Below are 115343 nucleotides of genomic sequence, written 5' to 3'. Positions count from 1 at the left end.
TCCGGCGGGTGGCGGCGATCGCGTTACGGCGCATCCGCGCGGCCGCGGACCAGCCCACGACCAGGGGAAGCCGGACGAACAGCGCGACCGCTTGCTGCCACCGGCTGCGAGCCCCCGCCGTGACCATGGCGAAGGTGACGAACTCGCGGGCGTCGCGTGCCAGGCTCACCGGGAAGCTCGACATGAGCAGATCGTGCGTGCCGTCGACCGCGTCGACGCGGAGCGCCATCCCGCGCAGGTCGGGGGCGGCGTCGGCCTGCTCGTGGCTGTTGGCGTTGGAGAACCGGACGGTGACCGGGTACTCCGCGCCGGGCCGGACGAAGCCGGTACGCAGTACGGGCGGGACGTCGTCATGGATCAGCAGCCGGGCGTTCTCGACCCCCAGAACGGCCTTCGCGTGGAAGGCGCGGGCCACAGCGACCCGGCCCTGTTTCCCGGCCCTGACCTGGAGGCGCATGATCTTCCGGGCGAGTTCCTCGAAGATCAACCGTTCCGCCTCGGGGCTGCCGCCCTGGTACGTCTCGTGCCACTTCTCCCCGCCGTCCGCCTGAGGTCCCTGCATCGGTGGCTCCTTCTCTGCCGTCCCCTGCGACGGCGCGCGAACGGCATGGTCGTGGAGTCCGGGGAGGGGCGCGGGCGCCGCGCCGTGGTCAGCCGCGCCGGGAGGGTGAGCAGACGGCTCGGACCGGGTCGGGATGCCGCGGCCCCGGGTCGGGCAGGCCGCCGGAGTGACGCGGTCGCGCCACCGGCGGAACGGACGCGGCCCACGGCGGGCGTGTTCTCATGCCGATGTTCGCACAGCCGATCAACGGCCGCGCGGCGGCGGGCGGATGCAGCGGCGGCGTCTCGCGCCGCTCCCGCGGCGGCGTACCAGCGGTGGGTCCCACGGGCGGTCGCGGTTCAGCGGGGCGGGCTGCAGGCGGTGATCCGGTGGTCGCGGGGGCTGAGTCCGTAGGCCGCCTTGAAGGAGCGGCTGAAGTGGGCCGAATCCGTGAACCCCCACCGGTGGGCGATCTCGGTGATCGACCAGGATGCCTGGACCGGGTCGGACAGGTCGAGGTGGCAGCGTTCCAGGCGGCGTCGGCGGATCCAGCCTGCCACCGTCATCTGCCGGTCGGCGAAGAGCTTGTGCAGATAGCGTACGGAGACGTGGACCGAGGCGGCGACCGCGGACGGGGACAGCTCGTGATCGCCCAGATGGGCGTCGGCGAAGCTCTGGGCCCGCAGGACGAGGGCGTCGGTGACGCCGTCGCCCAGGTCGGGCCGGTCGCACAGCAGGTCGCCGACGTAGGCGGTGATCAGCTCCACGCAGCTCCGCCCCACCCGCTCGGCGGCGGCAGGGCTCAGTTCCCCGGTCTGCTTGCACAGCCGGCGGAGGTAGAAGGTGGTCAGGCTGCCGATCCCGTCGTCCGCGGGCAGTTCCGTCGCGAGCAGATGATCGGTGATCCGCCCGGTGTGCAGTCCCAGTGCCGAGCGCGGCACGGCGGTGAACATGATCTGGAACGGCCCGTACGAGGAGGTCTGCCTGCGGGTGGGAATGGTGGCGTCCAGCAGGGTCGGCTGACCGGGCCGGAGCAGTACCTCCCGGTCCCGCTGGACGACGTGGTGGAAACCGACGAGCGGCATGACGACCGTGTAGAGGTCGGACTCGTCCACGGAGACCATCTCGCCCGTCCACGGCCTGCGCGCCGAGATGTCGGTGACCCCCATGGTGACGGGGCCGAGCCGGTTCTCCCGCAGGGTCATCGAGAAGCCCGGACCGGGATCGGGACCGAGGGTGCACGGCGGAAGGGCGCCACGTTCCTGGAATGCGTGGCAGATCTGCTGGTAGTCGCTGAGTCTGGTCACTTTCCACATGGTTTTCGCCCGCTTCCACGGTCGCCCGTGTCTGCTGCGCCCCTGCCTCCGCCGTACCGAGGGTGTGGACAGCCCGCACTCTCGACGGCCGCATCTCCAGTCTGACAGTAAAGGACTCCATGGATCCATTTGTACGTATATACCGATCACCTCCTTCTGCGTGGTCCGGGCCTCACCGACGGTGGTCGGCACCGCTGTGACCACGGACGACACGGTCTGTGTCGGCGCGGGCCGGCCCGCTTGCCGCGGGCTGGATCCGGCAGGGCCCGGACCGCCCCGCGGACTCCCGGGGCGCGTAGGGGGCCGCGTCGACATGGTCGCCGTTGTCCGGGGCCCGCGCTTGCCACTCGGCGCACACCGGCATGTCCGTGGCGGCACAGTCACACGGAGCGCCGGGGGCCGCCCGGCCCGCCCCCGCGCCGGTGTCTCCGGCGGGCGACCGGTCCCATCAGCGCGTTCTCCATGACCGTCGCCGGCCCGGGGCGGGCGTGCCGGGCCGCGTCCGCCGAAAGGCCCGGCGCGGCGGGCCCGTACGGTCAACCGCTGTGCGCTGTAAGGAAAGGCGTGGGAGCCCGTCCCGGTGAGGCTGGAGACACAGCGAACATCTGCCGGGAGGTCATCATGACCATCTGCGTCCACGAACCGATCACGGCACACGACAACAACGAGCCGCCCATGGTCCCGGGCAGCGACGTGCGGGTGTGGAAACTGGACGGCCGGCAGCCCTCCCCGGCCCTGGCCAGGAATCTGGTGCGGGCCGTGCTCGGCGAGTTGTCCCTGGCCGCCGACATCGCCGAGGACATCATCCTGGCCACCAGTGAAATCGTCGCCAACGCCTACGAACACGGCGCGGGCCCCTGGGAGCTGAGGCTCAGCGACACCGGCGAGACGCTGGTGTGCGAGGTGGTCGACTCCGACGTCGAACACTGGCCGGGGCTCTCGGACCAGGAACCCGACGACGGCGACGCGGACGAGCAGCGGAGACCGGACGACGCGGACCTCGACGCCCTCCTCGCGGGTATCGGCGAGCGGGGCCGGGGGCTGGGTCTGGTGCGGCGGCTGTGCGACAGGTGCGGCGTCCACGCGACGGTGCTGCTGACCGAGTCGCCGATGGCCGGCAAGGGCGTGTGGTTCGCCCGGGACCACGGCCCCCTGTGCGGCGAACTGCCCGGCTCGGGCCTCTCGTTCGGATAAGGCCCTGCAGGTGGCGCCGTCCGCGTGCGGACGGCGCCACCCCGTACCGCCTGACGGTGGACGGCCGGGCGCTCACGGTCAACCGGGAGTGCGCCGAGAGACAAGACCTCGTCCTCCCTTTTGGACAGGCTGGAACACGTAACGCGGCCGGACCACTTCGGATCCGGAACGCGCCAATCCCCCATCGATCCAGACGACTTCCAGGAGCCCCCGTGCGCAACCACCAGGAAACCATTCCCACGCCGGCCGGACTGTTCACCTCGGGCGATCCGGTCCGGGCGTGGACCGTCAGCACCACCAAGCCGATCAGCTATCAGGTCTCGTTCGCGCCCCGCGTGCTGGACCCGGACAACCCCGCGCTCGTCTCGGCGGGCGCCACGACGGGAGCCGCCGCCCGTTCCACCACGGGAGGCGCCCGGACACGCCGGCTGCTGGTCGTCGAGGCCAGGGTGTACGAGCTGTACGGGGACCGGATCCGCGCCTACGCCGACGCGAACCGGATCGACCACACGATGTACGTACTGCCCGCCCACGAGCGGCTCAAGACGATGGAGTCGGTCTTCCGCGTCGCGGCCGCGATGGACCACTTCGGTATCGCCCGCCGATGTGAGCCCGTGATCGCCGTCGGCGGCGGGGTACTGCTCGACATCGTGGGGCTGGCCTGCAGCCTCTACCGCCGCTCGACCCCCTACGTCCGGGTGCCCACCACCCTGATCGGGCTGGTCGATGCCGGGGTCGGCGCCAAGACCGGGGTCAACTTCGGGCCGCACAAGAACCGGTTGGGCACCTACCACCCGGCCGACGCCACCCTGCTGGACCCGTCGTTCCTCGCTACCCTCGGCCGGCGGCACCTGAGCAACGGCATGGCGGAGATCCTCAAGATCGGGCTGATCAAGGACCGGTGTCTGTTCGACCTGCTCGACCAGCACGGCGAGCGGCTGATCGCCGAGCGCTTCGGCCGTACGGCCCAGGGCGGTGGCCCGGGCGACGAGGTGCTCGCCCGAGCCGTTCACGGCATGCTCCAGGAACTCCAGCCCAACCTGTGGGAGCACCAGTTGGAGCGGGTCGTCGACTACGGCCACTCCTTCAGCCCCACGCTGGAGATGCGGGCGCTGCCCGCCCTCCTCCACGGCGAGGCCGTCAGCCTGGACATGGCCCTGACCACGGTCGTCGCCTGGCAGCGCGGGCTGACCGACGCCAGCAGACGCGACCAGGTCCTGAACCTGATGAGCCGGCTGCGGCTGCCGGTCTGGCACCCGCTGTGCGAACCGGGCGTGCTCGCCGACGCGCTGGCCGACACGGTGCGCCACCGCGACGGCAGCCAGCGGCTGCCGCTGCCCGTCGGCATCGGCGACGCCGTCTTCGTCAACAACCTCACGGCATCCGAGATCACCAGCGCCGCCCTGCTCCTGCGCGAACACCAGCGGCGGCGCGACACGGCGCGGGAGGCCCGCCATGCGTAACGCCGTCATCAGCGCGGACGTCCACGCACCGGCCGACGTCCACGGGGTGCACGCCGCCGGGGGGCACTCACGCTGGGCGTGCCTGAGCCGCCGTACCGGACTGCACGGCGCCTGGGAGGCCGTGGAGTGGGCCTGGCTGCCGCCGGGAGGCGTCAGCGGGGAGCACCGGCACACCCGCACCGAGGAGCTGTACTTCGTCGTCTCCGGCCAGGGTGAGATCACCCTCGACGGCCGCCCGTACGCCGTGGGCACCGCCGACACCGTCCTCACCGGGCTCGGTACCCGGCACGGCCTGCGCAACACCGGCGACGAGCCGCTGGCATGGCTCGTCATCGAACTCCCCGCCCCTGCCGACCAGCGGAAGGAATCCACCGTGAAGGCCCCGAACAGCGCTGTCATCCCCGATCTGTACGCCAACGGGCCGGTGGACGCCTCCACCGTGCTCACCGGCCCGCTGCGCACCGTACGCCTCGCCCGGCTGCTGCCGGCCGACGAGACGCACCTGCACGCCGAGGGCGTCGAACACACCGTCTTCGTCACGGCGGGCGGTGGCACCGCCCGCGCGGAGGAGACCACGGTCCCGCTCGCTCCCGGCCGGTCCCTGACCCTGCCGCTGGGCAGCCAGGTCAGCCTCCGGGCCGGGATCCAGGGGCTGGAGTACTTCCACGCCGTCCTGGCCGTACCGGAAGGAGACCACGAATGATCACCGTGTCCCTCGCCCGGCCCACCGTGCTGCTCGGCCCGGGCAGCGAACGCGTCCGCGTCCGCTGCCTGGCCCGGCGGGGCATGCTGCACAGCGAATGCGAGGCCGTGGACCATCTGCGCCTCAGCCCCGACGCCCACTTCGACCTGATGGGCCGCGACGGCACCGAGGCCGCGTGGTACGTGCTGAGCGGCTCCCTCATCCTCGACCCGGACGGGCCGGATCCGGCCCCCGGCACCGGCTCGCGTCCTCGGGCGACGCTCGGCGAGCGCGGCCTGCTGGTCGCCGCGCGCGGCGAGGACGTACGCCCGCGGGCCGGCCCCCGGGGCGCCGAACTGCTCTGCCTGACCCTCACCCCCGACGCCGTGGCCCGGCGACTGCCGTGCCGCGTCCCCGACACCACCGAGGAGCACACCTCATGAACCGCCCTGATTCCCCGGAGAACCGGCTGCGGGTGCCCGGCGCCACCGCCGTGCACCACGTCGCCTACACGGTGCCCGACCTCGACCAGGCCGTCGCCTTCTTCACCGGCGTCCTCGGCGCCCGGCTCGCCTACCGCACCGGCCCGATAGCCGACCCGGACGGCGACTGGATGGCCCGCCAACTGGGCGTCGACCGCCGGGCCACCGCGCACATCGCCATGCTGCGGCTCGGACCGGTCACCAACGTGGAGCTGTTCCAGTACACGGGCCCCGGCCGACGGCGCCGCATGCCACGCAACAGCGACTGGGGCGGGCATCACCTCGCCCTGTGGACCGAGGACTTCGACGCCTCGGCCGCCCATCTGCTCGGGTATCCGGGAGTCCGGATGCGCGGCGAACCGCAGACCGTGAAGGAGGGACCCATCGCCGGCACCCGCTGGGTCTACCTCACCACCCCGTGGGGCCTCCACCTGGAACTCGTCCAGGGCCCGGAGCACGTGCCCTACCAGGACGACACGGCGGTCCGGCTCTTCCAGCCCGCCCCCGGCGCACCGGGAGGCACCGGATGACCGGCGACATCTTCGGCCCCGGCACCCCGCCCGTGGTCCGGCGCCACCAGGACCGGTACGACACCGACGTGGCCGTCATCGGCTCGGGCGCGGGCGGCTCCACCCTGGCGTGGGCGCTCGCCGGCACCGGCGCACGCGTCCTGGTCGTCGAACGCGGCGGCTTCCTGCCCCGCGAGGCGGACAACTGGTCACCGCAGGCCGTCATGGCCGAGGGCCGGTACAAGAACGCCGAGACCTGGCGGACCGCCGACGGCACCGGCTTCACACCGAGCACCCACTACTACGTCGGTGGGACCACCAAGGTGTACGGCGCGGCCCTGCCCCGGATGCGCGCGAGCGACTTCGAGGAGACCCGGCACCCGGACGGCCCCTCCCCCGCCTGGCCCTACGGCCACGCCCAGTTGGATCCCTTCTACGCCGAGGCCGAGCGTCTGTACCGGGTGCACGGCCGGGCGGGGTCCGACCCCACCGCCGCGCCGCGCTCCGGCCCGTACCCCTTCGCACCCGTACCGCACGAACCGCGGATCGGCGAGCTGGCGGAGCGGCTGCGCGCGCAGGGGCTCCACCCCTACCCGCTGGAGCTGGGCATCGATCTGGCCGACGGCGGCGCGTGCGTGCGCTGCGGCACCTGCGACGGCTTCCCGTGCCGGGTCAGCGCCAAGAGCGACGCGGAGACCCGGGCGCTGCGCCCGGCGCTGCGCGAGCCCACCGTCCGGCTGCTGACCGGCACCTACGTGTCCCGGCTGCGCACCGACCCGGCCGGGACCAGGGTCACCTCCGTCGAGGCGGAACGGGACGGGCGCAAGGTCACCATCCGCGCCGGTACCGTCGTCGTCTCCTGCGGCGCCGTCAACTCCGCCGCGCTCCTGCTGCGCTCGCACAGCTCCGCGCATCCGGACGGGCTGGCCAACGGCAGTGGCCTGGTCGGGCGCAACCTGATGATGCACAACAACACCGTGCTGACCGCGATCGACCCGCTCCGCCGCAATCCTGTCGTCTTCCAGAAGACGCTGGGGGTGAACGACTTCTACCAGCCGGGCGACCACACGCCGCGCCCGCTGGGCAACCTCCAGCTCATGGGCAGGCTGCCCACCGCCGCGGTGGCCGCCGCCCGCCCTCGGACACCGCGTCGGCTGCTGGCCGCCGCCACCGCCCGCAGTGTGGAGTGGTGGGTCATGTCCGAGGACCTGCCGACACCGCGCAACCGGGTGGTTCTCGGATCCGGCGGAACGATCACACTGCACCGGCGGCCCACCAACACGGACGCACACCGACGTCTGACCCACGCCGCGGCCCGGATGATGCGCCGCGCCGGATATCCGCTGGTCCTCGCCGAGCGGATGGGGGTGGAGGCCACCGGCCATCAGTGCGGGACCACCGTCTTCGGGACCGACGAGGCCCGCTCGGTGCTGGATCCGCTCTGCCGAAGCCACCAGGTGCGCAACCTGTACGTCGTCGACGGCGGGTTCTTCCCGTCCTCCGCCGCCGTCAACCCGACCCTGACCATCGCCGCCCAGGCCCTGCGCACGGCACGCCGTGGCGCGGTGCTGCCCTGACGGCCGTTCACCGTCCGGCTCGGCAGTCGCCGGACCGTTCACCGTCCGGCTCGGCAGTCGCCGGCCGCCCTTTGAGGAGTCACCCATGCCCATCGCCACAGCCGCCGTGGTCCGCGCCGAGGGCGACGGCTTCACCCTGGAGGAGATCGCCGTCGACCCGCCCCGCCCCCGTGAGGTGCTGGTACGCATGCGCGCCGCCGGTATCTGCCACACCGACCTGAGCGTACGCGCCGGGGCCACTCCCTTCCCCCTGCCCGCGGTGCTGGGACACGAGGGGGCGGGCACCGTCGAGGCCGTGGGGTCGGCCGTCACCTCAGTGGCCCCCGGCGACGCGGTCGCGATCAGCTTCGCGTCCTGCGGGGAGTGCCTGGCCTGCCACAGCGGGCAGCCGGTGCGGTGTGCGCACTGGTTCCGGCTCAACCTGTCCGGGGGCAGCCGCCTGGACGGCAGCCCGACCCTGCGGGGCACCGGCCGGCACGCCCGGTCCGCGCTCCACGGCCACTTCTTCGGCCAGTCGTCGTTCGCGACCCTCGCGCTGACCGGCGAGCGCGGTGTCGTACGCGTCCCCGCCGACGTACCGCCCCGGATCGTCGCGCCGCTGGGCTGCGGGGTGCAGACGGGGGCGGGGGCGGTGCTCCATGTGCTGCGCCCCGCCCCGGGGGACGTGCTCGCCGTGTTCGGCGCCGGCTCCGTGGGACTGTCCGCCGTGATGGCGGCGCGGCTGACCGCGGCCACCCGGGTCATCGCGGTCGATCCCCGGGAGGCGCGGCGGGAACTGGCCCGCGAGCTGGGTGCCACCCACGTGGTCGACCCCGGCGCCGAGGACCCGGCCGAGGTGATCGCCGGGCTGACCGGCGGCGCCGGTGTGCAGTGCGCGCTGGAGACCAGCGGCCGCCCGGAGGTGCTGCGCCAGGCCGTGGACGGCCTGGCCGTGGGCGGGGTGTGCGGGGTGGTCGGGGCGCCCCCCGCCGGGGCCGAGGCGCACTTCGACGTACCCCGGATGCTCGACCGCGGCCCCCGGATCGTGGGGGTGAATCAGGGGGCGGCGGTGCCGCGCCGGTTCATCCCCGCCCTGATCGACCTGTACCGGGCCGGGCGGCTGCCGGTGGACCGGATCGTCCGGGACTTCCCACTGGCCGCGATCGAGGAGGCCGCCACCGCTGCCGCCACCGGCCAGGTCGTCAAGCCGGTCCTCACCATGCCCTGACCGCGCGCCGGCCGGTGCGCGGGCCCGCCACCCGGCGCGCGGTCCGGTGGGTATCGCCGCCTGCCGGCACGACGGCACCACCGACGGGTTCGCCGCTCACCTGCGCATCCGCGCGTTGAGCCGGGCGGCCTGTCGTGTGAGGTGGTCGCGTTCGGGGAGGTTGGGCGCTGATCGGGCGGCTTGGGCGTAGAGCCGTGCCGCGGTCACCGGATCACCGTCACGCTCGTGCAGGTACGCCGCGACGGCGGTGTGCCGTGGCAGGGAGGGATCGAGCCCCGCCAGGGCGGCCAGGCCGGCCCGCGGACCGTCAGCCTCGCCCACCGCGACGGCCCGGTTGAGGCGGGCCACCGGGCTGTCGGTGAGCCGCACCAGTTCGTCGTACCACTCGACGATCTGCACCCAGTCGGTCTCCTCGGCGGTCCTGGCGTCGACATGCAGCGCGGCGATGGCCGCCTGGGCCTGGAATTCGCCCAGGCGGTCGCGGGCGAGGGCGGTCTGGAGGATCTCGACGCCCTCGCTGATCAGCCGGGTGTTCCACAGACCGCGGTCCTGCTCGGCGAGCGGCACGAGCCTGCCGTCGGATCCGGTCCGGGCCGGGCGCCGTGCGTGGTGGAGCAGCATGAGCGCCAACAGGCCCGCGACCTCCTCGTGGTTGGTCCTGGCCGCCAGTTCGCGAGTGAGCCGGATCGCCTCGGAGGCGAGGTCGACGTCGCCGGAGTAGCCCTCGTTGAAGACCAGGTAGAGCACGCGCAGCACCGTGGCGACGTCACCGGGCTGGTCGAACCGGACGCCGGAGACGGTCCGCTTGGCCCTGCTGATCCGCTGGGCCATCGTCGCCTCCGGCACAAGGTAGGCCTGCGCGATCTGCCGCGTGGTCAGACCGCCGACCGCGCGCAGCGTGAGCGCGACGGCCGAGGCCGGGGTCAGGGACGGGTGCGCGCACAGAAAGTACAGATGAAGCGTGTCGTCCACCGCCTCGCCCGGGTCGGGCGTGGGCTCGGCCTCGACCAGCTCCTCCCGCCGGCGCCGGGAGGTATCGGCGCGGACGGCGTCGAGGAACTTGCGCCAGGCCACCGTGACCAGCCAGCCCTTGGGGTCCCGAATGGGGTCTCCCCTGCTCGAACGAAGCCGAGAGCTTGGGGAAGAGTCGTCCGGCCACGCGCGCACGGCCTCGACCAGGGCGTCCTGCACGGCGTCCTCGGCCGCCGCGAAGTCCGCTCCGCGACGGACGAGAACACCGATCACCGCAGGCACCAGCTCGCGGAGCCGCGACTCGTTCACTCGGTGGCCGTGGGCTGCTCGCCGTAGAACGGGCGCAACTCGAGCCACTCGTGGATCGGCTTCCCACCCGCACCCGGAGCCGCGGACAGCTCACCGGCCAGTTCGAGCGCGCGCTCGTAGGTCTCGACGTCGATCACCATCCAGCCGGCGATCAGGTCCTTGGTCTCCGCGAACGGCCCGTCGGTGACCGGCGGCCGCCCCTCGCCGTCGTAGCGGACAAACGTGCCCTCGGGGGAGAGCGCCTGACTGTCGACGAACTCGCCGGTGCCCTCAAGCCGAGCGGCGAAGTCGCGCATGTATTGCATGTGGGCCGAAACCTCCTCCGGCTCCCACTGGTCCATCGGCACGTCGTTGACCGACGCCGGCGCGCCCCGGTAGTGCTTGAGCAGCAAGTATTTGGCCATCATGTTCTCCTTGGGTGAGGCACGGCCCGTTGTGTACGGCCCATTGTGGCTGTGTTCGCTCCTGGGACGGAGCCGCGCGCGGGTTCTCGACATCACCTCGCGAAGTTCTTCGGCGGACTTCAAAGACTCCGCTATTCGGCTGCCTCGCGCTCGTCATCGTGTGGGAGACCCCGGCTTCGCCGCGCCGGAAACTCGGATGCGGGTGCCGTACGGCCACCCCTAGGCTGCGCCCGCGGGGAGGGCGAGGCGCCCTGTCGACCATCAGTGGATCGGAGATGCACGAGGTATGACCAGTCAACTGTTCGCGATCTGCTTCAACGCGACCCGGCCGTCGGACTTGGCGCACTTCTGGTCCGGGGTCCTGGGCTGGGAGTTGACCGACGGTCCGGACGACGTCGCGATCCTGCCCCCTGATACCGCCGGGTTCCGCATTCGTTTCCTGCCGGGCCAGGAGCCGAAGATCGGCCAGAACCGGGCGCACTTCGACCTGACGAGCACCTCCCCGGAGGACCAGCACCGGACGGTGGCCAGGGCGCTGGAACTCGGCGGGAAACACATCGACGTGGGACAGCTCCCGGAAGAGGGGCATGTGGTGCTCGCCGACCCGGACGGCAACGAGTTCTGTGTGATCGAGGCGGGCAACAAGTTCCTCGCCGACACCGGCTTCATCGGAGCGCTGGCCTGCGACGGTACGAAGAAGGTCGGTTACTTCTGGAGCGAGGCGCTGCGGTGGCCGCTGGTCTGGGACCAGGACGAGGAAACCGCCGTCCAATCACCGAACGGCGGTACGAAGATCACGTGGGGTGGTCCTCCCGTGGCTCCGAAGACGGGAACGAACAGGCTGTACTTCGAGCTGGCGCTCCCCGCCGAGGCCGACGGGGAGGCGGAGGTCGACCGCCTGATCTCGCTTGGCGCGACGCGCACCGACATCGGTGAGGGCGACGGCGTCCGGGTGCTGATGCTCGACCCTGACGGCAACGAGTTCTCCGTACAACGGACGTCGTTGCCGTCGTACTCGTAGGAAGTGACCTTGCCCGTCGGGTCCTTCAGCCATTCTCGTGGATTTCGCCAGGAATTGCCGCGGATCTCCCCACAGCCCAGGGCAGGGCCCAAGCGGGGAGACTCCGTGCTGTCCTGCCGTAGCCGGTCTCAGGTCCGGCGCAGCGCGGACCACTGCAGGACGGCGAAACCGGCGACGGTCAGCGCCTGCACCGGGATCCAGACGGCGCCGGCCGTGGTCGGTTCGAACCAGAGCGCAAGCGCGGCGACGCTGAGCACGGCCCACAGCAGATTCGCGTCGACGACGGCCTTCACGGGCAGTCGCGGCGGCTGCCGGCGGGCGGCGAGACAACCGACTCCGACCGCGAACAGAGTGAGGAATACGCCCAGTCCGACCAGGACGGCGCCGTCGACCCCGAGCAGCCGACCGAGCGGTCCGGACGCCGTGACATACGCCAGTCCGTTGACACCGGTGACCAGGGCGTCGAGAGTGAGGAACCGGCGCAGCATCGTCTGCGGCTCAGTGGTGCGGGAGATGCCGGCGAGCAGGGTTGCGGACATGGCGAATCAGCCTCCATCGAGGTCGTACGGGCTGGTCGAGGGCCTGAACTCGGACGGAGTGCGCCGCCCGGGTTCAGGTACCGCAAGGGTGCCGGGCGAAGCGGGTGGCGTCGATTACGTGCGAGGTAATGGAGGCGGGGTTCACCGTCCGGCAGCGGGGCGAACGCAGGCTCCTGACCGAAGTTGACGACCGGCAGGCGCAGGTCGAGGGAGGGATGTCTCCGGCCACCCGACCGCATCATGAACCTGATCCGGAATCCATGGTTTCCCCCCGATCCGTCCCGCCGATCATGGTTGATAGCCTCCGGGAATGACTGCGATTTTCGACGAAGCCGTCCGTGCCCGGCTGCAAGCCCCCAACATCTGGTACGTCGGCACCGTGTTCGCCGACGGAGCGCCGCAGGTCAGTCCGATGTGGGTGGATCTGGAGGGAGAGGGCGAGCTGACGTTCAACACCTCGATGGGCCGGGTGAAGGAGGAGAATCTGCGCCGAGACCCCCGCGTCTACCTCTCGCACGCGGACGCCGTCGATCCCTTCGACCGCGTGCAGATCAGTGGCGAGGTGGCCCGCTTCGTCGACGGCCAGGAGGCGCACGACCGAATGGACCGGCTGGCCCGGAAGTATCTGGGCAGCGAACGGTTCGAGTGGATCATGCCTGGTGAGCAGCGGGTCGCGGTGATCGTGCGCGCGGTCAAGGTGCGGCACATCGTCGGGGTGGAGCGGTTCCGGCCCGGCGGCCCCGTCCCCGCGCCTTGACCGGCCCGACCGAGCGCCGCGCGCTCTCCGCGCAGATCGACTGAGTACGCATACCCACTGCTTGCCGGGTATCCGCGCCCATCCGCGGCGCTCCCCCGCCGGCATAGCGTCCCGGTATGCCGGCAGAGATCGCACCGACCAGCAGCACCCCCGCCACGACCGAGTCCAGGCCCGCCTCCTCTGTCCTCGGGGCCATCGGATGTAGCTGCGTCGCGTTGGTCGTCGTACTCGCTCTGGCCGTCCCGCTCGTACGGGGATCATGGGGGTCGACGGACTTTCCCCGTGTCACGCCCGAGGACATGGCGAGCCGCGCGTTCCAACGCTCGCAGGAGGCGTACGACGTCCTGGGCTTCACGCGCACCGTAGAGCCGGGAGTCGTGGACATCGGCGTCAGCACGGAGAACACGTTCAGCTCCGGCTTCTGCTACGACGGGGGCCTGCTGGGGCTGGAGGACAAGACCGTCGACGGCGCCTACCGGATGAGCCACAGTTGGGCGCTGGACCACGTGCCCGCGAGTCGGGCCGTCTCCGGCCTGCGCCGACTGCACCACCACCTCAAGGACAACGGCTGGACGGTCTCGTCCTACCGTGACGGCGCAAAAGGCAACTGGGACCTGTTCGTCCAGCGGAACGACGGGGCCGAGCGGATGTCCTTCACCTGGTACGCGGACCGGGAGTACTTCACCGGCGGCGCCAGTGTCCCCTGCGCCTACGACCCCGAGTGGGAGGACGCCGACATCGGCCCCGCCGGGGAGTACCAGAACCCACCCGTCCTCGGTCCCGCGCAGCGGGGCTGGGCCGTGTGAGGGAACAGGTCCCCGACCACGCTCCGTGCCGTCGATGGCATGGGCCGCCGTCCCGATGATCCTCCTCGGCACCGGAGCACCACACGGTCGCCCAGGCCCCGCACGGTCCAGGGCCTGGGCGACCGGCGGCTGCCGGGCCGACCAGGAGCGCTTCCGTACGCGTCCTAGAGCTGCTGGGCGGTCCTGGTCCGGAGGATCTCGTCCATGGACTCCTCACGCCATCGCTTCAGGAGTTCGTGGAAGGCGAATGCGCCGTAGGGGTAGCCGCTCGGCCCGTTCGGCCGGCCGCGTCCCTCGCCGTTGTAGTAGCCGGGGGTGCACTCGGCGTGGAACCACTCGTGGTCGGGGGCGTCCTTCGACAGGAGGGCGATCCAGTCGTCCTCGGCCTCGCGGGACGGTTCGACGAGGGCCCCCTCGGCTTCGGCCGCCGCGACGAGGGCGGCGGCATGGACGGCCTGCTCGTCGAGGATGTGCGTGTAGTTGACGCTGCTGGCGTTCTGCACGGATCCCATCTGGATCAGGTTCGGGAAGCCGTTGCTGGTGAAGCCGTGCAGGGTGCGCGGACCCTGTTGCGCCCAGGCGTGGAGCAGTTGGGTTCCTTCCCGGCCGTGGACGGGGAGCTTGCCGGAGAGGACGCCGGAGGTACCGACGGAGAAACCGGTAGCGAAGATCAGGCAGTCGAGCTCGTAGCTGGTGCCGCCGACCACGACCCCGTGTTCGGTGACGCGCTCGATGCCGTGGGTGTCCGCGGTGTCGACCAGGGTGACGTTGGCGCGGTTGAACGCCGGGTAGTACTTGTCGGAGAAGGTGGGACGCTTGCAGGCGTACCGGTACCAGGGCTTGAGCTTCTCCGCCGTGTCCGGGTCGGTGACGGTCCGTTCGACGCGGGTGCGGAGTTCGTTCATCTTGGCGGCGTCGGCGGCCTCGTAGGCTGCCTCGAAGGTCTCCCGGTCGCCCTGACGACGGAAGCTGGGCAGGAGCTTCTCCAGGAGACCCGCCGACATGGTCCAGCGGTCCGCCACGAGATCCTCTTCGGCCGGCTCACCGGAGACGATGCGCAGATAGTTGTCGCGGCGTTCGCGTGCCCAGCCGTCGTGGTCGGCGCCGACGTCCTGAGCGGTGGTGCGGCGGTTGGCGCGTACGTCCACGGTGGAGGGGGTGCGCTGGAAGACGTAGACGTGTCCGGCGTCCTCGGCCAGCATCGGAATGACCTGGATGCCGGTGGCGCCGGTGCCGACGACGCCCACCCGCTTCTCCGAGAGCCCCGACAGGCCGCCGTCCGCGGTGCCGCCCGTGTAGCCGTAGTCCCACCGCGACGTGTGGAAGGTGTGGCCCTTGAAGTCCTCGATACCGGGTATCCCGGGGAGCTTCGGCTGGGAGAGGGTGCCGGTGGCGGTGACGACGTACGTGGCCCGGAACGCGTCGCCGCGGTCGGTGGCCACGATCCACTTCTCGGATGCCTCGTCCCAGGTCAGCGAGGTGACCCCGGTGGAGAACAGCGCGTCCGGGTACAGGTCGAACTTCTGCGCGATCCGCACCGCGTGGCGGCGGATCTCCTCGCCGGGCGCGTACTTCCACTCGGGTACGTATCCGGTCTCGTCGAGCAGCGGCAGGTAGACGTGCGACTCGATGTCGCAGTGGATGCCCGGGTACCTGTTCCAGTACCAGGTGCCCCCGAAGTCGCCGCCGATCTCGACGATCCGGACGCGCTCCAGGCCCTGCTGCCGCATCCGGGCCCCGGCGAGGATGCCGCCGAATCCGCCGCCGACCACGGCGACGTCGACGGTGTCCCGCAGCGGCTCGCGCCCGGCCACGTCCCCCACGTACGGATCGGCGGCGTAGTAGCCGAACTCGGCGTCGGTGGGCCGGTACTGGCCGGCGCCGTCGGGCCGTACCCGCCGCTCGCGTTCGAGGTGGTAACGCTGTCTCAGCGCGGCGAGTTCGTCGGAGGTCGGCGCTTGAGGAGTCGTCATGTGGGGGTCCTCGATCCGGTTGGTCCGCTGTTGTGCCGGCCGCCCGGGACGAGCGGCCTTCCGCTACGGTAGCAACTACCGGACAACGCTGTCCGGTTGGAGTGCGGGTGCGTACCGCGGCACTCGGAACGAGCACGTCCGCCCTCCGGCGGGCCCACGCGCGCTTCCTGCCGACGGCACCCGCAGAAATACGGACAGGAAGAGTGACCCCCCATGCGACGACTCCCGATCCGATCCCTTGCCGTGCTCGCCGCGATCGGCACGCTGGCGCTCACCGGATGCGGCACGGACACAGGCGACCCCGGTGACCGCGGGGACACGACGGCCTCCGCGGGCGCGGGCCGGACCATCCGCGCGCAGAAGGTCATGCAGCTGACGAAGGTGCACGAGGAGACCGGGATGACCCTGCTGGAGGGTCCGACCTTCGACGAGAACGGTGACCTGTTCGTCGTCGACGTCACCGCACCTGAGGGTGAGCCGAAGGTGATACGCGTCAACATCGAGAAGAAGACGTCGAAGGCGGTCCACACCGACGGGCGAGGGGCCTACACCTCGGCACAGTTCAGCCCGTACGACGGACGGCTCTACCTGAGCGACTACGCCCACGGCGAGGTCGTGAGCCTGGCCCCGGACGGCAGCGATCCGCGGGTCTTCTTCTCCGGCGAGGTCGAGGGGGCGCAGATGAACCTCGACGACATCGCCTTTGACAAGGCAGGCAACCTGTACCTGAGCGACACACGCGGCCTGGCGGAGGGCAAGGAGCACGGGCGTGTGGTGCGGATCGACCGCGACGGCAAGAAGGCCACCGTCCTGGCCGAGGAACTGGCCGCGACGAACGGTATCTCGTTCGACGTGGACTACCGCGGGCTGTGGATCAGCGAGCTCACCCAGAACCGGATCTCCTACCTCAGCCTCGACGCGAAGGGAGGGGTGACCTCCCGGCACACCGCCATCCGCGTCGACGGCGGGATCGCCCAGACCGACTCGATCGCTGTGGACGCGGACGGAAACCTCTACGTGGGACTGTCCGGCCGGCCCGCGATGGCCGTATACGACAAGCACGGTGAGCGCCTGGCGACCGTCGAGGTCCCGGGCCGCGCCGAAGGGCTGGAGCTGGCGACGAACGTGGCCATCACGCCCGGCGGGAGGAAGGCGTACATGACCGTCAGCGGGCCCGCCGGAGGGTACCTGTACACCTTCGACGCACTGGCGAAGGGCATCCGCCAGTCCAACGGCGGCTGACACCGCTCCGCCAGTCACCCCTCGAACGGCCGCACCGGTCCCACCTCGACGTCGAGCAGCCGCCAGGCCGCCAGCGCCCGGTGTTCCCGCTCCTCGCGCGTGGGGCCGGTGACGGCGCCCGAGACCATGGCAACGGCCAGCATGAGATCTTGCGCCGCCCCCAGCCGATGACCGTCCGGCAGGTGTGCCCGCAGGGCCCGCTCGACCCGCTCGGACAGGGCCAGAGCGTACGCGCGGACGTCGGAGCGGCTGTCCGCGTCGGCGTGCAACAGGCCGATGAAGGCCGCCGACTCCGTCAGATGCCAGGTCAGCACACCGAGGACTCCGGCGAAGGCCAGATCCTCGGTTGCGGCCGCCTTCTCGACCTGCCGCACGTTCTCCTCCAGAACCGCGGTCGCCACGGCGGCCCGGTCAGGGAAATGCCGGTACAGGACGCCCTGCCCGACCCCGGCCCGACGCGCGATCGCGGAGAGCGGAGCGTCCAGACCGTGCTCCGCGTAGATCTCCCGGGCAGCGGTGACCAGAGCGGCCCGGTTGCGGGCAGCGGCCTTCGGCCCGTGGTTCGCGGGCCGCCGCTCGTTCGACATGGGGTGCTGCGTCACTACCGAAGGGTAGCCCCCGGCAGGGCATCGCGGCACTTCCCGTCCCCCCGCGGAGAGGCCCGGCGGACCGGAGCCCCGCGGTTCCCGGCGGTCAGCAGGCCGAGTTGGTCTGGGTGAGCAGACCGAGCCGCCACGGCAGTGTGTTGTAGTCGCCGCTCGCGCCCGGGTTCAGGCCCTGGTACACGTACTGCAGCTTGCAGGCGGGGATCGTCAGCGTCTGGTCGTAGCCCGCCCGGATCATCTCGCCGTGGCTCACGTCCCTGGTCCAGGACCCGGCCGGGAAGGTGACGTTGTTCGCCCGGGCGAAGGGATTGCTCTCCGAGGCGGCCAGCGCCGTCCACGAACCGCCGAGGCCGGTGGCGGTCCAGGACCGGAAGTAGCGCCGGCCGTCCGATCCGATCGCCTCCACCAGCAGCAGATACTGATTGCCGCCCTGCACCTTGTAGACGTTGGCGGCTTCGAACAGGGCGTACTTGTTGGCGTCCTGGGCCGCGATGACGGTGTTGGTGAACCCGTTCGGGAACTGGGACACGGTCGTCTGCGAGCGGTACAGGTGCCCGTTGTCGTCGGAGGAGAACAGGTAGCAGTTGACGCTGTCGCAGATCACCCACATGTCGACCCAGTAGCCGTTGCCGATGTTCTGCCTGATGATGTCGGGCATCGAGGCGTAGAAGTTGCGGGGCGCGCTCCAGCCGTTCGGATTGCTGATGTCCGGGTTGGTGGAGAAGGAAGCGTTCCCGGTCTGGTACACGAGGTACCACAGCCCTTGCGGGGCGTAGTAGAACACCTGCGGCGCGGCCCGGTACCCGGTTCCGATCGCGCTGCGGTCCAGGTAGTGGTGGGTGGCCGAACCCGCCTGGGACCAGTCGCTGAAGCTCAGGTACACCAGGTTGTAGCCGGAGGCGCTCGCGGCGCTGGCGAACACGTGGTACTTGCCGTTGTAGTAAACGACCGACGGGTCCTTGATCCCGGCGATGTTGTGGGCCGAGTCCGGCTTCGGGGCGATCAGCGCGCCGCTGGAGCTCCAGGAGAAACTGCCGGGCAGGGCCGACGTGGAGGAGGACGAGCGCGTGCTCGCGGTGGGTGCCGCCGTGACCGCGCTGCCGCCGAGGCCGGTCAGCGTCGCCTGGTAGGCCGCCTTCTTGTTGCCGTTACGGTCGAACAGCAGCGGGTTCTCCCCGCTGCGCCAGGAGTCGCTGTCCCGGATGCCCCACACGGTGATCCCGGTGCACCGCGCGACGTTCAGGCACGCCTGGACGGTGTTCGTGTACGCGGCCGCCGGCGCCTGGGCGATGTCGAGTTCGGTGATCTGTACGTCCACGCCGAGGGCGGCGAAGTTCGCCAGCGTCGTCCGGAAGCCGGACGGCGGGCCGCCGGTGCCGAAGTGCGCCTGGAAGCCGACACAGTCGATGGGCACGCCGCGCGCCTTGAAGTCGCGCACCATGCGGTACACGCCCTGGGTCTTGGCGTCGCTCCAGTTCTCGATGTTGTAGTCGTTGTAGCAGAGCTTGGCCGCCGGATCGGCGGTCCGCGCGGTACGGAAGGCCTGCTCGATGAAGCCGTCGCCGAGCAGGTTCTGGAACACCGAGGGGCGGTGCTGACCGCTGCCGCCGTCGGCGAAGGCCTCGTTGACCACGTCCCAGGCCTGGACCTTGCCCTTGTAGTGGTTCATCACCGTGGTGATGTGGTTGTTCATCACGCCGCGCAGTGTGTTCGCGTCCGTGAGGGAGCTGACCCAACTGGGCAGTTGGGAGTGCCAGACCAGTGTGTGGCCCCGTACGCGCTGGCCGCGCGCCGAGGCACGGTTGACGATCTGGTCCGCGGGGGCGAAGTCGAACGAGCCGCGGGACCGCTCGACGGTGTCCCACTTCATCTCGTTCTCGGGCGTGACCGAGTTGAACTCGCGGTCCAGGATCGTCGCGTACGTCCCGTCGCCCAGTTTGCCGGCCGCCACGGCGGTCCCGAAGTACCGTCCGGACTGGGCTGCCTGGGCGCCCAGGGTGCTCGCCTGGACCGGTGCGGACTCGGCGGCGGGTGCGGCGGCGGCGACCCCGGTCGCCAGCAGCGCGAAGGCCGTCAGCAGGCCTGACATCGAGGCACGGCGCCTGCCGCGTCGCGTGGGGGGATTCATGGCTCTCCTCCTGTGCGCTTGTTCGCGCCATGACATACCGGTCGCTCCTTCTCGCCATGACGCGAAAGGTTTCGACATGGTCGCCCGAAGTGCCGAAGCAGCCTGGCCTGCGCGGTGCTGTGACATGCCCTGCCACGCGCAGACCGAACCGGGTCCGACGCGGTTCGAGAGCCGTACGTTCGAAGTATCGGACAGTTACCGGCACTTCGGGCAACCTGGATGATAGAAGCCTCAGCGGGAGCGTCAATACCCCTCGCATCATTCGGACTTGGCAGCGAAATGTTTCGAGGGGCGGAGAAGGTGCGCTACCCGTGTCAGCCGAGGTGCACAGGGACCACGATCATCTCGGCGATGTTCACATGGGCCGGCGCCGTGACGGTGAAGGCGACGGACTCGGCGATGTCCTCGGCGGACAGCGGGCGCGGACCGGTGCGCATCCGGGCGAGGGCGGCGCGCATGTCCTCGTTGAGCATGTCGTCTCCCAGCTCGGTCGCCGTGACGCCGGGTTCGATGGTGTGCACCCGTACATGGCGCGGTCCGAGCTCGGCTCGCAGGTTGCGGGTGAGGTGGGCGACCGCGGCCTTGGTGGCGCAGTAGACGGACCAGTTGGGGTAGAGGCTGTGGCCGCCGACGGAACCGATGTGCACGAGATCGGCCGGACCGTGCTCCGCCGCGGTGAGCAGGTCGTCGACGAAGGCGCGGCCGGTGTGGAGCAGTCCGCGCAGGTTGACGTCGAGCATGCGGTCCCACTCGGCGGTGTCGGCGGTCTCGAACGGCGCGCCCAGCATCGCGCCGGCGTTGGCCACGACCAGGTCGACCCGGCCGAGCCGGGACCGTACGGACGCCGCCGCCTCGGCGAGAGACCGGGTTTGGGAGAGGTCCACGGCCACGGTAAGGATCTGGCCGGAAGCGTCCGGGCGCAGCTCCTCGGCCAGTTCCGTGAGCCTGTCCTCGCGGCGGCCCATCAGGGCGACAGAGGCGCCGCCGAGGGCCAGCTTCCGGGCGGTGGCGGCGCCGATGCCGCTGGTGGCCCCGGTCACCACGGCCACCCGCCCGGCGAGGGGACGACCGGATTCGGCGGCAGGGGCGGAGCGTGTGGATACGGCCGAGGCCGATGCGGAAGAAAAGGTCATGCCGCAACCATCGGGCGATCCGGCGGCTCCTGCCAGGCAGCGCTTCACCTGGGTGACCTCACCCTGGGAGTGCCACGGCCACCCTCGGCCGGAGGCGCCCCACGGAGGAACGCGGGGCGACCGTTCGGTCAACTGCTGTGTCGCGAGAGGCTGTAGAGGAGGATCAGTACAGCCGCGGCCATCACCAGCACGTGTAACCACGCGGGGGCGGCGGAGGCGTCGGCGGCCAGGGTCGTCGTGAGCGAGGTCATCATGATGTCTCCTTCAACGCGGTCGTCCGAGACGGAACCGCGGTCGTCGTGTGTGTCCTTGCCGCACCGGAGCGGGCCCGGATCGGCCCGTCGGCGGCTTCGGAGGACTCACTTCGGGTCATGGTGCCGCGTGGCGGGCGGGGCGCTCGTCCACTCCCACCTTGCGGAGGGTGCGAGTGCCCGTCCGGCCGGAGTCGCGGTCAGGTCACCGCCGGTCGGAGCGCCGTCCGTTGCCGATGCCCGCCCTGTGCGGGGCCGGCCGCGCCGGGCCGGGCGGCAACGTTCATCAACGGGAGGACGTCGTTCGACGTGAGGTCGGCGGCGCGGGTCAGGAAGGCGATGGCAAGCAGTACGCGGCTGTCCCAGCATGACCGACTCCTTCGGCAGTTGGTCTGCGTGTGCCCCCGCATCAGGGAGGTAGGCCTGATCCGGCCCGGCGGGGCGGGCCGGAGCGGGGAGGAGGGCCCGACGGGAGGCATCCGCACCGGGGGAAGTGGCGCGTACCCGCCGCTCAGTTCGTTCCACGGAAGGTGTTGCGGTAGGTACGTGGCGACACTCCCAGCGCCTCCCTGAAGTGCTGGCGCATCGCCGTCCCGGTGCCGAAACCGGTTTCCGCGGCGATCCGGTCCACCGGCTCTTCCGTCCGCTCCAGCAACAGCCGCGCATGCTGCAGCCGCTGTTCGGCCAGCCAGCGCATCGGTGTCGCTCCCGTCTCCTGGAGGAAGCGCCGGCTCAGGGTCCGCACGCTCATCGCCGCTTCCCGGGCCAGATCCTCCAAGGTCAGCAACTCCCCCAGATGACCGAGGGCGTACGTCCGGGCGGCGGCCGTCGAGTTGACTCCCGGCCCGGGCACCGGCTGTTCGATGTACTGTGCCTGTCCGCCCTCCCGGTGAGGCGGTACGACGGTGCGCCGCGCGACGGTGTTGGCCACTTCGGCGCCGTGATCGCTCCTGATCATGTGCAGGCACAGGTCGATCCCCGCGGCGACGCCGGCCGAGGTGAGCACGCCCCGGTCATCCGTGTACAGCACGTCGGGGTCGATGTCGATCTCCGGGTACAGCGTGCGCATCTCGTCGCACGACTTCCAGTGCGTCGTCGCCCGCCGCCCTGCCAGGAGCCCGGCCGCGGCCAGCACGAACGACCCCGTACAGATCGAGGCGACCCGCGCGCCCGCCGGGATCCGGGCCAGCGCCCGGCGCACCGGTTCCGCGAGCCGCCCCCGCTCCTGCGGCCGGTAGTCCTCCTCGGCGGCGGGCACGAGCACGGTGTCGGCGCTTTCCAGCGCCTGCGGACCGTGGGCGATGTTCACCGTGAAGTCCGCGTCCGTGGTCAGCTCGCCGGGCTCCGGCGCGCAGGTCACCACCGAGTACAGCGGCTGACCGCCGCCGTCGACCGCCGTCCCGAACAGCCGGTGGACGATGCCCAGCTCCATCGGCAGCAGCCCCGGGCGGACCAGGGTGACCACCCGGTGCACCGGTTTCTCCCTCACCACAGTCATGGCCGGATTGTTTCACAACATGACCATCTGGCCAGTGGTCCGCGATCACCGGTCCTCGAAGGATGGAAAACATGGAAGAAACGACCGGACACCGCACGAGTCACCGCGCCTGGTGGGTAGCGGCCGCCGCGGCCCTCGCCATCGTGGTCGCCGGAGCCTTCTCCACCATGCCCGGGATCCTCCAGGGCCCCCTCCAGCAGGAGTTCCACTGGTCGCACGGCACCATCGGCCTCGCCTCCTCGGTGAACATGGTCCTGTACGGACTGACCGCGCCGTTCGCCGCCGCCCTCATGGACCGCTTCGGCATCCGCCGCGTGGTCGTCGCGGCCCTGAGCACCGTCGCGGCCGGTTCGCTGCTCACCACCGTGATGAACGCGTCCTGGCAGTTCACCCTCTTCTGGGGCTTTCTCGTCGGCCTCGGTACCGGCTCCCTGGCCATGACCTTCGGCGCCACCGTCACGAACCGCTGGTTCACCACCCGGCGCGGCCTGGTCACCGGCGTCCTCTCCTCGGGCAGCGTCTTCGGACAGATGGTGTTCCTGCCCGCACTGTCCTGGACCATCGACCACTACGACTGGCGCCCCGCCCTGGTCACTCTCGCGCTCGCCGCGCTGGCCGTCGCGCCCGTCGTCCGGCTGATTCTGCGCGACCACCCCGCCGACATCGGCCGATGCCCGTACGGCAGCACGGTCTTCGTTCCGAAGCCGCCCCCCGTCGACGGCGTCGCCCGCCGCACGCTCACCGTGCTCCGCGACTCCGCGCGCACCGCGCCCTTCTGGCTGCTGGCCGGCGCCTTCGCGATCTGTGGCGCCACCACCAACGGCATCATGTGGACCCACTTCACCCCGGCCGCCCACGACCACGGCATGGCCGTCACGACCGCGTCCACCCTGCTCGCCCTCATCGGCGTCTTCAACGTCGCCGGCACCATCGGCTCCGGCTGGCTCACCGACCGCCTGGACGCCCGCCGCCTGCTCGCCGTCCACTTCGCCCTGCGTGGTGCGCTTCTCGTGTCGCTCCCCGTCATGATGGCCGCCACGGTCAACCCGGCGATCATGGTCTTCGTGGTCGCTTTCGGTCTCCTCGACCTCGCCACCGTCCCGCCCGTCATCGCCCTGTGCCGCACGTTCTACGGCAAGGACAGTGCGATCGTCTTCGGCTGGGTCAACGCCGCCCACCAGATCGGTGCCGCCCTGGCTGCCGTCCTCGGCGGCGTCGCCCGCGACGCCTTCGGCAGCTACGACCTGGTCTGGGTGGTACTCGGTGCGGCCTGCGCCACCGCCGCGCCGCTCTCCCTGCTCATCCGCGCCACCCCCACCGCGTACGGCACGGCCCGACCGCCGTCCCACCGCGAGACCGTGCCGGCGGACAGGTCCGCGGAATGAGCGCGGCCGGAGACGAGCACTGCCGGTGGAAGACGTGTTGCTCCGCGGATCGGGTCTCAGCTGGTTCTTTATGGTCTGACCTCGAACGATGTCCCGAACGTGATCGCTCGTACGAGGATTCCGGGGACGTGAACACGGCCTTCGTCTGATCCTGTGCTCCGACCAAGAGGTACTTGATGCCGCGACTGTCCAGGCCACCGACCGCTACGGGACCGCTCGCGTGCTGGCCTGGGACCGCGTCCACCCGAGGCTGACTACCCGCTCCGCGTGGATCGACCACACCGGTGAACTCCCCGTCATCGAGGGGACACTGATCCGCCTGGAGGTTGACCATCTGCCCGGTGGCCACGATCCGCTCCCGGTCTGGCTGTGGTCGTCGGCCACCGGGACGACCGGCGAGGACGTCGACCTGCGCTGGCAAGCATTCTTGCGCAGATTCGATCGTGAACACACTTTCAGAATGATCAAGCAGACCCTCGGCTGGACCCGTCCGAAGCTCCGTACACCCGAGGCGGCGGACCGGTGGACCTGGCTGATCGTCGCCGCCCACACTCAACTCCGCCTCGCCCGCCCGCTGGCCGCAGACCTCCGCCGCCCATGGGAGAGGCCGGCCGAGCCCGGTCGACTCACCCCTGCACGCGTCCGCCGCGGGTTCAGGAACCTCCGCCCACATCTCGTCTGCCCGGCCCGTGCGCCGAAACCCAACCGGCCCGGCCCCGGACGCCCGCTCGGCTCGAAGAATCAGCGCCCTGCCACCCGCTACGACGTGGACAAGACGACCAGACGCCCCGGCACCATCGCCGAACGTGACCAGGTCAGACCATGAAGGACAAGCTCAGCCGGCGAGCAGGGCGTGCACCCACTGGTCTTCGCGTTGCTCGATGTATTCGGCGTCGTTTCGCCAGGCGTCACCGTGGCCTTCAGCCCACAGCCTTGCCCAGGGCTGGACACCTTGGGCTGCCTGAGTTCGCAGGAAGTCGTGCATGGAACGCGTACGGCGCCCCAACAGAGGGACCAACCGACGACGTTCGGACTCATCGAGACCGTACGCGTCGGCGAAGACTCGCAGTCGTTCCGCCGCGTCCGGGCGCTGCCAGTCTGGATGTGCGGACAGCGGGATGAACCCGTGAATGGCGTATGCGACATCCCACAGAAGGGAGCCGGGACCTGCTGCGTCCCAGTCGATGAGGGCCCATCGCGTCTCGTCTGCGACCACGAGGTTCCAGGGGGCCAGGTCGTTATGGGCGATGATGTCGCTGCCCTCGGGAGGGATCAGTGTCTGCCAGTGCGCGTCGGACGGGGGCGTGAAGTCCTGCACGGCATCGTGGAAGTCGCGGATGAGGCGTGCAACGCGAGCCAGTTGTCGAGCGGGTTCCATCAGCGAGAAACGGTCGGGCCAGACCACATGTCCCGGCATGAAGGTCAGGACCTCACGTCCTTGATCGTCAATGCCGAGTGGGCGAGGCGCCGCGCTGAATCCCACCTCGTTCAGGTGGGCAAGCAGGGCATGCACGGAGGGAGTCCACGGTCCGGCCGGACGGCGAACGGTGTCTCCGACGCGAACGACACCATCACTTACGTTGCCGCCAGGCAACGGCTGTTCATCATCGTGCTGCATCGAACCAGTGTGTCGGACCAGCTCGCCATGATCACCCCATTAACAGGGGAACGTCAGAGTGCGGACAGAGGTTAAGGAACAAGCTCAGAGGTGCGCGCGGCCGATTCGGCGGATCTCCTCCAGCGGGTACGGGGTCTACCTGCTCTCGTGCCGGAGCTTGCGGAAGAAGTCCGCCATCACCGCGGTGAGCGGCGCGTCGCGGGCGAGGATCGCCGCGGCCACCCGCGGGATTCCGGTGGGGCGCTCCCCCTGGGCATACGCGCGCACCTGCGCCTCGCGGTCGTCTCTTCCGTACCCGTACAAGGCGGTGACCAGCCAGTTCACCAGGTAGGCGGCGGCGTAGCAGCGGTCGTAGCTCTGATGTCGGTCGAAGAAGCCGGCCTCCTCCTGGGACAGTTCGAACCGGGAGGAGAGCGCAAGGCCGTAGTCCGTGAAGAACAGGCGCCGTCCGTCGGTCAGGATGTTCTCGAAGTGGGCGTCGAAGTGCAGGAGTTGGCGGTCGTTCATGAAGGAGATTCCCGCGTCCAGCTCCCTTTCCACCATCGCGCAGGCCCGGTCGGCGGCCTCGCCGCCGATGTCCATCTGCCGGCCCAGCCATCGGTGCAGGTTCTGCGGGATGTACTCAAGGAACAGCGCGACACTCGCCGAGGACTGCTGGAGGGCCTCGATCCGGCGGCGTACCGGCGAACCGCCGCCCCAGTAGGCAACAGCCCTGTCAACGTCGGCCAGTTCCTCGGGCAGGGGCGTCGAGTCCGGCAGTACCCGCCAGTGGTACATCAGGGGGAAGCCCTCGGACTCCCCTGCCAGTACCCAGTCGGTCGTCATGGTGTGCACGGCAAGCTCTCTCCAGGCCCCGAAGCCAGGACCGCCGATGCCGTACTGGCAGAAGACCGGCAGCCCGAACACGTTCGCCGTGGACCGGACGCCGTCCGGGTGCCTCTCCAGGTCGGTGAGAGGCACTCGCTTCACGAAGACCGGGGTTCCGGCGATCTCCAGCAGCGCCGATGTTCCGCCGATCCCGGACCCGAGCGGCTCGGCGGTGTCCACGAGTTCGCGCAGGGCGCGATCACCGTACAGGGCCAGAGAGGTGGAGACTGCGCCGTGGGTGGCAAGACGCGCACCGTGCGACGTGTCGGGGGACTTCATTGCCGCCTCCACCTGTACAGCCACCTGTCGCTCAGGAAGTATTTTCCGACCCAGAGCCTACTTGAAGAATATTCTCCTCCAAAGAGCGCGATCATGGAGTAAGAACAGAAACACTTTCGGGCATATTTCGCCTAATCTTCCCTCTTGCAAGAAGGAACGTGAGAGGGATCGATCAATGGACATGACGACTGTGGCGGCTTTCCTGGCAGTGGATCTGCTGCTGGTCCTCACTCCCGGCGCGGACTGGGCCTACGCGATCTCGGCCGGGCTGCGGGACCGGTCGGTCGTTCCCGCCGTCGCCGGCCTGATAGCCGGGTACGCCGGTTACACGGTGCTCGCCGTCGCGGGTCTGGTGGTGATCGTGGCGAGTTCGGCGACCATCCTCACCGCGCTGACCGTCGCCGGGGCCGCCTACCTCATGTGGCTGGGCTTGGCGGTGCTGTCGCGGCCCGCGGTGCTGGGGGCGTCCACGGAGAGCATGGCCTCCTCGCGCGGGCGGATCATGCTCAAGGGAGCCGGGATCAGTGGTCTGAATCCCAAGGCGCTGCTGCTGTATTTCTCGCTGTTCCCGCAGTTCATCGACCCCGCGGGCGGCTGGCCGGTCGCCGCGCAGACCGGGCTGTTCGGCACGCTCCACATGGTGGCCTGCGCCGTCGTCTACCTCGTCGTCGGTGTCCTCGCCCGCACCGTTCTGAAGACGCGGCCTTCCGCGGCCCGGGCCGTCACGCGCGTCTCCGGTGCCATGATGATCGTCATCGGCGGGTTCCTGCTGGTGGAACGGCTCGCCGGCTGACGCCCCCGCACCACCCTGTTCACAGACCGTGATGTCCGTCGGAGGAGAGCACGTGGAAGACCAGACGCCGCAGGAGCACGACCAGGCGAGCCCCGAGGTGCGGCACCGCATCCGAACGAGCTTCGACCGCCAGGGGCTGATGACTCATCTCGGTGCGCGCATAACCCACATCGGCCCCGGTCGCGTGCACATCGCGCTCCCGAGCCGCCCCGAGGTGACCCAGCAGCACGGCTACTTCCACGCCGGCGCCACCAGCGCCGTCGCGGACACCGCCGGCGGCTATGCGGCCTTCACGCTGTTCCCCGAGGACACCGAAGTGCTCACCGTCGAGTACAAGATCAACCTCCTCGCGCCTGCCATCGGCGACCACATCGAGGCGGTCGGTACCGTCCTGAAGCCCGGACGCACGCTGACGGTGTGCCTGCTCGAAGTGTTCGGCGTCCAGGACGGACGGCGGAAACTCGTGGCCAACGGACAGCAGACGCTGATCCGCGTGAACCGGCCCTAGGGTCTTTCGTTTGGATCCGGCCGGGGCAGGGAGCGCCCGCCGCGTCAGCGGCTGATGTCGCCGCACGGCTCCTGGGCCGCGCCCGACAACGTTGTCCGCAATTGGTCTGGACTTGTCTCCGGGTGAGTGCTGTGGTGTTCGCGCAGCAAGTTCCTCCCGTGCCGGGCACGTTCCGCCGTCCCGCGGGTGGGGTTCCTCCGTGCGTCACCGAGACCTGGAGCGATCACTGTGCTGAGCCTCCCCCCGCAGCGGGAGCGTCCTCGAAGCGGCCGTCCCCCACGGGCGGCCGTCCCCTATCCCTTCCGCGTACGGCCCCCATGGAAAGGCGGTACGTCATGTCAGCCCGGACCCATCCCGTCATCGGCACTTTCCTGGCCCTGTTCCTGGCACTGACCGGCCTCGTCGCCCTCCCCGCCCCCTCCCATGCCGTGACACCGGTCTGTGCCCTGGCGTGCGACACCCTGGACCCGTCGAAGGCACGGCAGGACACCTTCCCGGTGCCGGCCAGGACCATCAACGGCCGGATCCTCCGGCTGCACGTCTCCGACCCGGACGGCATGGCCTGGGCGAGCGTCGACAACGGCGTGGGCGGCGACTCGGTCTGGCTGGACCGGTCCTGGGACCGGGGCGCCACCTGGGAGCCGCTGCTCGGCAAGGCGAGCGTCCCCGGCACATGGACCGGTACCCGCACGCTGATGTACAACATCACCGACCCGGTGGGGCACCGGCGCGGCTGGATCCGTGCCTGTGGCGACGCCGCCGCCGTCACGTGCACCGACTGGGTGTATCCGACGGTGTGCGACGGCTCGTTCTGCGACGGCGCCGACCCCGCCACCGCGTCGGGCGACGACACCCCCGTACCGTCGGTCACCCTCTTCGGGCGCGCCATCAGCCTCCATGTCGACCAGCGCAGCGGCCTGGCCTGGGGCGTCATCTCAAGCGGCGGCGCGGGCGACGAGATCTGGCTGGACCGCTCCTGGGACGGCGGTACGAGTTGGCCCGAGGGTTCCTCCCTCGGCCGTACGAGCGTGTCGTCCGGGGCGGCTTCGGCCCGGACCGCCATGTTCGCCACCCGGGACCCGCGCGGCCTCCTGTACGGCGGGGCGGTCCGTGCCTGTGGCCGCGAGGCCGCCCACCAGCAGGGCGGCTGCACGGCCTGGGTGAGGCCGGCACCGACCCGGGCGCGCGCGGCGGCGGACGCGCTGATGGCGTCGTACCGCACCGACGAGGGCTGGTGGCGGAGCAGTTGGTGGAACTCGGCCGTCGCGATCACCTCGGTCGTCGACTTCGCCGAGCGGACCGGGCGGCACGACTACGACTGGGCGATCTCCCGTACCTTCGAGCAGAACCGGGGCGTCTTTCCCGCGGGCGTGCGGAGTTCGGACCCGATCGAGGGCCATTTCATCAGCCGCGCCGTCGACGACGCGGCCTGGTGGGCGGTGGCCTGGCTGGCGGCGTACGACTACACGGGCGAGCGGCGCTACCTGGACGAGGCGGTCACGATCACCTCGTACGTCCAGCAGCACTGGGACACCGGGACGTGCGGCGGCGGGGTGTGGTGGGACCGGGAACACACCTACAAGAACGCGGTGACCAACGGGCTGTACCTGTGGCTGACCGTCTCGCTGCACGAGCGGCTCGGCGGCGACACCGTGTGGGGCGGCCGTGCGGCCACGGCAGCGGACTGGTACCTCGCCAGCGGGATGATCAACTCCTCGGGCCTGGTCAATGACGGGATCACCACGGGCTGCGGCAACAACGGGCAGACCGTGTGGAGTTACAACCAGGGTCTCGCCATCGGCGCCTTCACCCAGCTCTGGCGGTCCACCGGGAGCGGCCGGTACCTGGACACGGCCCGGCGCCTGGCCGACGCCGCGATGTCCTCGCCGGTGCTGACCAGCGGCGGTGTGCTGACCGAGTCCTGCGACATCGGTACGAGGTCCTGCGACGACAACCAGAAGCAGTTCAAGGGCATCTTCATGCGGCACTTCTCCGACCTGGCGGACGCCACCGGGTCGGCCGCCCACCAGGCGTACATCGAAAAGCAGGCCGACTCGATCTGGGCCACCGACCGGGACTCCCTCAACCGCCTCGGCCAGCGCTGGTCCGGCACACCCCCCAACCCGGCCGACTGGCGCACCCAGGCCGGCGCGCTGGAAGCGCTGACGGCCGCGGAGGGTCTCCGGGGCGCGGGCTGACGGCTGTCAGGCGCGGGCCCCGGGGGCCCAGGCGGACGCGGGCCCCGGGACCGCCGGGGCGCCGGTGGGGGGCGCACGCCCGGGCCCCGCGCTCAACGGCGGGCTTTCCAGCAGCCCCAGGCGAGGAACGCGAGGAGCGCGGTGACCGCCAGATCACCGACGCCGATCGGCGCCCCGGGCTCCTTGGAGGCGATGCTGCCGACGGCGAGCGCGGCGAAGAGCACCGCCAGCCCCATCCAGAATCTCGTCACGGCCACCCCCACGCGGATCCGACAGCCACCGTACCGCCCGGGCCCCCTGACCGGCGCGGGCGGTCGGCTGTTCCGTGAGGCCGAGGTGCCGGCGTCATGGCCTCACGGCGGGGTCCCGGGCCGGTCGCCGTGCCGGGGGGCCTCGTCCGCCCGTACCGCCGCCGGACCCGCTGATTCGATCATGGCGCAGGAGTTGCGCCAGACGACGGACAGCACACAGCCGGGCACGACGGCCAGGCCGAGCAGCGGCGCCTGATTGACGATCACGAGGGTGACCGCGAGCAGCCCGAGGTTCATCAGACCGAGCGGCCAGCGGCGTATCAGCGCGTACGGCGCCACCAGGAGGGGGTGTCTCCTGGTGTGCGGGGCGTCGTACGCCAGGCAGGCCATCGCCACGACGCCGGAGCCTCCCGTGACGAGTACCGCCACGACGAGCAGCGGCACCAGTGCGAGCCCCCACGCGGAGTCGCGCAGGACGAACACGTCGGTCGTGGCCATGGCGATCAGCAGTACGCACGGCGTCCAGAGGAGCAGCGCCCGGCCGAACAGACGCCGGTAGGCGCGCAGCAGTTCGGCGACCGGGGCCCGCTCGTCGTCGTCGGCCCGGCGCAGATAGCCGAACACGGCGGCGAGCGACGGCCCGATGCCCAGGGACAGGAGCCCGAAGAACACCGGGTACCGCCACGGCTGGTGGGCCACGTACAGGGCGACCAGCAGAGGCAGGTTCGCCGCCGCGAGGCCGAGGTTGACCACCAGGACCCGGTGGACGAACGACCAGATCAGGTCCCAGGACCCGTACCCCACATTGAGCCGGGGCCGTCGGCCGGTGGCGGATGCGCCGCTCATCGTACGCACCTCACTTGATTCCGCTGGTGGCGATGCCTCGCACGAAGTAGCGCTGTCCGAAGAGGAAGATCACCAGGATGGGCAGCACCGACAGCACCGAGCCGGTCATGATCATGGCGTACCGGGTGTCGTACATTCCCACGAACTGACGCAGACCGAGCTGCACGGTCCAGAGGTTGTTGTCCGTCAGGTAGATGAACGGCCCCATGTAGTCGTTCCACGTGTTGACGAAGGTCAGCAACGCGAGGCTGGCGAGCGCCGGCTTGGAGAGCGGGAGGATCATGCGGGCCCAGATGCCGTACTCGCTGAGCCCGTCCAGGCGCGCGGCCTCGCTGATCTCGTCCGGAATGGTCAGGTAGAACTGGCGCATCAGAAAGACCCCGAACGCGCCGAACGCCTGAAGAAGGATCAGCGAGAGATGGGTGTTCACCAGCCCGAGCTTCTCCATGATGATGTACTGCGGAACCATGTACGCCTGCCACGGCACGGCGATCGTCGCGATGTAGCCGAGGAACAGCGCGTCCCGTCCGGGGAACTGCATCTTGGCGAAGCCGTAGGCCGCGAAGCTCCCGGTGAGTACCTGGAGCGCGGTGATGGTGATGCTGAGGAAGAGCGAGTTGTTCAAGTAGGTGAGCAGCGGGATGTCGGTCCAGATCTGGGAGAAGTTCTCCCAGTGGAACTCCTTCGGTATCCACTGGATCGGAACGGTGAAGACGTCGTTGTCCGCCTTGACCGAGGACGTCATCATCCAGGCGAACGGCAGCAGGATCGCCGCCGCCAGCGCGATCAGCCCTGTGTGGAGGAGAACCTGGCCGGCGATCCTCCCCGCACCGCTCCGGCCGCCGGACCGACCCGGTTCCGGGGCGGCCGGTGGCGGCGTCCCGGTCGCCGTGCTGTCCTTTCGCAGCGTGGTCGTGTTCATCGGTCGGACCTCCGCTGGAGCTGGAACTGTACGAGGGTGATCGTCAGGACGAGGAGGAAGAGCACCAGGGAGATCGCCGAGGAGTAGCCGAATCTGCCCTGGGTGATGCCCTGCCGGAAGATGAGCTGCGAGAGCACCAGTGTCGAGCGTCCCGGTCCGCCCTCGGTCATGACCTGGACCAGGTCGAAGACCTTGAAGCTGGACACCGTGAGCATGACCAGCACGAAGAAGGTGGTGGGCCGGAGCCCCGGCAGCGTCACATGCCAGAACCGCTTCCACGCGCCGGCGCCGTCCATGCGCGCGGCTTCGTAGAGTTCACCGGGGATGGCCTGGAGCCCGGCGAGATAGAGCACCATGTAGTACCCCATGTCCCGCCACACGCTGGTGATGATGAGCGCGGGCATCGCCCAGTCGGTGGAGGTCGTCCATCCCGGCGGATCCGCGACGCCCACGAATTTCAGGAACTGGTTGACGGGCCCCACTTCGGGGCTGAGCAGCATGTTCCATACGACGGCCACCGCGACCAGCGAGGTGATGTACGGGAAGAAGAAGGCCGTGCGGAGGATTCCCACGCCTTTGAGCTTCTGGTTCAGCAGCACCGCGAGGCCGAGGGCCGCCGCCAGGGTGAGGGGGATATGACCGGCCGCGTACCACGAGGTGTTCTTGAACGCCGTCCAGAAGTTGTCGTCGTCGAGCATCCGCCGGAAGTTGTCGAGCCCGATCCACTGTGGCGTCGAGTACGAATTCCAGTCGGTGAAGGCCAGCAGCAGCGACCCGATCACCGGGATGAGCGTCAGGGCCGCGAAGCCCAGGAAGTTCGGGAGGATGAAGCTCCAGCCGACCAGTGTGGCGCGCCGGCGCCGGCGCTTGCCGGCGGTGGTCTCCGAGAGTGTGGTCACTGGACTTCGGACTTCACTCGCTTGTTCATCTCCTCGATGCCCTTCTCGACGGACTTGTCACCCGTCATCACGAGTTCGTGCTCCTCGTCGATGATCTGGTCGATGTCGGAGGTCTTGTCGCTGACCGGCATCTCCAGCTTCACGGCGTCCGGCTTCATGGCCTTCCTGGACAGTTCGTCGGACGGCATGCCCTGGACGCCGAAGTACGACTTCATGACCGCGTCGCTCGTGTACGACGGGACGACACCGATCTTGGCGATGGCCTCCGCGCCCTTGGGGCCCGAGGCCCACTTCACGAACTTCTCGGCCTCCGCCGATCGCCTCGCGTTCTTGTTCACGGCGAACGCGGTCGGCGAGCCGAACGTCGTCGTCTTCCCGTCGGCCGCGATCTGCGGCAGCGGCGCTATGCCCCAGTCGACGTCGGTCTTGCCCTGGGCCTTGTCCGCCAGGAGGCCGGCGGCGAGCCAGCTCCCCATCGGCACCATGCCGACCTTGCCGCCCTCGAAGATCGTCTTGTACGTGACCTTCTGGCTCTTGGCCGTCGCGAACGGCATCGTGGCACCGGCCTTCTGGAGGTCCAGGGCCGTCTCGTACTGGTCCTTGAAGAAGCCGTAGTCGCCGCCCAGCAGGTCGCCACCGGTCTGGGCGGCGGCGGTCGCCTGGACCACCGAGCGCCAGGTCTCCAGATAGGTGCCGTAGACCTTGGACGTGCCCTCGCCCTTGGTGATCTTCTTCGCCAGCTTGGTGTAGTCGGCCCAGGTGAGGTCCGACAGATCGGCGCCGGTCGGCTCGACGAGCGCCTTGTTGTAGAAGAGCACCCAGAAGTCGTGCCGATAGGGCATCGCGTAGTAGTGACCGTCCAGATCGAACGGCTCCAGTCCGGTGTAGGACGCCTTGTCGAGCGCCTTGACCTCGCTGTCGAGCGACTTCAACTGGCCGCGGGTGGCGTACCGCGCGTAGTCGGTGACGTTCTTCATCGTCAGGACGTCGGTGGAGTCGCCGCCCGCGAGCATGGTGGTGACCTTCTCGGCGTAGGTGTCGGCCAGGATGTCGACCGGCTGTACGTCGATCTTCGGGTTCTCCGCCTCGAAGCCGTCGATCAGCGCCTTGAACTCGGGGGTGGTGTCGTAGTTCCACAGCGCGATCTTGACCACCGTACGGCCGTCGGAGGTGGTGTCGGAACCGCCCCCGCCTCCGCATCCGGCGGCGAGCAGGCTCACGGCGACGGCGGCCGTCAGGGCTCTTGCTGGGGTCTTCCTCATGATGTGCGGCTCCTTCGAGTTGTCTGTTCTTGCCGGATGCGGCGCCGTGGGTACGCGCCCGCGCGGGTACCGAGGCGCTCAGGTACTCAGGCGCTCAGTCCGAGGGCCCAGTTCTCCGCCGTGATCTCCGTCCGCAGGGGCTGCCGGGCGGACAGGCGGGCCAGTTCGTCCATCGCGTGGTCCGTGAGACGTCCGATCTCCGAACCGAGCGAACCTGCCACATGGGGGGTGATCATGACACGGGCCAGTCGCCGGAGCGGAGAGCCGGCAGGCAGCGGCTCGGGCTCGGTGACGTCGAGGATGGCGAAGAGGCGGCCCGCCGCGCACTCCGCGGCCAGTGCGTCGGAGTCGATCAGGCTGCCGCGCGCGGTGTTGATCACCGTGGCGCTGTCGGGCAGCATGCTCAGCTCCGCGGCGCCGATCAGCTTGCGGGTCTCGGGCAGTTCGGGCGCGTGCAGGGTCAGTACGTCGACCCGCGGCAGCATGTCCGCGAGGTCGACCAGGGTCGCGCCCGCCCGGTCGACCTCGGCCGGATCCGCGTACGGGTCCGCGACCAGGCAGGTGGTGTCGCCGAGGACCTTCAGCAGCTCGACGACCTTGCGGCCGATCCGGGAGAACCCCACCACCCCCACGGTTCTCCGGAAGTTGGACAGGTCCCCGTAGCCGGTGACCGTTCCCCAGCCCTCGTAGGCGCGCAGTTCGTCGGCCGCGAGGAAAGGAGCCTTCTTGCCGGCGAAGATGATGGCCGCCAGCGTGTATTCGGCGACCGGAGTGGCGTTGGCGTCGGCCCCGCTGGTCACACGGATCCCGCGGCGCCACACCTCGTCCCCCACCAGACCGCGCACACTGCCCGCGCAGTGCAGCACCGCCTTGAGGGCCGGCGCCGCCGCGAGACGCTCCGAGGTCAGCCGGGGCGCGCCCCAGGACGTCAGCATCACCTCGACGTCCGCCAACCGGGCCCGTACCGAGGTGGAGTCGAGGTCGCCGGTCCACACCGGATCGCCCAGTTCCACCAGACTCGCCAAGCGTTCGAGTCGGGCTGCGTCGAAGTGCGCGTCGAAGCTCTGCCTGTCCATCACGACCAGCGCCTGGGGCTTCGTCTGCATCGGGTGTCGAATCCTTCCCATGGGCGCGGGCCGTGGCCGGCGCCGCCCTGTTCGTTGCCGTACCGGCAGTTCCTTGCCGAACGCGTGGGAATAGAGATAGTGGTGTGACGTACGGATTCACTAGAGGTCGTACACGAACGAAGCGAAACGTTCAGAGTCGAACAGGCGCGTGGAACAGGCGCGTCGCACAGGTACAAGGACAGGTGGCCGGATGACGGATGAGCGGCTCTTCGCCCTGCAGCGCCGGGAGCGGCTGATGGACGAGTTGCGTCGGCACGGTTCCCTGCGGGTCCGGGACGTGGCACGGAACCTGGAGGTCAGCGAGCTGACCGTACGGCGTGACATCGCCGCGCTCGCCGCCCGTGGTCTGCTCACCCGGGTGCACGGCGGCGCCACCCTGCCGACCGATCTCGACGCGGTCCCGGCGCGCCGCCCCCGCCCCGCGTCGACGCCGTTCACCATCGGCATGGTCGTGCCGTCGCTGGACTACTACTGGCCGCAGATCGTGAGCGGCGCCCGGAGCGCGGCCGTCGCGCTCGGCGTACAGATCCAGTTGCGCGGATCGAGCTACGACCAGGCCGAGGACCGCCGCCAGATCAGCCGGCTGATCGCCGCCCAGCAGGTCCAGGGGCTGCTGCTCGCACCGAACCTGGAGGGCGAGGGGCTCGACGAGATGATCGACTGGATCGGCGACCTGCCGGTGCCCGCCATCCTCGTGGAACGGCAGATACAGCGGTGGACCCCGACGCCCCGCCAGTTGGGATGGGTACGCAGCGATCACGCGCTCGGCATGGAGATGGCCGTGCGCCATCTCCACGAGCACGGCCACCGCAGGATCGGACTGGTGCTGTCGAAGGGCAGCCCGACCTCGGCCCATCTCGCCCAGGGGTGGCACAAGGCGTGCGCGGAGCTGGGCCTTCCGGACGGGTTCGTGGTCAGGGAGAGCGTCGCCCTCGACGTCCCCGGCCACCGGGAGATCATCAGGTCCGTCCTGGACCGGTCCCGGACGTCACGGATCACCGCCCTGATCGTGCACAGTGATCCGGACGCGATGTCCGTCGCCCAGTACCTGACGGAGCAGGGCCTGACCATCCCCGGGGACATGGCGATGGTCAGTTACGACGACGAGGTGGCCCACCTCGCGGAACCGGCGATGACCGCGATCCGCCCGCCCAAGTCCCGCGTCGGCCGGATGGCGGTCGAGATGATGGTGTCCCGGCTGCGGGAAGGGCGGCGCCATCCGGCCCAGCGGGTTCTCGTCCTGCCGGAACTGGTCCTCCGTAACTCGTCGGTCAGGACGGCGACGGGCGTCTGACCGTACGCCGGCTCAGCGGGCCCGTTCGATCCGTACCCGGGGTGGGACCGGCGCTCCGCCGGGGGCGCGGGACGGGTCGGTGGTCAGGGTGAGCCGGGTCAGGCGGTGGCCCCAGGAGCGGCGCAGGGTGGGGTCCGCGATCGGCTGGTGTTCGAGAGCGCCGGTCAGCAGGGCGGGATCCCAGGTGAGCCGGAGCGTGCCGCCGCCCGCCGTGTCGACCACGGCCCGGCCCTCGTGGAGCCGTACGTCACCGGCGATGATGTGCCGCAGCGCGAGCACGGCGGGTCCTTCGGGTCCGGCGGCCGGTGCGTCGGTGACCACGATGTGCGCCGGTTCACCGGCGGTGGCGCGTACCAGCCGTACGGTACGGCGCAACGCGCCGAGCAGACCTTCGGGATAGGCGGGCGCGAGATCCGCGTACCACTCGGTGGCGCGGTCGCCCACCTCCGCCCGTACGTCGCGGGCGCCGTGCCTCGCACCCGGCAGTTGCCCGGCGCCGGGGTCGGGCACGTTGTGCCAGGCGCTGCGCAGCGGCCAGGCGTCGTACCGGTCGGGGCCGAAGCTGGCGGCCGTGTACGTCGGCTGCCCGATGTCGACGATCACCGGCTCGCCGTCCAGGGCGACCCAGTAGGAGCCGACGTCGAGATGGTTGTGGCGTTCGTCGTTGTGACCGCCCTTGACGGCGAGGGCGAGCCCTTCGGTGGTGCCGGCGCGCTCCCTGGCGACGAGCACCTGCACCCGCGGCAGCCAGATGTCCCGGGGCAGCCAGGCAGCGTCCTCGCGCGGGCCGGGTTCCTGGCCGGTCGCGGCGCGCCAGGCGGGGTCGGAGAGCCCGGCCAGGGCGCGGCCCAGGCCGTCCTCGTGGCGCGCGGTGACGCCGCGCGCCACGCCGCGGGCCAGCGCGTGGGCGCTGACGTCGGGGTCGCCGAGTCGTGTGCCCCAGCGGTACAGGACGTGCCAGGGCTGCTCGTCGGGGAGGCGGGCCGGCGCGTCGCCGACGTTGACGTACCAGGGTCCGCCGAAGTGCATGCGGTAGGGGTAGCGCACGAGTTCGGCGAGCACCGGCAGGCCGCGCGCGTCGCACGGCGTCCCGCCGACGGCGGCGAGCAGATCGAGCGCCTCCATCAGCCGGCAGGCGCCGAGCCACCAGTAGGCGACGCCCTCGTCCACGCCTCCGTCGTCGGGCAGCACCTCGACGAAGCGGTCGAGGCCGACGGCGACCAGCCGTACGAGCTCGGCGCGCTCCGCCTCGTCGTCGCAGAGCAGGAGAGCCGCGGTCAGCACCGAACCGTGCACCCACGGGTTCCAGTTGTGGGCGTCGCCGTCGAGGCCGATCCAGTGCCAGTCCCTGATCCGCAGGAAGGGTTCGAGGACGCGCAGCCGGACCTCGCGCCGCAGCCTGCGGCGCAGCCCGGGAACCCGCTCGTCGAGGTGGGGGCCCAGTACGTGATCGGCCCAGGCCAGCAGCGAGGCGACCTCGGCGGCGCCGAGGTCGAGGAACGGCTCGTCGGGATCCGGTACGACCTCGCCGCGCCGCGTGGTGAAGCGGTCGTGCGGCGCCCAGCACCAGGTGCTCGCCTCGGCGAGCGCCATGAGCGCGTCGGCCGCCGCGTCGAGGTACGGGGCGGCGCCGGGCGGTGCCTGCGCGGGCGCGGACTCCCCGGTCAGTACCGCCGCGAGGACGAACAGCGCGGTGCGGTGACGCAGCGCGCGGGCCTGGTCCTCGTACTCCGTGCGCACCCCGTCGCGGAAGGCGCGGGCCCAGTGGGAGGCGCGCAACACCGGTGCGGGGCGGCCGAGTTCCTTCTCGGCCTCGGCGAGGAGCGACGTGCGGGTCGCCCCGTCCACCGCGTCCCAGGTTCCGCGGTCGGTCACCGGGGGAACCGGTACCCGCCGGGGTGCGTCCCGCAGTCTCGCGCCGAGGTCTTCGGCCTGAGCTATGTTTGCTACCGATCGAAAATGTTCGTTCACGTCGATGAGTATGGTGGTTCTCTGCGCTTTTGACCCTCCACCCTGTCGAAATGACAGGCGTCGCATCTCGGCGCGCCCGTACCGGGAACGCTGGTCCACTGCTACCGGCGCTGTCCTACAGCACTCCCTTGCGCCATTCGCGGATCAGCAGATACCCGAGGTACGCGCCCCCGATGGCCAGCGTGTAGATGCCGACCGGCAGGTCCTCGAAGAGCGGCAGTTGCTGCGCGCAGAGGTCGGCGAGGACCAGCAGCAGGGCTCCGACCAGGGTGGAGAGCATCAGGTGGGGGCCCGAGCCGCGGGTGAGGCGTTTGGCGATCTGCGGGGCTGTCAGGGCGATGAAGGCGATCGGGCCCGAGACGCTGACCGCGCCGGCGGAGAGGACGATCGACAGGACGACGGCCAGGGTCTTCGTGGTCCTGGGCTCGGAGCCCAGTCCCCCGGCGATCTCGTCGCCCATCTCGGCGATGTCGAGACGGCGCGCGATCAGCGCGGTGCAGGGGACCACGACGAGCAGGACCAGCCAGATGGTGCCCGCGTGGTCCCAGGCCCTGGCCGCCAGGCTGCCGTTGATGTAGGCGGTCAGGACGGCCGCCTTGTCGCGTTCCACGGCGTAGACGACGTACTGGGTGACCGCCGTGGCGATCGCGGCCACCCCGATCCCGGCGACGACCAGGCGTCCGGGGTTACGGAATCCGCTGCCTGTGGACACGTACACGAGCGCCATGGCGAGCACGGCGCCGAGGAGGGCGCCGAGCGGTACGGGTACGGTGCCGGGCAGCAGGAGCGCCACGATCGCGGCGCCCGCTCCTGCGCCGGCGCCCAGCCCGATCACGTCGGGGCTGCCCAGCGGGTTGCGGGTGACGGACTGGAACAGGGCGCCCGACAGTCCGAGCGCCGCGCCCGTGCCCACCGCCACGGTCAGCCGCGGGCCGCGCAGCCGCTCCAGGACGAACACGTCCGTACCCTGGGCCCCGCCGGTGACGGCGGCCGGGAGATCCGCGAGCGCGATCCCGAGCCGCCCCAGGGACAGGGTCGCGATCGCGGCGGCCACGGTGAGGACCACCGTGACGAGGGCGACGACGACGGACCTGCGCCGTACCGGCACCGCCACCGTACGGCCGAGGGTGAGAAAACCGCGCGGCGCTGTGGTGCGGACCATGGTCTGATTCCCCGTCATGTGTTGCCCTTCATCCTGCGCACGGCCACCAGCAGCGCGGGCGCCCCGACGAACGCCGTCACCACGCCGACCATCAGCTCCTGCGGACGCAGGACGATCCGGCCCAGCACGTCCGCCAGGAGCAGCAGCGCGGGACCGGCTATCGCCGAGAACACGATCTGTATCCGGAAGTCGACGCCGACGACGGCGCGCACGATGTGCGGCACAGCGAGGCCGACGAAGGCGATGGGGCCGACCGCGGCGGTCGCCGCCGCGCTCAGCAGGGTCGCGGCGACCAGCCCTCCGGCGCGGACGAGCGCCGGGTTCGCGCCGAGGGAGGCGGCCGAAGCGTCGCCGAGCGCGAGCGCGTTGAGGCCGGGTCCCAGCAGCAGGGCCAGGACGAGACCGGTCGCGGCGAACGGCAGCACGGACCAGAACACGTCGAAGTCCCGGCCGCCGAGCGCCCCGACCACCCAGTAGCGGTAGCTGTCGAAGACCTTCGGCCTGCTCAGGGTCACCGCCTGGATGAACGCCATGAGCACCGCGGAGAGCACGGCTCCCGCCAGCACCAGCCGTACCAGGGAGGTACTCGCGCCCGCGGAGCCGATGACATGGACCAGGAACCCGGCCAGCAGAGCGCCGGGCAGCGCCCACCACATGGTGTCGGAGCGGCCCGTCGCGCCCAGGAAGGCCGTCGCGGCGACGACGCTCGCCGCCGCGCCTGCGTTGATCCCGAGCAGCCCCGGGTCCGCGAGGGGGTTACGGGTGACCCCCTGCATCAGTGTTCCGGCGACGGCGAGGCAGAGGCCCGCGAGCACGCCGAGCGCCGTCCTCGGGTAGCGGCTCTCGACGACGGTGGCGACATAGGGGTCGGCGGTCCCCGCGAGGACGTCCATGACATCCCCGAACGACGTGGTCCTGCTGCCGAACATCACGCTCGCGATCACCGCGAGGGCAAGCACGACGACCCCGGCGAGCAGGGCGTACACCCGGCGGGCGGTACCGGCACGCGAGGTGCCGGTACCGCCGGTACGGGCCGGTGCGGTGGTGGTGGTCATCCGGTTTCCGTACGCCTTACTTGTCGAGCTTGGTGACGGCCTTGTCGATCAGCGGGAGGTAGCGGTCGATGACCCAGGGAACGGTGAGCGGGTTGATGATCGACGACGCCGTGACGAAGGAGGGGTCGACGCCGGCGACGAGGGAGTCACGCTTGACGGCGGGGATCGCCGAGTACAGCTTCTGCGCCTCTATCTCCTTGCGGGTCTTGGCGTCGGAGTAGAAGGTGAAGACGAGGTCGCTGTCGGAGAGCTTCTCCGCGTTCTCCAGACCGATGAGCGCCGAGTCGGTGCCCTTGGTCTCCTTGAACGTCTTCACCACCGGGTCGACGGTGAGACCGAGGGACGAGACCATCTCGACGCGCTGCTCCTCGGGGAGGAAGACGCCGAGCGTGCCCGGGCCGGAGGTGTAGATGTACGAGAACGAGACGTCCTTGTACTTCGGCCGGGTCGCGGCGGCGTCCGCGAGCTGCTTCTTGATCTTCGAGGTCAGCTTCTTCGCGTCGTCCGGCTGTCCCAGCGCCTTGGAGATGATCTCGATCTGCTCGTCCCAGTTGGTGCTCCACGCCAGCTCGGGGTAGGCCACGGTCGGCGCGATGTCGGAGAGGATGTCGTACTGCTCCTGGGTGATGCCCGACCAGGGTGCGAGGATCACATCGGGCTGGAGTTCGGTGATGGCCTCGAAGTCGATGTCCTCCCCGCCCGCGAACTGGGTCGGCAGTTTGTCGCCGGACTTCTTCACCGCGTCGTGGATCCACGGCAGATAGCCGGACTTGTCGCTGCCCCACTCGTAGCTCTCGATACCCACGGGCGTGTGGCCGAGGGCGATGGCGGTCTCCGCGGACCCCTGCCCCAGGGTCACGACCCGCTCGGGCTGCTCGGTGATCTTCGCCGATCCGAGCGCGCTCTTGATGGTGACCGGGAACGCCCCGTCGCTCGCGCCGCTCTTGGCCGGAGCACCGGAGTCCTCCTTCTCGGCCGACGAGCAGCCGCCGAGAACGAGTGCGAGCGCGGCGGCGGTGGCCGTGACGGCGAGAGTCTGTCGACGCGCGCGGGTGAACCAGGATGGCATGGGTGTTCCTCAGGTTTCGTGGACAGCGTAGATCGCAGAATCTTAGGCAAGCCTAAGCTAAGTCGCATTTTCCTTTCAACTGGCCGGTGATGGGCGCTTCGCGCGGCCGCCCCCTCGGACGCCGACGCGACGCGGCACGCGCGGCGGGTACCTCCGGGGCGCCGGCGGGTCCGCCTCCCGGGGGCGACACCCGCGCGAACACCCCTGTCCGGAGGGTGTGAAGAACCCCGGGCGAGGATTCACAGGATTCCCCCCGGATCCGATTGAACACGTGGCACAGTGCTTTCGTATTCAAGGACGTCCGGCTCGATGAAATGGGATCACCGGCCAGGGCATCACGGCGCCGTGATGCCGAAAAGGAGGTCATGGCCGGCGTGCAGAGCGAACCGATCACCGTCACGACCGCCTACCGTGTCGCGCCGGGACGCGAAAGCGAGTTCCCTTCATGGGCGATGGCCGTGCTGGGTGCCGCGGCCCGCGTTCCCGGCTATCTGGGAGGCGGAGTTCTCGCCCCCGGTGAGGCCGGCTCGGAATGGCATGTCATTCACCGGTTCGACTCCGCGTATTCCGCGGCGGCCTGGGAGGAGTCCGCCGCTCGGACCCGGTTGGCGTCGTACGGGGATCAGCTCGCCCGGGAGACCGGGCACCGGAGGATACGAGGTCTCAGAGCCTGGTTCGAGGGCCCGGCGGAGGTGGCGCAGCCGTCGCCGCCCCGGCCGCCGCCGAAATGGAAGTTGTGGTTCGTGAACATGGGTGCCGTCTTTCCGCCGGTGCTCGTCTTCAACCTGACGGTGATTCCCTACCTAGGCGGTCTCAACGCACTCGTACGGACACTCATTCTCTGCCTGAGCGTGACGGCCATTGTCACCTGGGTGCTGATGCCGCGTCTTCAGCGCTTTCTCAAGAAATGGCTGTATCCGCCTCTCCAGGCGTTCCGCGGACGGCACAAGCGCCGGGCCGCGTAAGGGGAACGCGCGGAGAAACGGGCACGGAACGAGGCACGGAACCGCACGGCCCCGGAAAGACGAAAAGGAGGTGGGCCGGGTGAAGACTCTGCTCATCGACAATTACGACTCGTACACGTACAACCTGTTCCAGCTCATCGCCGAGGTGAACGGCGAGGAGCCGGTGGTACTGCTCAACGACGCGCCGGCCGGCGCGGAACTGGATCTGCGGACCTTCGACAACGTCGTGGTGTCCCCGGGGCCGGGGCATCCCGGCACGGCGCGCGACTTCGGCATCGGTACGGCGCTGCTCGCCCGGTCCGGGATCCCCGTTCTCGGGGTGTGCCTCGGTCATCAGGGCATCGCGGTGGGCGAGTTGGCCCAGGTGGTGGCGGCGCCGCGCCCCCGGCACGGCCATCTCTCGGTCATCCGGCACGACGGCCGGGAGCTGTTCCGCGGGATACCGCAGAACTTCACCGCCGTGCGCTACCACTCGCTCGCCGTACGGGAACCGCTGCCGCCGACCCTGGAGGCCACCGCGTGGGCCGAGGACGGGGTGCTGATGGGGCTGCGGCACCGTACCCGCCCGATGTGGGGCGTGCAGTTCCACCCCGAGTCGATCCTCACCGAGTTCGGCCACCGGATGCTCGCCAACTTCGCGGAACTCACCGCCTCCTGGTCGCGTACGGACCGCTCGCGCACCGGAGGGCGCAGGACCGCACCGGCCTCCCGCACCCCGGCGCGGACGAAGGTGAGGGCGGGGACGGGGGCGCCGTCCTCGGGGGCCGGCCGGAGCCCGGTCTCAACCACCGGGACCGGCCGCTACCGGCTGCACAGCAGGATGATCGATACGCCGGTGGACCCCGAGGCGGCGTTCACCCGGATGTGCGCCGACGCGCCCCGCGCGTTCTGGCTGGACAGCGCGCGGATCGAGGCGGGGCAGTCCCGCTTCTCGTTCTTCGGGGACGGTACGGGCCCGCTCGCCGAGTTCGTACGGTACGACGTCGAGGCGGGGCGGAGCGAGGTCGAGCGGACCGGACGGCCCGTCCGCCGCGTACCCGGCAGCGTCTTCGACTACCTCGGACGGCAGTTGGCGCTCCGGGCGGTGGACGCCCCGGAGCTGCCCTTCGACTTCACGGCCGGCTATGTCGGCTACTTCGGGTACGAGATGAAGGCCGACTGCGGGTCCCCGGGCCGCCACCGGGCCGAAACCCCCGACGCCTGCTGGCTGTTCGCCGACCGGATCGTGGTGGTGGACCACCAGGAGGGCACGACGTACGCGGTCGCCCTCGCCGAGCACACCCCCCGCGCGGCGCGGGAGGCCGCCGAATGGCTCGACTCGGCCGTGGCGCGGTTGAGTTGTGTGCCCAGCGCCCAGACGCCCGCGGCGCCGCGTCCTGACGCCGCCGACCTCGGCGCCGCCGAACCGTGGCTGGAGCGCGACCGTACGGCGTATCTCGCCGACATCGAGTCCTGCCAACGGGAGCTGGCGGACGGGGTGAGCTACGAGATCTGTCTCACCAACGCCGCCGACCTGCCGGCACCGCCCGACGCGTACGACTACTACCGGGTACTGCGCCGCCACAACCCGGCCCCGTACGCGGCGTATCTGAAGTTCGGCGAGGTCGACGTGGCGTGCTCGTCGCCCGAGCGGTTCCTGCGCATCGGGCGGGACGGCACCGTGGAGGCCAAGCCGATCAAGGGCACCGCGCCGCGCGGCGAGCTCCCCGAGGAGGACGCCCGGCTGCGGGCCTCGCTCGCCGCCGACGAGAAGACCAGGTCCGAGAACCTGATGATCGTCGATCTGCTCCGCAACGACCTGGGCCGGGTCTGCCGGACGGGCACGGTACAGGTGCCCCGGCTGATGGCGACCGAGACGTACGCGACCGTGCACCAGTTGGTCTCCACCGTTCGGGGACGGCTCCGGGAGGACAAGGACGCCCTGGACTGCGTACGCGCCTGCTTCCCCGGCGGTTCGATGACCGGGGCGCCGAAAGTGCGCACCCTGGAGATCATCGACCGGCTGGAGACCCGGGCCCGCGGGGTGTACTCCGGCGCCCTCGGCTATCTGAGCTGCAACGGCGCCGCGGACCTCAACATCGTGATCCGTACGGCCGTGTTCAGCGGCGGCCGGATGCGGCTCGGGGCGGGCGGCGCCATCGTCCTGGGCTCCGATCCCGCGGCCGAGTACGACGAGATGCTGCTGAAGACGGCCGCCCCCATGCGCGCCTACCTGGACCGCACGGTCCGGGCCCGCGCCCCGCACCCCGCTGTCCCGGTCGCCACAGTCCCCGTAGCCGCTGTCCCCGTAGAGGAGCCGGTCCGATGACGCCCCCCACCACTCTGCGCCCGACGCCCCGGTCCGCCCCTCGTCCCCCCGCCGCCCCACCGGAGCCCGCCGCCGTGGCCGCCCCGGCCCGGGGGCGTACGGGCACGGCCAGGACCTGCCCCGGCAATCTGGCGGCCGACCTCGCCGACCTGGCGGAGCGGCACGGCTGGACCGACCGGCCCGCGTTCCACCAGGACCACCGGGTCTGGACCCATGGCGAGGTGCACGCCCTCGCCGCGCGCGCCGCCACCGTACTGGCCGACCGCGGGGTCGCGCCGGGCGACCGGGTGCTGCTCGCGCTCCCCGACTCCGTCGCGTGGGTGACCACCTTCCTCGCCCTCGCGCGGCTCGGGGCGACCGCGGTCCTGGTCAACCCCGAACTGCCGCGCGCCGACCATGACTTCATGGCCGAGGACGCCGGGGTCACGCTCGGGGTGACCGGCCCCGGTCTGGAGGACCGCCTCCCGCCGGAGCAGCGGCTGTTCGGCGACCAGCTCCTGGCGCTCGCCTGCACGGCAGCCCCGGCCGACCCCCGGCCCGCCGGGTCCGGCACGCCGCTGTACGTCCAGTACACGTCCGGGACCACCGGGCACCCCAAGGGGGTGGTGCACCATCACGGGGACCCGGAGGCGTACTTCGAGTTCATCGGGAGGCGGCTGTTGCGGATCGGCCCCGACGACGTCACCCTCTCGGTCTCCAAGCTCTTCTTCGCGTACGGCTTCGGCAACGCGTTCGTCTTCCCGCTCTTCTCCGGTTCCTCCGCCGTCCTGGTCGGCCGGCGCCCCTCCCCCGCCGCCGTGGACGAGCTGATCGCACGCCACCGGGTGACCCTGCTGTACTCCGTGCCGTCGGCGTACGCGGCGCTGGTCGCCGACCGGGCGGACGGGCACGCGGCGTGCTTCGCGTCCGTACGCGCCGCGGTGTCGGCCGGCGAGGGAATGCCCGCCGGGCTCGGGGAGCGGGTCACCGAACTGCTCGGCGTGCCCGTTCTGGAGCAGATCGGCTCGACCGAGGTCGGTCACGCCTTCTGCGCCAACAGCCTCTCCCACAACACACCGGGCACCGTGGGCCGTCCGGTGCCGGGTTACGAGATACAGCTCCGGGACAGCGACGGGAGGCCGGTACCGGACGGCGAGGAGGGCGAACTGTGGGTGAAGGGGCCGACGTTGACCACCGGGTACCTCAACCTGCCCGAGGACAGCGCCCGCGCCCTGGCCGGCGGCTGGCTGGCCACCCGGGACCGGGCCCGGCGCGATCCCGACGGCACGTACCGCCATCTCGGCAGGACGGACGACCTGGAGATGGTGGGCGGGATCACCGTGTCGCCGCTGGAGATCGAGAGTGTGCTGCGGACGCATCCGGCGGTCCGTGAGGTCGCCGTGGCGGCGTTCACCGACGACGAGGGCGCCACCCGGCTGCGGGCGTTCGTCGTCCCGGCCACGCCGGTCGAGGACGCCGAGGCCCTGGAAGCGGGGATCGTCGCTCTCGCCCGGGAGCGGCTCGCCCCGTTCAAGGTGCCCAGGACCGTCCAGGCCGTGGAGTCCCTGCCCCGCACCCCCACCGGCAAGCTCCGCCGCCCTCTCGTGCGCCAGGGCTCCTGGTGAACTCCCCTCGTGTCTCTAGACGTTCAGGAAAGAAGGTCACCGTGCCCCACCCCCTCTTCTCCGAGCGCGGATTCTCCCTCGGGCTGATGTTCCACCAGGCCGCCCGCCGGTACGGCGCGGTCCCGGTCACCCTGGACCGGCCGCTCGACGTGAGCCCGGAGGCGGGGCTCGACCTGAGCTGTCCGGAGCTGGCCGACCTTGTGGACGATCTCTCGGCACGGCTCTGGGCGGCGGGTGTCAGGCCGACCGAGCGGGTGGCCATCCACAAGTCGGACAACGTCGACATCGTGGTGCTGGCCTGCGCCGTCTCCCGGATCGGGGCCGTGCCCGCGCTGCTCTCGCCGGGGCTGCACGGCCGGGTGGCCGGTGAGCTGCTGGACCGGCTGGACCGGCCCTGGCTGATCACCGACCGGGCCACACTGGAGGGTTCGCTGCGCGACGCGGGGGCACCCGCGGCGGACGGCGCCGCGCCGGGTTCACGCACCCCCGGGGTCACCGGTCTGGTCCGGCAGGTGCTCACCGTCGACCGGGCCACCGGCGGAGAGGACGGGGCGGACGGCTCCGTACCGCTGGACGCGTACGCCGGCGCTCCGCCGCACGCGCCGGTACGGCTCCATCCGCGCGAACCCTCGCTGATCACCCACAGCTCGGGCACGACGGGGGTGCCGAAGCTGGCGGTGCACTGCGCGCACACGATGTGGAACCGGCTGGTCCCGCAGAAGGCGATGGGCTGGCCCACCCGGGGCGAGAGAGCGGCGCTGCACCTGTCCTTCGTCCACTCCCGCTTCTACCATCTCCTCGGTGTGCTGCTGCACTTCGGCAGCCCGCTGCTGCTGATCGTCGACCCCGATCCGGCCTCGGTGGGGCCGCTGCTCGCCCGGCACCGGCCGGGCATCGTCGAGACCCACCCCAACACCTTCGTGCTGTGGGAGGAGTTGGCCGACGCGCCCGGGGCACCGCTGTCCGGGGTGCGTGCCTACGGGTCCACCTTCGACGCCATCCATCCCCGTACCGTGCAGCGGCTGCTGGGCGCCTCCCGGCGGCGGGCACCCTGGCTCGTACAGCTCTACGGGCAGAGCGAGACGGGTCCGGTGGCGTTCCGGTGGTACTCACGGCGCGGCGCGGCGAAGGCGGACGGCAGACGGGTCGGGACCGCGATCCCCGGATTCACCCGGGTACGGATCGCGGACGGCGCAGGACGGCGGGCCGCCCCCGGCACCCCGGGCCGGATCGAGGCCCGCACCCGGGGCCTGGTCCTCACCTATCTCGGCGCGCGGGAGAGTTACGACCGCCAACTGCGGGACGGCTGGTGGCAGATGGGGGACATGGGGTACCGCGATCGCTGGGGCGGGCTGTATCTGACGGACCGCGAGGTCGATCTGATCGACGCGGTGCACAGCAATCTGGCGGTGGAGGACGTCCTGATGTCCCGGCTGGAGGAGCTGCGCGAGGTCGTGATCGTGGCGGGCGGCGAGCGCGAACCGGTCCCGGTGGTGTGTGTCCGGGGCGACGAGCCGCTCGACGCGCGGCGGTGGAGCGAGGCGACGGCGGATCTGCCCGTGATGTCGGCGCCTCTCCAGTGGCGGTTCGACGATCTGCCGAGGACCTCGACGTGGAAGATCAAACGGTTGGAGATCACCGCCATGCTGAACCGGGGCGCCCTGCCCGCCGTCCGCTTCGGGGGCTGAGATGAACGCTGTCATGGTGGTGGGCGCCGGGCCCGTGGGCCTGTCGGCGGCGCTCGCGCTGCGCGCGGGCGGCCTGCCGGTCACCGTACTGGAGGCGGATCCGCGGGGCCGTGAACGGCCGGGCAGCCGGGCCCTGTTCGTCCATCGGGAGACACTGCAGCTCCTGGACCGGATGCGGCCGGGGCTCGCGGCCGAGATCGTCGCGTACGGCAGGACCTGGCGCACCAGGCGCACCCTGTACCGGGGGCGTGAGGTGTTCTCGCGGACCTTCCCCGAGCCCTCCCCCGCGCCGAGCGGGGCCGGCGCCGCTGCCGTGGGTGGCGCGCCGTTCACGAGTCTGCGGCAGGTGGACACGGAGAGGTTCCTGCTCGCGGCGTGCGAGGCGGCCGGTGTGCGGTTCGAGTGGGGTGCGCGGGTGGAGCAGGTACGGGTGTCGAGGAACGGGGTCGGCATCACCACCGGGGACGGCAGGGACTGGTCGGGCGGCCATGTGATAGCCGCGGACGGCGCCCGCTCGACGGTGCGGGCGCAGCTCGACATCCCGATGCAGGGGGTCCGTACGGAGGGGTTCCATGTGGTGGTGGACGTCGCCGACATTCCGGGGGCCGAGCTGCCGCTTGAGCGGGTGTTCCACTACGAGCATCCGGGGGCGGGCGGGCGCACGGTGATGCGGGTGCCGTTCACCGGGGGGTTCCAGATCGATCTCCAGTGCCGGGACGACGACACGCCCGAGGCGTACGGGACGACGGAGGCGGTACGGGGATGGCTGCCCCGGCTGGTGGGGGACGGCTACGCGGAGCGGGTGCTGTGGGTGTCGACGTACCGCTTTCTGCGGAAGGTGGCCGCCGAGTTCACCGATCCGCGCCGCCGGGTGCTCTTCGTCGGCGAGGCGGCGCACCTCTTTCCGCCGTTCGGCGCGCGGGGTATGAACAGCGGTATCGCGGACGCGGCGGCGGCGGCCGCCGCGGTCGCCGCCGGGATCGCCACCGGGTCGCCGCGCCCTGTCGAGGAGTTCGCCGCGGCCCGTCGGGAGGCGGCCCTGTTCAACAGCGCCGCGGCGGGGGCGGCCCTGGACCATCTCCGGCCGCGGCGGACCCTACGGGTCAAGCAGCGCGCGGCGGCGGCGCTCTCCCCCGTGCTGCCGTGGTGCGGCGAGTGGCTGGAGCGCGCGCCGTACGGTCCCCGGCACGGGGTGGCGTTCGGCGCCGGCCGCCGGTACTGACAGGCTGGGTGTGATGGACGACAGGAGGTATGACCGGATGGCGGCAACACCGACCGATCGCGCGGAAGCGGTCACGGAGCGGGTTCTGGGCTGGGAGCCGGGCCATGGCCTCACCGTCATGGCGGAGAGGTCCGGCGGTCCCGCGGGGTCCGGCGGCGGCGCGGGCGGGGTCGGCGGCGTGCTGCCGGCCGCGGACTCGTGGCTGGTCGCGGACGGGCGGGTGCGCGCGCTCGCCCGGCACCGCGAACGGTTTCTGCGCGCCTGCGCCGAGACCGTCGAGCTGCCCCACGGCCAACTGGCGGCTTTCTGGCAGGACATGACGGCCGCGCTGCCGCGCGAGGGGGCGTGGTTCCCCCGCGTGGAGCTGGCGCCGCCGGGGCAGACTCCCCTGCTGAGGCTGCGGCTGCGGGCGGCTCCGCCGCTCACCTCGGAGGTACGGGTGTGGGCGGAGGGCCAGCCCGATCCACGGGCGGTCCCCCGGCGCAAGGGCCCGGACCTGGACACGCTCGCGGGGGTACGGCGCCGGGCTGCCGCCCACGGCGGCGACGAGGCGCTGTTGACGTCCGCCTCGGGGCTGGTGCTGGAGGCCGCGTACTCCAGTGTGATGTGGTGGGAGGAGGAGACGCTCTGTGTGCCCTCCCCGACTCTGCCGGTGCTGGCGGGGGTCACCGCGGCGGTCATCCGCGAGCGGGCCCGGCGGGCCCGGATTCCGTTCGTCGCCTGTGAACGTACGGTGGCGGATCTGGAGGGCCGTGAGGTGTGGCTGGTGAACGCGCTGCACGGGATCCGTCCGGTGACGGCCTGGACGGGGCGGCCGATGCGGGCGGGGGCGGCGACCCGCGCGCCGGAGTGGCGGGAATGGCTGGCCGGAATCACCGAGCCGCTTCCGGTGGACTGGCCGTAACTCCCGCCACCCGTTCGGAAAAAGCGTCCGGCGGGTGAACGGGGTCCGGGGGCAGGGAAATTGACTTCGGATCCGACACCGGGCGCGGATATCGCGCCGGGCCGCATTCCACGGCCCGGCGCGATATCCGTTGTTCAGGAATTCCCGGGGACCGGCTGATAGGCGCCCGGGGTCATTCGGGTGGCGATGGCGATGCGGTTGTACGCGTTGATGACGGTGGCCGCCCAGATCAATGCGGCGACCTGTGCCTCCTCGAACACGGCGGCGGCCTCCGCGTAGACCGCGTCCGGTACCTGGCCGTCGTGCACCAGGGTCACGGCCTCGGTCAGCGCGAGGGCGGCGCGCTCGCGCTCGCTGAAGAACGGTGTCTCACGCCAGGCGTTCAGCGCGTAGATACGGTGTTCGTCTTCGCCCTGGGCGCGGGCGTCCTTCGTATGCATGTCGAGACAGAAGGCGCAGCCGTTGATCTGCGAGGCGCGAATCCTGATCAGTTCCAGGATTTCCGGCTCGATCTTGGCATCACGCGCCGCGGAGACGGCGGCGGAGTGCAGGGCGCCCATCGCACCGGAGACGTCCGGGGTCAGTTTCTTCAGCGGTACACGGGGCGCGGATTCATGGCTAGTCATACCCGAACCCTATTCCCCGGCAGGGCGGCCGGGGAACGGAATCGCGAAATACCGGAATGGTGTTTTCGGGGGATGCGGTGGCCCGGAGGGGTCCCGGGGGCCGCCCGGCGCCCGGATGGCTGAAAACCGTCGCCCCCGGAGCTCCCCTTGGGAATCGCTTTACCTTCTGGGGTAGTTCTGGTGGCGCCCCACACCCCGCCGGTCCTCAGCGGGGATCAGTGCAGGGAACGACAGAAGCATATGAAGGAGTGGACGCCACGATGGTGTTCAAGAAACTGCTCGGAGCCGTCGGTGTCGGCGGTCCCTCGGTCGACACGGTGCTGGACAGCACGACCGCCGTCCCCGGCGGTCCCCTGACCGGCCGGGTGCTGCTGCGCGGCGGCCGGGCGGACGTGGAGATCGAGCAGATCACGCTGGATCTGGTCGCCCGGGTGGAGGCGGAGGGCGAAGAGGGGGAGAGCGAGGGAACCGTCGTCTTCGACCGTACGGTGGTCGGCGGCGGCTTCCGGCTGGCCGAGGAGACCGAGCACGCCGTGCCGTTCTCCCTGACCCTTCCGTGGGAGACACCGCTGACCGAACTGTACGGCCAGCCACTGGGCGTGGTGCTGGGCGTACGGACCGAACTGGCGGTGGCCGGAGCGCGCGACAAGGGCGACCTCGACCAGCTCGGGGTGGCGCCGCTGCCGGTCCAGGAGGCGGTCCTGGAGGCTCTCGGGCAGCTCGGCTGGGGTTTCAAATCGGCCGATCTGGAGCTGGGGCACATCAACGGCACCGGTCAGCGGCTGCCCTTCTACCAGGAGTTGGAACTCACCCCGCCCGCGCAGTACGCGCACACGGTGAACGAGATCGAGGTGACGTTCCTCGCCGCGCCCGACGGGATGGAGGTCGTCATCGAGGCCGACAAGCGCGGCGGGCTCTTCTCCGGTGGCCACGACACCGTCCACCGGTTCACGGTCGCGCACCACGACGTGGCACGCACGCAGTGGAACACGGAGGTCGACGGCTGGCTCCGGCAGGTCCTCGACGCGCACGCGTCGCGTACCGGTCCCTACGAGGCGCAGGGGCACGGCGGGTACGACGGTCACGGCGGGTACGCGGACCACGGCCATGGCGAGCACCACTCCGGTGAGCACCGCTCGGGTCCGAGCACCGGAGCCGTGGTGGCCGGCGTCGCGGCGGGTGTGGCGGTCGGTGTCGTGGGCGGCATGGTCGCCGCGGAGATCGTCGACGAGATCGGTGACGCCTTCGAGGGCGACGAGGACGAAGAGGGCGACGGCGGCGACGCGTAGGACCGGCCGGTCCCAAGGGACCGGGGAAGGAAGAAGGCCCCGGCTGGACGGGGGATTCCAGCCGGGGCCGTTCCGTTGTGGTCGCGGAGGGCGGTCCGCCTTGCGGCAGTCCCGGGCGCTCGGGGGGAGGCCCGGGGACACGGTCCCCTCCGTGCCCACATATGTATGAACGGAAAACCATCCCTCGGGGTTCCCTTTCCGTGTCACGTGTGGATATGAGCCGGGTCATACCGGCCCGCTCCGGCGCTGCCGGGCCCGCCCACCCGTTGCCGGGCCCGCGCCGCTCACCTCGGGGAGCGGCGGGCCCCGTAGCGGCGGAAGCGCACGGCGGCGCCCGGCGGCATCTGCCCGGCGAGGGGCAGGTCGTCCGCGTGGACGACCCCGATGACCGGATAGCCGCCGGTGACCGGATGGTCGGCGAGGAAGAGGATCGGCCGTCCGTTCGGGGGTACTTGGAGGGCTCCGCGGACCATGCCCTCGGCCGGGAGCTCGTCGTCCCCGGCGCGGACGAGGGCGGGGCCGTCGAGCCGTACACCCACCCGGTTGCTCCGGCTGGTGGCCTCCCAGCGCTCGCGGTAGAGGGCCCGGCGGGAGGCCTCGTCGAACCAGTCGTCCCGTGGTCCCGGCACCACCCTGAGGGTGAACTCCCGCGGCGGGACGGCGCACGGCGCCAGATCGACGCCGGGCATGGCGCCCGTGGCCGGGGCGACGGGCACCGTGTCGCCCGCCGTCAGGGGCGGCGGGCCGAGCCCGGAGAGCAGGTCGGCCGAGCGGGAGCCGAGGACGGGCGGTACGTCGAGCCCGCCCCGTACGGCGAGATAGGTGCGCAGCCCGGAGGCCGGCGGGCCGAGTTCGAGCAGTTGGCCGTCGGTCACGGCGAGCGGGGCGTTCATCCCGGCGGATCCGCCGTCGAGGCGGACGGGGCAGGGCGCTCCGGTGAGGGCGAGGTAGAGCACGGCCGGTGCTCCGTCCGGGCCGCGTGAGTGGATCCGGGCGCGCAGCCCGCCGAGGGTGATCTCCAGCGCGGCGGAGTCCTCCGGGTTGCCGAGCAGCCGGTTGGCGAGGGTGAGGGAGCCGGTGTCGGCGGCGCCCGACGTCGTGACGCCGAGGTGGGCCCAGCCGGGCCTGCCGAGGTCCTGGACGGTGGTCAGCGGGCCGGGGGCGAGGATCTCCAGGTGGCGTACGTTCATCGGCCGACCGCCCGGAGCCGGACGGCTCTGCCGGGTACGAGCAGCGCGGGCGGGTCGCGCCGCTCGTCCCACAGGGTGAGCGAGGTGGTGCCCAGGAGATGCCAGCCGCCCGGTGAGGGGCGGGGGTAGACCCCGGTGAAGCCGCCCGCCACGGCGACGGCGCCCGTCGGTACCCCGGTGCGCGGCTCGGCGCGGCGGGGCAGCGCCAGCAGCGGGTCGGTGCCGGTCAGATAGCCGAAGCCGGGCGCGAACCCGGCGAACGCCACGGTGTAGCGGGGCGCGGTGTGACGGGCGATCACCTCGTCCGTGGTCAGCCCGGTCCGGCGCGCGACCTCGTCGAGATCGGGGCCGTCGTACCGTACGGGAACGGTCAGCTCGTCGTGGTGGGCGGCCGGGTCGGTCCGTACCGTACGGGGTGTCCTGGCGCGGCGGATCACCTCGCGGGCGAGCGTGTCGTGTCCGGTGACCGCGGGGTCGTAGGTGATCAGCAGGGTGCGCGCGGCGGCGACCAGTTCCCGTACGCCGGGCGGGGTGTCGTCCGCCAGTTCGGCGCGCAGGGCGAGCACCGCGTCGAGTCCGTCGAGCTCGGCGAGGAGCGCCGCGCTGCCCATCGCCCTGAGGACGGGACCGGCGGAATCGGCGGGCGTGCTCATGGGGTGGTGAAGGGCCGGGGGCCGTGGCCCGTGCGGGTGAGTTCGTCGCGGAGCCGGCGGGCGATCGCCACCGCGCCCGGGGTGTCGCCGTGGACGCACAGGGAGTCGGCGCGCACGGGGATGTCGGTGCCGTCGACGGCGGTCACGAGCCCTTCGGTGACCATGCGCAGGGAGCGCGCCACGATCACGTCGGGGTCGTGCAGCACGGCGCCGGGTTCGCGGCGGGAGACCAGGGTGCCCCGCGGGGTGTACGCGCGGTCGGCGAACGCCTCCTGGAAGCAGGGCAGTCCGGCGTCGGCGGCGTGGCGCAGCCAGGCGCTGCCGGGCAGGCCGAGGGCGGCGAGGGAGGGGTCGTAGCGGCGTACGGCCTCGGCCACGGCGGCGGCCTGTGCCTCGTGGTGGACGATGGCGTTGTAGAGCGCGCCGTGGGGTTTGACGTAGGTGACGCGGGTGCCGGCGAGGCGGGCGAAGCCGTCGAGGGCGGCGATCTGGTAGACGACGTCGTTGACGAGTTCCGGCGGGTCGATGTCGATGAAGCGGCGGCCGAACCCGGCGAGGTCGCGGTAGCCGACCTGGGCGCCGATCGCGACACCGCGCCGGGCCGCCTCCTCGCACGCGCCCCGCATCACGGTGGGGTCGCCGGCGTGGAAGCCGCAGGCGACGTTGGCGCTGGTGACGAGGGTGAGGAGGGCGTCGTCATCGCCGAGGCGCCATGCTCCGAAGCCTTCGCCGAGGTCGCTGTTGAGGTCGATCGTCATGGGTCACACCTGCCGGGTCGGGGGGGTCGCGCGAGGAGGCCGACGGGTCGACGGCCCCCGGTGGAGCGGGTGGTCCGCTCGTGGACGGGGCGGTCGGCGCCGGGCGGGCCGCCTCGGGCCGCCCGGTACACGGCTTCGGTGATCACGACGGGTGGTTCCCTCTCTTCCCTGTCCGTACATGTCGTCCCTCTCCGCACACGGCTCCAGGCCATGACCGTACGTCCGGCCGCCGGCCACCCGGCCATCGCCTCACCCTTGGCGGTTCGTTCCATCATTCCCACCCCGTTCGGCATCATCGACCTGTGCGCCGCCCCTTTTCCGCGCCGCGCTCATTGACCGCTTGACGTGTCCATGCGACGCTCCGGTGGGAGCGCTCCCACTCCTGTTCGAGCCGCCTGCGAAGGGGTCCCCCACCATGCCCGTTCCGACGTATCCGCTCCGCGGCCCACGCCGTACCGTCTCCTGGATCGCCGCCGCGGCGCTCTCGGCGGCGCTGCTGGTCACCGGGCCCGCGACCACGTCCGCCGTCGGCGCCTCCGGGGCCGACGTGTCCGCCGCGGCGGACACCACGGTGCGTACCAACCAGCTCGGCTATCTGCCGGACGGTCCCAAGCGCGCCACCGTCGTGACCACATCGGCCGCGCCGCTCACCTGGCAGCTCAAGAACGCGGCGGGCGCGGCCGTCGCCTCCGGGACCACCACCGTCCGGGGCACCGACACCGCCTCGCGCGAGGCCACCCAGCTCGCCGACTTCTCCTCGTACACCGGTACGGGCAGTGGTTTCACCCTGGTCGTCGACGGGCGGAGCAGCCACCCCTTCGCCATCGACGCCGGGCTCTACAAGGCCCTGCGCTCGGACGCGATGTCGTTCTTCTACCAGCAGCGCAGCGGTATCGCCATCGAGGCGTCGCTCGCGGGCGCGGCGTACGCGCGGCCCGCCGGGCACCTCGGGGTCGCGCCGAACAAGGGCGACACGAGCGTGCCCTGCCAGGCCGGGGTCTGCGACTACAGCCGTGATGTACGGGGCGGCTGGTACGACGCGGGCGACCAGGGCAAGTACGTCGTCAACGGCGGCATCACCACCTGGCTGATGGTCAACGCGTACGAGCGCGCCGGACGGGCCGGTACGGCGGCGGCGCTGGGCGACTCCACCCTCAGGATCCCGGAACGGGGCAACAGCGTCCCCGACGTGCTCGACGAGGCACGCTGGGAGCTGGACTTCCTGCTGCGGATGCAGGTGCCCGCGGGAAAGCCGCTCGCCGGTATGGCCTTCCACAAGATCCATGACGCGGCCTGGACGGCGCTGCCCACCCGCCCCGAGCAGGACGCCGAGCAGCGCGAACTGCACCGGCCGTCGACCGCCGCGACCCTCAACCTCGCGGCGACCGCCGCCCAGTGCGCCCGCGTCTACGCCCCGTACGACGCGGCGTTCGCGGCGCGCTGCCTGGACTCGGCCCGGCGCGCCTGGACGGCGGCCCGCGCCAACCCCGCGATGATCGCACCGGATTCGGACGGGACGGGCGGGGGCGCCTACGGTGACCCGACGGTGAGCGACGAGTTCTACTGGGCCGCCGCCGAGCTGTATGCGACGACCGGGGAGGCCGCGTACCGCGACGCCGTCACCGGCTCGTCCTGGCACACCTCCGCGAACGCCTTCCCCGGGGCAGGGTTCGGCTGGGCGGACACGTCGGCGCTCGGCCGGCTCACCCTGGCCACCGTTCCCACCGGTCTGTCCGCGTCCGACACGGCCCGGGTCCGCGCCTCGGTGACCGCCGCCGCCGACGGCTATCTGTCCCTCATGGCGGGCCAGGGGTACGCGGTGCCGCTCCCCGCGACCGCGTACGTGTGGGGCTCCAACAGCCTGGTGGCCAACAACGCGGTGGTGATGGCCGTCGCCCACGATCTGACGGGTCAGCAGCGCTACCGCGCCGGGGCGGTCGAGACGCTGGACTACCTGCTCGGCCGCAACACCCTCGACCTGTCGTACGTCACCGGGTACGGGACGCGGTCGTCCCAGAACCAGCACCACCGGTTCTGGGCGCACCAGGCGGACGCCTCGCTCCCCCACCCGCCGGCGGGTTCGCTCGCGGGCGGCCCCAACTCCGGGCTCCAGGACCCGGTCGCGGAGGAGCAGCTTCCCGGGTGCGCGCCCGCGGCCTGCTACATCGACGACATCGGTTCGTACTCCACCAACGAGGTGGCGGTCAACTGGAACGCCCCGCTGGTCTGGCTCGCGGCCTACGCCGCCGAGCCGTCCGCCGGAGGCGGCGGCGATCCCCAGCCGGGCGCGGGGTGCGCGGTGACCTACCGGGTCGACTCCACCTGGAGCAGCGGGTTCACCGCGACGGTGACGGTCAGGAACACGTCCACGACCGCCGTCGACGGCTGGACGCTGGGGTGGACGTACGCGGGCGGCCAGCGGGTGACCAGTGCCTGGAGCGCCACCGTCGGCCAGAGCGGTGCCACCGTCACGGCGAAGGACGCGGGCTGGAACCGGGCGATCGCGCCCGGCGGGACGGTGCGTTTCGGCTTCCAGGCGTCCGTCACCGGAGCGAACCCGGCGCCCACCGCGTTCACCCTCAACGCGAGCGCGTGCGGCTGAGCACCGGGCCGCCGTCCTGCTCGTACGGAGGAGGTGGCGCCCCCGGCCGTGCCGGGGGCGCCGCCTCCTCGCGGTCCGTCCGGGGTCAGGCGTGGAAGGAGTGCTCCGTCGTCGACCGGTAGGTGGTGCCCGGGCGCAGCACGGTGGAGGGGAAGGAGGGCTGGTTCGGGGAGTCCGGGAAGTGCTGGGTCTCCAGGCACAGGCCGTCGCCCTGGCGGTAGATCCGGCCGGAGGTGCCGACCAGGGTGCCGACGACGAAGTTGCCCGAGTAGAACTGCACTCCCGGCTCGGTCGTCGCGATCCGTACGGTGCGCCCCGAGCCCGGGTCACGGAGTGTGGCGGCGAGCCGGGGTGCGGTGGTGAGGCCCTTGTCGAGCACCCAGTTGTGGTCGAAGCCCTGGCCGCGCAGGAGTTGGGGGTGGCCCACGCGGATGTCCCGGCCCACGGGCTTGGCCGTACGGAAGTCGAAGGGGGTGCCCGCCACCCGTGCCAGTTCCCCGGTGGGGATCAGGGTGGTGTCGACGGGGGTGTAGCGGGAGGCCTCAAGGGTCAGTTCATGGCCGTAGACGTCGCCGCTCCCCTCCCCCGCGAGGTTGAAGTAGGTGTGGTTGGTGAGGTTGACGACGGTGGCCCGGTCCGTGGTGGCGGCGTAGTCGATGCGCCAGGTGCCGCGTGGTGTGAGGGTGTACGTCACCTTCACCTTGAGCGTGCCGGGGTAGCCCATCTCGCCGTCGCCGCTGACGTACCGCAGCACGATGCCCACCCCGGTGGCGTCCGTGAAGGGTTCGACGTCCCAGACCCTCTTGTCGAAGCCCTTGGTGCCGCCGTGCAGGGTGTTCACCCCGTCGTTCAGGGGGAGTTGGTACGTCCGGCCGTCGAGGGTGAAGCGGCCCCCGGCTATCCGGTTGCCGTAGCGGCCGATCAGGGCGCCGAAGAAGGTGGTCGCCGTGAGGTAGTCGTCGAGGTTGTCGAAGCCCAGGGAGACGTTGGTGTACCGGCCGCGGCGGTCGGGGATCTCCAGCGACTGGACGATGCCGCCGTAGCTGAGCACCTTCAGCCGGGTGCCGCCGTTCTCCAGGGTCCAGCGGTGCACCTTGGTGCCGTCGGCGAGCCTGCCGAACAGCTCGCGGGTGGGGGCCCTGCCGCCGCTGGAGGCCTGGGCCTGGCCGGTCATGGCGGCGGTGAGGCCGGCCGCGGCGGCGCCCGCCAGTACGGTACGTCTGGTCGCCGGGCCCCTGCCCGTACCCGCGCTGTCGGTGGTGGGTCGTGCTTCTGTGTGCAGCGGCTCAGTGGTCATGTGTGCGGCTCCTGCCGGAGGGGAGGGGTGAGGTGGTGGGGTGCGTACGGTGGTGTGCCGGGTGGCCCGGCACACCGGTGGGTCTCATCGGAGTCCGAGCCGTACGAAGGTGATCGAGTTCGGCGGGAAGGTGTGGGTGAAGTGCGCGCCGACCCCCGTGAGGGTCGAGGTGCGCGGGGTGATCGGCAGGTCGTCGGCGGTGTTGACGGCGTCCGGGTCCCCGCTGAGGGTGGTCAGCCGCGCGGTGGGGGCGACGCGGGCGCCCCGGCCGAGGTCGATCGTGGTGCGGGCCGCGGCGTCCTGTGCGTTGACGACCTTGACGACGAGGTCCTTCCCGTCGCGCGTGACGACCTGCCGGAAGGGTTCCGCCACCTTGTCGTCGGTGAAGCTTCCCCACTCCTTGCCGTCGAGGAAGAGGGTGACCTGACGGCCGCGGACCGAGACGCGCAGGTCGTACGCGCGGCCGGTCTCGATCGTCGTGCCGTTCTCGGCCATCGACTGCTTGGCGCCGCCGACCGCCTTCTCCACCGCGGACCTGCTGTTGTTCCAGCCGCCGAGGTTCCACCAGTAGTAGTTCCCGGTGTCCTTGACGCCGAAGGCGACCAGGAAGCCCTCCTTGCCGGAGCGCTTGGTGGCCTTCACGTTCAGGTCGTAGTTCCGCCACGCCGGGTCGCCCGCCGTGACCAGGGTGTTCTCGGCCGCCGCGTCGGACTGGACGTACCGGCCGTCCTCGACGGTCCAGGCGCCGGTGCCCGCCGCCTTCGTCCACCGGCTGTCGCCGCCGGAGAAGTCCTCGTCGAACAGTGTGGCGCCGTCCTCGCCGGTGACGCGCACGTCGTCGTAGGCGGCGCTGGTCGCCCAGGTGGAGAGGCCGATCGCGCCCTCGATCGGTCCGGAGAGGGCCGGGGTGGCGCTCGCCGTACTGGGGACGACACGGTCGCCGACATTCGTCATGAACAGCTTCTGCGTCTCGTAGCTCGTCGAGCCCCACGACCGCGTGTTGTCGAACCAGATCATGTCGGGCCGCCACTGCACGGCGCCGGTGTGGGCCAGCAGCGGGGCGTAGGAGGCGAGTTTGACGATGTCCGCGTTGCGTTCGAGGCCGGTCATGAAGGCGGCTTCGGCGAGCGAGTTGCGGAAGCGGTTGTCCTGGGAGGCGTACTCGCCGAGGAACACCTGGGGCCCCGAGCGGTCGTAGCCGTCGTAACGGTCGTTGTTCTCCAGGAACCACTGCGGGCTGTTGTAGTAGTGCTCGTCGACCATGTCGACCTTGGCGTCCCGGTTGAGCTGCCAGGCCCGGTCGAAGGTGGAACCGCTGTCGTCGGGGCCGGAGTTGGAGATCACCGTGATGTCCGGGTACCGGGCCTCGATGGCCTTCCTGAACTCGGTGAAGCGCTCGAAGAACGCGTCGGGCAGGTTCTCCTCGTTGCCCACCTCGATGTGCGTGAGACCGAAGGGCTTCGGATGGCCCATGGCCGCCCGCTTCCTGCCCCAGGCCGAGGTGGCGGATCCGTTGGCGAACTCGATCAGGTCCAGGGTGTCCTGGATGTGGCGTCGCAGCAGGGCCGGGTCGTCGGTCGCCTGATTCTGGCCGCATCCGGTGACGAGCGCGGGCACCACCGGGAGAGCCATCGCGCCGATGTCCTGCGCGTACTGGAAGTACTCGTAGTAGCCCAGGCCGTAACTCTGGTTGTAGCCCCAGAAGTTGGCGTTGGCCGGGCGCTGCTCGACCGGGCCGATGGTGTCCTTCCACTGGTAGGACCGCTTGCGCTGGAAGCCCGAGGCCTCGTCGTACCCCTCGTGGCTGCCGGTGTTGACGAGGCAGCCGCCGGGGAAGCGGACGAACCCCGGCTCCAGGGCGGCGATCTTCTCGGCGAGGTCCTTGCGCAGCCCGCCGGGGCGGCCCTTGTAGGTGTCCTTGGGGAAGAGCGAGATCATGTCGAGCCGTACGGTGCCGGCGCCGCCCGCGGTGACGGCGAGGCGCCCCGCGGCGCTCGTGGCGGTGGCGGTGAAGCGGCCGGTGTACTTGGCCCAGGTGTCGCCGCGTGCGGTGACCCGCAGCGGGGGCGCGAGCGCGGCGCCGTCCGCGCCGCGCAGGGCGAGCGTCAGGGGTGTGCCGGCCGGCCGGTCGGTGCGCGCCCACACGGAGACGTCGTACCGCTTGCCCTCGGCCACCGCGATCCCGGTGCTGTAGCCGGAGTTGACGACACCGGTGCCCTCGGCCGACCCGTCGGGGTCCAGCCGCAGATAGGTCCGGTTGCGCTCGTTCAGGCGGTTCCCGTCGTCGACGGCCGCCACCGCGCCGGTGCCGGTGGGGGTCCACGCGGTCATCGGGGTGTACGAGGCGTTGTCGGCCCTGCTGTACTCGAACGACCGGTTCTGGACGAGCTCGGCGTACAGGCCGCCGTCCGCCGCGCGGTTGATGTCCTCGTAGAAGACGCCGTACATGGTGTCGTCGATCCTGGGACCCTTACCGCGGGTGTTCACGTCCAGGGTGTAGTCGGTGGTGCCCTGCGCGTCGATGGTGTCCTGCGCGGCGGTGGTGTCCTGCGCGGCGTTCACGGCGGTGTCCCGCGCCGTGTTCTGCACGGCGCTCGCGGGCGCCTGGAGTGCGTTGGCCGTCATCAGGAGCGCCACAGCCGTGAGAGCCGGCCTCCAGCGTGTGCGTGGCATGAGTGTCTGCGGCTCCTCGTTCGATATCTCGGACGATGGTCAGAACTTCGAACGGCAAGATAAGGAGGAGCCCGCAGAGGCGTCAATGGTTCGCGCAGAGCCGGATGAATCCGGGGTGGTGTGCGCGGACGCGGCGATGCCCGGACCGGTGTGGTCCGGGCATCGCCGGGTATCGACCCGGTGGCGCTACGGGGTGATGGTGGGGGCGGGATCCGGGACGAGGGGCCCGGGGTCAGACAGCGAGGAGGTCGTGGGTGTGGACCGGCAGCCCGGTGGCGAGGGACTGGTTGGCGGCCAGCCCGGTGACCAGCGACCTGGCCCCGTCGGCGGCGTCCGCCGCCCGGCCCAGCGCGTCGTCACCGGCCCCTGTCGTGCCGAAGAGGTCGGCGAGCATCCGTACGTCCCCGCCCCCGTGCCCGCCTTCGCCGGTCGCCACCTTCACCTCGCGCGGCTCCGCCCAGAACGGCCGCAGCAGCAGTTCCGTACGCCCGGCGGTGTCTCCGGCGGCCGCCCCGTGCATCACGGCGCTGCCGCCCGCCGCGCGCGCGGCGGGCCTGGTCCAGGTGGACTCCTCGACCAGCAGCTCCAGCCGGCCCCGGCTCCCGTTGAACGCGATCCGGTACCCCTCCCACGGGGCGTACGCCGTCAGGTGGTAGGTCAGCGTCGCCCCCGAGGCGTAGCGCACCAGCACCGCCATGTCGTCCTCGATGGTGACCCCGGGGGCGAACACGTTCTGGTCGCGGTGGTAGCCGTCCTCGCCCTCCGCGTCCAGATACAGGGCCTTGAGCACCTCCGAGTCCGCCAGACGCACGGCGAAGGGGTCCCCCTCGGCGGCCGGTGCGCCGTGCGCGCGCGGGTAGTCCCGGGCCAGCCCGCGGCGCTGCCCGTTGTCGGCGCCGTAGAAGAACAGCCCGCCCTGCGCGAAGACCGTCCACGGGGTGCTGTCCAGCCACCAGTTGACCAGGTCGAAGTGGTGGGTCGCCTTGTGCACCAGCAGCCCGCCGGAGTTCGCCTTCTCCCTGTGCCACCGGCGGAAGTAGTCCGCGCCGTGCCGCAGGTCCAGCAGCCACTCGAAGTGCACCGACCCCACCTCGCCGATCGCGCCCGAGGCGAGGGTCTCCCGTACCGCCGCGTGCACCGGGTTGTAGCGGTAGTTGAACGCCACCCGCACCTCGCGCCCCGTCCGGCGCTGCGCGTCGAGGATCCGGCGGGCCCGGTCCGCGTCCGTCGTCATCGGCTTCTCGGTGACCACGTCGCACCCGGCCTCCAGGGCCTCGACGATGTAGCGGTCGTGCGTACGGTCCACGCTGCACACCACCACGAGGTCCACCCGCTCGCGGCGCAGCATCTCCCCGAACTCGTCCTGGCCGTAGGCGGGTACGGGTGCCTGTCCCGGGCGGGCGTCGGCCAGCCACGCGTTGTGGACGGCCATCCGGTGCGCGTTGACGTCGCAGAAACCCACCAGCTCCACGCGGTCGGCGTACTCGCCCACCAGTGCCCGGGTGAACAACTGCGCCCGGGCGCCCAGCCCCACCACGGCACAGCGACGACGCACGGTGGGGTCCTGCATGGGGATCTCCGCTCGCTCGGGTCAGGAAACCGGGATGTCAGCGGCAACGATTGCATGCGGGTGCGTCACCGACAAGGGCACCGTCCGGCTGTGTGTTCGCGGCTGATTCCGGAGATTTCATTGACTCGATCGTTCTTGCGGGCGTAACTTCCGGGCCAGTTGGAAACTCACTGGCAACGTTTGCAGTCCCTCGCCCCCGTCGACCGAAGGGCCCGGAAGTGCGCAGGTCAGCCCCGGCCGACGACGGACGTCGAGCCCCGTACGACGAGGTGGGTGGGCAGGACGCGCTGCAGGGGTTCGGCCCCTTCGACCGCCGGGGTGCCCAGGATCCGGAAGAGCAGATCGACGGCGGCCCGCGAGCCGTGGGACTTGGGTACGGAGACGGTGGTCAGCGGCGGGGCGGCCATCCCGGACAGGGCGATGTCGTCGCAGCCGACCACGCTCATCTCCTCCGGCACGCGTACGCCGCGCGCCATGAAGCGGCTGATCAGTCCGAAGGCGACGATGTCGTTGAAGGCCACCACCGCGCTCGCGCCGCTGGCCAGCACCACGTCGGCCGCGCCGGTGATGCCTCCGTCGAAGTGTGGTGCGACGCTCCCGACATGGACGATCTCCACCTTTCCGGTCTCGGCCATCATCTCGATCCCGGCCGCGCGCTCCCGCGCCGCCCAGGTGGAGCGTGGTCCGCCCACATACGCGATCCTGCGGTGTCCGAGCGCGTGCAGGTGGGTGAGCGCGTCGCCCATGCCCTCCACGAGATCGGCCGTGACACTCGCGAAGCCCGGCTCCTTGCGGTGCAGCAGCACGATCGGCTTGGCGGTCAGCCCGGGCAGCGACGCCAGTTCCTCACCGCTGAGGTGCGGGGAGCACAGCACGATGCCGTCCACCTCCGGGGCCAGGGTGCGGATCGCGTCCAGCTCCAGGCCCTCGTCCCGCTCCGCGTCGCTCACGAACACGGCGTGGCCGAGTCCGCGTGCCCGTGCCTGCACCCCCTTGCAGATGTCCGCGAAGAACGGGTTCAGCAGATCCGGCACGATCAGCCCGAGGTGCCCCGTACGACCGGTGATCAGGCCGCGTGCCGAAGGGTTCGGCTGATAGCCGAGCCGGTCCGCCGCGGCCCGCACCCGCTCGCGGGTCGCCTCGCTCACCGTTCCGTCCGGTGCCAGAGCCCGGGACACCGTGGACGGGGAGACCCCGGCCACCTTCGCAACCTCTCGAATTGTCACCTGCACGCCCTGAGGTTGGCACCCCTCACCACAGGCGTCAATCAAGGTCGGTTTCCATCCGAGGAGCACGCATGCCCCAGCACTCCGCCCGTCTGCGCGCCGCCGTCGTCGGCACGGGCGCGATCGTCACCGGAAGCCATCTCTCCGCCCTGCGGGCCCATGCCGACCGGGTGGAACTGGTCGCCGCGGTCGACGTGGACCAGGAGCGGCTCGACGCGTTCCGTGCGACGGCCGCCGCCGACGGCATGACGGTCGAGGGGTTCGGCTCGCTCGACGCGATGCTCGGCGCCGTCCGTCCCGACCTGGTCCTCATCGGCACCCCGCCGTCCCTGCACCGCGCGCAGACGGTCGCCGCGCTGGAGGCCGGTGCCTGGGTGCTGTGCGAGAAGCCGCTGACCCTGACGCTGGCGGAGTACGACGAGATCGCCGCGGCCGAGGCCGCGTCCGGCGCGTACGCCTCGGTGGTCTTCCAGCACCGGTACGGCTCCGGGGCGGTGCACGCCCGGGAGCTGATCGCGGGCGGCGAGCTGGGCGCCCCGCTGGTCGCGCACTGCCAGACCACCTGGCACCGCGACAGCGCGTACTACGCGGTGCCGTGGCGCGGCCGGTGGTCCAGCGAGGGCGGCGGCCCCACGATGGGGCACGGCATCCACCAGTACGACCTGCTGCTGCATCTGCTGGGCGAGTGGACCGAGATCCGCGCCATGGCGTCCCGGCTGGTGCACGACACGGAGAGCGAGGACGTCTCGACGGCGCTGGTGCGGTTCGAGAACGGCGCGCTCGCCACCGTCGTCAACAGCGTGCTGTCGCCGGACGAGGTGAGCCGGATCCGGATCGACTGCGCCGACGCCACGGTCGAGCTGACGCATCTTTACGGCCATACCAACGCCGACTGGGTCTACACCCCGGCCCCGCATGTCGGGGCGGAGCGCGCCGACGCCTGGCGCGCCCCGGCGACCGATGTGCCCAGCTCGCACGCCGCGCAGCTCGGCGCCGTACTCGACGCGATGGGCGCCGGGGTCCGGCCGCCGGGCAGCGGCGCGGACGCGCGGCGCACGGTCGAATTCGCGGCGGCACTCTACAAGGCCGCGTTCAGCGGGCAGCCTGTGCACGCGGGCGGGATCACCCCTACGGACCCCTACTACTCGGCCATGCACGGCGACCACCCCGACTGGAGCCCTCAGCGATGACGATTCAGGTCACCCACACCCACGGCGAGCGGATCTCGGTCCGCCACGGCGGCGTCGAGCTGCTGTCCTACGTCTACCGGCCCGATCCCGACCCCTTCGAGGCGCGCAAACCGTACATCCATCCCTTGCGCACCCTGGCGGGTCGGCAGGTCACCGGCTACCGCCCCAACGACCACCGGTGGCACAAGGGGCTGCAGATGACGGCCAGTCATCTGTCGGGGCAGAACTTCTGGGGCGGCAACTCCTACGTCCACGGCGAGGGGTATCTGCCGATCCGTGAGCGGGTCGGTTCGATGCGCCACGACGGTTTCCCCGAGTTCGTCGTGGAGGACGGCCGGTTCCGGCTCGCCGAGGAGCTGACCTGGGTGGAGAACGGCGGGGCCGAGTGGGCCCGTGAGGAGCGCGGCATCACCGTCCACTCGGTGGACGAGGACGCCGGGGCCTGGGCGCTCGACTGGACGATCCGGCTGACCAACGTACGCGACGAGCCGCTGCTGTTCGGCTCGCCGACCACGGCGGGCCGCGAGATGGCCGGGTACACCGGGCTCCAGTGGCGCGGCCCCCGCGACTTCACCGGCGGCGCCGTCCTCGGCCCGCGGGAGGAGGACGAGCCCGTGAGCCTGATGGGGACGCAAGGCCCGTGGCTGGCCTTCACCGGCGAGCACGACGACGTCGACGCGCACTCCACGCTGGTCTTCGCTCACGCGCCGGAGAACGACGAGGACAACGGCGCGATCCACGCCTCGCACTGGTTCGTACGCTCCGAGCCGATCCCGACCGTGGCGTTCTCCTGGGCGTTCTTCGAGGAGTTCGCGCTCCCGCCCGGCGCGTCCTTCGCGTACCGCTACCGGGTGGTCGTCGCCGACGGCGCCTGGGACCGCGAACGGGTCGGCGCGCACCTCAAGGGCCTGCCGTGGTGAGCCTGCCGCACCCGCTGCCGGGCGCCGTCGGACTCTCGCACCTGAGCGCCTACGACTGGGAGGCGGCCGACGGGGTGTGCGGCGGCAGCCCGCATCTGCATCTGGTGTGCACGGAGGCGTACGTCGTGACCGGCGGCCGGGGAGCGGTGCAGACACTGACGCCCGAGGGCTACCGCGAGACGCCGCTGGAGGCCGGCCGGGTGGCGTGGTTCACGCCGGGCACCGTGCACCGCATGGTGCAGGGCGGCGATCTGCGCATCACGGTCCTGATGCAGAACAGCGGTCTGCCGGAGGCGGGCGACGCGGTCTTCACCTTTCCGCCCGATTACCTCGCCGACCCCGAGCGGTACGCCGCAGCGGCGGCGCTGCCCGCCAAGACCGGCCCCGAGGCGGAGGCCGCCGCGCGGCGGCGCAGGGATCTCGCGGTGAGTGGCTATCTGGTGCTGCGGGAGGCGCTGGAGGCGGGTGACAACGGCCCGTACCGGGAGTTCCAGCGGACCGCCGCCCGGCTCGTCCGCCCCAAGGTGGCGGTGTGGCGGGAGCTGTGGCGGGCCGGGGCGCTGGCGACGGCGGAGCGCACGGGCGCGCAGCTCGACGCGCTGGAGTCCGGCGCGCCGGAGTATCTGGCCGGTTCCGGTGCGTACGACAGCGGTCCCAGCCGGGAGGGCGGTTACGGCATGTGCGGGCGCCGCGACGAGTACGAGCTGCCCGGTACGACGCTCCCCCACCGGGGCGAGTGACTCCGTGGACGACCCGGCGCATGCCGGCACGTACAGGGAAGGGAGAGGTGGGTTCCGTATGCCCGGAAACAGGACAACGAGGTCCTGGGCGCTCCTCATGACGCTCACGCTCAGCGCCCTGCTCACCGCCTGCGGCGGTTCCGAGGGGACGAGCGGCGGCGGGAAGGTGACCCTGCGCTACACGTGGTGGGGCAACCCCGACCGGGCGGCCCGTACCGACGAGGCCGTCGCGCTGTTCGAGAGAAAGCACCCCGGGATCGACGTACAGACGTCGTTCGCCGGATACGACGCGTACAAGCAGAAGCTCGCCACGCAGGCGGCCGGCGGCGACGCGCCCGATGTGATGCAGCTCGACTACCGGATGATCGACCAGTACGCGACGGGCGGGGTCCTGCTGGATCTGGGCACGCAGCCGACGGCGCTCCACACGGACGAGATCGACCCCGGGCTGCTCGCCACCGGGGCGGTGGACGGCACGCAGTACGCGCTCGTGCAGGCGCGCGGCACGGAGGCCGTCGTGTACGACGCCAAGGAGTGGCGGGCGGCCGGGGTCGCCCCGCCGCGTACGGGCTGGACCTGGGACGACTGGGCGGACGCGGTGCGTGAGCTGACGGAGCGGACCGGGAAGCCTGGCTCCGTCGACCCGGGCCAGAGCGAGGACTGCTTCGAGGTGTGGCTGCGCGGCCAGGGCAAGTCCCTCTACACGAAGGGCGGCGGGCTCGGTTTCACGGCCGACGACCTGACGCGCTGGTGGACCTTCGCCGACGGGCTGCGGCGCGAGGGCGTCGTCTCGCCCGCGGAGCAGACGACGCAGCTCGACGGTTCGGTGGAGAACACCCCGCTCGGGCGGGGCAAGGCCGTCTCCGACTTCAACTGGGACGCGCCGGCGAGCGGTTTCACCGCGCTCGTGACGGACGGGGTGACCCTGGCGCCGATGCCGTCCGGCGCGGACGGGACGCCGGGGCAGTACTTCAAGCCGTCGATGTTCATGGGGGCCGCGGCGAACACCGGGCATCCGGAGGAGGCGGCCCGGCTCATCGACTTCATGATCAACGACAAGGACGCGGCGAAGATCCTCGGCGCGAGCCGGGGCATCCCGGTCAACGAGTCGATCCGTGCGGACGTGGTCCCCGGGCTCAAGGACTTCGACAAGACGGTGGCCGACTACCAGGCGTCGGTGGAGGGCGTTCTCGACGATCCCCCGCAGGCGCCGCCCTCGGGTGACAGCGCCCTGCAGACCACCTTCAGCCGCGACTACGACCAGGTGTCGTTCGGGCGGATGTCGCCCCGCGAGGCGGCGGAGAACTACGTCACCGAGGCGAAGGCGGAGCTGAGGTAAATGACCACCACCGACATACCCGCGCCCCGGGCGCGCGGCGGGCCCTCCCCCGCGCCGCGGGGGCCGCGCAGGCGCCGGCGCGAGGGCGCCGCCTGGGTCTTCCTCTCCCCCTGGGTGCTCGGCGCGAGCGTACTGACGCTGCTGCCGATGGCCGTCTCGCTCTATCTGTCGTTCACCGACTACGACATGTTCAACGCGCCGAACTGGGTGGGGCTGCGCAACTACACGCAGATGTTCACCGAGGACCCGCGCTACTGGCGTTCGGTCGGCGCGACCCTGGGGTACGTCGTCATCGCCGTACCCCTGCAACTGGCGCTCGCGCTGGCCGTCGCGCTCGCGCTGAAGTCCGTGCGGCGCGGCAAGGGGTTCTACCGGTCCGCGTTCTACGCGCCCTCGCTGCTCGGCGCGTCCATGTCGATCGCCCTGGTCTGGCGGGCGATCTTCAACGACGGCGGCACGGTGGACGAGCTGCTGGGCACGGGCGGCTGGGTCACCCGGCCCGGCTGGGCGCTGCTGGCCGTGGCGCTGCTGACGGTGTGGCAGTTCGGCGCCCCCATGGTGATCTTCCTGGCCGGGCTCCAGCAGATCCCGTCGGAGCTGTACGAGGCCGCGGCGGTGGACGGGGCGAGCAGGGTACGGCAGTTCCTCTCCATCACCCTGCCGATGCTCTCGCCGGTCCTCTTCTTCAATCTGGTGCTCCAGACCATCCAGGCGTTCCAGGTCTTCACCCCCGCGTTCGCGGTCAGCGCGGGGAAGGGCGGTCCCGCGGACTCCACGCTCTTCTACACGCTGTACCTCTACGACCGCGGCTTCGTCGCCTCCCACATGGGCTATGCCTCCGCCATGGCCTGGGTGCTGCTGCTCGCGATCGGCGCCATCACCGCGGTGCTGTTCCGTACCTCGCGCACCTGGGTCTTCTACGCCAACGAGGAGGCCCGATGACCACCCTGCCCCCTGCCGCGCCCGCGCTGTCCCGCAAGGCGGTTCCCTGGCGCCGGGTAGCCCTGCACGCCGGGTGTCTGGCCGCGCTGCTGGTGATGCTGTATCCGCTGGCCTGGCTGCTGGCCACCTCGCTGAAGCCCGCCGACGAGGTGCTCGCCAGTCTCCGGCTGCTGCCGGGCCGGCTGGAGTGGTCGAACTACACGACCGCCCTGGAGGGCGTGAACGACGTCACCGTGTGGCGGTTGCTGACCAACTCGCTGCTGATCGCGGGCGGCGCGGTCCTCGGCAACGTCCTGAGCTGCTCGCTGGCGGCCTACGCCTTCGCGCGGCTGCGCTTCCGCTTCCGCGGACCGCTCTTCGCGTTCATGATCGCGACGATCATGCTGCCGCACCACGCGGTGCTGATTCCGCAGTACATCCTCTTCAACCAGATGGGGATGGTGAACACCTACTGGCCGCTGATCCTGCCGAAGTTCCTCGCCACCGAGGCGTTCTTCGTCTTCCTCATCGTGCAGTTCATGCGCGGGCTGCCGCGTGAGCTGGAGGAGGCGGCCAGGATCGACGGCTGCGGTCCGTTCCGCAGCTTCTCCTCGATCATCCTGCCGCTGATCAGGCCCGCGCTGATCACCACGGCGATCTTCACCTTCATCTGGACGTGGAACGACTTCTTCACCCAGTTGATCTATCTCTTCTCCCCGGAGAAGTTCACGCTGACGCTGGCGCTGCGGTCGTTCGTGGACGCGTCCAGCCAGTCGGCGTTCGGCCCGATGTTCGCGATGTCGGTGATCGCGCTGCTGCCGATCGTGCTGTTCTTCCTCGCCTTCCAGCGTTTCCTGGTCGAGGGCATGGCCAACTCCGGGATCAAGGGATGAGCGCGGCGCCGGCCCGGGAGCCGGGCGAGATCTTCGGGCCGCGCACGACGCTCTTCGCCGATGTGCTGAGCATCGGGCTGATCACGGCCGTGGCCTGCCTGCCGCTTCTCACCGTGCCCGCGGCGCTCTCCACCGCCTGCGAGGTGCTGCGCGGGGGCCAGCGGGACCGGCCGGCCACCGCGGGACGGTACGTCACCCTGCTGCGGGAACGGCTGCGCCCCGGCGATCTCGCCGCGGGGGCGCTGGCCCTCGCGGGGGCGCTGCTTCTCGTGGCGGATCTGGCGCTGGCCGGCGCCGGGCTGCCGGGGGCGCGGGTGTTCGCCGTGGTGGCGGGGGTGATCGGGGTGTACGCGGCGGTGACGGGTCTGCGCGCGTGTGCGCGTGCCGAGTCGCTCACCGACTGGCGTACGGCGGTGCGCCGGGCGGCCGGGGACGTACCCCGGGACCCGGGCGGCAGCGCGCTGGTGCTGCTGGCGCTGGCGGCGGCCGTGCTCTGCGCGTGGATGATGCTGCCGCTGGCCTTTCTGGTGCCGGGGCCGCTCGCGCTGGCGCTCACCGCGATCGATGTACGGGAGCGGGGCGCCCGCCGCTGACGTACCGGCCGTCGTACGGGGAGGCGCCGCACCGGTCGGGGGTTTCTCCCCATCCGTGCACTGAACATCCATCTCTGCTTCACAATTGACTTGCCTTCAGGATCCGTTGGCGGATACACCTTGGGGACGACCTGGGGAGGGCGTCATCGCTGACGGGGCAGCACCCGCCGTGCCACGCGCCGGCGGGTACGCCGCGGTCGCGTCGGGGCACACCATCGCGCCATCGCCGCTCCCCCGGTGCGTCCGCACTCTGACTGGAGGCTGTATGTCGACTCCCGCGAGACCCCGGGCCCGGTGGCACCGACGGATCACCCTGCCCGCCGCGCTCACCTGCGCCACGGTGCTGACCGGTGGCGTCCTGGCCGGCCCCGCCTCGGCCGCCGAGGCCGAGGGCGGGCCGCAGGGCACCGTCACACTGCCGGTGCCGAGCGCCGACGACCGGCCCGCCTTCACCGTCCCCGACCGCGGCTCCGCCAAGGCCAAGGCGAAGGGCGCCGGTTCGGCCCGGGCCGGGGCCGCGCGCGCCGCGGTCAACCGCGCCGACTTCAACGGCGACGGCTTCGGCGAGATCGTCTACCGGACCAACTACGGCTCCGTGTGGGTGGACTGGTCCACCGGCGGCGCCGAGGTCATCTCCGAGGACGACTCCGAGGTCAAGGACCTGCTGCTGCCCGGCGACCTCACCGGTGACGGCAGGCCCGACCTGCTCACCCTCTCCCCCACCGGCGCCCTGCGGCTGCACAGCGGGGCGGATGCCACCAGCGACGGCGGGATGACCTCGTACACCACGCTCTCCACCGGCTGGCAGGCGTACAACAAGCTGCTCGTCCCCGGCGACCTGAACGGGGACGGCAAGCCCGACCTGCTCGCCCGCAGCGCGGCGGGGCTCTTCCTCTTCCCCGGCACCGGTACCGGCTTCGGCGCCGGGATCCAGGTCGGCGGCGCGGGGTGGAGCCAGTTCGACCAGCTCATCGGTGTGGACGACCTGGACGGGGACGGTCTGGCCGACCTCCTCGTGCGCAACGCGACGGGGCTGTACCTCTACCCGGGCAACGGCAGCGTCACCGGCTACCCGTTCAAGGACCGGATCCAGCTCGGCGGCACCGGCTGGCTCCAGTACAACCAGATCGCCGGCGGCGCCGACCTCAGCGGCAACGGCACCACCGACCTGGTGGCCCGCTCGTACGACGGCACCCTCTACTACTACGAGGGCAACGGCGACGGCACCCTCGCCGCGCGGGAGACCATCGGCGAGAACTGGGGCACGCTCACCCAGCTCGCGGGCACGGGCAACCCGCCGTTCTTCGGCAAGGACGGGGTGTTCGCCCGTACCCCGGGCGGCGACCTCTACTACTACTTCGCCACCGGTACGGGGCGCCTCAGCGAGCGGTATCTCGTCGGGGAGGGCTGGGACCCGGCCGACTCACGGCTGACCCACTCCGTGTCGCTGCGGGCGAACGGCATCTCGGACCTGATCGAGCACAGCACGTACGACGGGGCCCTGTACAACACCGGCCTCTACGCGGCCGACAAGCCGCAGATCGCGGGCGGTTCGAAGGCGTACAACCTGGTGATCGGCCCCGGGGACCTCGACGGCGACGGCAGGAGCGACCTGCTCTCCCGCAGTTCCACCGCGCTGTACTTCAACGCGGGCAGCGGCAACGGGCTCTCGGTGAAGGCCCGGGTGCAGGTCGGCGGCAGCGGCTGGATGCAGTTCAACACGATCGTCGGCGCCGGCGATCTGACCGGTGACGGCAGCGCCGACCTGGTCGCGCGCAGCTCCGAGGGCCTGTTCCTGTACGCGGGCACGGGCGACGCGAGCGCGCCGTTCGGCCCGAAGACGCAGGTGGGCGGTGCGGGCTGGAGCCAGTACAACAAGCTCACGGCTCCCGGCGATCTGAACGGCGACGGCCGTGCGGACCTGCTGGCGTCCAACACGGCGGGCGAGCTGTACTTCTACGCGGGGACGGGCATCGCCGCCGCCCCCTTCAAGGAGCGCGTGCAGATCGGCTCCGGCGGCTGGAACCAGTACGCCGACCTGGTCTGACCATCCGGTCCGACCGGACCACGCCCCGCACCGGGGCAGTACGGGCGCCCCGGCCGACGCACCTGTCGGCCGGGGCGCTCCGTCATGTCCGGGGGCCGACAGCGGCGAACCGTCTACCACGCCCCGTGAACCGACGGAAGAGTTCACACCTCACCTTGGCCGGATCCACGGAACGCCGCTCAATTCCGGCCAACGATCAGCTACTTCAGGGGCCACGGGCAACCGGAGTGCACGTCATCGGATCTCACAGGTTGCTCACAGCTTCGTTCCGGACGTATCAGGATGTTCCGGTACGAAACGCGAGCCTCTCACCCCCAACCCTTGCCCTTGTGGCAGATGCAGACGAGGAATCGATGACCAGACACCTTCCCCGCCGCGCGCGGCGTTCGGCGATCGCCGGCGCGGCAGCGCTGGCCGTGGTCGCCGGCGTGGCCGGAGCCGCACCCGTCGCCGGAGCGGCCACCGCTGCGGAGCCGACCGCTCCGCAGCTCAACCTGATCGCGGCCTCCACCTCGGTGACGCTCGACCGGTGGGAGGGCGAGCCGGGGGTGTACGTGGACCTCGGTACGTACGTCACCGTCGAGGGCGGGCCCCTGGAGTTCCGGGTGAAGCGGGCGGCCGACTACAAGACTCCCGTGGTCGCCCAGCAGATCATCCACAAGGGCGGCACGACCCGCGTCAAGACCCTCCCGAAGGGGATGGTGACGGACTTCTCCGGCCTCCAGGGCTTCCTTCAGGTCACCTACACCGACGCGGCCGGCAAGACGGTGCTGACGACCGACGAGAGCTTCTGCCCGAACAACGCGTCGGGGCGGATCCGGCCCGACGCCCCGGCGACCTCGAAGTATCCGGAGAGCTGCCCGACGAACCCCTTCACCCTCGGTTCGGTGTGGGGCGTCGAGAACGGCTGGGCGACCAACACCAGCCGGCAGTACGACGGGGAGCCGGTCGACCTGGCGGCCGGCGAGTACACGGCCAAGGTCTCCGTGGCGAAGCGTTACCGCGATCTGTTCGGCATGCCCGACAAGCCGCAGACGGTCAAGGTGACCGTTCAGGAGATCAAGGACGGGGGTGAGGGCGCGGGCGTCGCGCCGTCCGCGCGGAAGGGTGCGGCGTCCGGGCACTCCGGCCACACCATGTCCGGCCACACCATGTCCGGTCAGGCCGCGTCCGGTCACTCCATGAGCGGTCACGCCATGGGTGCCGGCTCGCCCGCCGCGGCGCCCTCCGCGGCACACGGCGGTCATCACGACGGCCGGGGCGCCGACGCCCCCACGCCGCCCGAACTGCCGCACGTCCTGAAGAACGGCGGCAAGGCCGTCAGCAGGTCCGCGGCGCCCGGCGACGGCACCGGCAGGACCGACGGATCGCGGATCAAGCCCGGGCTGAAGGCCGCGAAGGCCCGACCGACCGGCCGGGCGAGCGTCCCCGACGTCCCCAAGCCCGACCTGCGGGCCCTGCCCGCCTGGGACATCGCCATCACGGACGGCGAGGACGGCGACATCGCGGGCAAGGACTATCTGGCGTTCAGCGCCAATGTGTGGAACGCGGGTCCCGCGCCGCTGGTGGTGGACGGCTTCCGTTCGCCCGGCAAGGACCTGATGGACGCGTACCAGTACTTCTACGACGCCGACGGCAAGCAGGTCGGCTACTCCCCCTCCGGCACGATGGAGTGGGACGCCCGGGTGGGCCACGAGCACTGGCACTTCACCGACTTCGCCAGCTACCGGCTGCTCAGCGCCGACCAGAGCGAGATCGTCCGCAGCGGCAAGGAGGCGTTCTGCCTGGCCAACACCGATGCCATCGACTACACGGTGGAGAACGCCAACTGGGCTCCGTACAACACCGATCTGTCCACCGCCTGCGGTGTGCAGAACTCGATATCGGTGCGCGAGGTGCTGGACGTCGGCTCCGGTGACACGTACACCCAGTACCGCCCCGGCCAGTCCTTCGACGTCACGGACCTGCCGAACGGCACCTACTACATCCAGGTGATCGCCAACCCCGAGCACCGGCTGCACGAGACCGACCTGTCCAACAACGTCGCGCTGCGCAAGGTGGTCCTGAGCGGCGAGCCGGGCGCCCGTACGGTGACCGTGCCCCCGCACCACCTGGTCACCGCTCCCTGACCGGAGCCCGCTGAACGCCCCGGTCCCGCGCTGCCCACACCGCCCGGGGCCGGGGTCGCACACACCCGCCGCACCGGTTCCGGCCTTGAGGGCCGGTGCAGAGGACGCCCGTCGCCGATCAGGCGGCGGGCGTCGAGCGCTGTCAGCCCACACCGCTCCCGCCGTGCTTCCAGTAACCCAGGAAGGACACATGGGACTTGGGCATCTCGCGCTCCTTGACGAGGAAACGGCGCAGCCCGGTGGCGAGCCCGCTCTCCCCCGCGACCCAGGTGTGGAGCGGGCCCTGAGGCAACGGGGTGGACATCACCGTGTGCAGCGCCAGCCGCCCCGGCACCCCGCCGCGGCCGTCGCGGTGCAGCCAGCGCACCTCGACGCCGGGCGGCGCCGTGACGTCACGGATGTCGTCGGGGTTCCGCCAGCTCGGGGCCCGCGAGGGTGAGCGTCACGAAGCTCTCGCTGGTCCGTACCGTGCGTGCCACCTCCGCGCGCACCATCCTGCGGCGCGCGGGGGCCTTCACCTTGGCCATGAAGCCTCCCATCGAGTAAGGGTAGGCATACCTTAGTTTATGTGACCGTGGGGTGGCCCCTCGCCCCGCGTCCGGACCGGCTCAGCCGCCGAAGCCGATACGGGCCAGACGCACCGGGCCGTTGAGGGTGACGCGCAGCCCGGCCACGCCGCTGAGCGGCGCATCCGCGCGGAGCGTCGTGTAGTCGTACGGGCCTCCGCCCGTCGGCGGGACGTCGACGAACGCGACGGCCCCGGCGTCGGCGAGGGAGATCTCCACCGAGCCCTCGCCCGCCACCTCGACCGAGACGGCGGCCACCCCGTCCCCGAAGTCGCAGTGGCTGAAGAGCAGTTCGCCCGAACCGTGCAGCGGGGTCACCGCGTCGCCGGAGATCTTCGTACGGTCGACGATCGCGGTACCGCTCTGCTCGTCGTAGTCGGCGGCGGACAGGCCGTTCTTCACCACGGGGCGTGGGCGCGGGGACTCGCCGTCGACGGCGACCGGGACCGAGCAGCGGACGTCCGTGCTGGAGGCGGCGGCCTCGAAGACATACGTCCCCGCCGGTACGGTCCACGCCCCGTGCGCCACGTCGTAGTGGCCGAGGTCGGCCGTGGGGACGGTCAGCTCGACCGTACGGGAGGCCCCGGGGTCGAGCCGGATCCGGGCGTGGCCGACGAGCCGCCGGTGCGGGCTGTGCGGACGGGGCGCGGCCTCGCGTACGTAGAGCTGCACGACCTCGTCGGAGGCGCGGGGGCCGGTGTTGGTGACCGTGACCCGGGCGCGGACGGTGGCGCCGAGGGCGCCGGGCGGGTCCACCACCAGGTCGTCGTAGTCGAAGGACGTGTACGACAGGCCGTGGCCGAAGGCGTAGAGCGGCGCGCCGTCGAAGTAGAGATACGTCTGCCGGCCGCCGATGATGTCGTAGTCGAGCAGAGAGGGCAGGTCGGTGTCGGCCGCGTACCAGGTCTGCGGCAGCCGGCCCGCCGGGGAGACGTCGCCGGCCAGGACCCGGGCGAGCGCGGTGCCCGCCGCCTGTCCGCCGTGCGCCGTCCACAGCAGCGCCGGGAGCGTGGCGTGCGCGTCGGTCACGGCGTAGGGGTACGCCGAGGTCAGCGCGAGGACGGTACGCGGATTGGCGGCGTGGGCGGCGCGCCACAGCCGGTCCTGGTGGCCGGGCAGGGCGAGGGTGTCGCGGTCCTCGGTCTCGCGGCCGTTGATGTGCGGGTCGTTGCCCGCCACGACGACGACCACGTCCGCGTCGGCCGCGGCGCGGGCCACCGCCGCCTCCCCGCGCTCGGTGATCACGATCTCGAAACGCTCGCCCCGGTCGGCAACCTTCAGGCCGTCGGCGGCGACGGAGACATATCGGCCGGTTCCCAGGTGGAGGAGGAGGTGTCCGTCCCGATGCTCTTCGATCCTGAAGGTCTCCTGGACGACCCAGCCGCCGGGCTGGTCGGCGGCGGCCCGTACGTACCCGTCCTCGGCGACCGACAGGTAGCGGCCGTCGGGGGCGCGCAGGGTGAGGATCCCGCCGCCCCAGTCGATCAGGGCGAGTTCGGCCGCGTCCGCTTCACGCTCCGTGCGGGTCAGCGGGGGCAGATCGGTGCGGCCCGCGAGCAACGCCGGGTCGAGGGCACCCTGCGCGCCACGCGCCGTGGTGTGCGTGGCCTCCGGTGTGCCGGGGCCCGGCACCGCGACCCATCCGCCGGACTCCGCGGCCCGCAGCCGAACCCGGTCCGCGCCCTCGGCGAAGGTGACCCGGTCCGCGCCGAAGCGCTCACGCATGCCGTCGAGCGGGGTGGAGCGGTGGATCAGGGTGCCGCTGTACCAGTCGAGTTTGCACTCGTCGGCGAGGAGTCCGACCACGGCGATCCGCCGGCCCGCCGCGAGGGGCAGCAGGCCGTCGTTCTTGAGCAGGACGACGGCCTGTTCGGCGGCCTCCTGGGCGAGGGCCCGGTGTTCCGGTGTGTCCCAGCCGTCCTCGGGCGTGATGTCCGCGTACGGGTCGAGGTCCGGGTCGAACTCGCCGAGCGCGAAGCGGACGGTCAACTGGCGCCGTACCGCGGTGTCGATGTCGTTCTCGTCGATCAGCCCCCGCTCCAGGGCGCCCCGGATCCGGGCGGTCATCACGGAGGCGTCGGTGCCGTGGTCGGTGAAGCTGTCGACGCCCGCGCGCAGCGAGGCGGCGGTGGCCTCCTCGTGGGTGGCGTAGTACGCCTCGGAGTCGACGAGGTTGCTGGGCGCGCCCGCGTCGGAGCAGACGAGGAGCTCCTGGTCGGTCCAGGTGCGCAGGTGTTCGCGCAGATGGGGCGAGACGTGGTTGGGGCGTCCGTTGACCAGGTTGTACGCGGGCATGACACCGGCGACGGCGCCCGCCTCGACGGCCGTGCGGAAGGCCCGCAGGTCGTACTCGTGGAGCACGCGCGGCCGGACCGAGGAGGAGGTGGTGTCGCGTGCGGTCTCGTTGTTGTGCGCGAGCCAGTGCTTGAGCACCGGCGCCGTACGCCAGAAGTCCGGGTGGTCGCCGCGCAGGCCCCGGGTGTAGGCGACGGCGACAGCGGAGGTCAGCTTCGGGTCCTCCGCGTACCCCTCCTCGTTCCTGCCCCACCAGGGGTGGCGCAGGAGGTTGACCGTGGGGGCCCAGACGTTGAGGCCGACCCGGTCGTCGCGGGTGCGCATGGCCCGTACCTCGGTGGAGACGGCCTCGCCGATCCGGCGCACGAGGTCCTCGTTCCAGGTGGCGCCGAGCCCGACGGCCTGGGGGAAGACGGTCGCGGGTCCCATCCAGGCCACGCCGTGCAGTGCTTCCTGTCCGGTACGGAAGGCCGCGACGCCCAGGCGTTCCACCGCGGGCGCGTACTGGTGCAGCAGGGCGGTCCTCTCGTCGGGTCCGAGCCTGCCGAGGAGGTCGTCGACGCGTGCGGCGCGGGGCAACTGCGGGTCGCGGAAGGGCGGCTGGTCTGGCGTCACGGGCGTGTCCCCTTGGCGGTGTTCGAGGCTGGCTCTCGGGTTGACGTACTTTCGAAGCGCTTCGATGCTCCGAGTCCCGTCGTCGCATGTCAAGGCGTACCCCGGCACCGGTCCGGTGTCTCCGGGGGGCCACAACACGCTCTGTTCCTGCCCCTGTTGATAAGGCACGACGCGTCGTCAAGGAATCTTGGGATCGGCTCTTGTGCCCCTCGGGGCGTTGATTTAACCTCGCAGCAACATCGAAGCGCTTCGACAGTTTCGACAGTTCCTGGCCGGCCTCCGGGATGGCCCTGTCGTGCACCACCGCTTCGGATCGGCCGGATACACCGCTCACGCCCGTTCCACGTATGACATCGCAGCCGACCGGCGGCCCTCCGCCGGGTGTTCCGGCGCACCACGAAGGGTTGACGCAATGACGCCGAAGTCCTCCTCCGCCCCCAGCCGGAGAAGCTTCCTCGCCTCCACGGCGGTCGCCGCCGCCGCGGTGGCCGGCGGGGCACCGCTGCTCACCGCCTGTGGCGGCGGGCAGAGCGGGAAGAAGGAGGGCACCACCTCCGGGAAGGACGCGCAGAAGATCCTTCCGACCTTCGTGGCGCAGAGTGTCGTCCCGCCGGACATCCCGTCCAAGAACGGCTCCTCGGCGGGGTTCACCCAGGTCATCCCGACCGCCGAGCTGAAGGCCTCCCTCCCGGAGAAGCTCGGCAAGGGAAGCACCATCAAGATCATGTCCCCGTTCTGGGGCACGCCCCCGGCCGGTTCGAACGCCTACTACAAGGCGATGAACGAGGCGATCGGGGTCGAGACGGTCTGGCAGAACCAGGACGGCAACACCTACGACGAGAAGCTCGGCGCGGTGCTCGCCTCCAGCGACATCCCCAACATGGTGATCCTGCCCGGCTGGAATCTGACCGGGAAGATCCCCGGCGCGGTCAACGCCAAGTTCGAGGATCTGGGCCCCTATCTCTCGGGGGACAAGGTCAAGGACTTCCCCCACCTCGCGGCCGTCCCGACCGACGCGTGGCAGCGCTCGATCTTCGGCGGCGCGCTGCGCGGCATCCCGATGCCCGCCTCGTACGTCGTGAACATCGCCCCCTTCTACCGCAAGGACATCTTCGACAAGAAGGGCTACGAACTCCCCACGACGGCAGACGAGTTCCTCGCCTTCGCCAAGGACCTCACCAGCGCCAGGTCGAAGGTGTGGGCCTGCGACGACCTGAAGTGGACCGCCTTCAGCGTGTTCGGTGTGCTGTCCGGCAGCGACAAGGCGCTGTGGTGGGACCTGGTCGACGACAAGCTCGTCAACCGTATCGAGACGCCCGAATACCTCGAAGCGCTGGAGTGGATGCGGAAGCTGTACGCGGCCAATGTCGTCCACCCGGACGCCAAGGCGGTACAGGGCGACGCGGGCAACCGGTTCACCTCGGGCCAGGTGCTGATCTACAACCAGGACCTGTCGCACTGGTACGCGAAGACCGTCGAGCAGACCGGCAAGACGAAGGCCGAGTTCGAGATGGGCGCGATGGACATCTTCGGCCATGACGGCGGGGACCCGCGGCTCTACGCCGTGCAGCCCGCCAGTATCTGGGCCTTCGTGAAGAAGGGCTCGTCGGAGAAGCTGATCAGGGATGTGCTGGCCATCTCCAACTTCACCGCCGCGCCGTACGGCACCAAGGAGCGGATGCTCACCGACTACGGCGTCGAGGGGACCCACTACACGGTGAAGGACGGGCTGCCGGTCAAGAACGACCAGGGCAACATCGACGTGGTCGGTGCCTTCGACTACACCGGTGACCCGGCCCCCTACATCGCCCACCCGGACCGCTCCGACATCGCCACGGCGCAGGTGGAGTGGCAGCAGCGCATGGGGGCCTTCACCAAGAAGACCGCCTTCTACGGGCTGACCGTCACCGAGCCCAACCGCTGGACCAACCTCGCGGACAACTTCGAACAGTTGGAGGACGACATCGTCCGCGGCCGGAAGAAGGTCGGTGACATGCAGCAGGCCGTCTCGGAGTGGAAGAGCCAGGGCGGCGAGAAGCTGCGCGACTGGTACAAGAAGCTGCTCGACGAGTCCGGCTCAGCCGCGAACTGACGCACAGGACGCAAGGAGTTCACCGTGTCGCACAGCGCAGTGCCGGACGCGCCGCCCGCCGGGGACGGCGATCCGGCGGGGACGGCGGAGGCGGCGGACGTACCGCGGTCGCGGGCGAAGGCCCGGCTCCCGGCCCCGGGCAGGAAGCCGGGCCGGGGGATGGAGAAAGGGAAGGGCAAGGGCAAGGGGAAGGGGAAGGGGCCGAGGCTGGGGTTGCGGATCCGGCTGCGACGGGACCGGACGCTCATCCTGATGACCCTGCCGGCGCTGCTGCTGGTCCTGGTCTTCAACTACATACCGATCCTCGGCAATGTCGTCGCCTTCCAGGACTACGACCCGTATCTCAGCGACAACGGCTTCGTCGCCATGGTCCAGAGCCCCTGGGTCGGGTTCGAGCAGTTCCAGCGGATCTTCGCCGACTCCGCGTTCTGGGCGGCGGCGCAGAACACCCTGGTCCTCTTCTTCCTCCAGCTCGTGCTGTACTTCCCCATCCCGATCGTGCTGGCGCTGCTCATCAACAGTGTGATCAGGCCCCGGGTGCGGGCGGTCGCGCAGGCCGTCATGTACCTGCCCCACTTCTTCTCCTGGGTGCTGGTCGTCACCGTCTTCCAGCAGATCTTCGGCGGCGCGGGGATCATCGCGCAGACCCTGCGCCAGCACGGTGTCGAGGGCTTCGACCTGATGACCGACCCGGGCATCTTCAAGTTCCTGGTGACCGCCGAGGGCGTCTGGAAGGACGCCGGGTGGGGCATCATCGTCTTCCTCGCGGCCCTCTCCTCCGTCAACCACGAGCTGTACGAGGCGGCGGCCATGGACGGCGCGGGCCGCTGGCGGCGGATGTGGCATGTCACCCTGCCCGCCCTGCGCCCGGTGATCGCCCTGCTGCTGGTGCTGCGGGTGGGCGACGCGCTGACCGTCGGCTTCGAACAGATCCTGCTCCAGCGGGACGCCGTGGGGCGTGACGCGGCGGAAGTGCTGGACACCTTCGTGTGGTGGTCGGGCATCAGGAACCAGGACTTCAGCTACGCGGCGGCGGCCGGTCTGATCAAGGGCGTCATCGGGCTCGGGCTGGTCCTCACGGCCAACAAGGTCGCCCATCTCATGGGTGAGCAGGGGGTGTACAAGAAGTGAGTCTCACCGACACCGGTACGGACCCCGCCGCACGCGCCGCCGGGGGCTCCGGACGCTCCGGTACGGGCGGCGGGGCGCCGCGCCCGCCGGGCCGCTGGGCCGCACCGCCGCGCCCCGTCTGGGAGGAGGAGCCGACCAGGGCGGGCCTCGCAGGCAAGGGCATCGCACTGACCGCCGCCTGCTTCGCGATCCTCTTCCCGCTGTGGATCGTGATCGTCACCAGCCTCTCCTCCCGGGACACCATCAACGAGGCCGGCGGGCTGGTGGTCATCCCCCAGGACATCACCTTCGTCGCCTACCAGGAACTCCTCGGCGGCGGCCAGGTGCAGCGCGCCGCCCTGGTCAGCCTCGGGGTGACCCTGGTGGGCACGCTGTTCAGCATGACGGTGTCCGTGCTGTGCGCGTACGGACTCGTCCGTACGAACTCGCTCGGGCACCGCTGGATCCTGATGACCCTGCTCGCCACCATGTTCTTCGGGGCCGGTCTGATCCCCACGTATCTGCTGGTGCAGGCGCTCGGGCTGACCGACACCTATCTGGCGCTGATCCTGCCGAGCGCGGTGAGCGTGTTCAACATCCTGGTGCTGCGCTCGTTCTTCATGAACATCTCTCCGGAGCTGATGGACAGCGCGCGCATCGACGGCGCGGGCGACCTGCGGATCCTCTGGCAGATCGTCATGCCGCTCTCGCGGGCGGTCATCGCGGTCATCGCGCTGTTCTACGCGGTCGGTTACTGGAGCGCCTGGTTCAACGCGTCGATCTACCTGACCGATCAGGACATGATGCCGCTGCAGAACGTGATGATCCAGCTCGTCCAGAAGCAGGAGCCGCCGACGGGACTCGGCCAGCAGATCAAGACCGGGCAGCTCTCGCCGCTCTCCGTGCAGATGGCGGTCATGGTGCTGGCGCTGCTCCCCGTCGCGGTCGCCTCGCCGTTCGTCCAGAAGCACTTCAGGAAGGGCATGCTCACCGGCGCCGTCAAGGGCTGACCGCGACCCGGCCGCGTTCCGCCTCCTGTCCCTACCCCTGCCCCTGCCCGCGCACCACCCGGCACACCACCCCGCTCGTCCGCTCCCCCACCGACGGAAGGTGACGTCATGTCCGAGCCGCACCAGGGACACAAGCGACGTACCGTGCTCGCCACCGCCTCCGGCGCCGCCGTGGCGCTCGCGCTGAGCGGCGCGTCCGCCGCGACGGCCGCGCCCCGGCCGGGCGCCGCGCGGGGTGAGGCCGCCGCGGTGGCCGCCGCGCAGGCGTACCGCTGGCGCACCGCGGCCATCGGCGGCACCGGGTTCGTCACCGGCGTGCTCTTCCATCCGGCGGTCAAGGGCCTCGCGTACGCCCGCACCGACATCGGCGGCGCCTACCGCTGGGACGACGCCACCGCGACCTGGACCCCGCTCACCGACCATCTCGGCTGGGACGACTACAACCTGCTCGGCGTCGAGGCCGTCGCCGTCGACCCGGCCCAGCCCGACCGGGTCTATCTCGCGCTCGGCGCCTACGCGCAGTCCTGGGCGGGCAACGGCGCCGTGCTGCGCTCCACGGACCGGGGGGCGACATGGAGCCGCAGCGATCTCACTGTGAAGCTCGGCGGCAACGAGGACGGACGCGGCACCGGTGAGCGGCTGCTCGTCTCGCCGCTGAACAGCGACACCCTCTACCTCGGGACCCGGCACGACGGGCTCCTCAGATCGACCGACCGGGGCGCCACCTGGTCCGCCGCCGCCTTCCCGCCCGCCCCGAACGCCTCGGGCCAGGGGATCACCCTGCTGGTGGCCGCCGGGCGGGTGGTGTACGCGGGGTGGGGCGACGGCGGCAGCGCCCTCTACCGTACGAGCGACGGGGTGACCTGGGAGGCCGTACCCGGTCAGCCGTCCGACGCGGCGGCGCGGGTGCCGGTCCGGGCGGCGTACGACGCGAACACCCGGGCGCTGTACGTCACGTACGCCAACACACCGGGACCCAACAACCAGACCGACGGCTCGGTCCGCCGGCTCGACACCGCCACCGGTGTCTGGACGGATGTGACCCCCGTCAAGCCCACCGGAGGTGACGCCTTCGGCTACGGCGGTGTGACCGTCGACGCCCGGGTCGCCGGTACGGTCGTGGTGTCCACCAACAACCGCTGGGGGCCCGTCGACACCCTGTTCCGCTCCACCGACGGCGGGCGGACCTGGACCTCGCTCAAGGACACCGCGGTCCTGGACGTACGGGATACCCCGTACCTCAACTGGGGTGGATCCGCGCCCAAGTTCGGCTGGTGGATCCAGGCCGTCGCGCTCGACCCGTACGACTCCAGACATCTGGTGTTCGGGACGGGCGCCACCCTGTACGGGACCCGCGACCTGGTGCGCTGGGCACCACAGATCCGCGGTCTGGAGGAGTCCGCGGTGCGGCAGCTCATCTCGCCGCCCACCGGGACCGCCCCGCTGCTGAGCGGCCTCGGGGACATCGGGGTGATGTACCACGACTCGCTGACCGCCTCCCCGTCCCGGGGCATGGCAGCGAACCCGGTCTTCGGCTCGGCCACCGGGCTGGCGCTGGCCGCCCTGAAGCCCGCGTACGTGGTGCGGGCGGGCTGGGGCGACGCGGGCAACGGGGCCTACTCGAACGACGGCGGGCGGAGCTGGGCGCCGTTCGCGGCGCAGCCCGCGATCGCGTCGACCGCGCCGGGGCCGATCGCGGTGAGCGCCGACGGTGCCACGCTGCTGTGGTCGTTCGTCCACTGGGACGGTACGAAGCACCCCGGTTTCCGCTCCACGAACAACGGCGCGGCCTGGAGCGAGGTGACCACGTTCCCCAAGGGCGCGGTGCCGGTCGCCGACCCGGTCGATCCCCGGCGGTTCTACGTGTACGACACCGACGGCGGCGCGGTGTACCGGTCCACGGACGGTGGCGCGACCTTCGTGAAGGGCGCGTCGGGGCTGCCGTCGGGGGACGTCCAGTTCCGGATCGCGGCGGCGCCGGGCAGGACCGGCGACCTCTGGCTCTCCGCCAAGTGGAACGGCCTGTACCGGTCCACCGACGGCGGTACCACCTTCACCAAGCTCACGAGCTGCTGGGGCTCGTACGCCCTCGGCTTCGGCAAGGCGGCCCCGGGGGCCTCGTACCCCGCCGTCTTCCAGACCGGCGCCACGGAGAGCTTCGTCGGTGTGTACCGCTCCGACGACACCGGCGCCACCTGGATCCGGATCAACGACGACGCACACCAGTGGGGGTGGACCGGAGAGACCATCACCGGCGACCCCCGTGTCCACGGCCGGGTCTATCTCGGCACCAACGGCCGTGGCATCCAGTACGGAGACCCCGCCTGATGCCTTCCCTGAACGACTCCACGCGCGGCCGGGTCCTGTTCGGCGGCGACTACAACCCCGAACAGTGGCCCGAGGAGACCTGGTTCGAGGACGCGCGCCTGATGAAGGAAGCCGGGGTCAACTCCGTGACGCTGGGCGTCTTCTCCTGGGCGAAGCTCGAACCGCGCCCGGGGGCACGGAACTTCGGCTGGCTGGACCGGCTGATGGATCTCATGGACGGCAACGGCATCGGGGTGATCCTGGCCACCCCGACCGCCTCGCCGCCGCCGTGGATGGGCTCCCGTCACCCGGAGACCCTGCCGCGCGACGAGGACGGCAGAACCGTGTGGTGGGGCTCGCGGCAGCAGTTCTGCGCCAGCTCCTCCGTCTACCGCGAGTACGCCGCCGCCCTCACCGAGGACCTGGCACAGCGGTACGGCGGCCATCCGGCGCTGCGCATGTGGCACATCAACAACGAGTACTGCACACACTGCTGGTGCGACGGGACGGCCCGGCACTTCCGTACCTGGCTCCGGGGCCGGTACGGCGCTCTGGACGCGCTCAACGAAGCCTGGGGGACGGCGTTCTGGAGCCAGGGGTACGACTCCTGGGAGGAGATCATCCCGCCCCGGCGCGCCCAGTACATGAAGAACCCCGGGCAGGCCCTGGACTTCCGGCGCTTCACCTCCGACGCGCTGCTGGAGTGCTACGTCGCCGAGCGTGACATCGTCGGGCGCCACACCCCGCACATCCCCGTCACGAGCAACTTCATGCCGTTCTGGATCGGTCAGGACGCCTGGAAGTGGGCGGAGCACGAGGATGTCGTCTCGGTCGACATCTATCCGGACCCCAAGGACCCCCACGGCGGTCAACTGGGCGCGATGATCGGCGACATGACGCGCTCCCAGGCGAAGGGCCCGTGGGCGGTGATGGAACAGGCGGCGGGCCCCGTCAACTGGCGGGGCGTCAACCACCCCAAGCCGTACGGGCTGAACCGGCTCTGGTCGCTCCAGTCCGTGGCCCGCGGGGCCGACGCGATTCTCTACTTCCAGTGGCGCCAGTCACGGCAGGGCGCCGAGAAGTTCCACTCGGGGATGCTCAGCCACGCGGGCGAGCAGGGCCGCACCTTCCGGGAGATCAAGCGGATCGGCGCGGACCTCGCCCTGCTGGGACCGCAGGTGTCGGGCACCCGGGTGACGGCGGAGATCGCCGTCCTGCACGACTGGGACTCCTGGTGGGCGGACCAGCAGGACGGCCGGCTCTCCGCCCACCTCGACCACGCGGCGATCGTACGGGCCTGGCACCGCGCCCTGTGGGAGTCGAACCTGCCCACCGACTTCGCCCGGCCCGACCACGATCTGAGCGCGTACCGGCTGGTGGTCCTCCCGCATCTGTATCTGCTCGACGACACCGCGATCGAGAACCTGGTCGGCTATGTCGCGGGCGGTGGCACCCTGGTGTGCGGCTTCCTCACCGGGATCGCCGACGAGGACGACCGGGTGCGCGACGGCGGCATGGACGCCCGGCTGCGCGCGCTGTTCGGCATCGCCACACTCCACGAGTGGTGGCCGCTCGACGCGGACGAGAGCGTGGAGTGCGACGAGTTCCGCGCGGGCCTCTGGTCGGAGGAGCTGGAGCTGTCCACGGGCGAGGCCGTCGCCTCGTACCGCGGCGGGGAACTGGCCGGGCTGCCGGCCGTCGTCCGCCGGGGCAGGGCCTGGTACGTCTCGACGCTCCCCGAGCCCGCGGCCCTGCGCGCGCTGCTGGCGCGGGTCGCCGAGGGCGCCGGGGTCTCCCCCACGCTGGAGGGGCTGCCCGAAGGGGTGGAGGCGGTGCGCCGCGGCGAGCTGCTCTTCCTGCTCAACCACGGCGAGAAGGCCGTCACGGTCCCGGTCGCCGGCCGCCGTCACGAGGTGCTCGGCGACCGGCCCGTGGACGGGGCGGTCGAGCTGGACCGCTTCGGCGTCGCCGTCCTGCGCGCGCTCCCGGCGTAAGCCCCTCCTTCCGTACGGCATCACCCCGCACCACACCGCCCCAGCCCACGACCTTCGCCGGCACCCCCACAGCCCTCCGTGCTCCACGGGCCCCACCGGCCGGCGAGGCCGCGGCTCCGCTCCGGGGCCGCGGTACTCCCCCACCCATGGAAGGGACACCATGGCACCGCGTATCTGGAAACGACTGCTGCTCGCCCCGGTGGTCGCGTTCGCCGCGCTCGTCGGCTTCGCCGCCGCACCCGCGCAGGCGGCGATCTGGTCCTCGTCGGACCAGTGGGGCAACTACACCACGTCCGACAACTACATCCTCTACAACAACATCTGGGGTTCGGGTGCGGGCGCCCAGACCATCTGGGCCAACTCCTCGTCCAACTGGGGCGTGTGGGGCAACCACCCCAACACCGGCGGCATCAAGTCGTATCCCAACGCCAAGAAGGTGATCGGGAAACCGCTGAACTCGCTGTCCTCGCTGCGCAGCAGCTACAACGTCACCGTGCCGTCGTCGGGTGCCTACAACACCTCGTACGACATCTGGGACAGCAACTACGACTACGAGATCATGCTCTGGATGAACTACCGCGGCGCGGTGGGCCCGCTCGGCACCTCGCAGGGCACGCTCACGCTCGGCGGCCACTCCTGGACCGTCTACAAGGGGTCCAACGGCTCCAACGAGGTGTTCTCGTTCCTGCGCACCTCGAACTCCACCTCCGGGACGGTCGACGTCCTGCCGATCCTCAAGTGGATCAAGGACACCAAGGGGTGGTGGGGCAATGTGACCGTCGGTGACGTCCAGTTCGGGTACGAGATCACCTCGTCCTCCGGTGGCCTGGACTTCACCACGAACAGCTTCTCGGTCAGCGGGAGCTGACGACACGTCAGGGTCGGAGCGGGTTCCCGGGTGCCGCCCGGGGACCCGCGCTCTCCCGTACGGTCAGCTCCGGCTTGATCAGCACGACCTCGTCCGTGCCGCGCCCCGCGAGCTTCGCCACGACCTGCTCGACCGCGCGGCGCCCCATCTCCTGCGCCGGGACGGCGACGGAGGTCAGCGGGACCGAGGCGTGGACGGCGACCTGGTCGGGGCAGATGGCGACCACCGAGACGTCCTCGGGCACCGCGCGGCGCTGCTGGCGCAGCAGGGCGAGCAGCGGGTCGGTGGCGGCCTCGTTCTGGACGATGAAGGCGGTGGTGCCGGGCCGTTCGTCGAAGATCCGGCCGACGGTGGCGGAGACCGCCGCGTAACTGCCCTCGCAGGGGCGGTGCAGCACCCGCAGGCCCAGCTCCCCGCTGCGCTCCCGCAGTCCGCTCAGGGTACGTTCGGCGAAGCCGGTGAGCCGTTCGTAGAAGCCCGGGGCCTCGCCGATGACCGCTATCTCCCGGTGCCCGAGCCCGGCGAGGTGCTCCGCGCAGAGGGCGCCCGCGGCGGCGAAGTCCAGGTCGACGCAGCTCAGTCCCGCGGTGTCGGCGGGCAGTCCGATCAGGACGGCGGGGCGGTGCGCCTCACGCAGCGGCGGCAGCCGGTCGTCGTGCAGCTCGACGTCCATCAGGATCATCGCGTCGGCGAGGGCGCTGCCCTCGACGCGGCGCACCGCGGTCGGGCCCTCCTCGCCGGTGAGCAGGAGCACGTCGTACCCGAAGGTGCGGGCCGTGGTGGCGACGGCGAGGGCGATCTCCATCATCACCGGCACATACATGTCGGTGCGCAGCGGCATCATCAGGGCGATGATGTTGGACCGGCTGCTGGCCAGGGCGCGGGCCCCCGCGTTGGGGTGGTAGCCGAGCTGTTCGATGCTGCGCTCGACACGCTCCCGCGTGGTGGCGGAGATGGACCGCTTGCCGCTGAGGACGTAGCTCACCGTGCTGGCGGAGACTCCGGCATGCTGAGCTACATCGGCGAGGGTGACCATTCAGCTCTCCAAGGCGGGCTGTTGTGAGGGTGAAGCGCTTCGACAACACCGCCTTCGAGAGTAATTGGCAGGCCCATGAACTGTCCATAGTCCGATCGAAGCGCTTCGACTCACTGCCCCGCCCCGGGGCGTCACACATGGAGAAGCGGGCCCGGCCGGAAAGGGCCGGGCCCGCTCGGGGCCACGTGTGCGCGGGGGATGACAGTGCGTCGGGGGATCGTCCGTCCGGAGGCTCCGTGGGGTGTACGGTGCCGCGCCCGCCGGTCAGGACGTGGGCCGGCCCGTCGCGGGGGCGGGGGACGCGGCGGGCGCGGCCGGGCGCCTGCGGAAGCGGCGCCGGCGGCGCGGCTCCTGGTCGGGCAGCCAGCCGAAGGCCATGGAGCTGCCGATGACACCGAGGAGCAGACCGACGAAGAACCCGCCGAGGTTCGAGGTGACCCAGGAGCCCAGCGAGGTCAGCACCCCGATGACGGAGTAGAAGAGCCGCTGGGCGGGGTTGAGGATCAGCAGCAGCCCGCACACCGCCATGATCAGCGGGAGGACGTACGCGGCGACGCCGCCCGCGCCCGCCTGGAGGACGACGGAGATGGACGCCTGTTCCGTCAGCAGGATCTCGCCCCCGCCGAGCAGCAGCAGGAGTCCGCCCCAGAACGGGCGGCGTCTGCGCCAGGTGGCGAAGGATCGCCGACGGCGGCGCCCCCCGGCCGGGACGGTGGTCCCGGCCGGGGGGTCCGCTTCGGGCGGGACCACGCTCAGCAGCCCTTCGAACTGAAGTTGAGATGCAGGTTGGGCAGCGTGAACCGGGCTGCCGTGGTGGCGTAGTTGGTCTGCCGCAGGTTGGTGATGACGACGCTGTCGGCCTGCTGGCCGAAGACGCCGAGCGGCCCCTTGACGCCCGCCTTGGTGAAGGTGCTGGCGTCCCCGCCGATCTCGATGTTGTCGAAGTCGGCCTTCTTCCCGCTGAGTTCGGTGGAGTCGGTGGTCAGGTCGGTCGCGGACACCGGGGTGCCCTTGTCGCCCGCGGTGATGTGCAGATACGTACCGCCGAGCTCGACGCTCTGGCACAACTTGGTGAGCTTGGCCTTCTTGATGGCGGAGACCACGACCAGCACCTGACCGCCGGTGTCGCCGGCGTTGGGGCTGCCCTCCGCCATGCTGTCCAGCGCGCCGAACTGCTCGAAGCCCTGGGCGTCCAGACGGTCGGCGGTGACCACGAAGGGCATGCCGGAGATGGCGAACTGCGCGGCGATGGCGCCCTGTGCGGTGAGGACGACGAGCGCGGCGGCCACCGCGAACGCCGGCACACCCATGACGGCGGCCCGGCGCAGCCGTACCCTTCCCCGCCGCTCGGCTCTCTCGGGCGTTTCACCGCCGGTGATCTCGGACGTGGCCATGAGCTGCTCCTGAAGGTGTGGTGACCGGAACGAGCTTGCGCGGCGGGGTCCTGGCGCGGACGGCTCCCGGCGCCGACAGGGCTTCCCGGGGTGGCGACGGCGCGGCCATGGGAGTCGAGGTGAAGTTACTCCCAGGTATCGTCGGGGTCAACAGCCTTGTGAAAATTGGGTGTTGTTCGTGTGTGCAGCGAGGCGCGGTGCGCTCACGCGTCCCCGCGGGTGCCCTGGCCGGACGCCGACCGGCGCACCCGAGAACCCCGCTGACGTCCGAGTACCGTGGGTAACTTTACTCGGCGACTTCCCTCCCGGGGCCTTGACTCGGTCCACCGGACAGGTCTACAACGCTCTTGGGTTTCCTTCCGTGCCGCGCTCCTTCCCGGCACGGGAACGGGTCCATGGCGCTGGGCCCGTTCCGTTCTTCTCCGCCCCTCCCTCACCGCCCCTCCCTCACCGCCCCTCCCTCTGCCGTTCCGGAGCACCGTTCTCCCGCTCCGTCACCGCTGTGCGGGCCCGTCACCCGGCCCGCACGGCCGGATCCGTCCCGTGTGTGCGCCCCGTGGCCGAGCCGCGGCGGGGCGCACGGCGCGCTGCGCCTCCGCCGCCCCCACCCGGGCACGTCTCCGCTTCACTCCGCTCAACTCGCCCCTCGCGAAAGGGACTTCGCATGCGCGCACGACGCACTCTTCTCTCCGTCGCCGGCCTCACCACCGTGGCCGCGCTCGTCGCCATGGGCCCGGCCTCCGCCGCCGGGACCTCCGCGGAGGCGGGCAATGTGCTCACCTACGGCAGCGCGGCCGGTTCCGCCGTCGCCGTCGGCGATGTGCTCACGTCCTCGCTCAGGTCCGGAACGACCGTGGCGATCCGTACCACCTCCGGCGGCACGACCGGCATCACCTGCACCAGCTCGCAGTTCACCGTGGCGGTCACCGGCAACCCGGCCGCCCCCGGCACCGCCACCGAGTCGCTCACCGGGCACACTTTCGGTGGGTGCACCAGCAACATCCTCGGCACGACCGGGGTGCAGAGCATCACCGTCGAACATCTGCCGTTCACCACATCCGTCACCTCCGCCGGGGGGCTCACGGTGGCCGCGGGAAGCGCCGGCGTGGTGCAGACGACCGTCAAGCTCAGCACCATCCTCGGCACGACGACCTGCGTCTACACCTCGACGGGGCTGAACGGCACGACGTCCAACACCGACAATTCCATCACGTTCGCGAACCAGTTGTTCAGCCGGTCGTCCGGGCCCATCACCTGCCCGGCCTCCAGCTACTTCTCCGCCAAGTACGGCCCGGTCAAGGACACCAGCCAGTCCGGCAGCCCGAGCGTGTACGTCAACTGAGCCCGGCGCGGGCCCCGTCCGTCCGCCGGCCGCCCAGGGCCGGGGGACGGACGCGGGCCGCCCGGGGCCCCGCGGTCGAGGCCGGCCGTCGCGGCGGGGCGCCCCTTGGGCAGACGTATACCACCGCATACGCGAAGGAGGCGGGGTGACCACGCCGTAGACTGTCCCCCTTGCGGGGGCCGTCGGGGGTTGTGGTAGGAGATCGCATGCATGGCCGACCCGGTGTGCCGGACCTGTCCGCACACCCAGGGCCGCCCGCCGGTCGGCTCGACGAGCTGCTCTATCTGGTCGGCCGGCAGGCCTGGCGGCCCGACGTGGGGGTCCAGGGAGTCATCGACTGGCTCCACCGGCAGCTCGGCACGGAGGTCGCCCTCGTCGGCCGCGCGCACACGGTGGAGCTCGCGACCCCCGGCTTCCCCCGGGAGATCCTGCCCTCGCTCGAACCGGTGCTCACCCGGCTGGCCACCGGCCGGATGGCCGCCGCGGCCACCGAGGTCGGGGCGGTACGGGTACGGCTGGAGGGGGTCGGATCCGACGACCCGCGCCGGGTCCTCGTCCTGGCCGGGACGGACCGGCTGACCGGCCAGGAGGCCGCCGCCGCCTCGCACACCGGCCACATCATCGCCCTGCTGGACCGGGCCAGGGCGGCCGACACGGTGTACCGCGGCTACCAGGAGAAGGCCCACCAGATGCGGGTGGCCCTCTTCATGGCGCTCATGGCGGGCGACACCGTACTGGCCCGGCGTATGACCACCGGGGCCGTCCCCGAACTGCTGGGCGCCGACCGGATCCGCGTCCATCTGCTGCGCTGCGCGCCCGCCGACCGCGACCGGCTCACCCAGGCCCACCAGGACCCGTCCGGCTACCACGGCCGGGCCATGATGGTGCGCTGCCCGGTCTACGACGAGCATCTGATCTGCATCGTCGCCGAGGACGCGGACACTCCGCCGGAGCTGGGCGGCGTACTGCGCGAACTGGTCGCCGAGAGCGAGGAGTACGCCCTGGGCATCAGCGCCCCGCACCCGCTGCGCGCGACGGCCGAGGCGTACGAGGAGGCCAGGAACGCGCTGGCGGTGGCCGGCAACACCCCCGGCAGGGTGGCCGGCTACCGGGGCCGGGAGCCGCTGGAGCGGCTGCTGCCACGCGAGGAGGCACTCGCCTGGGCGCGCGCCCTGCTGCGCCCCCTGCGGTCCCTGCCGGAGCTGACCGCCGAGGCCACCCGGCTCGCCCTCTTCTTCCCCCGGTCCGGGGTGGCCGCTCTGCTGGGCATCAGCCGCAACACCGTCACCGCCCACCTCGCACGCTCCGAGGCCGCGCTCGGCCTCGACCTCCGGGACGTCCGCGCGCGTGCCGCGCTCGCCCTGGCCCTGGCCGTCACCGCGCTGCACCAGAACGGCGAACCCGCCGACGTGCCACCGCCGCCGGCCGGCGCGGAGCCACCGTCCGGCGGCGGGACGGCCGCCGCGTGGGCCGCGGAATTCCTCGGTCCGCTGCACGACGCCCGCCATCGGCTCGTCCGCGACACGCTCCGTACCTGGATCGAGTCGAACACCGACGCGCAGCGGACCGCCCGGCGCCTGGGCAGCAGCCGTACCACCGTCGCGGCCCGGCTGCGTCTCTCGGAGCGGCTGCTGGGGCGGGATCTGCTGTCCACCGGCTCGGGCGTCCACGAGCTCGTGTACGCCTTCCACTTCTCGGGAGAGAGCCCGCAGTTCACGCGGTGGGGCCCGGCGACCCACGGGCCGGACGGTGCACCGTGACCAGGACACCGCCCGTCGGCCCTGCGCCGCGGCACCGGATCCGCGCCGGGCTGTGCACCGTGCACACTCCGGCCCCGGATTTGGGCACCGTGACCACCGAAACTCGCTTTCGCACAGGCGGGCGATCGCGGTGTACTCGTTCCCGGCGACGTTTCCGGCCGCCCCGTACGGGGGTCAGGGCGGTGGGGCGCTCGCCGGTGCGCGGCAGGTGGACCGGACCGGGTCCGCCCGCCGCGCGGATCAGATGCGCCAGCCGCGTATCCGGTCCGCGGCCTGGTAGACGCCGGCCTTGCCCGACTGGATGGCGCGCACCAGCTCGACGAGCGCCCCGTACGGCGGGTCGATGCCCTCGCCCGAGGCGTGCATGTACGCGGCGGCCACCTGGCAGGCGTACAGGCTGTTGCGGTACGGCAGCGGCTCCAGCCGTACCAGGGTGTGGATGAGAGCCGCGGCGCGCCAGGACACGTCGGGTTCGCTCGTGGCCGGGCGCGGGATGCGGGTCTTGTGCCGGGCGACGGCCGCGACGAGCGCGGAGTAGTCGGCCACGGACACGTCCTCGGGGACGGCCTGCTCCTGTACGTCAAGGAGCCAGGCCACGTCGATGTACAGGACGGGCATCAGGCGGCTTCCACCTGCCGCCCGGCGCCCGGAGCCGGTGGCACCTCGCCCGCGAACGCCTCGTCGAACTCGCCCCTGTGCTGCTCGCCCCACGCGACGGCGTAACGGACGAACTGCAACCGCTGCTGCTCGCGCAACGGCAGGTCGTGGACGTACTGCTTGAGCGACTTGCCCTCGGCGGCGGCCGCGGCACGGACGGCCTCGAGCTCGTCGTCGGTGAAGCTGATGTTGAGTGACGGCATACCCCCACGGTACCTAATAGGTACCACGCCGGGAAAGCGGGCTGTCCGCCACCTTCCGTCACGCCTCGTCGGGCAGGTAGTACGCGAACTCGATCCCGCTCAGATTGCAGCGCCCGTCGTGGTTGTCGTAGATCCGGATCCGCCGGTACGACGCCCGCCGCTCCAGCCTCGCCTCGTACCACCGCGCGGTGTCGACGCCACTGACGGTGTACAGGTCGTGCCAGATCACCCCGTCGTCGGAGCCCTTGACGACGGTGCCGTTGGCGCGGGCGAGCTGGTTCGACCGGGGCAGCAGCCGGATCGTGTCGATCACGACGGGGCCCGCGTCCCCGGCGTCGACGTCGATCCAGCTCTCCGCCGCCAGGGTGTCGGTGTACGTCGCATCGTCGCCGTCGAAGGCCCGCCAGCCGTTCGACGCCTTGGTGCCGGTGCCCGGCCACTGGACCGTCGACGCCTCCACCATCGACGGGGTCACCGGGAACGTCCGCAGCAGGGTCTCGACCGGGACCAGCAGGTCGTACGCCGCGTACACCGCGTCGATCAGCGCGTCCTCGCCCGCGCCGGGCCGGCCGGCCGCCGTCCGGATCCGGGCCAGCTCCGCCGTGAACGCGGCGAAGCTCTTCCTCGTCCACTTCTCGGCCGTGACGGCGTCCGCGCGCGCCAGTACCGCCGCCGGACTCTCCGCCCTGGCCTCGGCCGGCTGCGCTGTGCTCCGTGAGCCGCCGCCCACCGTCGTGGCGACCACCTTGTGGTAGCGGATGCCGTGCCGCAGCGATCCGTCGGTGTACGCGAGCTCGCGCGTGCCGGAGATCAGGGTCTCCCAGCCGCTGGGGCGGGTCGCCGGATCGGTACGGGCCGTGCGCGCGTCCCCCGTACGGTGCAGGGTGAAGGTCAGCGCGTCCTCCGGCTTGTTCCAGCGGACCACGGCCGCGTCCGCCTTCCGCTCCACGAAGGCGAGGACGGCGGTGAGGTCCACGGCCGCCACGGCGACCTGGGAGAACACCGCGTCCCCCGTCACCCCGAGCCCGGCGTGCACGGTGTACGGGAAGGGCGTGAACAGGGAACCGACCGAGGTCCACAGGGCTCCGTCGGCGGAGACCAGCGCCTGGACCCGGTGCGTGGAGAAGTCCCGGACGAGCCGCAGGTACGGGGTGGCCGCCGCGGTGTGGCCCTTCAGGTCCACGGTGAGCGGGCTGCGCCGGTCGTCCTGCCAGTCGTGGCGGCTGTCGCGGGTGCGGTTCTCCAGGACGAGGCCGCCGTCGTGGCCGACGCCGAAGTACACGTAGCGGGTGTCCGCGGCCAGCCGGTCCCTGAGCATCAGTCCGGTCAGCGCCCCGCGGTGGGCGCCGACGCGCGCGGTGAGCGAGAAGCTGCCCGCGCCCGGACGGCTGACGTAGTGCAGCGCGTCCTCGATCTCCCGCCCCGCGAGCCGGTAGTCGTCGCCCTCGCCGAGCCCCGCGCCCCGCGCGCCCAGCACCCGGATCGTGGCGCCGCGCACGGTGGCCGAACCCCGGCGTGCGGCGCCGAGCGCGTCGTCGCGCCAGCCGGAACGCGCCGTACCGCTGGAGGCGGTGGGGGGCAGTTCGGCGCGGACGGCGTGGGAGGTCCAGCCCGTTCCGTACCGGTTCACACCGGTCACGGTGTAGTGGTAGGTGACGCCGGTGCGCGCCGTACGGTCGAGGAAGTGGCGTCCCGTCGCACGGCCGGCGAGGAGGGTGAACGGGCCGCTGCTCCTGGTGGCTCTGCGGATCTCGTAGCGGGTGGCCCCCGCCGTGGTCTGCCAGGTGACCGCGAGGGCCCCGTCGCCGGGCAGGACGGCGACGAAGTCGACGTGGGCCGGGGGGAGTTCCCGCTCCCGGTCGGTGGAGAGCCGCAGCACCAGGCCGCTCTTCGGGCCGATCTCGACGGCGCCGGCGCGGACCGGGAGGTGCGTGCCGGAGACCAGGTCGAGCACGGTCGCGCCGCGGTGCCCGGCCGGCAGCTCCACCGCGAAGGTGCGCTCGTTGCCGTACACCGCGCGCGTGGTGTTGAACGCGAACAGATACCGTCCGTAGCGTGCCGTCAGCAGGTCCGGGTAGCCGGAGTAGGCGTGGTCGACCTCGAAGTTCTCGCGGCGTACGGTGCCCACGCCCGGCTGGTACGTGACGGGGGCGATCTCGCCCGCCAGGGCCTGCGGGGCGGCGGAGTCGCCCGTCTGCTGGTCCTCCATGAAGTCGACGTCGATGTTGTCCATCCGCGCGTAGTAGTCCTCGTACCGGAACCGCCCGTTGGTCTGGATCTGGACCACATGGTCGTGGGTGCCGTGCAGGACGTGGAGGCGGCCGTTGCGGGCGAAGCCGCGCTGGCGTTCGTTGAGCTGGCCGAAGAGCCGCAGATCACCGTCGCGCATCGAGACGAACATGCAGTCCACGTCGACCCAGGCGAAGCGCTCGTAGTCGGACGGCCGTACCCCGAGCGCGGCGATCTCGGCGGCGGTGTAGCAGGCGAAGTCGGTCTGGGGATGCACGACCCCCGCGGGCGGCTGCTTCACGAGGTACGCGTAGGTGTCACCGAGCGCGAGATCGTACTTGATCTTGCTCATGACCGCGGGGAAGACGTTGAAGTACTGGTGGTCGGCGAGCTGTTGCTGGAAGAAGCCGACGGCGGCGCGCGCGTGCTCCCAGGTCTCGCGCCACTCCGCGCCGCTGTACCGGCCGGGGTTCTCCCTCATGTGCCGGGCGAGCGAGACATAGCCGAGGAAGCGTCCGCACTCGGACTGGCGCAGGGCGTAGCCGGGGAAGCCCGGGTAGTTGGTGTTGCGCTCGTCCACCACCATTTCCATGCGCATCACACGCTTGCCGTTGTCGTCGAGGCTGGTGTGCCGGGCGTAGCCGCGGGCGTGCAGATTGCGCAGGGCGATTCTGAGGATGTGGTCGTTGAGCGCCTCGTCGCCCCGGTGGCCGAGGGTGCGGTGGAACCACTCGGGCAGGTAGTTGGTGGACTCGCCGTAGTTGGCGACGTAACCGTTCTCCCGGGTGTGGCCGGCCTCGGTGACGGTGGTGAAGTGCCGGCCCAGCGGCACCCTGCGCACCACGTCGCCTTCGCGGTCGAGCTTGCTCCTCGCCAGGCCCTTGACCACGTAGCGGCGGTAGTCCTCGGTCCAGCGGGCCGTGGTGTCGTGGTAGAAGAGCGAGTGGAAGAGGTCCAGGTCCTGCCCGTCGGGGCCGACCAGCACCTCCTCGCCGAGGAAGGGCTCCCAGCCCAGCGCCTCCCCCGCGATGCGGTGGCTGCGCGCCCTGCCCTCGTAGAACGGCGAGCCGATCACCCGCAGCCCCTCGTGCGCCTCCCACGCGCCTTCGTAGGTGTACATGACCTGGTTGAAGATGTACGAGAGGCGGGAGCGCGCGTAGTCGAAGTTGGCCTTGAGCACCCGTTCCCAGGCGCCGCGCCGGGTGAGCCGGCCGCCGTCCCACCCCACGCCCTTCAGCGAGGTCTCGCCCTCGCTCGTACCGGTGGTGAACTCCTCGTCCAGGAAGGTCTCGAAGGCGGCGCGGCCGAGGATCTCCGGGTCGGCGATGACGTTCTCGACGATGTACAGGGCCTCGCCGAGCGCCCCGTAGAAGCCGCCCCAGTCGCCCTGATGGCCTCCGCGCGCCAGCAGCATGGTGTTGGCGTAGTAGTCCCTGGTGTGGTTGTCGACGGCCTTGAACACCCGGGCGAGGGCGGCCTTCCGCTCGGCGGTGGTCCGCGCCGGGCACCAGCTCGCCGTGGCCAGCGCGGAGCTGTAGAAGCGCAGTTCGTCCTCGTAGCGCACGAGGGAGAGCCGGCCGTTCGCGCTCGCGTCGACCTTCGCCGAGCAGTCGTCGAAGAGCGTGACCTGCGCGGCGGTGAATCCGTCGACGAGCCGCTGTTTCCCGGCGTCGTCGAGGTCGGGGACCGTGTCGGTGGTGGGGCGGAAGTCGCCGAGCGGCTCCCCGCTCACGTCGAGGTAGGCGCCGGTGTGGGTGTAGACGGCGTGGTACCCGCGGGAGGACGCCGTCACGGGCGCGCTGAACCCGGCGTCGTAGGTGCGCAGGGTGATCTCGGCGCGCTCCTGGCCCCGGGTGGACTCCAGGGGCAGCATCACGGTGGCGAAGTGGAAGCGGCCCGGCAGCGGCTTCACCGTGCCCGGGTTGAGGGCTTCGTAGTCGCCCGAACGGCGGTAGCCGATCTGTTCGCCGTTGATGTACGCGATGGTCTTGTACCCGGAGGTGTCCCCGCCCCAGAACTTGACCGTCAGATAGTTCTGGTGGACGGGATCGACCGCCATGGTGAAGGTGAGGTCGCCGCCCTTCAGGGTGGGTGGGTCGAGCGGCCTGGCGACCCGGGCCCTGTCCCCGGCCTGGCCGTCGGTGATCTCCGAAGGTCCGGTGCGCAGGGCGTGCGCCGTCTCGGAGTCCGGGGCTCCGAAGTCGAGTCTGTCCAGCGGCCCCGCGGCGTCCCCGCCGGGATCGGTGTGCCCGGCGAGGGGCGTGGCGGCGACGGCCGGGCTCCCGCCCCACAGCCCGCTGCCCACGACGGCCGTACCGGTGGAGACGGCCGCCGTACGGAGCACGTTCCTCCGGGTGAACTCGCTTGCCATGTCTGTGGTCCTCTCGGCGGACAGTGCGGACAGGAGGGAGCAACGGAGAGGTGGGGGGTGCCAAGATGCCGTACGGGACTGGCTACTTGAGGCTGCCGAGGGTGACCCCGGAGCGCCAGTAGCGCTGCATCGAGATCATCAGGATCACCATGGGGATGAGGGAGACGATGGAGCCGACCACCACGAGACCGGTCAGGTCCACGGAGCTGTCGACCTTCACCTTGAGCCAGGAGTAGAGACCGAGCATGACGGTCCACTTCTCGCTGCTGCGCAGGAAGACGAGGGGACCGAAGAAGTTGTTCCAGGCGCCCACGAATCCCAGCAGGAAGATCGTGGCGGCCCCGGTCGACATCAGCCGGGCGCCGATCCGGAAGAAGATCCGGTACTCGCCCGCGCCGTCGAGGCGTGCCGCCTCCAGGAGTTCGGGCGGGATGGCGCCCTCCGCGTACACCTTGGCGAGATAGACGGAGAAGGCGTTGAAGAAGCCCGGCACGATGATGGCCCACGGTGTGTCGATCATCCGCAGGTCGGTGTAGAGCAGGAAGGACGGGATGGTCAGCAGGGCCCCGGGGATCAGGAAGGAGCCGATGACGCAGCCCATCAGGATGGAGCGGCCCCGGAACTCGTAGAGTGCGAGGCCGTAGCCGCAGGCGACGCAGATCACGGTCATGCCGATGGTGCCCGCGAAGCCGTAGAACAGGGTGTTGCCCATCCACTTCAGGAAGATGCCGTCCTGGTAGGTGAAGAGCGTCCGCACGTTCTCCCAGAGGCGGAAGTCCGAGAACCACAGTCCGTTGGTGGTGTAGAGGTCGCGCTGGCCCTTGGTCGCGGCGACGAGCAGCCACCACACCGGGGCGAGGGAGTAGAGGGTGAAGAGCGCGAGCCCGATGAGGACGAGTGCCTTGGTGCGGGTGGTGTGCCGGACGACACCGCCCGTCGTACGGCGGCGCACCGAGGGGGAGGCGTCCGGGGTGTCCGGGGCCGCTGCCGGCCCGGGGGGCCGCGTCGTCGTGGTCATGAGGTGGGCGCCTTGTTCGTGAGCCGGTAGAAGACAGCGGAGGCGGTGCCGACGACCAGTGCGAGGATGATCGAGAGCGCCGCCGCGTAGTTGAAGTCGCCCTGCGCGAAGGCCCAGTCGTAGATGGCCATGATCGGGGTGAAGTCCCGGGTCACGGTCTCCGGTGTCATCGACCGGAAGAGCATCGGGTCGCTGAAGATCTGCAGGGTGCCGATGATGCTCAGTACGGTGGTGAGCACCAGGGAGCGGCGGACCAGCGGGACCTTGATCGACCAGGCCATGCGCCATTCGGAGGCTCCGTCGACCCGGGCGCTGTCGAAGAGTTCGCGCGGTACGGACTGGAGCGAGGCGTACAGGATGAGCATGTTGAAGCCGATCGCGCTCCAGGCCATCAGATTGCCGATGGACACCCAGATCATCGATCCGCTGTAGAAGTTCGCGTCGATGCCGAGGAGCGAGAAGAAGGGGGTGAGCGGCCCGACGACCGGGCTGTAGAGGTAGACCCAGATCAGGGTGGCGACGATGCCGGGGATCATGTACGGCACGAGGAGCAGGATCCGGAAGCGGCCGGCGACCCGCGCCGTGACCGAGTCGAGCAGCAGGGCGAGCCCGAGGCTGGTGAGCTGGATCAGTGGGATGCTGACGGCGGCGAAGAGGGCCACCCGGCCCATGGAGCCCCAGAACTTGGCGTCCTCCAGGCCGCGCAGGAAGTTGTCGAGCCCGGAGAACTCGACCGTCTTCGCCCCGAATCCGAGCCCCGAGCCCTTCTCCGTGTAGAGGCTCTCCTTGAGGGCGATCACCACGGGCACCACGGTGAAGAGCAGGAACCCGAGAAAGAAGGGGAAGGTGAAGGAGGCGCCCTTGAAGGCCATGACGCGCCGCCACTTGAGGGGCGTGGCACGCGCCGGTGCTGGTGCTGGTGATGGTGCCGGTGCTGGTGTTTCCACGGCCATGGATCAGCCCTCGACGTTGATGTTCTTCGACTTCAGATCGTCGACCGTGAACTTCTGCAGGTGTTCGAGGGCCTGGCGGACCGTGATCTTCTTGGTCACGATCTTCGCCCACTGGTCCTGGAGTTCGGTGAAGACTCCGGTGTAGTTGGGGCCGACGACCCAGGTGTCCCTGGCGCCCTTCACGGCCTTGAGGATGACCGGCCTGGCCTCGCTCTTGCGCTCGCCGAAGAGCTTGTCCGGGACGACCGAGTCGACCCAGGGCGACGGGTCCTTGACCGCGCCCGGCCAACTGTACTGCTTGGTGTCCTTCTGGTAACTGGCGTCGATCCCGGCCTTGGTGGTGCTCATCCACACACCGGCGGCCACGGCCTCCTCGGGGTGCGCGCAGCCCTTCGGGACGAGCAGCGCGGTGCCGTGGGCGGGCGCGGTGAACCGCAGCGCGTCGGTGAACTGCGGGAGGTCGACCGGCTGCCAGTCCCCCATGGACTTCTTGTAGTTCAGCTCGTAGGTCGGGAGCTGCCAGGCCTGGGTCGGCAGGGAGACCATCCTGCCGGAGTCGAAGTAGTTGATCAGCGCGGGACGGTCCATGTAGGTCTGGTTGGCGACCAGGTCGTTGTCGACCAGCCGCTGGACGACATCACCCGCCTTGAGGGACTCGGGCGAGAGGAAGTCGACCTTCCAGGTGTCCCCCTCGGTCCTGTACCAGCTTCCGCCGGCCTGCTGGACCAGGTTGACGAGGGTGGAGGGGTCCTCGCCGGCCAGGTTCATCACCTGGACGCCGTGCTTCTTCAGCTCCTTGCCCGCGGTGATCAGCTCGTCCCAGGTCCTGGGGACGGCGATGCCGTACTCGTCGTAGACCTTGCGGTTGATCACCATGAAGGACGGCTGGTAGCCGATCGGCACACTGTAGTAGCGGCCGCCGGCCTGCGCGGACGGCAGCGAGGCGTCGTTGTAGACGCCCTTGTCGACGTACGGCCGGACGAAGTCGGTGACGTCGTCCAGCAGGCCCTCGCCGACCAGTCCGGGGATCTCGCCGAAGTTCTTCACCAGGCAGGGGACGCCCTTGCCCGAGGCCACCACATTGCGCAGGTTGGCGGCGGTGCCGGGGTTGTCGGCCTGCTTGACGACCTTGATCCTGATGTTGTCGTGCGTCGCGTTGAACGTGTCCGCGACGGGCTGGACCACCTTCGCCTCGTCCCAGGTCCAGTACTCGACGGTGACAGGGCCCTTGGCGGCGGTGTCGTCCCCGCCGCTCCCGCCTCCGCAGCCGGCCAGGACGACGGACAGCACCACGGTGGTCGCGGCGGTCACTCTCAAGTGCGTGCGAGGCATGACACCCCTCCTCGGGAGGTTCGGGCATGGAAGAGGAAGCCGACTTCCTGATCAGCTCCACGACGACATAGAAATCGGTCTCTACGGAAGCTAAGCGCAGCGTCCTCATGGGGCAAGGTGTCGGGCACGAAAATCTTTCGTGACGACACGCCTTCGCCCCGTACCAGCGGCTCGTTACAGGGCGTCAGGGGTGAGCGGAGGCGGCACCACACGTCCGGACATGGCTCCGCCCACGACTAGAGATCGGTTTCTAATCGTGGGCGGATTACCGTGGATCGGAGGGGTGGGACTCAGCGGCCGGGACGCACCGTGGAGCCGCGTACGACGATGTGCGTGCCCAGCATCTGGTGCTGGGCGTCCGGGAGTTCACGCCGGTGCAGGGCGAGCCGTACGGCGGTGCGGCCCAGCTCCTCGTGCGGGATGCTGACGGTGGTCAGGGCCGGGTGCAGGTCGATGGCGACCGGGATGTCGTCGTACCCCACCACGGAGACGTCCCCGGGGACCCGCACACCGCCCTCGCGCAGCGCCTGGAGCACCCCGGCGGCCACCATGTCGGTGGCGGCGAACACGGCGTCGAACTCGGCGCCCGACGCCAGGAGTTCGCTCGCGGCGCGATACCCGAACGAGCGGGTGAACACACCGTCGACGATCAGCGCGGGATCGGCCTCCCGGCCCAGGGTCTCGTGGGCGCGCAGGAACCCCTCGACCCGCTGGCTGCTGGTGGACAGGCCGGGGACCCGCCCGAGGAAGGCGATCCTGCGGTGTCCCAGGCTCAGCAGGTGGGTCGTCATGGCGAAGGCGCCGTTCTCGTTGTCGTACTCGACCACGGTGGCGGGCACCCCCTCGCCGAGCGGGGGCCGCCCCACGAGCACCAGGCGTGAGCCGGCCCGGTCCAGGGCGTGCGCGAAGTGTGTCATGCGCTCCTGGTACTCCTTGTCGTCCCAGGCGCCGCCGACCACGATGACGGCGTCGGCGCGCTGCTCGCGCATCATCTCCACGACGGCCAGCACCCGCTGCGGGTCGCCGTGGGTCGTGCACAGCATGCACAACCGCCCCTCGGCGGACGCCTGTTCCTCGACACCGCGGGCGACATGGGCGTAGAAGGGGCCGGTGACGTCGTCGACGACGAACGCCACCGTCTTGTTGGTGGATCCACCGAGCGCCCGCGCGTGCGCGTTGACGACGTAGTCCAGCTCACGCATGGCGCGGAGCACCCGGGTACGGGTGGCCGCGGCCACCGGATAGGTACCACCGAGCACCCGGGAGACCGTCGAGGCGGACACCCCGGCGCGTTTGGCGACGTCCCTGACCGTCGAGGCGTCCTTACCGGTCGAACCCGTCGCGTTCATGTCCACGTGTGTGTCCCCTCGGCCTGCCGCCTGCGTTGCGCTCACGATAGTGGAGCGGCGGCACGGGAGAGCCGCAGCAGACGGGCCGACGGCGCCCGCGGCAGATCGACCCGCAGCCGTCCTCTCTCCGCGTCGAGCACCGCGCCACCGGGCGCCACCCGCGGATAGACGGGGACGACGCGGTGGGTTCCCGCCGGGACGGGCAGCTCGCACACCTCCTCGGTGCCGTCCCTGCGCCAGATCGCGAGCAGTGTCTCCGTACCGGTGTCGAGGGCGAGCGCGAGCCAGTCGTCACGCCAGCCGGGCAGTCCGAGCGGCCAGGAGGGTACGGCGTGCGCCAGGGTGCGGCGGTAGCCGCGGTAGCTGTCGAGCGCCTCGGTGACCAGGGCGAGCCGTTCCGGTGGGAGCAGGTCGATCCTGCCGCTGAGGTGGACGCGGCCGAGGAGCGCCGACACCAGGGTGAAGACGATCTCCTCCTCGCTCTGCCCCGGCTGCGGATACGCCCAGACCGCGCCCTGTTCCGGCGGTACGGCGACCGGCGCGGCGGCGGCCACGGCGGCGAGGAGCAGGGCGTCCTGCTGATCGGTCAGGGACTGTACGGGGACGTGCGCGAGGGTGGCGTGGTCGATGCGCATGCCGCCGGCCGCGCAGCCTTCGAGGACGAGGCCGGGGTGGCGGTCGTGGACGCCGTCGAGCCAGTCGAGGTAGGCGCGGTTGTGGGCCAGCAGTCCCTGGCCGGGGCCGTGCGGGCCGCTGTCCGTGCCGGCGCCGATGTCGATGTTGTGGTCGAGCTTCAGGTAGCCGAGGCCGAACTCGGTGACCAGCCGGTCCACGGTGGCGTCGAGATGGGCGCGCGCCGCGGGGTGGGTCAGGTCGAGCTGGTGGCGGCCCCACTCCGTGAGCCGTACGCCGTCGCGCCGGAAGAACGCGTCGTCGGGCAGGGTGGACGCCAACGGGCTGCGTACGCCGACGACTTCGGGCTCCAGCCAGAGCCCGGGGATCATTCCGGCGGCCTTGACGGCGTCGGTGACCTCGGCGAGTCCGCCGGGGAAGCGGGAGGACGAGGGCTCCCAGGCGCCGACGGAGTCCCACCAGCCCGGCACTCCCCCGGGGCCCTCGCCGGCCCGCTCCTCGTCGTACCAGCCGGCGTCGACGACGAAGTACTCGCAGCCGGTCGCGGCGGCGGCCCGGATCAGGGGCAGCAGCTTCTCCGTCGTGGGGTCGCCCATCAGACAGTTCATGAAGTCGTTGAACACCACGGGGAGTTCGGTGGTGTCCGGGTGCGGCCGGCGGGTGGCCCGGCGGTGGCCGGTGAGATGCGCGATCGCCGTGTCCCGGTCGGGTGCGAGCGCCACGGTGACGGGCACGGTGGTGAAGCTCTCGCCGGGCGCGAGCCGCAGCGACCAGGCGTGTTCGCGCCGGGTGGGCCCTGACAGCAGCAGGAGGATCTCGTCGAACCGGTCGGCGACCTCGGCGTGCCAGGAACCGTTGTGTTCGATCTGCCAGGCGAGGACGGCGGAGGGGCCCGCCAGCCACCCCATCGGGAGGTGTTCCGAGGAGGGCCACGCTCCGGTGCTGGTGCGGGTGATCCGGTTCTTGGTGCCGGTCTGGCCGAAGCGGGTCATGCCGGTGTCGACCAGTCCCGCGTCGCCGAGCGGGGCCCCGCTCCAGCGGTACTCGCCGCCCCACGGGTTGGCCGCGGTCCAGATGCTCACGTCGCGTTCCCACTGCCCGGGGCCGGGCGCGCCGAGCAGCTCCGCGATTCCGGCCAGCACGAAGGACGACACACTCTCCACGTCCAACGGGCTTGCCCCTGCGGTCACTTCGGTCCAGGTGTGCAGCACGGGCGCGCCGTCGTCGAGCCGGTAGTGGGTGGCGGCCCGCAGATCCGTCACGGGGTCGTGGGTCCGTACGGTGAGCTGCCCGTCGGCCGTGGTGTGGCCGACGTACCGCAGCCGCCGGGAGACGGCGCCGTCCACATGGCGCTTGCCCGAGGTGCCGGTACGCCCGTGTCCGGCCAGCTCGATCTCGACGAGCGGCAGGGCGGCGCGTCCGGGTGCGGCGCCGAGGGCGAGCCGCGGCGGGTGGTCGGCGTCGGTGGTCAGACGCAGAGTGAGGGCGTCGGTGCCCCAGATGATGTCGGGGTGCGGGGTCATGCGGCTCTTTCCAGTTCGGCACGGTCGACCTGGTGGGAGAGCGGCACCCCGCGCAGCAGCCGCTCCAGTTCGTCGATGACGCAGAGGCCGAGCCGGTGCAGCTCGTTGCCCTGCGAGCCGGCGATGTGCGGGGTGACGAACGCGTTGGGCAGGTCGAGGAGCGGGGAGTCCGGTGGCAGGGGCTCGGGGTCCGTGACGTCGAGTACGGCGCTGATCCTGCCGCCGCGCAGCTCCTCGACGAGCGCCGGGGTGTCGACGAGGCTGCCGCGCGCGGTGTTGATGAGGACCGTGCCCGACTCCATCAGGGCGAGTTCGCGGCGGCCGATGAGATGCCAGGTCTCGGCGGTCGCGGGTGCGTGGACGGTGACGATGTCGCTGGTCCGCAGCAGTTCGTCCAGGTCCAGCAGGGTGACGCCGAGTCGCGCGGCCTCGGCGGCGTCGACGTACGGGTCGGCGAGCGCGACCCGGAAGTCGAAGGGGCGCAGCAGTTCGATGACACGGCGGCCGATGCGGGACGCTCCCACGATGCCGATGCGACGGCCGTAGTTCCCGATGCCGGGGATGACCTCGGCGAGGGTGAAGGTGCGGTCGGCGCGGTAGCGCTCGCGGGCGGCGAGGAGTCCCTTGCCCACGAGCATGATCATGCCGAGGGTGTACTCGGCGACGGGCAGGGCGTTGGCGTCGGCGGCCGAGGAGACGACGAGTCCGCGCTCCCAGCAGCCGGGGGTGATCAGGCTCTTGACCGAGCCGGCGGAGTGCAGCACGGCCCGCAGACCGGGGGCCGCCTCCAGCACGCCGGTGTCGATGGCGGGGCTCCCCCATCCGGTGATGAGGACCTCGGCCCTGGCGAGGGCGCCGGCCACCCGCGGGTCGTGGAAGTCCTCGGCCACCAGGGTGGGGTCGATGTCCACCGAGGCGCGGAGCCTGGCCAGGGCGTCGGGCGGAAAGAGCTTCGGCAGGTTCTCTGCACTCATGGCGAACAACGCCAGGGGACGCTCGGGCAAGGGAAGTGGCCTCCGGCTCGGGTCTGTGGCTTCGGTATAGCAACCGATCTCTACGCTAAGCACCCGCGCCTGAGAGGGTCAATGGCGCGGTATGACAGAAACGGCGCCTGAGGAGGGAGTTAAGCGTCACTGCGGGACGCAGCGGGCACGCCCCGCGTAGAGACCGGTTTCCGAATGGATCGGCCGGATCGTGCTGTCGTACGGCTCAGAGGCCGGTGAGCGCGAACCGGTCGAAGTCCGCGGTCACCCGTGTTCCACCGAGGTCCTGGGCGCAGACGCCGACGAAGGCGCCCGTGAAGCGGAGCCGGTCGCCGTAGTCGTCGGAGAGCTTGCTCGCGTCGAGGACCGGGCCCACCCGGGTCCACTCCGCGCCGTCGGGCGAGGCGCTCAGACGCAGTGCGGCGCCGTCGAAGTCGGCCCGGAGGTGGAGCAGCGGCCAGTCCTCGACGGAGAGTTCGCAGTCGGCGGGCTCGGAGTACGCGCCGTCGTCGGAGACGGCCAGGCCGAGCACCCGCCCGCGCTCCTCGGAGTGGGTGACCCGCAGGTAGTAGTGGGTGGTGGTGTCGTACCAGCAGATGAGTCCGGCCTGCTGGTCGAAGCGGGTGGGCCGGAAGTCCAGGACGGTGGTGGCCCGGCAGTGGACCGAGGTGAGCCGCCGGGCGACCAGGCTCTGGTCGAAGAGCGAGTGCTGGCTCTGCCGTCCGCGCAGCCGCAGCCAGCCGGGGCGTTCGGTCAGGCTCAGCCAGGAGGGGTCGACGGGCACCCGCAGCGAACTCCAGGCCGGGCCGAGAACGGGCGCGTCGAAGTCGTCGCACCCCTCGGCCGGGCCCTCCCCGGGGGCAGCGGCGGCCCCGGCCACGGCCGCGCCGGACGATCCGCCGTTACGGGTCGCGCGCGGCGCGGGGACCGACAGCCGGGGCCGGTTGTCGCCGTGCGCGAGTCGCAGCCAGCCGTCGCCGGTCCACTCCACCCGTTGGATACAGGTCTCCCGGCCCAGGATGCAGCGCGGCCCCTCCGGCGTGGCGACGGGCCGGGACGCGAGATGGGCGAGGTACCACTCGCCGTCGGGCGTGCTGACCAGTTCCCCGTGGCCGGCCTTGAGCAGCGGGGCGTCGGGGGCGTCCCGGGTGGTCAGCAGCGATCCGGCGGGGTCGAGTTCGTACGGTCCTGTCAGGGTGCGGGAGCGGGCCATCAGGATGCCGTGGTTCCATCCCGTACCGCCCTCGGCGAGCATCAGGTAGTACCAGCCGTCGCGGCGGTAGAGGTTGGGGCCCTCGACGAGTTCGTCGTGGCGCAGGAGGAGAACGGGCTCCCCGGCGAGCGCCCGCGCCCCGGGGTCGTACTCCTGGAGCACGATGCCGGCGAAGGAGGGGCGGTCGGGACGGTGGTCCCACCGGAGGTTGACCAGCCAGTGGCGGCCGTCCTCGTCGTGGAAGAGCGAGGGGTCGAAGCCGGAGGAGTTGAGAAAGACCGGCTCCGACCAGGGGCCCTCGATCGAGTCGGCGGTGACCAGGTAGTTGTCGACGTCCTTGTACGGGGAGCCGACGGTCCGCACCAGGGAGTGGACCAGCCAGAACCGGCCGTCGTGGAAGGAGAGCGAGGGGGCCCAGACCCCGGCGGAGTTCGCGACGCCACGCAGGTCGACGGTGTCACGGCTGTCGAGGAGATGTCCGGCCGGTTCCCAGTGGACGAGGTCGGTGGAGCGGTGCACGGGGACGGCGGGGAACCACTCGAAGGTCGAGGTGGCGAGGTAGTACGTCTCCCCCACGCGCACGATGCTGGGGTCCGGGTGGAAGCCGGGCAGTACGGGGTTCCGGAGGTGGTCCACGGTCATTCGGGGCCTGCCTTTCACGACACGTTCACGACATGGGTCCGCTTCGGACGGGCCGCCCGCCGGGCGGGGCCCGGCTGCGGGCGGGGCGCCGCCGGTCGCGCGCCCCGTAAGGATCGGTCGTGCCTCGTACGGCCCGTTACGGCCGCGTGGGGACGCGCCGCCGCGCCGCCGCGACGGGTCCCAGGGGGCGGGCCGTCCTTGCGCGGGGGCCGCGCGGCCCCGACACTGATCGGGCGCGGGCGGGCTCCTCAATGTAGAAAACGGTTGCTGTCCCAGTCAATGAGCCGGACAGGCCTCCTGGGCCTCACCGAGTTGATTTTCCCTGTCCAAAGGGGGCGACGAGGCGGGGATCAGTCACTTACGCTGCACAGAAACCGCCTTCTACCGGACCCCCGCACCGCCCTCGAAGGGATAAACACTCCGTGCCCAGCGACCGTCTCGACCACGCCTCCCTTGACTATGTCGAAAGCCGCGATCCGGGTCAGGGGCGGCTCGCCCCCCGGGCCCGGTACCGGTCGGATGCCATGACCCTGGACCTGGACGGCGATTGGCGCTTCCGTCTCGCCGACTCCCTGCACACCCTGACGCCGGACTTCGAAGCGCCGGATCACGACGACACCGGCTGGGAGCACATCCCCGTCCCGTCGAGCTGGCAGATGCAGGACGTCGCCGGCACACCGCGCTTCGGCACCCCCGCGTACACCAACATCGTCTACCCGTTCCCCGTCGACCCGCCGCGCGTGCCCGACGCCAACCCCACCGGCGAGTACCGGCGGGAGTTCACACTGCCGCGGGAGTGGCCGGGCACCGGGCGCGGTGTGCTGCGCTTCGAAGGGGTCGACTCGGCCTTCGCGGTCTATCTGAACGGCGTCCGGCTCGGCGACGGCAAGGGCAGCCGGCTGCCCACGGAGTTCGACGCGACCGACGCGCTGCGCCCCGGTCGCAACGTTCTCGCCGTACGCGTCCACCAGTGGTCCGCGGGCAGCTACCTGGAGGACCAGGACATGTGGTGGCTGTCCGGGATCTTCCGTTCGGTGGCCCTGCTGCACCGGCCGGAGGCCGGCGTCGGAGACCTCTTCGTCCACGCCGAGTACGACCATCTCACCGGCGAGGGCACCCTGCGGGTGGAGGCCGACGCCACCGGCCGGGTCACCGTGCCCGAGCTCGGGCTCGACCTCGCGGTCGGCGAGCGGGCCACGGCGCCGGTCGAGCCGTGGACGGCGGAGACGCCCCGGCTGTACGACGCGGAGCTGACCACGGCGGGCGAACGGGTCCGGCTGCGGATCGGCTTCCGTACGGTGACGGTCTCCGGGGGCCTGCTGCGGGTCAACGGCACGCCGCTCCTGCTGCGCGGGGTCAACCGCCACGAGTGGGACCCGGACACCGGCCGCACCCTCACCACCGAAACCATGCGCCAGGACATCGAGCTGATGAAGCGCCACAACATCAACGCGGTGCGCACCAGCCACTACCCGCCGGACGGCCGCTTCCTCGATCTCTGCGACGAGCTGGGGCTGTGGGTCGTCGACGAGTGCGACCTGGAGACCCACGGCTTCCACCTCAACGACTGGCGCGGCAACCCGAGCGCGGACCCGGCCTGGCGCGAGGCGCTGCTCGACCGGATGCGCCGCATGGTCGAGCGCGACAAGAACCACGCCAGCGTCATCATGTGGTCGCTGGGCAACGAGTCGGGCACCGGGGACAACCTGCGGGCCATGGCCGACTGGTCGCACGAGCGCGACCCGGGCCGCCCGGTGCACTACGAGGGCGACTGGGACAGCGGCTATGTCGACGTCTACAGCCGGATGTACGCGGACCACGCCGAGACCGACCGGATCGGCCGCGGTACGGAGGACCCGACGACGGACCCGGCGCTGGACGAGCACCGCCGCGCGCTCCCCTTCATCCTCTGCGAGTACGGCCATGCCATGGGCAACGGCCCGGGCGGTCTCAGCGAGTACCAGCGCCTCTTCGAGCAGCACCCGCGGCTCCAGGGCGGCTTCATCTGGGAGTGGATCGACCACGGGGTCCGCCGCCGTACCCCGGAGGGCGAGGAGTTCTTCGCGTACGGCGGGGACTTCGGCGAGGTGGTCCACGACGGCAACTTCGTGGCCGACGGGCTGGTCTTCCCGGACCGCACCCCCTCCCCCGGGCTGATCGAGTACAAGAAGGTCGTCGAGCCGGTGGCGATCCGGGTGGACACCGCGGCGCGCACGGTGTCGGTGCGCAACGGCCTGGACTTCGCCGACACCGGTCATCTGCGCTTCCACTGGCAGGTGGAGGACGAGGGCGTCCCGGGCGGACAGGGCGAACTGACCGTGCCCGTCGTCGCGGCGGGCGACTCGGCCGTGGTGGGCTGGCCGCGCGAACTGAGCGAGGCGGCGGACGCCGGTGCGGCGGGTGCCGAGCGGTGGCTCACCGTCGGCGCGCGGCTCGCCAAGGACGAGCCGTGGGCCCCGGCCGGCCATGAAGTGGCCTGGACGCAGGCGGCGTTGACCGCCGGGGCGCCCGCGCCGATACGCTCGGGGGCGGGCGCCGCACCCCGGGTCGACGGTGCGCGGATCACCCTCGGGGACGGTGTCTTCGACGCGTACACCGGACGTCTGGTACGGCTCGGCGCGCTCCCGGTGCAGGGGCCGCGGCTCGATGTGTGGCGCGCGCCCACGGACAACGATCTGCGGGGCTGGCGTGGTTCCGACGCCGAGAAGTGGCGCGCGGCGGGGCTCGACCGGCTGGAGCACAAGGTGCTGTCCGTCGAGCCCGGGGACGGGTCGCTCACCGTGACGACGCGGGTGGCCGCCGCGGGCAGCGACGCCGCGCTGTCGGCGGTCTACCGCTGGAGCGCCGCACCGTCCGCCGGGACCACCGGCGGCGCGCTGCGGCTGACGCTGGAGGTCCGGCCGATCGGCGCCTGGGACGTGACGCTGCCGCGGCTGGGCCTGCGCGCCGCCGTACCGGCCGCGCTGTCCGCGGTGAGCTGGTTCGGCGCCGGACCGCACGAGGCGTACCCGGACACCAGGGCCGCCGCCCGCGTCGGACGGTTCGCCTCGGACGTGGACGGCCTCCAGACGCCGTACCTCTTCCCGCAGGAGAACGGCAGCCGTACCGATGTCCGCTGGGTGCGGCTCGCACCGGCCGGTGGCGGGGCGGGGCTGCGGTTGAGCGGCCCCACGCCCTTCTCGTTCGCCGCCCGCCCCTGGACGAGCGAGGAGCTGGACGCCGCGGCCCACCCGACGGAGCTGGTACGGGGCGATCTCGTCCACCTCACGCTGGACGCGGCGCGGCACGGTATCGGCAGCGCGTCGTGCGGTCCCGGTGTGCTGCCCGAGTACCGGCTCCTCGCCGCTCCGACGGTCTTCACCGTCGACTGGGCGGTCGAGGGAGCGTAGGACGTAGGGCATAGGACGGTGACCGGCCTCCTCGGGGAGGCCGGTCACCGTCCTACGACCACGCGCGAGCGCGGGTCAGCGCTTGATCTCCTTGATGCGGAGCATGCGCGTGATGACCTTGTCCAGCTCGTCGTCCTCGAAGACCTTCTTCCAGTCGTCCTTGACGATCGACTCACGGCCGTAGTCCATGGCGATCAGGCAGGCGTCGGAGAACGGGTTGTCGCCCTTGAGGGTGTTGGCGAGCGCGACCTGCGTGTGGCCCAGCAGCATCGCGCGGGCGGCGGGCTCCGGCACACCGACGGTGTGGACCGTCTCGTGCAGGGCCTCGGTGAGCAGCGCGCCGACCATGCAGGCGATGGTCTCGACCAGGGTCGGCTCCAGGACGGCGAGCTGCTTGACCGTCACCCAGTGCACGTCCACGACGGGCGCGTACATCGTACGGATGACGGCCTCGGCCAGTTCCCGCACGGCCGGGTCGGGGCCCTCGAAGGCGGCGACGACCTCCTGCGGGGCGGCGATGCCGCCGAAGGTGTCCGCGTACTCCTCCTTGGTGGTGCGCTCCAGGAAGACGGACGGGTGGCAGGGGTGGGCGACGGCGTTGTGCACGTCGTCGCGGCGGGTCAGCAGGCCCGCGTAGGCCGCCGCCGGGTCGAGGGTGAGCAGGACCGCGCCGGGCTTCATCAGCGGGACGAGCTGCTCGGAGACGACACCGAGAACGACGTCCGGCACGGCGAGGATGAGGACGTCGGCCTGCTTGGCGGCCTCGTCGGAGTCGGTCAGCTCGCGTCCGAGTCCGCGGACCAGCTCCTGGCCCTGGGGCGAGTTCTCGGAGAACAGCGTCCGGAAGTCGCTCCTGACCAGGTTGTTGGAGACGCGCTGGCCCATCTTGCCAGCGGCGCCGATGACGGCGACGGTCTTGTTCTCGGTGGCCATTACTTACTCCTCTGAAGGGTGGTGATGCAGTGCCGGGTCCACTGGGCCTCGATCCGGGCCGTGGTCTCGAACCCGTCGTCCTGCCACGGGAGCCAGTGCTCCACGATCTGGTTGAGGGACCGCTCGTGCGGCCGTACGGTCTCGACGAGGTGGGCGTGGTCGAGCAGGCCCTCGCCCAGCGGAGCGCCGGCGTAGGTGAAGCCGACCCAGCCGTCCCGGCGGCTGAAGGCGAAGTCCTTCACATGAATGTTGACGACGTACGGGGCGGTGGCCTCGACGACATCCCGGGGGCGCTCCAGACGGGCGACGCAGTTGCCCGGATCGAGCACGACGCCCAGGTGGGGGTCGTCGACGGCGCGGACGACGGTGAGGAGGTCGTCGGTGGAGACCTGTTCGTAGGTCTCCAGGCCGAGAGTGACGCCCTGGGCCGCGTACGCGGGGACGGTGCCCCGCAGCAGTTCCGTGGCCTCCGCGGTGCCGGGGCGGTGGTCGGCCGTGTTCATCATCGAGCGGACGAGGGTGACACCGAGCTTGCCCGCCAGGTCGAGGTAGCGGGCGAGATGGTCCCGGCCGACGCCGCGGGTGCCGAGTTCCAGGGTGATGCCCAGGTCCTCGGCGGTGGCGCGGAGGCCGGCGAGGCGGGCGTCGTCGAAGGTCTCGATCAGCGGGTAGTCGCAGATCTGGAAGACGTCGCCGCCCAGTTCCCGGGTGTCGCGGAGCATCTCCTCGACGGTCAGCGGGACCGGGGCGCGCGAGGAGATCCGCCAGAAGTAGGCGTAGGTGCTCAGTCCGTAGGCCATTACGCGTCCGCCTTCACGGTCCGGTCGCTCAGCTCGTCGAGGATCTGTTCGACTGCCCGCGGGTCGTGGGCGAAGCGCCCGAGGAAGAGTCCGTCGACGCCTTCGCCGAGGGTGCCCAGGAGCCCGGGGCCCGCGCTGCCGCCGTAGATGACCCGGCTTCCGGCGTACGCGGGACGCTCCCCGAGCCAGGCGGTCAGGGCGGCGCAGACGCGGGTGATGTGGTCGGGCGAGGCGGGGCGGGGTGCGCCGATCGCCCACTGCGGTTCGTACGCCACGACGACCGGGCCGTGTTCGCCGCCTTCGTGCGCGGCGGTGTCGAGGATGCGTGCCAGCTCGGCGACGGTGCGCTCCGCGGCCTGGGCGGGGTCCGCGCGGTCGAGTTCACCGACGCAGAGCACGGGGGTGAGGCCGTTGCGCAGGGCGGCGGCGGTCTTCGCCGCGACGACGGTGTCGCCCTCGCCGAAGAGGCGGCGGCGTTCGGCGTGGCCGACCTCGGCGTAGGAGCAGCCGATCTCCTTGAGGTACGGGCCCGAGACCTCACCGGTGAAGGGACCCCGGTCGTCGGTGGCGAGGTCCTGGGCGCCGACGGCGACGCCGGTGCCGTCCAGGACGGTGCCGAGCGGGACGATCGCCGGGAAGGCGGGCAGCACGAACACCTCGGTGAGGCCGCCGGTGACGGCCGGGTGCCGGGAGGCGATGTCGCCGATGCGGCGGGCCCAGTTGAGGGTCTCGTGATGACCGAAGTACATCTTGAGGCTCACCCCGAGCAGGGTGGGAGCGGACATCAGGCGGCGGCTTCCTCTTCGGTCTCGTAGTCGTTCATGAGCTGCACCTTGGCGGCGGAGGCGGACGACTCGTCGAAGCGGTACGTCAGCCACTCGGCGGCCAGCCGGCGGGCCAGTTCGACGCCGACGACGCGCTGGCCGAAGGTGAGGACCTGCGCGTTGTTGGAGAGGACGGCGCGCTCGACGGAGAAGGAGTCGTGGGCGGTGACGGCCCGGATGCCCTTGACCTTGTTGGCGGCGATCGCCACGCCGAGTCCGGTGCCGCAGACGAGCAGGGCGCGGTCGGCCTCGCCGCGCGCGACCATCTCGGCGGCGGCGATGGCGATGGTCGGGTAGGCGGTGTGGCCGTCGGCGTCGACACCCACGTCGGTGACCCCGGCGACGAGTTCGCTGTTCTGGAGGTCCTTCTTCAGTATTTCCTTGTAGTCGAAGCCGGCGTCGTCCGAGCCGACGACGATCCGCAGCTTGTCGCTCATGGG

The 115343-nt window shown here is 71.2% G+C and carries 93 protein-coding genes and 1 pseudogene (1 of these 94 only partly in view); 43 read left to right on the top strand and 51 right to left on the bottom strand.

Translation table 11 applies throughout. The features are described from left to right. Both ACIBJC_RS31940 and ACIBJC_RS31935 read right to left on the bottom strand, forming a co-directional pair. Positions 1 to 562 carry the beginning of a peroxidase family protein gene (locus ACIBJC_RS31940; RefSeq protein ID WP_399298487.1) on the bottom strand. Its footprint begins 2318 nt before the window's first position, so only the first 562 of its 2880 coding nucleotides appear in the window; the start codon lies at positions 560 to 562; the stop codon falls past the left edge of the window. A gap of 338 nt (positions 563 to 900) precedes the next feature. Beyond that, on the bottom strand, positions 901 to 1848 hold the full coding sequence (locus tag ACIBJC_RS31935; RefSeq protein ID WP_399298485.1) for a helix-turn-helix domain-containing protein: 948 nt from the start codon (positions 1846 to 1848) through the stop codon (positions 901 to 903). A gap of 630 nt (positions 1849 to 2478) precedes the next feature. Between ACIBJC_RS31935 and ACIBJC_RS31930 the strand changes: the two genes are divergently transcribed. From ACIBJC_RS31930 to ACIBJC_RS31900, 7 genes are all read left to right on the top strand, one after another. After that, positions 2479 to 3051, top strand: coding sequence for an ATP-binding protein (locus tag ACIBJC_RS31930; RefSeq protein ID WP_399298483.1), 573 nt, complete (start codon positions 2479 to 2481; stop codon positions 3049 to 3051). Positions 3052 to 3263: 212 nt separating this feature from the next. After that, entirely contained in the window at positions 3264 to 4514 is a 1251-nt protein-coding gene (locus tag ACIBJC_RS31925) for a sedoheptulose 7-phosphate cyclase (protein ID WP_399298481.1), read from the top strand. Next, positions 4507 to 5217, top strand: a complete 711-nt coding sequence (locus ACIBJC_RS31920) for a cupin domain-containing protein (RefSeq protein WP_399298479.1) — start codon at positions 4507 to 4509, stop codon at positions 5215 to 5217. The genes ACIBJC_RS31925 and ACIBJC_RS31920 overlap by 8 nt, the downstream gene beginning before the upstream one ends. After that, positions 5214 to 5639 carry a hypothetical protein gene (locus tag ACIBJC_RS31915; RefSeq protein ID WP_399298477.1) on the top strand — a complete coding sequence of 142 codons (426 nt, stop codon included), beginning with the start codon at positions 5214 to 5216 and terminating at the stop codon, positions 5637 to 5639. The genes ACIBJC_RS31920 and ACIBJC_RS31915 overlap by 4 nt, the downstream gene beginning before the upstream one ends. After that, on the top strand, positions 5636 to 6208 hold the full coding sequence (locus ACIBJC_RS31910; RefSeq protein ID WP_399298474.1) for a VOC family protein: 573 nt from the start codon (positions 5636 to 5638) through the stop codon (positions 6206 to 6208). The genes ACIBJC_RS31915 and ACIBJC_RS31910 overlap by 4 nt, the downstream gene beginning before the upstream one ends. Beyond that, complete coding sequence (locus ACIBJC_RS31905) at positions 6205 to 7764, top strand: FAD-dependent oxidoreductase (RefSeq protein ID WP_399298473.1); 1560 nt, start codon at positions 6205 to 6207, stop codon at positions 7762 to 7764. Before ACIBJC_RS31910 ends, ACIBJC_RS31905 begins: the two co-directional genes overlap by 4 nt. Before the next feature lie 85 nt (positions 7765 to 7849). Further along, a complete protein-coding gene (locus tag ACIBJC_RS31900; RefSeq protein WP_399298471.1) occupies positions 7850 to 8971 on the top strand; it encodes an NAD(P)-dependent alcohol dehydrogenase in 1122 nt (373 codons plus the stop codon). A gap of 96 nt (positions 8972 to 9067) precedes the next feature. Here the strand turns inward: ACIBJC_RS31900 and ACIBJC_RS31895 are convergent, their stop codons facing one another. Beyond that, a complete protein-coding gene (locus tag ACIBJC_RS31895; RefSeq protein ID WP_399298469.1) occupies positions 9068 to 10252 on the bottom strand; it encodes an RNA polymerase sigma factor in 1185 nt (394 codons plus the stop codon). Further along, on the bottom strand, positions 10249 to 10656 hold the full coding sequence (locus tag ACIBJC_RS31890) for a YciI family protein (protein ID WP_399298467.1): 408 nt from the start codon (positions 10654 to 10656) through the stop codon (positions 10249 to 10251). The genes ACIBJC_RS31895 and ACIBJC_RS31890 overlap by 4 nt, the downstream gene beginning before the upstream one ends. A gap of 286 nt (positions 10657 to 10942) precedes the next feature. On the opposite strand from ACIBJC_RS31890, the gene ACIBJC_RS31885 reads away from it, so the two are divergent. Continuing rightward, complete coding sequence (locus ACIBJC_RS31885) at positions 10943 to 11677, top strand: VOC family protein (RefSeq protein ID WP_399298465.1); 735 nt, start codon at positions 10943 to 10945, stop codon at positions 11675 to 11677. 128 nt (positions 11678 to 11805) lie between these two features. On the opposite strand, the gene ACIBJC_RS31880 is transcribed toward ACIBJC_RS31885, so the two are convergent. Further along, entirely contained in the window at positions 11806 to 12216 is a 411-nt protein-coding gene (locus tag ACIBJC_RS31880; protein ID WP_399298463.1) for a hypothetical protein, read from the bottom strand. 310 nt (positions 12217 to 12526) lie between these two features. Between ACIBJC_RS31880 and ACIBJC_RS31875 the strand changes: the two genes are divergently transcribed. Both ACIBJC_RS31875 and ACIBJC_RS31870 read left to right on the top strand, forming a co-directional pair. Further along, positions 12527 to 12973, top strand: coding sequence for a TIGR03618 family F420-dependent PPOX class oxidoreductase (locus tag ACIBJC_RS31875; protein ID WP_399298461.1), 447 nt, complete (start codon positions 12527 to 12529; stop codon positions 12971 to 12973). A 299-nt stretch (positions 12974 to 13272) separates the two neighbouring features. Further along, a complete protein-coding gene (locus ACIBJC_RS31870; protein ID WP_399298459.1) occupies positions 13273 to 13779 on the top strand; it encodes a hypothetical protein in 507 nt (168 codons plus the stop codon). Between the two features lie 164 nt (positions 13780 to 13943). Here the strand turns inward: ACIBJC_RS31870 and ACIBJC_RS31865 are convergent, their stop codons facing one another. Then, complete coding sequence (locus tag ACIBJC_RS31865; RefSeq protein ID WP_399298457.1) at positions 13944 to 15752, bottom strand: flavin-containing monooxygenase; 1809 nt, start codon at positions 15750 to 15752, stop codon at positions 13944 to 13946. 213 nt (positions 15753 to 15965) lie between these two features. Between ACIBJC_RS31865 and ACIBJC_RS31860 the strand changes: the two genes are divergently transcribed. Further along, on the top strand, positions 15966 to 16994 hold the full coding sequence (locus tag ACIBJC_RS31860) for an SMP-30/gluconolactonase/LRE family protein (RefSeq protein WP_399298455.1): 1029 nt from the start codon (positions 15966 to 15968) through the stop codon (positions 16992 to 16994). Positions 16995 to 17008: 14 nt separating this feature from the next. On the opposite strand, the gene ACIBJC_RS31855 is transcribed toward ACIBJC_RS31860, so the two are convergent. From ACIBJC_RS31855 to ACIBJC_RS31835, 5 genes are all read right to left on the bottom strand, one after another. Continuing rightward, entirely contained in the window at positions 17009 to 17596 is a 588-nt protein-coding gene (locus tag ACIBJC_RS31855) for a TetR/AcrR family transcriptional regulator (protein WP_399298453.1), read from the bottom strand. A gap of 91 nt (positions 17597 to 17687) precedes the next feature. Continuing rightward, positions 17688 to 19727: a non-reducing end alpha-L-arabinofuranosidase family hydrolase gene (locus ACIBJC_RS31850; RefSeq protein ID WP_399298451.1), complete on the bottom strand. Its 2040-nt coding sequence runs from the start codon at positions 19725 to 19727 to the stop codon at positions 17688 to 17690. A gap of 314 nt (positions 19728 to 20041) precedes the next feature. Continuing rightward, the gene (locus ACIBJC_RS31845) at positions 20042 to 20860 is read right to left on the bottom strand and encodes an SDR family oxidoreductase (protein WP_399298449.1); all 819 of its coding nucleotides are present in this window, start codon (positions 20858 to 20860) and stop codon (positions 20042 to 20044) included. A 128-nt stretch (positions 20861 to 20988) separates the two neighbouring features. Continuing rightward, on the bottom strand, positions 20989 to 21114 hold the full coding sequence (locus ACIBJC_RS31840) for a hypothetical protein (RefSeq protein ID WP_399298447.1): 126 nt from the start codon (positions 21112 to 21114) through the stop codon (positions 20989 to 20991). A 508-nt stretch (positions 21115 to 21622) separates the two neighbouring features. Then, the gene (locus ACIBJC_RS31835; RefSeq protein WP_399298445.1) at positions 21623 to 22609 is read right to left on the bottom strand and encodes a GlxA family transcriptional regulator; all 987 of its coding nucleotides are present in this window, start codon (positions 22607 to 22609) and stop codon (positions 21623 to 21625) included. A 71-nt stretch (positions 22610 to 22680) separates the two neighbouring features. On the opposite strand from ACIBJC_RS31835, the gene ACIBJC_RS31830 reads away from it, so the two are divergent. Then, complete coding sequence (locus ACIBJC_RS31830; protein WP_399298443.1) at positions 22681 to 23994, top strand: MFS transporter; 1314 nt, start codon at positions 22681 to 22683, stop codon at positions 23992 to 23994. Positions 23995 to 24169: 175 nt separating this feature from the next. Beyond that, positions 24170 to 24820 (top strand): annotated as a pseudogene (locus ACIBJC_RS31825) (transposase); the annotation flags it as partial. 9 nt (positions 24821 to 24829) lie between these two features. Here ACIBJC_RS31825 and ACIBJC_RS31820 read toward each other — a convergent pair. Together ACIBJC_RS31820 and ACIBJC_RS31815 are read right to left on the bottom strand one after the other, a co-directional pair. Continuing rightward, a complete protein-coding gene (locus ACIBJC_RS31820; protein ID WP_218518074.1) occupies positions 24830 to 25612 on the bottom strand; it encodes a phosphotransferase enzyme family protein in 783 nt (260 codons plus the stop codon). A 135-nt stretch (positions 25613 to 25747) separates the two neighbouring features. Next, a complete protein-coding gene (locus ACIBJC_RS31815) occupies positions 25748 to 26758 on the bottom strand; it encodes a protein kinase family protein (RefSeq protein ID WP_399298441.1) in 1011 nt (336 codons plus the stop codon). Between the two features lie 175 nt (positions 26759 to 26933). Between ACIBJC_RS31815 and ACIBJC_RS31810 the strand changes: the two genes are divergently transcribed. From ACIBJC_RS31810 to ACIBJC_RS31800, 3 genes are all read left to right on the top strand, one after another. Beyond that, positions 26934 to 27551: a LysE family translocator gene (locus ACIBJC_RS31810; protein ID WP_399298439.1), complete on the top strand. Its 618-nt coding sequence runs from the start codon at positions 26934 to 26936 to the stop codon at positions 27549 to 27551. Between the two features lie 31 nt (positions 27552 to 27582). After that, a complete protein-coding gene (locus ACIBJC_RS31805) occupies positions 27583 to 28059 on the top strand; it encodes a PaaI family thioesterase (protein WP_399298437.1) in 477 nt (158 codons plus the stop codon). A gap of 335 nt (positions 28060 to 28394) precedes the next feature. Continuing rightward, positions 28395 to 30257: a glycoside hydrolase family 76 protein gene (locus tag ACIBJC_RS31800; RefSeq protein WP_399298435.1), complete on the top strand. Its 1863-nt coding sequence runs from the start codon at positions 28395 to 28397 to the stop codon at positions 30255 to 30257. 92 nt (positions 30258 to 30349) lie between these two features. Here ACIBJC_RS31800 and ACIBJC_RS31795 read toward each other — a convergent pair whose 3' ends face one another. From ACIBJC_RS31795 to ACIBJC_RS31770, 6 genes are all read right to left on the bottom strand, one after another. Further along, entirely contained in the window at positions 30350 to 30508 is a 159-nt protein-coding gene (locus tag ACIBJC_RS31795; RefSeq protein WP_329823989.1) for a hypothetical protein, read from the bottom strand. Between the two features lie 102 nt (positions 30509 to 30610). Further along, positions 30611 to 31354: a DUF624 domain-containing protein gene (locus ACIBJC_RS31790; RefSeq protein ID WP_399298433.1), complete on the bottom strand. Its 744-nt coding sequence runs from the start codon at positions 31352 to 31354 to the stop codon at positions 30611 to 30613. 10 nt (positions 31355 to 31364) lie between these two features. Further along, positions 31365 to 32276 carry a carbohydrate ABC transporter permease gene (locus tag ACIBJC_RS31785; protein WP_399298431.1) on the bottom strand — a complete coding sequence of 304 codons (912 nt, stop codon included), beginning with the start codon at positions 32274 to 32276 and terminating at the stop codon, positions 31365 to 31367. Further along, positions 32273 to 33175 (bottom strand): carbohydrate ABC transporter permease, encoded by a 903-nt coding sequence (locus tag ACIBJC_RS31780; RefSeq protein ID WP_399298429.1) that lies wholly within the window; start codon positions 33173 to 33175, stop codon positions 32273 to 32275. The genes ACIBJC_RS31785 and ACIBJC_RS31780 overlap by 4 nt, the downstream gene beginning before the upstream one ends. Beyond that, complete coding sequence (locus ACIBJC_RS31775) at positions 33172 to 34437, bottom strand: extracellular solute-binding protein (RefSeq protein WP_399298427.1); 1266 nt, start codon at positions 34435 to 34437, stop codon at positions 33172 to 33174. Before ACIBJC_RS31775 ends, ACIBJC_RS31780 begins: the two co-directional genes overlap by 4 nt. 86 nt (positions 34438 to 34523) lie before the next feature. Continuing rightward, a complete protein-coding gene (locus ACIBJC_RS31770) occupies positions 34524 to 35543 on the bottom strand; it encodes a hydroxyacid dehydrogenase (RefSeq protein ID WP_399298425.1) in 1020 nt (339 codons plus the stop codon). 211 nt (positions 35544 to 35754) lie between these two features. Here ACIBJC_RS31770 and ACIBJC_RS31765 point away from each other — a divergent pair, with 211 nt between their 5' ends. Further along, on the top strand, positions 35755 to 36858 hold the full coding sequence (locus tag ACIBJC_RS31765) for a substrate-binding domain-containing protein (RefSeq protein WP_399298423.1): 1104 nt from the start codon (positions 35755 to 35757) through the stop codon (positions 36856 to 36858). Between the two features lie 12 nt (positions 36859 to 36870). Here the strand turns inward: ACIBJC_RS31765 and ACIBJC_RS31760 are convergent, their stop codons facing one another. The 4 genes from ACIBJC_RS31760 to ACIBJC_RS31745 form a co-directional block, all read right to left on the bottom strand. Then, entirely contained in the window at positions 36871 to 38733 is a 1863-nt protein-coding gene (locus tag ACIBJC_RS31760; RefSeq protein WP_399298421.1) for a heparinase, read from the bottom strand. A 211-nt stretch (positions 38734 to 38944) separates the two neighbouring features. Further along, positions 38945 to 39991 carry a FecCD family ABC transporter permease gene (locus tag ACIBJC_RS31755; RefSeq protein WP_399298419.1) on the bottom strand — a complete coding sequence of 349 codons (1047 nt, stop codon included), beginning with the start codon at positions 39989 to 39991 and terminating at the stop codon, positions 38945 to 38947. A 14-nt stretch (positions 39992 to 40005) separates the two neighbouring features. Next, positions 40006 to 41046: a FecCD family ABC transporter permease gene (locus ACIBJC_RS31750; RefSeq protein ID WP_399298417.1), complete on the bottom strand. Its 1041-nt coding sequence runs from the start codon at positions 41044 to 41046 to the stop codon at positions 40006 to 40008. 16 nt (positions 41047 to 41062) lie between these two features. Continuing rightward, positions 41063 to 42115, bottom strand: coding sequence for an iron-siderophore ABC transporter substrate-binding protein (locus tag ACIBJC_RS31745; RefSeq protein ID WP_399298415.1), 1053 nt, complete (start codon positions 42113 to 42115; stop codon positions 41063 to 41065). 365 nt (positions 42116 to 42480) lie between these two features. Between ACIBJC_RS31745 and ACIBJC_RS31740 the strand changes: the two genes are divergently transcribed. From ACIBJC_RS31740 to ACIBJC_RS31715, 6 genes are all read left to right on the top strand, one after another. Continuing rightward, positions 42481 to 43080: an antibiotic biosynthesis monooxygenase gene (locus ACIBJC_RS31740; RefSeq protein ID WP_399298413.1), complete on the top strand. Its 600-nt coding sequence runs from the start codon at positions 42481 to 42483 to the stop codon at positions 43078 to 43080. 79 nt (positions 43081 to 43159) lie between these two features. Beyond that, positions 43160 to 45388: an aminodeoxychorismate synthase component I gene (gene pabB, locus ACIBJC_RS31735; protein WP_399298411.1), complete on the top strand. Its 2229-nt coding sequence runs from the start codon at positions 43160 to 43162 to the stop codon at positions 45386 to 45388. Then, a complete protein-coding gene (locus ACIBJC_RS31730) occupies positions 45385 to 46992 on the top strand; it encodes an AMP-binding protein (RefSeq protein WP_399298409.1) in 1608 nt (535 codons plus the stop codon). The genes pabB and ACIBJC_RS31730 overlap by 4 nt, the downstream gene beginning before the upstream one ends. 86 nt (positions 46993 to 47078) lie before the next feature. Further along, a complete protein-coding gene (locus ACIBJC_RS31725; RefSeq protein WP_399298575.1) occupies positions 47079 to 48680 on the top strand; it encodes a class I adenylate-forming enzyme family protein in 1602 nt (533 codons plus the stop codon). A gap of 1 nt (position 48681) precedes the next feature. After that, complete coding sequence (locus ACIBJC_RS31720) at positions 48682 to 49902, top strand: FAD-dependent monooxygenase (RefSeq protein ID WP_399298407.1); 1221 nt, start codon at positions 48682 to 48684, stop codon at positions 49900 to 49902. A gap of 37 nt (positions 49903 to 49939) precedes the next feature. Beyond that, a complete protein-coding gene (locus ACIBJC_RS31715) occupies positions 49940 to 50806 on the top strand; it encodes an aminotransferase class IV (protein WP_399298406.1) in 867 nt (288 codons plus the stop codon). Positions 50807 to 50940: 134 nt separating this feature from the next. Here the strand turns inward: ACIBJC_RS31715 and ACIBJC_RS31710 are convergent, their stop codons facing one another. Beyond that, positions 50941 to 51432: a carboxymuconolactone decarboxylase family protein gene (locus tag ACIBJC_RS31710; RefSeq protein ID WP_399298404.1), complete on the bottom strand. Its 492-nt coding sequence runs from the start codon at positions 51430 to 51432 to the stop codon at positions 50941 to 50943. A gap of 260 nt (positions 51433 to 51692) precedes the next feature. On the opposite strand from ACIBJC_RS31710, the gene ACIBJC_RS31705 reads away from it, so the two are divergent. After that, entirely contained in the window at positions 51693 to 52721 is a 1029-nt protein-coding gene (locus ACIBJC_RS31705) for a sporulation protein (protein WP_399298402.1), read from the top strand. Positions 52722 to 53005: 284 nt separating this feature from the next. Here the strand turns inward: ACIBJC_RS31705 and ACIBJC_RS31700 are convergent, their stop codons facing one another. The 3 genes from ACIBJC_RS31700 to ACIBJC_RS31690 are packed head-to-tail and all read right to left on the bottom strand — an operon-like array spanning position 53006 to position 55322. After that, on the bottom strand, positions 53006 to 53911 hold the full coding sequence (locus tag ACIBJC_RS31700) for a biotin-dependent carboxyltransferase family protein (RefSeq protein ID WP_399298400.1): 906 nt from the start codon (positions 53909 to 53911) through the stop codon (positions 53006 to 53008). After that, positions 53908 to 54564, bottom strand: a complete 657-nt coding sequence (locus tag ACIBJC_RS31695; protein WP_399298398.1) for an allophanate hydrolase subunit 1 — start codon at positions 54562 to 54564, stop codon at positions 53908 to 53910. Before ACIBJC_RS31695 ends, ACIBJC_RS31700 begins: the two co-directional genes overlap by 4 nt. Next, entirely contained in the window at positions 54561 to 55322 is a 762-nt protein-coding gene (locus ACIBJC_RS31690) for a LamB/YcsF family protein (protein WP_399298396.1), read from the bottom strand. Before ACIBJC_RS31690 ends, ACIBJC_RS31695 begins: the two co-directional genes overlap by 4 nt. 415 nt (positions 55323 to 55737) lie before the next feature. Between ACIBJC_RS31690 and ACIBJC_RS31685 the strand changes: the two genes are divergently transcribed. After that, a complete protein-coding gene (locus tag ACIBJC_RS31685; protein WP_399298394.1) occupies positions 55738 to 57924 on the top strand; it encodes a glycoside hydrolase family 9 protein in 2187 nt (728 codons plus the stop codon). An 85-nt stretch (positions 57925 to 58009) separates the two neighbouring features. On the opposite strand, the gene ACIBJC_RS31680 is transcribed toward ACIBJC_RS31685, so the two are convergent. The 4 genes from ACIBJC_RS31680 to ACIBJC_RS31665 form a co-directional block, all read right to left on the bottom strand. After that, positions 58010 to 59098: an aldose epimerase family protein gene (locus ACIBJC_RS31680; RefSeq protein WP_399298573.1), complete on the bottom strand. Its 1089-nt coding sequence runs from the start codon at positions 59096 to 59098 to the stop codon at positions 58010 to 58012. 207 nt (positions 59099 to 59305) lie between these two features. Next, on the bottom strand, positions 59306 to 61894 hold the full coding sequence (locus ACIBJC_RS31675; RefSeq protein WP_399298393.1) for an alpha-L-arabinofuranosidase C-terminal domain-containing protein: 2589 nt from the start codon (positions 61892 to 61894) through the stop codon (positions 59306 to 59308). Between the two features lie 232 nt (positions 61895 to 62126). Beyond that, positions 62127 to 63464 carry a Gfo/Idh/MocA family protein gene (locus ACIBJC_RS31670; RefSeq protein ID WP_399298391.1) on the bottom strand — a complete coding sequence of 446 codons (1338 nt, stop codon included), beginning with the start codon at positions 63462 to 63464 and terminating at the stop codon, positions 62127 to 62129. Between the two features lie 227 nt (positions 63465 to 63691). Then, on the bottom strand, positions 63692 to 64642 hold the full coding sequence (locus tag ACIBJC_RS31665; protein WP_399298571.1) for a LacI family DNA-binding transcriptional regulator: 951 nt from the start codon (positions 64640 to 64642) through the stop codon (positions 63692 to 63694). A gap of 119 nt (positions 64643 to 64761) precedes the next feature. On the opposite strand from ACIBJC_RS31665, the gene ACIBJC_RS31660 reads away from it, so the two are divergent. The 9 genes from ACIBJC_RS31660 to ACIBJC_RS31620 all read left to right on the top strand — a co-directional run bounded on the left by ACIBJC_RS31660 (position 64762) and on the right by ACIBJC_RS31620 (position 75462). Then, the gene (locus ACIBJC_RS31660) at positions 64762 to 65880 is read left to right on the top strand and encodes a Gfo/Idh/MocA family protein (RefSeq protein WP_399298389.1); all 1119 of its coding nucleotides are present in this window, start codon (positions 64762 to 64764) and stop codon (positions 65878 to 65880) included. After that, positions 65877 to 66800 (top strand): PmoA family protein, encoded by a 924-nt coding sequence (locus ACIBJC_RS31655; RefSeq protein WP_399298388.1) that lies wholly within the window; start codon positions 65877 to 65879, stop codon positions 66798 to 66800. The genes ACIBJC_RS31660 and ACIBJC_RS31655 overlap by 4 nt, the downstream gene beginning before the upstream one ends. Then, on the top strand, positions 66794 to 67540 hold the full coding sequence (locus ACIBJC_RS31650) for a cupin (protein ID WP_399298386.1): 747 nt from the start codon (positions 66794 to 66796) through the stop codon (positions 67538 to 67540). Before ACIBJC_RS31655 ends, ACIBJC_RS31650 begins: the two co-directional genes overlap by 7 nt. A gap of 58 nt (positions 67541 to 67598) precedes the next feature. After that, positions 67599 to 68879 carry an ABC transporter substrate-binding protein gene (locus ACIBJC_RS31645; RefSeq protein WP_399298385.1) on the top strand — a complete coding sequence of 427 codons (1281 nt, stop codon included), beginning with the start codon at positions 67599 to 67601 and terminating at the stop codon, positions 68877 to 68879. Beyond that, a complete protein-coding gene (locus ACIBJC_RS31640; RefSeq protein ID WP_399298384.1) occupies positions 68880 to 69821 on the top strand; it encodes a carbohydrate ABC transporter permease in 942 nt (313 codons plus the stop codon). After that, positions 69818 to 70693 (top strand): carbohydrate ABC transporter permease, encoded by an 876-nt coding sequence (locus tag ACIBJC_RS31635; protein WP_399298383.1) that lies wholly within the window; start codon positions 69818 to 69820, stop codon positions 70691 to 70693. The genes ACIBJC_RS31640 and ACIBJC_RS31635 overlap by 4 nt, the downstream gene beginning before the upstream one ends. Continuing rightward, positions 70690 to 71286 (top strand): hypothetical protein, encoded by a 597-nt coding sequence (locus ACIBJC_RS31630; RefSeq protein WP_399298381.1) that lies wholly within the window; start codon positions 70690 to 70692, stop codon positions 71284 to 71286. The genes ACIBJC_RS31635 and ACIBJC_RS31630 overlap by 4 nt, the downstream gene beginning before the upstream one ends. Positions 71287 to 71551: 265 nt before the next feature. Next, positions 71552 to 73333, top strand: a complete 1782-nt coding sequence (locus tag ACIBJC_RS31625; protein WP_399298380.1) for an FG-GAP repeat domain-containing protein — start codon at positions 71552 to 71554, stop codon at positions 73331 to 73333. A 353-nt stretch (positions 73334 to 73686) separates the two neighbouring features. Then, positions 73687 to 75462 (top strand): lysyl oxidase family protein, encoded by a 1776-nt coding sequence (locus ACIBJC_RS31620; RefSeq protein ID WP_399298378.1) that lies wholly within the window; start codon positions 73687 to 73689, stop codon positions 75460 to 75462. Positions 75463 to 75604: 142 nt separating this feature from the next. Here ACIBJC_RS31620 and ACIBJC_RS31615 read toward each other — a convergent pair whose 3' ends face one another. From ACIBJC_RS31615 to ACIBJC_RS31605, 3 genes are all read right to left on the bottom strand, one after another. Continuing rightward, the gene (locus ACIBJC_RS31615; protein WP_399298376.1) at positions 75605 to 75829 is read right to left on the bottom strand and encodes a siderophore-interacting protein; all 225 of its coding nucleotides are present in this window, start codon (positions 75827 to 75829) and stop codon (positions 75605 to 75607) included. A gap of 25 nt (positions 75830 to 75854) precedes the next feature. After that, a complete protein-coding gene (locus ACIBJC_RS31610) occupies positions 75855 to 76001 on the bottom strand; it encodes a hypothetical protein (RefSeq protein ID WP_399298375.1) in 147 nt (48 codons plus the stop codon). Positions 76002 to 76070: 69 nt separating this feature from the next. Continuing rightward, positions 76071 to 78938 carry a glycoside hydrolase family 3 C-terminal domain-containing protein gene (locus ACIBJC_RS31605; protein WP_399298373.1) on the bottom strand — a complete coding sequence of 956 codons (2868 nt, stop codon included), beginning with the start codon at positions 78936 to 78938 and terminating at the stop codon, positions 76071 to 76073. 412 nt (positions 78939 to 79350) lie between these two features. Here ACIBJC_RS31605 and ACIBJC_RS31600 point away from each other — a divergent pair, with 412 nt between their 5' ends. From ACIBJC_RS31600 to ACIBJC_RS31575, 6 genes are all read left to right on the top strand, one after another. Continuing rightward, a complete protein-coding gene (locus ACIBJC_RS31600; protein WP_399298371.1) occupies positions 79351 to 81030 on the top strand; it encodes an extracellular solute-binding protein in 1680 nt (559 codons plus the stop codon). 159 nt (positions 81031 to 81189) lie between these two features. Beyond that, complete coding sequence (locus ACIBJC_RS31595) at positions 81190 to 82161, top strand: ABC transporter permease (RefSeq protein ID WP_399298569.1); 972 nt, start codon at positions 81190 to 81192, stop codon at positions 82159 to 82161. Further along, on the top strand, positions 82158 to 83150 hold the full coding sequence (locus tag ACIBJC_RS31590) for a carbohydrate ABC transporter permease (RefSeq protein ID WP_399298370.1): 993 nt from the start codon (positions 82158 to 82160) through the stop codon (positions 83148 to 83150). Before ACIBJC_RS31595 ends, ACIBJC_RS31590 begins: the two co-directional genes overlap by 4 nt. A 108-nt stretch (positions 83151 to 83258) precedes the next feature. Next, a complete protein-coding gene (locus ACIBJC_RS31585) occupies positions 83259 to 85478 on the top strand; it encodes a 1,4-beta-glucanase (protein ID WP_399298369.1) in 2220 nt (739 codons plus the stop codon). After that, complete coding sequence (locus ACIBJC_RS31580) at positions 85478 to 87451, top strand: beta-galactosidase (RefSeq protein ID WP_399298367.1); 1974 nt, start codon at positions 85478 to 85480, stop codon at positions 87449 to 87451. The genes ACIBJC_RS31585 and ACIBJC_RS31580 overlap by 1 nt, the downstream gene beginning before the upstream one ends. A gap of 160 nt (positions 87452 to 87611) precedes the next feature. Further along, entirely contained in the window at positions 87612 to 88319 is a 708-nt protein-coding gene (locus tag ACIBJC_RS31575) for a hypothetical protein (protein WP_399298365.1), read from the top strand. 7 nt (positions 88320 to 88326) lie between these two features. Here the strand turns inward: ACIBJC_RS31575 and ACIBJC_RS31570 are convergent, their stop codons facing one another. From ACIBJC_RS31570 to ACIBJC_RS31560, 3 genes are all read right to left on the bottom strand, one after another. After that, the gene (locus ACIBJC_RS31570) at positions 88327 to 89355 is read right to left on the bottom strand and encodes a LacI family DNA-binding transcriptional regulator (protein ID WP_399298363.1); all 1029 of its coding nucleotides are present in this window, start codon (positions 89353 to 89355) and stop codon (positions 88327 to 88329) included. Between the two features lie 264 nt (positions 89356 to 89619). Then, positions 89620 to 90105, bottom strand: coding sequence for a DUF6114 domain-containing protein (locus ACIBJC_RS31565; protein ID WP_399298362.1), 486 nt, complete (start codon positions 90103 to 90105; stop codon positions 89620 to 89622). A gap of 2 nt (positions 90106 to 90107) precedes the next feature. Beyond that, positions 90108 to 90749 carry a DUF6230 family protein gene (locus tag ACIBJC_RS31560; protein WP_399298360.1) on the bottom strand — a complete coding sequence of 214 codons (642 nt, stop codon included), beginning with the start codon at positions 90747 to 90749 and terminating at the stop codon, positions 90108 to 90110. Positions 90750 to 91413: 664 nt separating this feature from the next. On the opposite strand from ACIBJC_RS31560, the gene ACIBJC_RS31555 reads away from it, so the two are divergent. Both ACIBJC_RS31555 and ACIBJC_RS31550 read left to right on the top strand, forming a co-directional pair. Continuing rightward, on the top strand, positions 91414 to 92091 hold the full coding sequence (locus tag ACIBJC_RS31555; protein ID WP_399298358.1) for a Tat pathway signal sequence domain protein: 678 nt from the start codon (positions 91414 to 91416) through the stop codon (positions 92089 to 92091). 206 nt (positions 92092 to 92297) lie between these two features. Further along, the gene (locus ACIBJC_RS31550) at positions 92298 to 93851 is read left to right on the top strand and encodes a helix-turn-helix domain-containing protein (RefSeq protein WP_399298356.1); all 1554 of its coding nucleotides are present in this window, start codon (positions 92298 to 92300) and stop codon (positions 93849 to 93851) included. 240 nt (positions 93852 to 94091) lie between these two features. Here the strand turns inward: ACIBJC_RS31550 and ACIBJC_RS31545 are convergent, their stop codons facing one another. The 10 genes from ACIBJC_RS31545 to ACIBJC_RS31500 all read right to left on the bottom strand — a co-directional run bounded on the left by ACIBJC_RS31545 (position 94092) and on the right by ACIBJC_RS31500 (position 108957). Continuing rightward, on the bottom strand, positions 94092 to 94469 hold the full coding sequence (locus ACIBJC_RS31545) for a toxin Doc (RefSeq protein ID WP_399298354.1): 378 nt from the start codon (positions 94467 to 94469) through the stop codon (positions 94092 to 94094). Then, positions 94469 to 94711: a hypothetical protein gene (locus tag ACIBJC_RS31540; RefSeq protein ID WP_329823942.1), complete on the bottom strand. Its 243-nt coding sequence runs from the start codon at positions 94709 to 94711 to the stop codon at positions 94469 to 94471. The genes ACIBJC_RS31545 and ACIBJC_RS31540 overlap by 1 nt, the downstream gene beginning before the upstream one ends. A 58-nt stretch (positions 94712 to 94769) precedes the next feature. Further along, the gene (locus ACIBJC_RS31535; RefSeq protein WP_399298352.1) at positions 94770 to 99311 is read right to left on the bottom strand and encodes a Tat pathway signal protein; all 4542 of its coding nucleotides are present in this window, start codon (positions 99309 to 99311) and stop codon (positions 94770 to 94772) included. Between the two features lie 82 nt (positions 99312 to 99393). Beyond that, on the bottom strand, positions 99394 to 100329 hold the full coding sequence (locus ACIBJC_RS31530) for a carbohydrate ABC transporter permease (protein WP_399298350.1): 936 nt from the start codon (positions 100327 to 100329) through the stop codon (positions 99394 to 99396). Next, entirely contained in the window at positions 100326 to 101201 is an 876-nt protein-coding gene (locus ACIBJC_RS31525) for a carbohydrate ABC transporter permease (protein ID WP_399298348.1), read from the bottom strand. Before ACIBJC_RS31525 ends, ACIBJC_RS31530 begins: the two co-directional genes overlap by 4 nt. Positions 101202 to 101285: 84 nt before the next feature. Then, positions 101286 to 102614, bottom strand: a complete 1329-nt coding sequence (locus ACIBJC_RS31520) for an ABC transporter substrate-binding protein (protein ID WP_399298346.1) — start codon at positions 102612 to 102614, stop codon at positions 101286 to 101288. Between the two features lie 290 nt (positions 102615 to 102904). Continuing rightward, entirely contained in the window at positions 102905 to 103963 is a 1059-nt protein-coding gene (locus ACIBJC_RS31515; protein ID WP_399298344.1) for a LacI family DNA-binding transcriptional regulator, read from the bottom strand. Positions 103964 to 104004: 41 nt separating this feature from the next. Further along, positions 104005 to 106119: an alpha-galactosidase gene (locus ACIBJC_RS31510; protein WP_399298342.1), complete on the bottom strand. Its 2115-nt coding sequence runs from the start codon at positions 106117 to 106119 to the stop codon at positions 104005 to 104007. After that, positions 106116 to 107123: a hydroxyacid dehydrogenase gene (locus ACIBJC_RS31505; RefSeq protein ID WP_399298340.1), complete on the bottom strand. Its 1008-nt coding sequence runs from the start codon at positions 107121 to 107123 to the stop codon at positions 106116 to 106118. Before ACIBJC_RS31505 ends, ACIBJC_RS31510 begins: the two co-directional genes overlap by 4 nt. Before the next feature lie 205 nt (positions 107124 to 107328). Further along, positions 107329 to 108957: a glycoside hydrolase family 43 protein gene (locus ACIBJC_RS31500; protein ID WP_399298338.1), complete on the bottom strand. Its 1629-nt coding sequence runs from the start codon at positions 108955 to 108957 to the stop codon at positions 107329 to 107331. Positions 108958 to 109379: 422 nt separating this feature from the next. Here ACIBJC_RS31500 and ACIBJC_RS31495 point away from each other — a divergent pair, with 422 nt between their 5' ends. Next, positions 109380 to 112346: a glycoside hydrolase family 2 TIM barrel-domain containing protein gene (locus ACIBJC_RS31495; protein ID WP_399298336.1), complete on the top strand. Its 2967-nt coding sequence runs from the start codon at positions 109380 to 109382 to the stop codon at positions 112344 to 112346. A 75-nt stretch (positions 112347 to 112421) separates the two neighbouring features. On the opposite strand, the gene ACIBJC_RS31490 is transcribed toward ACIBJC_RS31495, so the two are convergent. The 4 genes from ACIBJC_RS31490 to ACIBJC_RS31475 are packed head-to-tail and all read right to left on the bottom strand — an operon-like array spanning position 112422 to position 115340. Next, positions 112422 to 113279, bottom strand: a complete 858-nt coding sequence (locus ACIBJC_RS31490) for a phosphogluconate dehydrogenase C-terminal domain-containing protein (RefSeq protein ID WP_329823922.1) — start codon at positions 113277 to 113279, stop codon at positions 112422 to 112424. Further along, positions 113279 to 114079, bottom strand: a complete 801-nt coding sequence (locus ACIBJC_RS31485; RefSeq protein WP_399298334.1) for a sugar phosphate isomerase/epimerase family protein — start codon at positions 114077 to 114079, stop codon at positions 113279 to 113281. Before ACIBJC_RS31485 ends, ACIBJC_RS31490 begins: the two co-directional genes overlap by 1 nt. After that, complete coding sequence (locus ACIBJC_RS31480) at positions 114079 to 114864, bottom strand: triose-phosphate isomerase family protein (protein WP_399298332.1); 786 nt, start codon at positions 114862 to 114864, stop codon at positions 114079 to 114081. The genes ACIBJC_RS31485 and ACIBJC_RS31480 overlap by 1 nt, the downstream gene beginning before the upstream one ends. Beyond that, positions 114864 to 115340: a ribose-5-phosphate isomerase gene (locus ACIBJC_RS31475; protein ID WP_329823919.1), complete on the bottom strand. Its 477-nt coding sequence runs from the start codon at positions 115338 to 115340 to the stop codon at positions 114864 to 114866. The genes ACIBJC_RS31480 and ACIBJC_RS31475 overlap by 1 nt, the downstream gene beginning before the upstream one ends. Between the last annotated feature and the right edge of the window lie 3 nt (positions 115341 to 115343).

Origin of the sequence: Streptomyces sp. NPDC050509, from assembly GCF_044457965.1 — a bacterium.
Classification (GTDB): domain Bacteria; phylum Actinomycetota; class Actinomycetes; order Streptomycetales; family Streptomycetaceae; genus Streptomyces.
Note: the sequence above shows the minus strand (reverse complement) of the source record. Positions and strands in the feature narration are given on the sequence as shown.

Bases quoted from the DNA above. Each gene is read 5' to 3' on its own strand.
- ACIBJC_RS31930 (WP_399298483.1), top strand. From the start codon at position 2,479: ATGACCATCTGCGTCCACGAACCGATCACGGCACACGACAACAACGAG.
- ACIBJC_RS31920 (WP_399298479.1), top strand. From the start codon at position 4,507: ATGCGTAACGCCGTCATCAGCGCGGACGTCCACGCACCGGCCGACGTC.
- ACIBJC_RS31915 (WP_399298477.1), top strand. From the start codon at position 5,214: ATGATCACCGTGTCCCTCGCCCGGCCCACCGTGCTGCTCGGCCCGGGC.
- ACIBJC_RS31910 (WP_399298474.1), top strand. From the start codon at position 5,636: ATGAACCGCCCTGATTCCCCGGAGAACCGGCTGCGGGTGCCCGGCGCC.
- ACIBJC_RS31905 (WP_399298473.1), top strand. From the start codon at position 6,205: ATGACCGGCGACATCTTCGGCCCCGGCACCCCGCCCGTGGTCCGGCGC.
- ACIBJC_RS31900 (WP_399298471.1), top strand. From the start codon at position 7,850: ATGCCCATCGCCACAGCCGCCGTGGTCCGCGCCGAGGGCGACGGCTTC.
- ACIBJC_RS31890 (WP_399298467.1), bottom strand. From the start codon at position 10,656: ATGGCCAAATACTTGCTGCTCAAGCACTACCGGGGCGCGCCGGCGTCG.
- ACIBJC_RS31885 (WP_399298465.1), top strand. From the start codon at position 10,943: ATGACCAGTCAACTGTTCGCGATCTGCTTCAACGCGACCCGGCCGTCG.
- ACIBJC_RS31880 (WP_399298463.1), bottom strand. From the start codon at position 12,216: ATGTCCGCAACCCTGCTCGCCGGCATCTCCCGCACCACTGAGCCGCAG.
- ACIBJC_RS31875 (WP_399298461.1), top strand. From the start codon at position 12,527: ATGACTGCGATTTTCGACGAAGCCGTCCGTGCCCGGCTGCAAGCCCCC.
- ACIBJC_RS31870 (WP_399298459.1), top strand. From the start codon at position 13,273: ATGGCGAGCCGCGCGTTCCAACGCTCGCAGGAGGCGTACGACGTCCTG.
- ACIBJC_RS31865 (WP_399298457.1), bottom strand. From the start codon at position 15,752: ATGACGACTCCTCAAGCGCCGACCTCCGACGAACTCGCCGCGCTGAGA.
- ACIBJC_RS31860 (WP_399298455.1), top strand. From the start codon at position 15,966: ATGCGACGACTCCCGATCCGATCCCTTGCCGTGCTCGCCGCGATCGGC.
- ACIBJC_RS31850 (WP_399298451.1), bottom strand. From the start codon at position 19,727: ATGAATCCCCCCACGCGACGCGGCAGGCGCCGTGCCTCGATGTCAGGC.
- ACIBJC_RS31845 (WP_399298449.1), bottom strand. From the start codon at position 20,860: ATGACCTTTTCTTCCGCATCGGCCTCGGCCGTATCCACACGCTCCGCC.
- ACIBJC_RS31840 (WP_399298447.1), bottom strand. From the start codon at position 21,114: ATGATGACCTCGCTCACGACGACCCTGGCCGCCGACGCCTCCGCCGCC.
- ACIBJC_RS31835 (WP_399298445.1), bottom strand. From the start codon at position 22,609: ATGACTGTGGTGAGGGAGAAACCGGTGCACCGGGTGGTCACCCTGGTC.
- ACIBJC_RS31830 (WP_399298443.1), top strand. From the start codon at position 22,681: ATGGAAGAAACGACCGGACACCGCACGAGTCACCGCGCCTGGTGGGTA.
- ACIBJC_RS31820 (WP_218518074.1), bottom strand. From the start codon at position 25,612: ATGCAGCACGATGATGAACAGCCGTTGCCTGGCGGCAACGTAAGTGAT.
- ACIBJC_RS31815 (WP_399298441.1), bottom strand. From the start codon at position 26,758: ATGAAGTCCCCCGACACGTCGCACGGTGCGCGTCTTGCCACCCACGGC.
- ACIBJC_RS31810 (WP_399298439.1), top strand. From the start codon at position 26,934: ATGGACATGACGACTGTGGCGGCTTTCCTGGCAGTGGATCTGCTGCTG.
- ACIBJC_RS31805 (WP_399298437.1), top strand. From the start codon at position 27,583: ATGTCCGTCGGAGGAGAGCACGTGGAAGACCAGACGCCGCAGGAGCAC.
- ACIBJC_RS31800 (WP_399298435.1), top strand. From the start codon at position 28,395: ATGTCAGCCCGGACCCATCCCGTCATCGGCACTTTCCTGGCCCTGTTC.
- ACIBJC_RS31790 (WP_399298433.1), bottom strand. From the start codon at position 31,354: ATGAGCGGCGCATCCGCCACCGGCCGACGGCCCCGGCTCAATGTGGGG.
- ACIBJC_RS31785 (WP_399298431.1), bottom strand. From the start codon at position 32,276: ATGAACACGACCACGCTGCGAAAGGACAGCACGGCGACCGGGACGCCG.
- ACIBJC_RS31775 (WP_399298427.1), bottom strand. From the start codon at position 34,437: ATGAGGAAGACCCCAGCAAGAGCCCTGACGGCCGCCGTCGCCGTGAGC.
- ACIBJC_RS31770 (WP_399298425.1), bottom strand. From the start codon at position 35,543: ATGCAGACGAAGCCCCAGGCGCTGGTCGTGATGGACAGGCAGAGCTTC.
- ACIBJC_RS31765 (WP_399298423.1), top strand. From the start codon at position 35,755: ATGACGGATGAGCGGCTCTTCGCCCTGCAGCGCCGGGAGCGGCTGATG.
- ACIBJC_RS31755 (WP_399298419.1), bottom strand. From the start codon at position 39,991: ATGGTCCGCACCACAGCGCCGCGCGGTTTTCTCACCCTCGGCCGTACG.
- ACIBJC_RS31750 (WP_399298417.1), bottom strand. From the start codon at position 41,046: ATGACCACCACCACCGCACCGGCCCGTACCGGCGGTACCGGCACCTCG.
- ACIBJC_RS31745 (WP_399298415.1), bottom strand. From the start codon at position 42,115: ATGCCATCCTGGTTCACCCGCGCGCGTCGACAGACTCTCGCCGTCACG.
- ACIBJC_RS31740 (WP_399298413.1), top strand. From the start codon at position 42,481: ATGGCCGGCGTGCAGAGCGAACCGATCACCGTCACGACCGCCTACCGT.
- ACIBJC_RS31730 (WP_399298409.1), top strand. From the start codon at position 45,385: ATGACGCCCCCCACCACTCTGCGCCCGACGCCCCGGTCCGCCCCTCGT.
- ACIBJC_RS31725 (WP_399298575.1), top strand. From the start codon at position 47,079: ATGTTCCACCAGGCCGCCCGCCGGTACGGCGCGGTCCCGGTCACCCTG.
- ACIBJC_RS31720 (WP_399298407.1), top strand. From the start codon at position 48,682: ATGAACGCTGTCATGGTGGTGGGCGCCGGGCCCGTGGGCCTGTCGGCG.
- ACIBJC_RS31715 (WP_399298406.1), top strand. From the start codon at position 49,940: ATGGCGGCAACACCGACCGATCGCGCGGAAGCGGTCACGGAGCGGGTT.
- ACIBJC_RS31710 (WP_399298404.1), bottom strand. From the start codon at position 51,432: ATGACTAGCCATGAATCCGCGCCCCGTGTACCGCTGAAGAAACTGACC.
- ACIBJC_RS31705 (WP_399298402.1), top strand. From the start codon at position 51,693: ATGGTGTTCAAGAAACTGCTCGGAGCCGTCGGTGTCGGCGGTCCCTCG.
- ACIBJC_RS31700 (WP_399298400.1), bottom strand. From the start codon at position 53,911: ATGAACGTACGCCACCTGGAGATCCTCGCCCCCGGCCCGCTGACCACC.
- ACIBJC_RS31695 (WP_399298398.1), bottom strand. From the start codon at position 54,564: ATGAGCACGCCCGCCGATTCCGCCGGTCCCGTCCTCAGGGCGATGGGC.
- ACIBJC_RS31690 (WP_399298396.1), bottom strand. From the start codon at position 55,322: ATGACGATCGACCTCAACAGCGACCTCGGCGAAGGCTTCGGAGCATGG.
- ACIBJC_RS31685 (WP_399298394.1), top strand. From the start codon at position 55,738: ATGCCCGTTCCGACGTATCCGCTCCGCGGCCCACGCCGTACCGTCTCC.
- ACIBJC_RS31680 (WP_399298573.1), bottom strand. From the start codon at position 59,098: ATGACCGGCCAGGCCCAGGCCTCCAGCGGCGGCAGGGCCCCCACCCGC.
- ACIBJC_RS31675 (WP_399298393.1), bottom strand. From the start codon at position 61,894: ATGCCACGCACACGCTGGAGGCCGGCTCTCACGGCTGTGGCGCTCCTG.
- ACIBJC_RS31670 (WP_399298391.1), bottom strand. From the start codon at position 63,464: ATGCAGGACCCCACCGTGCGTCGTCGCTGTGCCGTGGTGGGGCTGGGC.
- ACIBJC_RS31660 (WP_399298389.1), top strand. From the start codon at position 64,762: ATGCCCCAGCACTCCGCCCGTCTGCGCGCCGCCGTCGTCGGCACGGGC.
- ACIBJC_RS31655 (WP_399298388.1), top strand. From the start codon at position 65,877: ATGACGATTCAGGTCACCCACACCCACGGCGAGCGGATCTCGGTCCGC.
- ACIBJC_RS31645 (WP_399298385.1), top strand. From the start codon at position 67,599: ATGCCCGGAAACAGGACAACGAGGTCCTGGGCGCTCCTCATGACGCTC.
- ACIBJC_RS31640 (WP_399298384.1), top strand. From the start codon at position 68,880: ATGACCACCACCGACATACCCGCGCCCCGGGCGCGCGGCGGGCCCTCC.
- ACIBJC_RS31635 (WP_399298383.1), top strand. From the start codon at position 69,818: ATGACCACCCTGCCCCCTGCCGCGCCCGCGCTGTCCCGCAAGGCGGTT.
- ACIBJC_RS31630 (WP_399298381.1), top strand. From the start codon at position 70,690: ATGAGCGCGGCGCCGGCCCGGGAGCCGGGCGAGATCTTCGGGCCGCGC.
- ACIBJC_RS31625 (WP_399298380.1), top strand. From the start codon at position 71,552: ATGTCGACTCCCGCGAGACCCCGGGCCCGGTGGCACCGACGGATCACC.
- ACIBJC_RS31620 (WP_399298378.1), top strand. From the start codon at position 73,687: ATGACCAGACACCTTCCCCGCCGCGCGCGGCGTTCGGCGATCGCCGGC.
- ACIBJC_RS31610 (WP_399298375.1), bottom strand. From the start codon at position 76,001: ATGGGAGGCTTCATGGCCAAGGTGAAGGCCCCCGCGCGCCGCAGGATG.
- ACIBJC_RS31600 (WP_399298371.1), top strand. From the start codon at position 79,351: ATGACGCCGAAGTCCTCCTCCGCCCCCAGCCGGAGAAGCTTCCTCGCC.
- ACIBJC_RS31595 (WP_399298569.1), top strand. From the start codon at position 81,190: ATGGAGAAAGGGAAGGGCAAGGGCAAGGGGAAGGGGAAGGGGCCGAGG.
- ACIBJC_RS31585 (WP_399298369.1), top strand. From the start codon at position 83,259: ATGTCCGAGCCGCACCAGGGACACAAGCGACGTACCGTGCTCGCCACC.
- ACIBJC_RS31580 (WP_399298367.1), top strand. From the start codon at position 85,478: ATGCCTTCCCTGAACGACTCCACGCGCGGCCGGGTCCTGTTCGGCGGC.
- ACIBJC_RS31575 (WP_399298365.1), top strand. From the start codon at position 87,612: ATGGCACCGCGTATCTGGAAACGACTGCTGCTCGCCCCGGTGGTCGCG.
- ACIBJC_RS31570 (WP_399298363.1), bottom strand. From the start codon at position 89,355: ATGGTCACCCTCGCCGATGTAGCTCAGCATGCCGGAGTCTCCGCCAGC.
- ACIBJC_RS31560 (WP_399298360.1), bottom strand. From the start codon at position 90,749: ATGGCCACGTCCGAGATCACCGGCGGTGAAACGCCCGAGAGAGCCGAG.
- ACIBJC_RS31555 (WP_399298358.1), top strand. From the start codon at position 91,414: ATGCGCGCACGACGCACTCTTCTCTCCGTCGCCGGCCTCACCACCGTG.
- ACIBJC_RS31550 (WP_399298356.1), top strand. From the start codon at position 92,298: ATGCATGGCCGACCCGGTGTGCCGGACCTGTCCGCACACCCAGGGCCG.
- ACIBJC_RS31545 (WP_399298354.1), bottom strand. From the start codon at position 94,469: ATGCCCGTCCTGTACATCGACGTGGCCTGGCTCCTTGACGTACAGGAG.
- ACIBJC_RS31540 (WP_329823942.1), bottom strand. From the start codon at position 94,711: ATGCCGTCACTCAACATCAGCTTCACCGACGACGAGCTCGAGGCCGTC.
- ACIBJC_RS31535 (WP_399298352.1), bottom strand. From the start codon at position 99,311: ATGGCAAGCGAGTTCACCCGGAGGAACGTGCTCCGTACGGCGGCCGTC.
- ACIBJC_RS31530 (WP_399298350.1), bottom strand. From the start codon at position 100,329: ATGACCACGACGACGCGGCCCCCCGGGCCGGCAGCGGCCCCGGACACC.
- ACIBJC_RS31525 (WP_399298348.1), bottom strand. From the start codon at position 101,201: ATGGCCTTCAAGGGCGCCTCCTTCACCTTCCCCTTCTTTCTCGGGTTC.
- ACIBJC_RS31520 (WP_399298346.1), bottom strand. From the start codon at position 102,614: ATGCCTCGCACGCACTTGAGAGTGACCGCCGCGACCACCGTGGTGCTG.
- ACIBJC_RS31515 (WP_399298344.1), bottom strand. From the start codon at position 103,963: ATGAACGCGACGGGTTCGACCGGTAAGGACGCCTCGACGGTCAGGGAC.
- ACIBJC_RS31510 (WP_399298342.1), bottom strand. From the start codon at position 106,119: ATGACCCCGCACCCCGACATCATCTGGGGCACCGACGCCCTCACTCTG.
- ACIBJC_RS31500 (WP_399298338.1), bottom strand. From the start codon at position 108,957: ATGACCGTGGACCACCTCCGGAACCCCGTACTGCCCGGCTTCCACCCG.
- ACIBJC_RS31490 (WP_329823922.1), bottom strand. From the start codon at position 113,279: ATGGCCACCGAGAACAAGACCGTCGCCGTCATCGGCGCCGCTGGCAAG.
- ACIBJC_RS31485 (WP_399298334.1), bottom strand. From the start codon at position 114,079: ATGGCCTACGGACTGAGCACCTACGCCTACTTCTGGCGGATCTCCTCG.
- ACIBJC_RS31480 (WP_399298332.1), bottom strand. From the start codon at position 114,864: ATGTCCGCTCCCACCCTGCTCGGGGTGAGCCTCAAGATGTACTTCGGT.
- ACIBJC_RS31475 (WP_329823919.1), bottom strand. From the start codon at position 115,340: ATGAGCGACAAGCTGCGGATCGTCGTCGGCTCGGACGACGCCGGCTTC.